A 115,343-nucleotide genomic window follows, 5' to 3' on the forward strand; every position below is an offset into this window, starting at 1 on the left:
GGTCTATTCCTGCATGGTCTATGAAGGACCGGGCCTGCCATCCGCGATCGTCCGCGGCCTGTCATCTCTGCTTGACCAGGAAAAGGCCACATCGATCCGCGAACTGCGCGACACGCATCTCGACCAGTGGGCGGCCAAAAGCCTCTAGATCAGTTGGAAAGTACCATCGCCCAGTAAAGCCGTCCGTCGCTTGCGCGGGCGGCGGCAACGCCGAGGCTCTTGTAGCTGCCCAGCATGTTGCGCAGGTGTTTCGGCGAATCGATCCAGGCCTGAACAGCTTCGCCGACAGTGTGCTGTCCGGTCGCGATGTTTTCGGCGGCTGGCAGCGCCACCTCGCTCTTTCGCATCCGGTCGCCGAAATCGTCGCCGAAGCCGATCAGGTGCTTCATCTCTTTCGCCTTCGCCATTCTGACGGCCTGCCGTCCGGCTGCTTGCTGGGCCGGCCTGTCGAGGCCAAGCGGCGAAAGGCCCTGGGCCTGGCGCAGCTTGTTGACGAGCGGAAGCGCTGCTTCCGTCTCGTCGACAGAACCAGGCGTCGGCGTCATGACAGATGTGGTGGAGCAGCCGGCAAGGAGAAGGCCGGTGCCGGAGAGCGCCAGAAAGGTGCGACGGGAGGGGAGAGACACCATCGACATTCAGCGGCGAATGCTCAGAAGCCGCAGCACGATGAAGACAGGCACCACGATGATCGCGCCGAGAAGGAGATAGTCTCCGACGCGTCCCAGTGCCTGGAAACCGTTGTACCAGAGGTCGAGGAAATAGTAGCGGATGGTGTCGACGATGTTGTCCGGCGTGAAGCCGAAGAACGCCAGCACGAAGCCGACGATCAGGCAGACGACGATCAGCTTGATGATCGTGCGGCCGATCGAATCGCCGAGGAACCTGTTCACGCCATCCGCCATCGTCGATCGTCTCCACCGTTGGAAAATTGGTTTGGGATTGCCATAGCCTTGCGGGAACAGTCCCGCAACCTGTCACATAGGCACTCTTCACTAGCCTCTCAAATACAACTTGAGTTTTTTTGTGGCCCGGGTGACAGGAGGGGCGAGGGGAATGGCGAGATGACGCAACTCCACCGTCGCCGCAACTCCCGCCGTAACTCCAGTGAAAGCCGTCACGCCATGAGCGCGATCCAGTTCTCTTCCGGTGACGTCATTGCCGACCGCCGTGCGGATTATGCCCGCATGCTGGCCGAGGGACAGGATTTCTCCGCAGCGGCGGAACTGATGGAGCAGGCACTTGAGCTCGTCCCCGCATGGGCCGCCGGATGGTTCAGGCTCGGCGAATACCGCGACAAGGCGGCACTCGCCAGTGCTGCCGACGCCTATCGCCGCGCGCTCGAGCTGCAGCCGGACGATATCTTCGGCGCCAGCCTGCGGCTCGCGCTGATCGGCGCCGGCGATGTCCCGGACCAGCCGCCCAGCCGCTATGTGGAGGGCCTGTTCGACGACTATGCCGACAGGTTCGATACGTCACTGGTGGAAAAGCTCAACTACTCGGTCCCGCAAAAGCTTGGCACGCTGGTTGCGCCCCATGGGCCGTTTGCGACCGTGGTCGATCTCGGCTGCGGCACCGGCCTGTTCGGCGCCGAGATCCGCGAAAAGGCAGGGCGCCTAGAAGGGTTCGACCTGTCTGCCAACATGCTGGCCAAGGCTGCGGAAAAACACCTCTACGATCACCTAGGGCAATCGGACCTCAGCCTTGAGGCAGCACAGTCCGGCCTGTTCGACACGCTTCCGCCCCACCGCGCCGACCTCGTCTCGGCAGCCGATGTGCTGATGTATCTCGGCTCGCTCGAAACCGTCTTTCCGCTCGTGACCGAGCTTCTGGCATCGGCCGGTCTGTTCGCCTTCTCGGTGGAAGATGCGGGCGAGGACGAGACGTTTGTGCTCAAGGATTCGCTCCGTTACGCCCATTCGGAAGTCTATATCGGCGGCCTGCTCGTGTATTACGGCTTCGTTCTCATCGCCGTCGAGCGGACGACCATTCGCATGGATGCCGGCAAACCCATCCACGGCATACTGTTTCTGTCGCGAAAGACCGGGTAAGCCTTCACTTTGTTGTTATTTCGAAAGGCCGTCGGCGGGCGCAGCGATGTCGCTTGATGAAGCTGCTATCGCGGTGCACAATCGCCAAAAATCTAGGGGAATAGCGTGGCCGACGAACAGGTTGCAGCAAGGCGCCGTATGGGTTTCTACAGCCTTGATCCGGCACGCCATACGATGCTGGAAGATGCGCAGGGCCTGTTCATCAGCGCCATGGTCGCAGCCCTAGGTCTTTACCTGCTGAACCAGGTCGGGCTCCTCACCAGCGGCACGGCCGGCGTCGCCTTCCTGCTGCATTATGCGTTCGACATTCCCTTCGGCGTCCTGTTCTTCGTCGTCAATCTGCCGTTCTACTACCTGTCCTTCAAGCGCCTCGGCCTCGGCTTTTCGGTCAAGACCTTTATCGCCATTGCCGGCGTTTCCGTCATTGCCGAGCTGGAGAAACGCTTTCTGGTGATCCAGTATCTCGATCCGTTCTGGGCAGCGCTGCTCGGCGGCATCCTGATCGGCTTCGGCCTTCTGGGCCTTTACCGGCACCGCGCCTCGCTTGGCGGCATCGGCATTCTCGCGATCTACATCCAGGACCGGTTCAAGATCCCGGCAGGGCTCGTCCAGCTGGGTTTCGATCTCTGCGTCATGGCCGCTGCCTTTTTCGTCGTCAGCCCGATGACCGTGGTCTGGTCGCTGCTGAGTGCTGTCGTGCTCAACCTGCTCTTGACCGTCAACCATCGCTCCGATCGCTACATCGCGGTGCGCTGATGGCAAACGTGACCGACAAAAAGAGCCCCGTCGGCCTTTGGGCTTCCAGCTCGGAAAAACACTCGCTCATCGAAGATGTGCAGGCGATCCTTGCCGGTTCCATGCTGGCAGCACTGGGCGTCGTGCTGCTGCAGGCCGCAAACCTTCTGATCGGCGGCACGGCAGGTATCGGCTTCCTGCTGCGCTATTCGGTCGATATCAGTTTCGGCGCCGCATTCTTCCTGCTCAACCTGCCGTTCTACTGGCTTGCCTATAAGCGTCTCGGTCCCGTCTTCACGGTCAAGACCTTCTCCGCCGTCGCGGTCACGTCGGTGCTGACAGGCGTTCTGCCGAAGGTGATCACCATCAGCTCCATCGATCCTGTCATCGCCGCCCTGTTCGGCGGTCTCCTCATCGGATGCGGCATGCTGATCCTGTTTCGCCATCGCGCCTCGCTCGGCGGTTTCGGCATCCTCGCCCTCTACCTGCAGGACCGTCTCGGCTGGCGGGCCGGCTTCGTCCAGCTCGGGCTTGATTGCGTCGTGCTGGTCCTGTCCTTCCTCGTTGCCAGCCCCTTCGTCATCCTCTGCTCGGTCATCGCCGCGGTGACGCTGAACCTGACGCTTGCGATCAACCACCGCACCGATAGATATATCGTTCGGTAATGCTCTTCATTTTCGCCAGGTTCGTCTTACCTTAACGACGTGGATCTCGTCGAAAACCCAACGCCCGGCTCTGATGCTGTCGCTCTGCCCCGCCCGTTCCTCAAATGGTTCGCGGAAAAGGGCTGGTCTCCGCGCGCCCACCAGCTGGAACTTCTCGCCCGCGCCCAGGCCGGCGAAAACATGCTGCTGATCGCCCCGACCGGTGCCGGCAAGACGCTTGCGGGCTTCATGCCGTCGCTGACCGATCTGGTCATGCGTGGCAAGATCCCACCCGGCTCGGCCTTTACCGGTATCCACACGCTCTACATCTCGCCGCTCAAGGCGCTGACGGTCGATATTGAGCGAAACCTGATGAAGCCCGTCACCGAAATGGGGCTTGCCGTCACCGTCGAGAACCGCACCGGCGACACGCCGCAGTCGAAGCGACAGCGCCAGAAGCTCAATCCGCCCGATATCCTGCTGACCACGCCCGAACAGGTGTCGCTGCTGCTCGCCAACAAGGAGGCGGAGCGGTTCTTCAAGGACCTGAAATACGTCGTCCTTGATGAACTGCATTCGCTGGTCACCTCCAAGCGCGGCCATCTCCTGTCGCTCGCCCTCGGGCGCCTTCGCCGTCATGCCCCGACCATGCAGACGATCGGGCTCTCTGCCACCGTGGCCGATCCGATGGATCTCCAGCGCTGGCTGGTGCCGCAGGGCGAACATCCGGCCCCACCCGCCGGCCTCGTCCATGTAACGGGGGGTGCTGCACCCGATATCACCATTCTCGACACGGAAAACCGCATCCCCTGGGGAGGCCATGTTTCGGCCTATGCCATCCCGGACGTCTACCGCGAGATCAAGCGCCATGCGACGACGCTGATCTTCGTCAACACCCGCTTCCAGGCGGAATTCCTGTTCCAGGCGCTGTGGACCATCAACGACGATAATCTTCCGATCGCGCTCCACCACGGCTCGCTCGATGCCGGCCAGCGTCGCAAGGTGGAAGCGGCGATGGCCGAAAACAAGCTGCGCGCCGTCGTTGCGACCTCGACGCTCGACATGGGGATCGACTGGGGCGATATCGATCTCGTCCTCCATATCGGCGCGCCCAAGGGCGCCTCGCGTCTTGCCCAGCGCATCGGCCGCGCCAATCACCGCATGGACGAGCCGTCGAAGGCGATCCTCGTCCCCGGCAACCGGTTCGAGGTGATGGAATGCCAAGCGGCGCTCGATGCCAATTACCTGGGCGCCCAAGATACGCCGCCGGTCGGCGAAGGTGCGCTCGATGTTCTGGCCCAGCACGTCCTCGGCATGGCCTGCGCCGAGCCGTTCGATCCGCTCGAGCTCTATGACGAGATCATCTCGGCCTCGCCCTATGCCGGCCTTTCCTGGGAAATGTTCGAACGGATCGTCGATTTCGTCGCGACCGGTGGCTATGCCCTGCGCGCCTACGAGCGTTACGCCAAGATCCGCAAGACGGAGGAGGGCCGCTGGCGGGTGTCGAACGCGCAGGTGGCGCAGCAATACCGCCTCAACCTCGGCACCATCGTCGAGGCGACCGAACTCAGTGTCCGCCTCGTCAAGCGCAATGCCAAGGGCGCGGTCGGCCGCGGCGGCATGACGCTCGGCAAGGTGGAGGAGCAGTTCCTGGAACAGCTCGTGCCCGGCGATACGTTTCTGTTTGCCGGCAAGGTGCTGCGGTTTGAAACCATCCGCGAAAACGAATGTCTGGTGTCGAACACCTATTCCACCGATCCGATGATCCCGACCTATGCCGGCGCAAAATTTCCGCTCACCACCTATCTCGCCGATCAGGTGCGCGCCATGCTGGCGGATCCGGAACGCTGGAAGGTTCTGCCGGATCAGGTGCGCGACTGGCTGGCGATCCAGAAGGAACGCTCCATCCTGCCGCGCCGCGACGAGTTGCTGATCGAGACGTTTCCGCGCGGCAAACGCTTCTTCATGATCGCCTACTGCTTCGAAGGTCGGCTCGCCCACCAGACGCTTGGCATGCTTCTCACACGCCGGCTGGAGCGCGCCGGCGGCAGGCCGCTCGGCTTTGTCGCCACCGACTATTCGCTCGCCGTCTATGGTCTCAACGACATGGGGGGCATGATCGCCGATGGCAGCCTCAGCCTTTCCGACCTGTTCGACGAAGACATGCTGGGCGACGATCTCGAAACCTGGCTCGCCGAAAGTTATCTGCTGAAGCGGACTTTCCGCAATTGCGCCGTGATTTCCGGGTTGATCGAGCGGCGTCATCCGGGCAAGGAAAAGACCGGCCGGCAGGTCACGGTCTCGACCGATCTGATCTACGACGTTCTGCGCAGCCACGAGCCCGATCACGTTCTTTTGGAAGCGACACGCCGCGATGCGGCAACGGGGCTTTTGGATATTGGCCGGCTAGGAGATATGCTGGCCCGAATCAAAGGGCATATCACCCACCGTGCGCTGGATCGCGTTTCGCCGCTGGCGGTGCCAATCATGCTGGAAATCGGCCGTGAAACGGTACCGGGCGAAGCGCAAGACGTGGTGTTGGCAGAGGCCGCAGACGAATTGATCGCCGAGGCGATGGGGTAGGGCTTCATTCGCCACGCATGGCCCGGACAATGCCAGGCGGGGCGGCTAAAAAGCTTTGCGCCGCAAGACAGGAAAGACCGAAAGACATTGCTGCACCGCCTGCGCCTAGCCGCCCAATCCAGCACGGTGACCCCGGTCGCGACCGGTGCGGAAGAGATCGTCGTCCATGGCGTTGCGGCCGTCTGCGATCCGCTCGGCGGCCTCTATCTGCCGGCAACCGGCATGCTCGTCGTTTCCGACCTGCACCTTGAAAAAGGTGCCGCCTTTGCAAGGCGCGGCATGATGCTGCCGCCCTACGATACGATCGCCACCCTCAACATCCTCGCCGCCGTCATTGCCCGCTATGATCCGAAAGTCGTCGTTTCGCTCGGCGATAACTTCCACGATCGCCGCGGCTCCGAATACCTGCCGGATAACCTTCGCACCATGATCGCAGACATGGCGCGCGGCCGCGACTGGATCTGGATCAACGGAAACCACGATCCGGACGGAACGATCAGTCTGCCGGGCACCTGCACCGACGAACTCGTCTATGGCGACCTCGTCTTCCGCCATGAACCGAGCCTGGCAACAGGCCCGAACGGCGTCAAGGGCGAGGTCGCAGGCCATCTCCACCCATCCGCCACCGTCCGCCGCCGCGAGAAATCCGTCCGCCGTCCGTGCTTTGCCAGCGACGGCCACCGCCTCCTGATGCCCGCCTTCGGCGTTCTCGCCGGCGGCCTCGACCTCAATCACAAGGCGATGCACGGCATATTCGACCGCGAAACCCTGGTCGCCCACCTCCTCGGCCGCGACCGTATCTATTCCGTCCGCTACGGCAATTTGCTCGGCTGATCGCTCCAGGGATCAACTCCCTCCTTCAGCCAACGCAGTGTGTCGGTCCAGAACTCCTTCCTGTGGCGCGCGTGGAACAGGCCGAAATGCCCGATCCGTGAGTGCCCGTAGACCGCGGGCTCCAGCAGAACCTCTGTCCGTTCGGCGCCGGTATAATAGGCAAGGCTTCGGCGAATAGCTGCCACGCTGCCGATGTCGTCGTCCGCAACGGCAATGGCCAGGATGGGTGCCGTGACCGCCGCAAACCGGCTTAGAACCTCGCCGCGCTCGCCGACCGGATGGGTCATCTCCATCCGGGCCCCGCGAAAGCTCCACTCGTTGGCAACGCCCGCCGGCAGGTCTTCGAGCCAGCCGAGCCGCTTGCCCGGGAAATAGCCGAATGCGGCAGTAAGCACCGGCATCACTACATGCCACTTGAAAAACAGCCGGGCGCGGTGCCCCGGCGCATAATCGCGCCAGTAGGCGTATTGCGCGCCCACCGTCAGCATCCGGTCGATCCGTGCCCCGTTCGGAGATAGGCCGGGCAGATAGCCGCCGATACTGTGGCCAACCACCTGCAGCAGTTGATCCGGCCGCCTGTCGTGCATGAACCGAAGCGCTGCGTCGAAATCCTGCTCGCCCCAGTCCCGCCAGCGATAGCCGCAGCCCTCAAGGCTCGCCGGTCGCGACAGTCCGATGCCGCGATAATCGTAGGTCAGCACATCGAAGCCGTGCCTCGTTAGAAACTCTGCATAATAGTGATAGTAGCGGGCAAGGACGCCGGTTGCCGGGTTGATGACGACACTGGCAAGCGGCGGCCCCGTTGCCGGCCAGATGTGACCGCCGAGCACCACCCCGTCCTGGCAGGTGATCGTCATCGGTTCACCTGTCGGACGAGGTGTGTCCTGCGTCAGCGTCATCCCATTCTCCCTTCGGCGAAGGGAGAATACAGCCCGGTTTTTGGTGCGCAATTGGCCGAAAGGCCAAGGCGGTTGCGCGCCTCTACCGCGCCAGCTTGGCAAACCCTTTGGCGAGGATCGGGCCGGTCGGCCGTCCGGTTGGCGAACCGCCCGCCTGTTCCAACGTGATCTCGTAGAGCTGCGTTTCCTGTGGTCGCGGCAGAGTGGAGCCGCTGAGTGTCGCCGAATGCGGTTGTTCGAGAAGACCGAGCGACATCGGCCCCATGTCACGCGAGGGCAGCGTCCAGACCTGCATCGTCTTGTCTTGCGGCACCGTAAAGTCGCTGAGCAGTCTGACACTTGCCGTGTCGTTGCCAAAATCCTCGACCACGGCCTGGATTTCGCCGGCCTCGTTGAGGAGCACGGCCACCACCAGCGGCTCGTTCACCCGGGTGACGCTCCAGACCAGACCACCGGCAAGGATCAGCGAAGCCGCGATCGCGGAGATCGCGGTTGCCCGCCAGCCGGAGCGGCTGTTGTCGTTGCCGGCGAGAGGCAGTCTCGGCGAAACCGACGCGAGAGACGGGGCAGCGGCGCCCGGTTGCTCCGGCAGACGGGAAGAGATCGCGTCCCACAGCGCCGAGGATACCGGAGCCGGCTCGACGCTGGTGTCGAGCGGCAGGAACCGCTCGCGTGCCCTGGCGACTGCTTCGGCAAGGCCGCCGTCGCGCTCGATGGCGGCTTCGACCTCGGCAGCCTCAGCCGCATCGAGAAGACCCAGAACATAGTCGTCGGCGATGGCCGGAAAGTCTCGTTCCTCGATCCTCATGCCATGCACTCCCGCAGCGAGGAAAGTCCGCGCCGGATCCACGATTTTGCCGTTCCAAGCGGAAGCTTGAGGCGTCCGGCGATTTCGCCATGCGTGTAGCCGCCGACATAGGCCATCAGAATGCCGCGTCGCTTGATCTCGTCGAGGGAACCGAGGCACTCGTGCAGACGGCTGTTGCGGTCGAGCTTGTGGAAGGAGGCCATGATCTGGTCCAGTTGCTCGCCGTCCTGCAGTGTCTCGAGCCGGTCTTCGCCGACCAGATCCTCACGCTTGCCGTCGCGCAACAGATTGAGTGCGCGGTTGCGCACGATCGCGTAGATCCAGCCGCGCGCCGATCCGCGGTCGGGGGAATATTGATGCGCATGCGTCCAGATGCGGATGAAGGCTTCCTGCACCACTTCTTCCGCCAGTTCCCGCCGCCGCACGATCCGCTGCGCAACAGCCACCAGCCGGCCGGCTTCATCGTCGAAGATGCGGCGCAAGCCCTGACGGTCTCCCGCAGCGCAGGCGGCAAGCGCCATCTCGAGATCGTGTGTTTGGTCAGTCACCAGGGCCAAGCCGCTCTCTCCCCATGCGCGTTCGCAGGAACGCGAATATTGTCTCTGTGCTGTTGCCACGGCGGGCATGGGCTCGTCCAGTCTCGAAAGGTTTACCGGCTGCAAAGTCGCCTTCGAACTTAAGGACACGCCAAACCGGAAAATGGATGCAGCGAAAAAATATTTTCGTCTGCTGCATCCAAACGTATCCTCCCGTGTGTCTCCCTTCTGAGAGCATCGGAAAGGCCATGCGCCGACATGCTCTCGTCAAAGGTTTCAACGGGAGAACAGACACCATGAAGACCCTTCGCCACGCTCTGATCGCATCCTCGATCCTCGCAGCTTCAGCCGTCACGGGCGCAGTTGCCGCCTCCGCCGCCCCGGTCCTCGGTCTCACCGGCGACAAGACGCTGGTGATGTTCGACACGGCAAAGCCTGAAGTCACCAAGACGATGGAAGTCACCGGCGTCACCAAGCTGGTTGGCATTGATTTCCGCCCGGGCAACAAGACCGTGATCGGCGTCACGCCGGAACACGCGATCGTCTCGATCAATCTCGAAACCGGTGCCGCCACCGAAGTCGCCAAGATGGACAAGATGCTGACCATGTCGGACGCTGCGGTCGTGGTCGATTTCAACCCGATGGCGGACCGCCTGCGCTTCATGACCGGCACCACCAACCACCGCGTCCATCCGGATACGGGCGCCGTCACGGTCGATGGGACGCTCGCCTTCGAAGAGGGCGACATGCACAAGGGCGAAGCCCCGAACATCGTCGCCGCGGCCTATACCAATTCGATCGGCAAGCCCGAGAAGACCGCGATGTACAACATCGATGCCACGATCGGCGCACTGATCCAGCAGACCAAGCCGAACGACGGTACCCTGAAGGCAATCGGCAAGCTCGGTCTCAAGGACAAGCCTGCGACCTACGCCTTCGATATCCAGGGTGAGGACGGCGGCAAGAACACCGCCTATCTCGCAGCCGGAAAGATGCTCTACACGGTCAACCTGGAAACGGGCGCTGCGACCGAAGTCGGTACAATCTCCGGCGTCGAGACCGATGTACGTGACATCGCGGTTCTACCTGCTATGTAATGCCACCGGCGGGGCGGGCCACAGCGGTTCCGCCCCGTCGACTCAAACGATGCGTGCCGCCTAGATCTCGCCCGAGATCTCCCGACGCCGTCGGTCCAGCTCTTCCGTATAGCGCCGCAGCGTATGACTTTCCGAAAGCTGGCCGATCACCTTGCGCTCGATCTGGTTGTTGACCACGGCCAGCGCTTCCGTCTCCGTCTTGTCGAACATCGCCGCTGCCTGCTTGGCATTCATGCTGCGCAGGAGAACGTCGTTCTTGAAGCGGATGAAATCGGCAAGCTGCGGCTTTTCCTCGCCGCCTTCGGTCGCCGCCGAATAGATTTCCGGCGTCAGCACCATGCCGATATATTTTTCGTCTTCGCCGACCATGATCACGCGCTGGGTTGATCCAAGCGGAAACTCCTTGCGAAAGTCCTCGAGCGTCATGGATGCCGGTGCCGTCTTCACGTCGGCGCGCATCAGCTTGTCGACGGTAAGGTTGCGGATCCACCCGACGTCATGGGCGCTGCGGATGCTTTCGCCGCGAAGGTGAAAACGCCAGGTCGCAAACGAGTAGCCGAATGTGGTGCGCACCACGACGGACGAGGTGATGACCGCGGCAAGCGCCAGCGCCGTGATCGGAAAGTCACCGGTCACTTCGAGCGCCAGGAAGGTCATGGTCAGCGGTCCGCCGATCACGGCAACGGCCATCGCGCTCATTCCGACCACGGCATAGATGACTGGCGTCAGCGTCGCATTGGCGAAGATGTAGGGTGTCGAATAGGCAAACAGCTTGCCGATCAGCGCACCGAGAAACAGCGAGGCAAAGAACAAGCCGCCACGGAAACCGGCGCCGATGGTAATGGCCGAAGCGACGGATTTCAGCAGAAGCAGGCCCAGCACCGCGCCAATCGCCATATTCTGGTTGAGGCTGGCATGCAGCGCGCCGTGACCGGCCGAAAGCACCTGCGTATCGATCAGCGCCAGCAGGCCCACCGCAAGTCCTCCGATCGCCGGCCGGAAGGCGGACGAGATGGAACTGGCGCGCGCCAGTTCCTCGACCTTGGTCACACCCTGCATGAGCAGGATGCCGCCGCCCGCACAGACGATGCCCAGCACCACCGCCGGCAGGTAATCGGCGGGCACGACGGTACCGATCTTGCCGATATCGATCATGAAGGCGTCGCCGACGAAAAGCCGGGTGACGAAGGTTGCCGCAAGCGCTGCGACGACGACGGGCGCGAGGCTCACGATCGTGTAGGTGCCGATGATCAGCTCGAACGCGTAGAAGGCGCCGGTCAGCGGCGCGTTGAAGGCGGATGCGATGGCACCGGCAGCACCACAGCCGACCAGCACGCGCAGATCCGTTCGGCGCAACTGCACCAATGACCCGATCTTCGACGCAATGCCGGAGGACAGCTGCGTATAGCCGGCCTCAAGCCCGATCGAGGTGCCGAAGCCGTTGGAGATCAGGTTCTGCACCGCGACGATGATGCTGTCGGTCAGTGACAGGCGACCGCCATGCAGCGCATTGGCCTCAATCGGGTCGACCATCGGCTTTTTACGCCACTTGCGCAGGATCAGGTACAGCAGGCCCATCACGACACCGCCGGCAACCGGCGCCAAAAGCACCGTCGTCGGCTCGAGAAACGCTGCCGAGCTTAAGCGCTCGGTGCTGCCGATCTTGAAGATCAGGACATGCAGCGCGTGCGAGATAAAACTCATCGCAGCGACCGCGAGGCCGGCGAGAACCCCGACAACGCCTGCGATCAGGATCAGGCCGAATTCGCTGCGCCTGATGACTGCGCGCAGTTCGGACGGCCGAAGCAGCGGACGGAGGAGGGACAGGGAAGCCAAAAGGCGTGCGGCGATCCGGCGGAACATGCTGACGCTCTGCATTGGAACTGTATGTTGCGCCCTAACTAGGGCGTGAGGAGAGGATTGGAAACCGTTCCGGCGAATTTGTTAGACGATCAGTCCTTGCGGAAGATGATGCTCGCGCCCCATCCGGTCACGACAGCGATCAACACGCAGAACAGACCGTAGGCGATCGGACGCTCGTGGGCTGCATCGGTGATCGCCTGCTCCAGGCCGGTCTTGACCACGCGCAACGGCATCTCCCGCTGAAAGATCAGGTCGCCGCTCTTGAACAGATAGGCGTGGACCATGTGCACGCCATCGGGCACGTTGGCTGGAAGCCGCAACGAGGCTCGGAACAGGCTGGACGAGACGAAGCGCACGCCGCTCGTGTCGCGCTGGTAAAGCCCGCTGTTGAGCTTCTGCCGGCGATAGGCCTCGCGGAAATCGCTGATCAGACCGGAATTCGGAATGTAGCCGGTGGGGTTGAGAGGCAGGTGTTCGATGCCGACCCCGATATTGTTGAAGGACGGCGCCTGGTGATCGAGGTCGTTCAGCTGGCGTGTGCTGGCGATCGAATAGCTCTCCGGCACCTGTTCGAACGTCATCGCCTGGGTGTTCATCCAGATCCCGAGCACGCGTTCCTTGCGCCGCACCGTGGCATAGTCGCGCGGACCTTCAAGCGTCACGACGATATCGTACTGACCGATCGCGAGCAGCAGCTCGTCCGGATTGGTAATGGCACCGAAGATGGTGAGGTCGGCGCCGCGGAAATCCGAGGTGATGGCAATCTCGCTCGACGATGCTCCGATCTCCAGCCCTTCCTTGATCGGCGAGGCCGTGTCGAACGGCGTCTGGGCCGCGACCTGCGTTGCCAGCGACAATCCGAATGAGAGAAGAAGAAGGAGGGAGAGGATCAGCCTGCGCATCAGTAGGACAGTCCTCCGACGGCGACCGAATAGACGTCGCTCGGCGTTGCGATCAGGCCGATCGCAAGACGGATGCCGACGGCGAGAACCAGCAGCGCCAACAGCGCGCGCAGCTGTTCGCCGCGCAGCTTCTGGCCGACGCGCACGCCGTATTGCGCGCCGATCACGCCGGCGACCATCAGGATCGTCGCAAGGACGATATCGACTGAGTAGTTGGTCGCCGCCTGAACCATGGTCGTATAGGCGGTGGTGAAGATGATCTGGAACAGCGAGGTGCCGACCACGACATTGGTCGGAATGCGCAGGAGATAGATCATCGCCGGCACCATGATGAAGCCGCCGCCGACACCCATGATAGAGGTGAGCACGCCGATGACGAAACCGAGCACGAGGATCGGGATGGCGGAGAGATAGATCTTCGACTTCTTGAACCGCATCTTGAAGGGCAGGCGGTGCACCCAGTTGTGCTGGCCCGGGCGTTTCAGCGGTAGCTGCTGGTTGTTCTTTGCCCGCCGCATGGCTCTGAGGCTCTCCTGCAGCATCAGCGCGCCGATCGTCGACAAAAGCACGACATAGAGAAGCGAGATGAACAGGTCGAGCTGGCCGATGCGCCGTAGCCAGGAAAAGATCCACACACCGACCGTCGCGCCGACAAGGCCCCCGGCAAGCAGCACCGTGCCCAGTTTCATATCCAGCGACCCGCGCCGGAAATGGGTGATCGCGCCCGAGATCGAGGAGGCAACGACCTGGTTGGCGCCGGTTGCGACGGCAACGACGGGCGGAACGTTGTAGAAAATCAGAAGCGGCGTGATCAGGAAGCCACCGCCGACGCCGAACATGCCGGACAGAAACCCGACAGCTGCACCCATGCCAAGGATGATGAAGATGTTCACCGAAAGCTCTGCAATCGGCAGGTAGACAGTCACGGCTGAACCTCGACACGTCGAAAAAGACAACGCCGTTGCAGGCGGCACGCATTCAAGATGGCCGTCGCTCTGGCTTTGGGGAACCCTTTCACAGACGCGATGAACCGCGCATGAAGGACACCCCGTCATGCGCTTGGCCTGGCGGGGTGTCAATTCGTGAATCCGCGGGGAAAACAGCAGCTTCAGCGTTTTCCATTGGGCGTGGCCGATAGTCCCCAGCCCGACCGGATTGGTCGTCTTACGGGTTGCTGGCTACTTGTTGCGTGCCAGCAATTCCCGAACCAGTGCGTCGTTGATGCGGCCGGAAGGCTCCTGGCCGATCGAGGACTGGAACGACTTGATTGCGCTTACCGTCTTGGCACCAAGCTTGCCGTCCGGCCGGCCGGCTTCAAAGCCGTTCTTGTTGAGGATCGCCTGGATGTTGCGGACGGCCTTTTCCATGTCAACAGATGCGGTGGTAAGACGCTTGCCGGCAGCCCATTCATCCGGAACAACAACGGCATTTGCCCGCGGCTCGGGTGTCATCACCTTCCAAAGGTCGACCTTGGCGCGGGCGCTTTCCAGCTGTTCCTTGCGCATGGCGTTGGCCACTTCGTCGCGCTTCTGGGCGGCGTCGTTGTCGCCTGCCTTTGCCGCAACGGCAAACCACTTGTAGCTCTCTTCCAGATCCTGCTTCACGCCGTTGCCGCGGGCAAACAGGATGGCAAGGTTGAACTGGCTGTCGGCGACACCGTGGTCGGCGGCCTGGGTGAACCACTTGACGGCCTGGGTGTAGTCAGGCTGGCCCGTGGCACCGGACGCGTAGAGAACGGCGAGGTTGTGCATGGCGCTGGCATTGCCTGCTTCGGCGGCCAACTGATAGTAGCGAACGGCTTCACCGAGGTTGCGCTCGACGCCCGTTCCCTTTTCGAACATGTTGGCCATGCGGTACTGGGCAGGCGCAAGACCACGGTCGGCGGCAAGCTTGTACCAGGTTGCCGCCTCTGCGAGATCAGTCTTGACGCCGCGTCCCTCGGTAAAGCGGGTGGCAATCTCGAACAGCGCGTTGGCATCGCCCGACGATGCGGCGTCGGCAAGCGATTTCGGCTCCAGGCCGACAGGCACGACGATCGGAGCCGGTGCCTCGATTTCAGCGGCAGCCGGCGCTTGTGCCGTGAAGCCGGCGTCTTCTGGAGGTGCCGGAGCAGCTTCGGCGGCCGGACGCATTGAAGCGAGGTCTCCGGCTGCGGGAACCGGATCGATCAGGTGGTTTGTCGCGGCGTCGGGCGCGACCGGAGGCGGCGTCGCTGCCACATCCTGTCCGTCACCATCGCTGGCTGCTGGGCTTACGGCCGGGGCCTGAGCGATGTCGACAGGAGCGGGAGGTTCGACTGGTGCGCTCGGAGCCTGAGCAGTCTCTTCCGGCACGGAGACCGGAGCCGGGGCTTCGAGTGCAGCCTGTTCGGGCGCGCTGTCGCTGCTTCCGGTCACGTTCTTGACCACCTGCATCGACATCATCACCAGCAGCACGGCGCCGACGGCCATCAGGATGGGGCGGCGATGCTGCGAAAACTTGGCAAACATGCCGGTCTTTTCGGACGGCGTGCCGGCAACCGACGTGGTCTGCGACTTGGTGGCTGAGCGAACGCTCTTGACTGCGTTGACCTGAGAGGGATCCGTCTCCTGTGCTGCGGCCTTGGCTGCACGACGGGCCGCGGCGATATAGTCAGCGCGGTCCGATTTGTCGGCCGTTCCGGGTTTCTCGCCACTGAAATCGCCGGCGGCCTGGCTGGCACGCACGCGCTCGAGGATCTTCTTGACGTCGGGAGCGCCCGAGCCCGGCTCCAGCAGGTCGTTTTCACGGCCGGCTGGGAGAATGTCGGCTGGATCGATCGAAGGCGTTGGCTCTATGACGGTGCGGGCCGGCTTTTCGCCTGCATCGCGGGTGCCCGACTTGAAACGCTTCGAGAGACCGGCCAGCAGACCGGGCTTGGCCGGCTCTTCCCGCGCGGCTGCAGGGGGCACGACGACCTCGTCGGTTTCGACGGGCGCATCTGCCAAAGCAACATTGCGGTCCTCGGCGCCGGCAAATTCCATCGCTGGAACGGACAGTTGCGCTGCGGCCGGCATCTTGGGATGGCGAAGCGGCTGGTCGGTCTGGGCTTCGCGATTGGCCGGCGCATCGCGATAGGCGGGCTCAAAACGGGCCGTGGAAATGCTGTCTTCCAGCGTGTCCAGACGATTGGCGATCTGCACCAGCGTTCCGTGCAAGGCCTCGAACGTCTGATGGCTGCGCGTTTCCGTGCCACGGGTCAGCTCTTCAAGGTGGCGAAGATCGTCGGCGAGGGCCGAAAGGGCTGCCATGTCGCCGGACGCGACGGCCATGCCGCCGGCCCCGGTATTGCGCGAATAGGCTTCGACGACGGCTTCTGCGGCCTGCCGTGCGGCTTCCAGAATGTACTCGTCGTTGGTCGACATGTAGCTTTCGATTGCCGAGAACCGATGCTCGAAACCATCAGGTAGCGCAGTGGCCGAAGATGTCTGCGGCTCGCTGATCAGGCTCGAAAGATGCGCAATCTGGTCTTCCAGGCTACGCAGGGCGTTTTCGTCGCCGCGCGGTGCGCTGGCTGCTTCGTCCAGTCGCATGGCGATGTCGGTCAGCCGGGTTTCCAACCGGTCGAAGGCCCGCTCGTCGGTGGCAGGCGCCGGGCGATATTCGATCTCGTCGATACGACGGGCGAGATCATCCAGCCGCTCGCCCAGCATGTCGTTGATCGAGTTGTGATCAAGACCATCGATCTTGCGCGAGATATCGGCGAGGTGGTCGGAAAGCTCGGTCTGATACGCGGGCTTCTGCGCCTGCGTCAGCATGACCGAAAGCTGGTCGAGCCGCTCTTCCAGCCGCATGGCGGCCTGTTCGTCGGAGAGTTCCTCGATCCGCGCGGTCAGCGCTTCGATCCGTCCGGACAGCATCTCGCTCGGATCGGCAGCAGCCTGGCTGATCTGATCGACCTGCTCTGCGATAGCGACGATCCGGCCGTCGAGCTTCTGCATGAAAGCCTGGTCGAGCGTGGCTGCAGCCGAAGCACGGCTGCCGGCGGCAACGGCGCGAGTGATTTCGTCGAGACGCTCGTCGAGAATGGTGAACTGCTCGGCAAGCAGTTCGTCGGATGGCTGCATGCGGCTGCCGAGTTGCTCCATCGCGGTCGCGATCGCAATCAGCTTCTGCTCCAGCGCGCGCAGCGCGGGGCTGTCGTTCATGCCGCCAAGCTGGGTCTTGATGTCGTCGATCCGGTAGGCGAGCTGCGAAACCTCGTCGCGCAGAAGCTCTGGCTCAAGCCCGTGGATTCGCTCTTCCAGCCCTTGCCAGCGGCTTTCCATGCGCTGCACGGAATCTTCGCGTGCCACGCCATCCATGACCTGGGCCATGACATTGCGCAGTTCCTCGAACTCGGCGCGCAGGGCCTCCGCATCGGGAGAATTGCTGTAGCCCAGCTGACTAATGCTGTCGGCAAGACGGGAGAAATCGCCGCGCAGGTCTTCGGTGCCGCGATGATCTTCGGCAATCGAGCGGATCGAGCGGATTTCGGTTTGCAGTGCGCCCATCTCGCGGGCGACGCCTTCGGCGATGTCCTGCTTCAGTTCATGACGCAAGCCGACCAGCGCTTCGGCGATTTCGCGCATGGAGGCGCCATCGGTCGCCTGCTGGCGGGTTTCCCGCATTTGCATATCGCGGCTGGCGACGGCCCGCTCGAAGCGGCTCGCAGAAACTTCGGTGGCAGTTGCCGCAACCGGTGCAGCCGGACGGCGCTCCTGGCTGGGACGATAGGCTTCCGGCGGCGTGATCTTATCGCGGAGTGGTGATTGGACGGGTTGGCGGACCGGTTCGGCCGCATGCGACTGCTGTGCGCTTGCCATGCGCTCGCGGGCCGATCCCAGCATGCGCTGGCGCTCGCGGATTTCCGCCAGCGGGTCGGCAAAGCGAGGCGCCGCTGGCCTCTGCATCTGCGGGGGCTGCACGGACGCCGGTTTTTCGAGGCGCGGGTCGGAAGCGGGCTGGCGGCGTTCGCGCCCGGCGCCCGACATCAGATCCTCGATTCGGGCCTCCAGGCCCTCGATCGTACGGTTCAGGGCGTCAAGAGAGGAGCGTTCGCCCGGGCGGTTAGGATTCGATCGTGATCCGTTCATGTGCTCGCTCGCTTCCGCGTTTTACCTGCCGACGCTCGGTTTCAGCCTCATCCGCCGCCTATTGGCACCGGTGAATCACATCCATATTAGACATTTCTTACGCAAGGCTTGCCTTATGAAAGAACGACTCATTCGTTGGATGGATTTGACTGACCTCCCGTAGTCCCCACTATTTCCAGAAACGTAGTAAATAAATCGTTAATGTTCGTTAAGATCTTAACCTTTTTGCCACGATTCCGCATGTTTGCCCGGATGACACGGGTTTCGACGATGCTATCACTGTGATGCAGCGCGGCGGGCGCGACTTCCTCGGCAGTGCAGGCGAAAGCACCTATTAGGTGATGCTAACGCCGGGTCAAAATCGGCTCGCGATATGAGACTCCAACTGTTTGACGTTTACGCGAACGTCAATTAAGTAAGTGCAGGAGACGACGGGCTGCGATGCCCGGGAGGAAGCGTCAGGCTAATCTGGAGGATGGATAACGATGCCCGTCTATAAGGCACCGGTAAACGATACACTTTTCGTTCTGAATGATGTGCTCGGCTTGGAGCGTTACGGCAACCTGCAGGGTTTTGCCGATGCGACGCCCGACATGATCGAGGCGATCATCGGCGAGGCGGCGAAAGTAGCCGAAGAGGCCCTGTTCCCGATCAACCTTTCCGGCGACCGGGAAGGCTGCACCCGCAACGACGACGGCACTGTTTTGGTGCCCAACGGCTTCAAGCAGGCCTATGACCAGTATGTCCAGGGCGGCTGGATCGGCCTGGCCGTACCGGAAGAGTTCGGCGGCCAGGGCCTGCCCTACACACTGCATGCCGCCGTCGGCGAATACATGTCGTCGGCCAACATGTCGCTGATGATGTATCCCGGCCTGACGCAAGGGGCGATCGCCGCCATCCTCGTCCACGGCACGGACGAGCAGAAGGCCACCTATCTGCCCAACATGGTCGGCGGTAGTTGGTCGGGCACCATGAACCTCACCGAGCCCCATTGCGGCACGGATCTCGGTCTGCTGCGCACCAAGGCGGTGCCGCAGGTTGATGGCTCCTACAAAATCTCCGGTCAGAAGATCTTTATCTCCGCCGGTGAACACTCGATGACCGACAATATCGTGCATCTGGTTCTCGCGCGGATCGAGGGCGCGCCTGAAGGCACCAAGGGCATCTCGCTGTTCATCGTGCCGAAGTTCATGGTGGGCGATGACGGTTCGCTCGGAGCCCGCAACGGCGTCAGCTGCGGTGCGCTCGAAGAGAAGATGGGCATCCACGGCAACTCCACCTGCGTCATGAACTATGACGATGCCACGGGCTATCTGATCGGTGCCGAGAACAAGGGTCTCTCGGCCATGTTCGTGATGATGAACGAAGCCCGCCTCGGTGTTGGCCTCCAGGGCCTGTCGATCGCGGAAACCGCCTATCAGAACGCCGTCGCCTATGCCAACGAGCGTATCCAGGGCCGTTCGCTTTCGGGCGCGAAAGCGCCGGATAAGAAGGCTGACCCTATCATCGTCCATCCGGATATCCGCCGCTCGCTGATGACCATTAAGGCCTTCAACGAGGCAGGCCGCGCCTTCGTTTTGTGGACGGCGCTGAAATCCGATATCGCCCACCGCTCGCAGGACGAAGCGGAACGCCAGAACGCCGACGATCTCCTCGGGCTTGCCACGCCGATCCTCAAGGGCGTGCTGACCGACAAGGGCTTCGATCACGCGGTCATGGCCCAGCAGGTCTTCGGCGGCCACGGCTATATCGAAGAATGGGGCATGAGCCAGTATGTCCGCGATGCCCGCATCGCGATGATCTACGAAGGTGCCAACGGAATCCAGGCGCTCGATCTGGTCGGTCGCAAGCTTGCCCTCAACGGCGGCCGCGCCGTCATGGCCATGTTCAAGGAAATCGGTGATTTCTGCGAGGAAAACCGCGGCGACGAGGCGATGGTTCTCTACACCAAGGGCCTCAAGAAGGGTCTGAACGACCTGCAGGCCTCGACAATGTGGTTCATGCAGAACGCCATGGCCAAGCCCGACAATGCCGGTGCCGGCTCGACCGACTACATGCACCTGTTCGGCCTCGTCACGCTCGGTTACATGTGGGCGAAGATGGCGAAGGCAGCTCAAACCGCATTGGCCGCCGGGGACCCGCGCGAAGAGTACCTGAAAGCAAAGCTCGTCACGGCGAAGTTCTATATGGAGCGTATCATGCCGGAAACCGCGCTGCGCAAGGTGCGCATCGAGGCCGGCGCAGACACCATGATGGAACTGGCCGCCGAGGCGTTCTAAGCGTTGGCTACCCCCTCTGGCCTGCCGGCCATCTCCCCCTAGAAGGGGGGAGAAAATGTGTGGCGACCGCTCGTCCCGATTGAACATCGGCGGCGCGGCGGGATAAGCCCTCCTCCTTGTGGGGAGGGTTTGGGAGGGGTCTTCTCTCCCGCAGTGAAACAAAGGCAATGTAATTTGCCACCAAGGGAGATGACACCATGACCGAAGTCTTCATTTACGATCACGTGCGCACGCCGCGCGGTCGCGGCAAGAAGGACGGCTCGCTGCACGAAGTGCCGGCCGTCCGTCTCGCGGCAAAGACCCTCGAAGCCATCCGTGATCGCAACGGGCTCGATACGGGAGCCGTCGACGACATCATCATGGGTTGCGTCGATCCGGTCATGGATAGCGGCGCCGTCATCCCCAAGGCCGCAGCCTTCGAAGCGGGATATTCGACCCGGGCGCCCGGCATGCAGATCTCCCGTTTCTGTGCGTCCGGCCTCGACGCCGTCAATTTCGGCGCCGGCAAGATCGCGGCCGGATCCGACGACATCGTCATTGCCGGCGGCGTCGAATCGATGTCGCGCGTCGGCATGGGCATGTCCGGCGGCGCCTGGTACATGGACCCTTCGGTCAACTTCCCGTCCTACTTCATGCCGCAGGGCGTCTCGGCCGATCTCATCGCCACGAAATACGGGTTCTCCCGCGATGACGTCGATGCCTATGCCGTCGAGAGCCAGAAGCGCGCCGGAAAAGCCTGGGATGCCGGCTACTTCAAGAACTCGGTGATCCCGGTCAAGGATCAGAACGGCCTCACCATTCTCGACCGCGACGAGCATATGCGGCCAACCACCGACATGCAGGCCTTGGCCTCGCTCAATGCCTCGTTCCAGATGCCCGGCGAAATGGGCGGCTTCGAAGCCGTCGGCATTCAGGCGCATCCGGAAATCGAAAAGATCAATTACGTCCACCACGCCGGCAACTCGTCTGGCATCGTCGATGGCGCTGCAGCCGTCCTGATCGGCTCCAAGGCCGGCGGCGAAAGCATGGGCATCAAGCCGCGTGCCCGTATCCGTGCCTTTGCAAACATCGGCTCCGACCCGGCGCTGATGCTGACCGGCCCTGTCGACGTCACCGAAAAGCTGCTGGCCCGCACTGGCATGACGATTGCCGATATCGACCTGTTCGAACTCAACGAGGCCTTTGCCGCCGTCGTGCTGCGCTACATGCAGGCGTTCGACATTTCCCATGACATCATCAACGTCAATGGCGGTGCGATTGCCATGGGCCACCCGCTTGGCGCAACCGGCGCGATGATCCTCGGCACCGTCCTCGACGAACTGGAACGCCGCGATCTCAACACCGCATTGGTCACGCTCTGCATCGGCGCCGGCATGGGCACCGCGACCGTCATCGAGAGGGTCTGATCGTGAGCTTCAATACGGGTACAATCGAAGATGAGTTTGCGCATGTTGACGACCACTGGTCTCCACGCGTCATTGCCGATCTCAACGGACAGAGCGTGAAGGTCGCCAAGGTCAAGGATCATCTGACCTGGCATTCGCATCGCGACGAGGACGAACTGTTCCTCATCTGGAAGGGCGAACTCACGATCGAATATCGGGACCGGCCGCATGTCCATATGAAGGCAGGCGACTTCCATGTCGTTCCGAAGGGCGTCGAGCACAATCCGGTCGCGGCCAATGAGTGCTGGATACTCTTGTTCGAACCGTCCGAGACGAAGCACACCGGCGATGTCGTGGTCGAAAAGACCAGGACGTTGGAAACCCAGCGCAGCCATTTGTCGGCCTGATAGGGGAGGAACCCAATGACCTACACCAACTTCACCATCGAAACCGACGCCGACGGCATTGCTGTCGTGACCTGGGACATGCCGGGCAAGTCGATGAACGTCTTTACCGCCGAGGTGTTGGAAGAACTCGACGCGATCCTGAAGGCAACCGTCGCGGATGCCGCCATCAAGGGCGTTGTCTTTACCAGCGGCAAATCCTCGTTTTCCGGCGGTGCCGACCTCACCATGATCCGCGGCATGTTCTCCATGCTGCAGGAAGCGACCGCACAGGACCCTGCCACCGCCAAGCAGAAGCTGTTCGAGGTTGCAGGGCAAATGACCTGGCTGTTCCGCGCCATCGAAACCAATGGCAAGCCCTGGGTATCGGCCATCAACGGCACCTGCATGGGCGGCGCTCTCGAGCTGTCGCTGGCCTGCCACGGGCGCGTCGTCGCGAATTCCAAGTCGGTCAAGCTCGCGCTGCCTGAAGTCAAGGTCGGCATCTTTCCAGGCGCCGGCGGCACGCAGCGTGTCTCGCGCCTGACCGATGCCCAGTCCGCCCTGCAAATGATGACGACCGGTCAGACGCTGACGCCGCAACGCGCCAAGGCGATGGGTCTCGTGCATCAGGTCGTCGAACCCGATCAGCTCGTGACCGCTGCAAAGCAGATGATCAAGGATGGTTTGAAGCCCGTCGCTCCGTGGGACGAAAAGGGCTTCAAGGCACCCGGCGGCGGGGTCTGGACGCCGCAGGCTGCACAGCTTTTCCCGGCGGCTCCCGCCATCCTGCGCCGCGAGACGGCAGGCAATTATCCGGGCGCGCTCGCCATCCTCAAATGCGTCTACGAGGGACTTCAGCTGCCCTTCGATACGGCGCTCAAGGTCGAGCAGCGCTATTTCACGCAGATCCTCGGCACCACCGAAGCCTTCTCGATGATCCGTTCGCTGTTCATCTCGATGCAGGAACTGGGCAAGGGCGCCCGTCGTCCGGCAGGCGTTCCAAAAAGCGAATTCAAGAAGGTCGGCGTGGTCGGCGCGGGCTTCATGGGTGCCTCGATTGCCTATGTGACGGCTGCCGCCGGCATTCCCGTCGTGCTGATCGACCAGAGCCAGGAAGCAGCCGACAAGGGCAAGGCCGTTTCCGAAAAGCTGGTGGCCGACAGTGTCTCTAAGGGTCGCCTGACGAAGGAGGAGGGCGAAAAGCTCCTCTCGCTCGTCACCGCCACGCCGGACTATTCGACACTTGCCGATGCCGATCTCGTCATCGAGGCGGTGTTCGAAGACCGCAAGGTCAAGAAGGCCGTGATCGAAGCGGTCGAAGCGGTTATTCCGGAAACCACGATCTTCGCGTCGAACACCTCCACCCTTCCGATCTCGGGCCTCGCGGAAAACTCCAAGCGTCCGGACCAGTTCGTCGGCGTGCATTTCTTCTCGCCGGTCGAAAAGATGATGCTGACCGAAGTCATCCTGGGCGAAAAGACGGGCGACAGGGCACTTGCCGTGGCGCTGGATTTCGTCGGCAAGATCAAGAAGACGCCCATCGTCGTCAACGACACGAGAGGCTTCTTCGTCAACCGCTGCGTCTTCCGCTATATCAACGAAGCCTATGACATGCTGGCCGAAGGCGTGCCGGCAGCCATGATCGAGAATGCCGCCAAGATGGCCGGCATGCCGGTCGGCCCGCTGTCTCTTAACGATGAAGTGGCCGTCGATCTCAGCCAGAAGATCATGAAGGCCTCGATCGCCGATCTCGGCCCCAACTCGGTCAAGCCGGAACACATGGCGCTGATCGACAACATGGTCGATGTGCTCGATCGCCGCGGCCGCAAGAACGGCAAGGGCTTCTACGACTACCCCGCCAAGCCCGCGAAGAAATCGCTCTGGCCCGGCCTGAAGGAGTTCTATCCACAGAAGCCAGCTGGAGACGTCGACGTCTCCGTGCTGAAGCAGCGCTTCCTCGTGACGATCGCACTGGAAGCCGCCCGCACCGTCGAGGAAGGCATTGTCACCGATCCGCGCGAAGCCGATGTCGGCTCCATCCTCGGCTTCGGCTTTGCCCCCTATACGGGTGGCACGCTGTCCTACATCGACGGCATGGGTGTGAAGACCTTTGTCGAACTCGCCGAAAAGCTGGCCGCGCAATATGGCAGCCATTTCAAGCCGACACCGCTGCTCATGGACATGGCGGCGAAGGGCGAGACCTTCTACGGTCGGTTCGACCCCTATGCGAAAGTCAGCCAGGCGGCCTGACGTCGCCGTCAAGCGACCACAAAAAAGGGCGGCTTGGAGCCGCCCTTTTTTGTATGCGAACGATAGTCGTCTTTACCGGATGACCATCTGCTGCGGAACGCTCTGGGCCGCCGGCTTTGGCGACTTCAGGTTCTTCGCAGGTGCCGGCTCCGCCGTGCCGAGCAACTTGTCGCGCTCGCGCCATAGGGCAGGGATCGAGAGAAGGCCGACGGCGGTCAGTGCAATCGCAGTCTTCGTCCACTCGCCGAGTTCCGGCGTACGACCATCGAAGTAGTATACGAAGTAGACGATCGCGACGTGCCACACGTAGACATAAAGCGAGTGGCGGCCGAGCAGGCGCAGGTACCGCAGGGTGAACACCCAGGTCACAGCAGACGCGATGTTGCGCACCCAGTTTGCCTTGTGCTGCGGACCGGCAACGAGCAGCCAGGTGACGAGAAGACCCATCGCGGCGAAGTTCAGGAGATAGACCGGACCGAAATCGGCACGGATTTCCATCGATGCGAACTTGCCGATCATGTAGGCCGGCATCAGCTCGTTGGCGGTAATCAGGCGCAGCGGCAGGAAGAACATCACCAGCACCAGCGCCACCTTGGGGATGAACGTGTTGTCTGGCGACAGGATCTTGCCCCAGTTGATCTTGCCGGACGAGGTCAACGCACCGAGAACGAGGCCCGAGAAGAACACGATCTGCCAGCCGAACAGGTTGAACGACACGCGGATGCCCTGATCGTCCGAGCCCATGATCAGCTCATTGATCGGGATCGTTGCGATCTGATGCAGACCCAGCTGTCCGGCCATCCACAACATGATCGAGGCGGCGACCACGTAGTGCCACTTGTCATCAAGCACCAGCTTGATGAGCATCGGTGCAAACAGCATGTAGACGATATACTGCGGCAGGATGTCCATGAAGGTCGGCTGGTATAGGAAGGTGGCGATCGCAGCGAGACGCAGCGGATCGTCGAAATTGGTATAGCCCAGCCAGTTGAACCAGACCGAATAGGCCCCCGGCAGCAGCATCTGCGCCACCAGCACGGCGATCACGATGCCCATGGCATAGCGATAGAGCTCGAAGGCACGGCTGTAGATCGCAGTGCGACCGGCGGCATATCCGCCTTTCATCATCTTGCGGGCATAGACCATGCCGATCATCAGGCCGGACAGGAACACGAAGCCCTGCGCATCCTCGACAAAAGCAAGCTGATTGTGGTTGATTTTGACCAGGAAGTAGCCACCGGCAAATATCAGGTGGTTGAGAACCATAAATACAAGGAAATATCCCCGCATCCCGTCAATGATCTCGAATCGTTTCATCGGTCGCGGTCTCCGTCTCTACCGGTTCCGATGGCCTCGTGCCTTTCGGTCCGTAAGGCCTCTTCGGGCCGGGAAGTCACGCGCCTAAACGTCGCGACGCGCTGGAGAGTTCCGAGCGACACTCGCTTTGTATCTGACGTTCAGACATTTCAACCGTAAACAGTCTGTGATGACTATTCGATGAACAGCTTTTTAAGCAGTTTGCGTCATTCCGCCGCGAGACGCCGCAGACCGGCGATCTGGGTGAGGTAAGCGCGCAGCGCCGCCGGTCGCACCGGCTTGTGCTGCAGTGAAATGCCGTGTTTCTCAGCCTCGTTGCGCACATCCGCGGACCGATCGGCGGTGATGAGCAGGGCCGGAACATCGGCCTCGTAAGCGGCACGCAGCGACTGGATCGCCGCGATCCCGTCGCCGTCATCGAGATGATAATCGGCGATAATGATATCCGGCGCCGGCTCACCCGAACGGATGATTTCGTCCAGCGCCGTGATGGACTGCGCTTCCCTGACCGTGCAACCCCAACCCGTAATCAACAGCGCCATCCCCTCCAGAATCTTCGGCTCGTTGTCGATGCACAGAACCCTCAGCCCGGTCAGCGGCTGCGAGCGTTTTCGCCGTTCAGGCCGCTCGGAGGCTTTCGCCGTTCGCGCGACCGATGCGTCGAGCGGCAGATCCACCCTGAAGATGGTTCCGCGACCGGGCCGCGATGCAAGCTGCACGGGGTGGTCGAGCACGCGCGAAATACGGTCGACGATGGAAAGACCAAGGCCGAGACCGGTTGCGGTTTTCGCCCCTTCGTCGAGCCTTGCGAATTCCTTGAACACGGTCTCGAACTGGGCTGCCGGAATGCCGATGCCGGAGTCGTGCACTTCGATCGATACTCGCCCGCCATGCCGCCTCGCGCCGACCAGAACCTTGCCGCTAATTGTGTACTTGATTGCATTGGACACCAGGTTCTGCACCAGCCGGCGCAGGAGATTGGCGTCGGAGCGAACCCTGAGTGAGGTCGGCATCACCACGAAAGTCAGGTTCTTCTCGCGCGCCATCGGCTCATAGTCGGTCGCGATGCGGCGCAACAGATCGTCGAGGACGATGGTTTCAAACTGCGGCTTCATTGCGCCGGTGTCGAGCCGCGAAATATCCAGTACCGCCCCAAGGATCGCCTCGACCGATTCGAGCGCGGAATCGATGTTGCGCACCAGCGGACCGTTGCGGTCGGCAGGCGTCATGCGCTCGACCAGCGCGGATGAGTACAGCCGCGCGGCATTGAGCGGTTGCAGGATATCGTGGCCGGCAGCGGCAAAGAAACGTGTCTTGCCGATATTGGCTTCCTCGGCCTCGGCACGCGCCTGGCCCAGTGCATGGTTGACGCGGGTCAGCTCTGAGGTGCGCTCTGTCACCCGCTGTTCGAGCGTTTCATTCGCCTGTTTCAGCGCCTTTGCCGCCGCAACTCGGTCGGAAATATCTGTGAAGGTTGCAACGATGCCGCTATCCGGCATCGGGTTGGTGCGTACTTCGATGATCCGCTCGCCGCTTGCAACGACAAGCGAGAACGACGCATCCAGCGTCTTGAACCGGTTGACCACATCCGCCTGTTCGTCTGCAGGAATGTCACCCCGGTCCGAAAGCATCGCCACGATTTCTGAGAGCGGAAATCCGACCTGTCCGACCTGGTCGGGAAGGTCGAGAAGATGGCGAAAACGCCGGTTCCAGATCGTCAGCCGGTCGGCGCTGTCGAACACCGCAATCCCCTGGTCCATCTGCGAAAGCGCCGTCTGCAGCATGTCCTGGTTATACTGCAGGGCTTCGCTCGCCTGGTCGAGCAGGAAAGCGGTATCGGCACTGGCATCCTCGGCCTTCTGCAGGATCAGCGACAGAACCAGCCGTGCGGAGGAAGAGCCGATCGCGCTGCCCAGCAGCTGTTCGGAGAAATGCACCAGCGCCATGTCGGCCGGCTGGTCGTCCTCGAAACGGCGTCCTGCGGTGCGCTCATAGTGGGAAAACGAACGCTGCATGCGCTCCTCGCCGAGATAGCGCGCAATCGTCGCCTTGAGGTCTCCCACGCTGACACGGGTCTTCCAGCCGCGGGTCGCAAACTCCGAGCGCAGATGCCGCTTGACGAAAATCCCGGCCTGCAAACGCTCCACGGGCCGTGGATTGCGTGACAGAGAGCCGAGCACGAAGGCCAGCATGTTGAGCGCCAGACTGAAGATCGTCGCGTTGACGAGAGGATCGGTTTCGGGACCCGAAAATATGCCGGTGCCGGGGATCAGGAAATTCAGCACGGCCGCGGCGATGTGGGAATTGTCCGGTCCGCCGAGGCTCGGCACGAACAGTAGATAGGCCCAGGCCGCAAACCCGAGGCACATGCCAAGGATTGCGCCTCGGGCATTGGCCCGGCGCCAGATCAGCCCGCCGAACAGCGCGGGTGCCACCTGCGCGATCGCCGCAAACGCCAGAAGGCCGATCGAGGCAAGACCCGATTGGGTGTCCGCCATCCGGTAATAGCCATAGCCGAGAAGCAGCACGGCGAAGATCGCGAGCCGTCGGATATTGAGAAGTGCACGGGTGAAATCGGCACGACCCCCATGCGCCGAGCGTGCCGCCATCAGCTTGCGGCGCAGGAAAACGGGAATGATGATGTCGTTCGACACCATGATCGACAATGCGACGGATTCGACGATCACCATCGCGGTGGCGGCGGAAAAGCCGCCGATGAAGGTGATCAGCGTCACGACCGGCAGATTGCCGTGGAGCGGAAGCGTGAGAATGTATAGGTCGGCATTGCCGGTTCCACCGAACGTGACCAGTCCGGCAATCGCCACCGGCAGCACGAAAAGGTTGATCGCGACGAGATAGATCGGCAGCAGAAACGAAGCGACCTTGCGTTCCCGATCCGTGCGGTTTTCCACGACCGTCACATGGAACTGCCGAGGCAGAAGCAGGATGGCGAAGGCCGAGAGAAGTATCAAAATCAGCCAGCGGCTGAGGGGAGTTTCGTAGGACAGTGCCGAGGTGATCAGGAGGTTGTCGGCAGCCTTGGCCATCAGGTCTGCAGGACCGTCGAACAGCACGAACAGCACCGTCAGCCCAACGGTTGCAAAGGCGAAGACCTTGACGACGGATTCCATCGCCACTGCCAGGATCAGACCGTCCTGATGCTCCGTCGCATCCGTATGGCGGGTGCCAAACATGACGGCGAAACCGGCCATCAGCAGTGTCACGATCAAGGCCAGATCGATGAAATGCAGGTTGCCGCTGCCAATCCCGTAGTCGGAGGGATTGACCATCACGGCGACCGAACTCGACACGGCTTTGAGTTGCAACGCGATATAGGGCACGGAGGCCACCAGCGCGATGATCGCGACAATCATCGCGACAGTCGAATTCTTGCCATAGCGGGCAGCGACGAAGTCGGCGACGGAGGTCAGTTTCTCGGCTTTCGCGAGTTCGACGATGCGTCGGATCAGCGGCATGCCCAACGTCAGCATCAGGATCGGGCCGATATAGATGCCGAGGAATTCAATCCCGCGACGGGAAGCCAGACCCACGCCACCGAAATAGGTCCACGAGGTGCAGTAGATCGCCAGGCTGAGCGCATAGACCACGGGCCGGCCGATCTTCGGCACGCCCACGACGCGACTTCTCCGGTCGCCATAACTCGCGACCGCAAACAGCAGCAGAATATAGGCGAAAGCGGCGACGATGATCACCCAGCCCGAAAGCATGTCTCCTCCCCGCAATGCCGCGACGCGGATGAGATTAGGTCAAAAGCAAGGGTTTGCAAATCGCCGCGGCATTGGCAAAAAGTCCAATGCCTGGTCATCTTTAAGTCTCTGTCTTTTTCACCTTTTCAGCAAGTGGTGATGCACTATGTTGGGGCGGATCAACAACCCGAGCAGCAGGGGTAATGCTATGTCCGTTGTTTCCGAATTCCGTTCCTTTATCGCCAAGGGCAATGTCGTCGATCTCGCCGTCGGCATCATCATCGGCGGCGCCTTTACCGGCATCGTCACATCACTGGTCAACGATCTCGTCATGCCGGTCGTAGGTGCCGTGACAGGCGGTGGCTTCGACTTTTCCAACTACTTCGTGGCGCTGTCGAGTGCGGTCACAGCGCCCTCGCTGGAAGAAGCCCGCAAGCAGGGCGCCGTCTTCGCCTATGGCAGCTTCATCACGGTCGCGATCAACTTTCTCATCCTCGCCTTCATCATCTTCCTCATGGTCAAGGGCGTGAACAAGCTCCGCGCCATGGAAGAAAAGAAGCCTGCGGACGCCACACCGGCCCCGCCGCCGGCCGATATCCAGCTGCTGTCGGAAATCCGCGATCTTCTGAAGACGGGTAACCCGATCCGGTAATCCAACCGCGTCAACAGATCGGCGATCCATCAAGAAAAACGATCGCCGATCCACGGATTGTCATGGGATTTTCCGAGTTCTCTGCGCTAAACAGAATTAAAGCATAGGGAAATGTTCAGGAACCATGTCGATCATTGCAAGTCTCAGCCCGCGCGCCGTCTCCACTCCCGAAAGCGGTATTGTCGAGATCATCAATCACGCCCGCGCCGGTGGCCGCCGCGACCTGATCCCGCTATGGGCAGGCGAGGGCGACCTGCCGAGCCCGGATTTCATCAATCAGGCGGCATCGAGCGCGCTTCTGGGCGGTGAGACCTTCTATACCTGGCAGCGCGGAATTCCCGAACTGCGCCAGGCACTGTCAGACTATTACACGCGGCATTTTTCGAAGACGCTGTCGTCAGAGCATTTCTATGTCACCGGCTCCGGCATGCACGCGATCATGATGGCCGTGCAGGCGATCGCCTCGCCGGGCGATGAACTGATCTACCTCTCGCCGACCTGGCCGAACATCATCTCCGCGATCGAGATTTCCGGCGCTTCCGCCATCGGCCTGCCGCTTGCCTTTACCGGCGGCGGCTGGTCTCTCGATCTCGACACGCTGGACGCTGCGATCACACCAAAGACACGTGGCCTTTTTATCAATACGCCCGCCAACCCGACCGGCTGGACGGCAACGCTTGATGATCTCCGAGACATTCTGACGCTCGCCCGCAAACATGGGATCTGGATCATCGCCGACGAGATCTATGCCCGTTACTACTACGGTGGTGCGGCAAGGGCTCCGTCCTTCCTCGACATCATGGAAGAGGGCGATCGGATCATCTTCGCAAATTCCTTCTCCAAGAATTGGTCGATGACCGGCTGGCGCATGGGCTGGCTGGTGGCTCCGCCGGAAATGGGGCAGGTGATCGAAAACCTCATCCAGTATTCCAACTCGGGCGTCGCCCAGTTCATGCAGCGCGGCGCGGTGGTGGCGCTCAACGAAGGCGATGCCTTCGTCAACGAGAACGTGGCCCGCGCCGTGGCCGGTCGCGATATCCTCTGCGATGCGCTGATCGCCACCAACCGCGTGCAGACGCTGAAACCCGATGGTGCGATCTACGCCTTCCTCAAGGTGGATGGCGTAACCGACAGCCGCCTGACGGCAATGGACATCGTCGACAAGATCGGCGTGGCGCTGGCGCCCGGTTCTGCCTTCGGAGAGGGTGGCGAACTGTTTCTGCGGGCCTGTTTTCTGCGCAATTCGGCCCATGTCGAAGAAGCCGCCGGTCGGTTGGCGGACTATATCAAGCGCCTCTAACCCCGCTCCATCACCGCAAAGAGGGCGGTCTGTAAAATTTTATCGATCGCCTGAACGCCGTGTTTTCCGTGTTCCGCGTTAAACCCGGCGGCCCCGCCCGGTGGTAAGGTTTGCTGAAGAACGGCCGTGTTTCTCTCTGCGAAAGAAAAAAGCAGGGGCGATAAAATGGCTGTTCTGGTCACGGGTGGTGCAGGGTATATCGGAAGTCACATGGTCTGGGCGCTGCTCGACGCTGGCGAGGATGTCGTCGTGCTCGACCGGCTGTCGACAGGCTTTCGCTGGGCGGTTCCGGACGAGGCGCGCTTCTATCTGGGTGATGTCGGCGATTCCATCATCCTCAAGCAGATCTTTGCTGAAAATGACATCGACGCCATCCTGCATTTCGCAGGCTCGATCGTCGTGCCACAATCGGTCGCGCATCCGCTGGATTATTACGAGAACAATACCGGCAAGACCCGCTTCCTGGCGGCAGCCGCCGTCGAAGCGGGCATCAAGCATTTTGTCTTCTCTTCCACCGCCGCCGTCTACGGCGATCAGAAGGATGACACGCCAGTTCTGGAAAGCGCGCCGACGCTGCCGAAAAACCCCTACGGTCAGTCCAAGCTGATGTCCGAACTGATGCTGCGCGATGCGGCTGCGGCCCATGATTTCCGCTTCGTCGCGCTGCGCTACTTCAACGTCGCCGGTGCTGATCCGCTTGGGCGCACTGGTCTTTCCACGGAAGGTGCGACGCATCTCATCAAGATTGCCTGCGAGGCGGCTCTCGGCAAGCGCCGCGGCGTCGATGTCTATGGCACCGATTATCCGACAGCCGATGGTACCGGTGTGCGCGACTACATACATGTGACCGATCTGGTCGAAGCGCACTTGAAGGCACTGAGCTATCTGCGTCGTGGCGGCGAACCGCTGATTGCCAATTGCGGTTATGGGCGCGGCTATTCGGTGCTGGAAGTGCTCGAAGCGGTCAAGAAAGCCGGAGCCCGCGGGTTCGACATCAACTACGGCCCGCGTCGCCCGGGCGATGCAGCGAGCGTCGTCGCCAATGCGACGCTCGCCCGGCGCCTTCTTGAATGGACCCCGCGCCACGACGATCTCGACCTGATCGTCGAAACCGCAATCCGCTGGGAACGGGAACTGGGCGATCGCCGTCCGGAAAGCATCCGTGCGATCCGCACCCGGCTCGCGTCGGCGAGCTTCTGAGCGCAAGCATGATGCAGTGATGCGGCCGCATTGCTGATACGTGAGAATGCGCATGGTCGAATGGCGTGCAGAGAATTAAAAGCGGGATCCTGGAACAACCCGATCCTGCGGAAACTGACCATGCGCCTCTTGTCCACCGCCGCTATCCTCCTTTGCTGTCTTGCGCCTTTGGCGAAAGCAGACGCTCTGGCGGTTCAGAAACTGGTCGAGCCGCGTCTGACGGTGGCGCCTGCGGGAAATGCGAAACACATCCGTGTTGCCCTTACCTTCGATGCCTGTATGGGCAAGGCCGACGAGCGTATTCTGACGACGCTGGTTCGTGAAAGAATTCCCGCAACGATCTTCGTCACGTCACGGTGGCTGAAGCACAATCCGGAAACCGTCGCTGTTCTGCGTGAAAACAGCGATCTCTTCGAGCTGGAAAATCACGGCGAGAACCACATTCCCGCAGTCGATATTCCAGTCGCGATCTATGGCATACCGGCCGCAGGCTCGCCTGAAGCTGTCGGCCGCGAGGTGGGGAGAGGAGCCGACGCCATGCTTGCAGCCGGTCTTCCTAGACCGCACTGGTTCCGCGGCGCGACGGCAAAATATGATCTCTCGGCCATCCGGGAGATCCGGGCCATGGGTTTCAAGATCGCCGGCTATTCGCTGAACGGCGATGATGGCTCGCTCCTCGGGGCCGCGGCTGCCGAAAAACGGATTGCTGCTGCCAAGGATGGCGATGTGGTGATTTCACACATCAACCAGCCGACTCATGCCGCCGGCGAGGGGGTCGCTCGTGCACTGGTTGATCTGAAAAACAGAGGCGCAGAATTCGTTCGCCTCTCTGATTTCGAGGCCTCAGGCGACCATGAGACGACCGCCAAGCTGCCTGGATTGTTCTGAGGTGGATCGGGATCAGCCTCAAAAGTAGGGCTCGGAAATTGCTAGTTCCTCCGGATTTCATGTGAAAGCAACGAAGAGAGCGTGAGCATCTCGATTACTTAATTAAGCTTAAATTTTCTTGCAATTTTTATGCTGCACTGCATTATTGTCTCCGTTCAAGGAGTGCGATTATGCAAGCAGAGCTAAACTCATCTCTCTTCGATGCTGCTGCTTATGATGAAGGTGCAGAGCGTCTCCGGCTGTTCATGAAAAACGGGCAAATTCGCGAATTCGAGACGGTACCCGTGCAGGTGTTCCAGCAATTGGCAGGGTCCCGGTCGCCCGGACAGTATTACATCGAAAACATACGTTCCAAGTTCCCGATGTTCGGTTGATCGCCGAAACGGCGTCGCGCGGCGGTCGCGAACGGCCTGAGCTATCTCGCTGACGCGGATCGCCGGTGTTTAAAGGGTAGAGCTCCCTCATAATAACACGTGCACATTGTTTTAGTATTCGCTAAGTAATGGCTGTTATTGTCGTCGCCACTGATGTCGGCAGAGCAAGCCATGGAAAACAAACGCATCTGGACGAACAACGAACTGGACGACCTCCTGCGCCAGTTGAATGTTGCTTTGGAGGCTTCCGGCATCGGCATCTGGCAGCACAATCTGCGCAAGAACCAGACCCGCTGGGATGAGCAGCTACAGGAGCTCTACGGTGTCCCGAAGGGACCGACGGATGTGGTGTGGCTCGAATGCGTCCACCCAGACGACCGAGATGCCGCCAATGCGCACTTCGAAAAGGCAATCGAAAACCGCGAAGACTATGCGTCACAGTTCAGGATCATCCGCCAGGATGGCTCCATTCGCCACCTTCGCTCACGCGCAAAGTTCTTCATCGACGGGAATGGCGAGCCATGCTTCGTCGGCGCGGAATGGGATGTCACCGACGATGTGATGCGAAGCCATCAACTGGCGGAAGAGCGGGAAGCCGCAGACCAGAGCCGCGCCGAAGCGCGCTATGCTGCTGACCACGACCACCTGACCGGACTTCTCAACCGCCGCAGCTTCGACGCGATATGTGCCAGCCTTGCAAAACGGGGTGAGCTGGACTTCGTGTCGCTGTGCCATCTCGACGTCGATAACTTTAAGGAAATCAACGACCGATATGGCCACGCCTGTGGAGATGTGGTCATCGCCCATGTCGCGTCGATCCTGAAGCAGGCAAGCCGCCCGGGAGATATCGTGGCGCGGCTGGGGGGTGACGAATTCGCCATCGTTTCGATGGACCGCGGCCTCAACGCGATGGAGAAGATCGTCGCCGAAATCCGCGCCGAGCTACAGTCACCCGTTCTTCTCAACGGCAAGAATGTCGTTGTCACCTGTTCGATGGGCGTGGCGCAAACCTCGGCGTCGGATGTCACCGGACTGCTCGCCTGTTCCGATCTCGCGCTCTATGAGGCCAAGAGAAACGGACGCAACCGCGCCGAATGGTTCTCGCCCGCCATGGCAGCCGCATCGATCGCCGAAAAACACATCCTCTACGAGCTGCGCAGCGCCATCACCAACGGCAATTTCGTGCCGTTCTACCAGGTACAGGTCGATGCCCGGACCCGCGCTATCAAGGGCCTCGAAGCGCTGGTGCGGTGGAAACATGGAGAAGAGCTGAAACCGCCCGGCGCATTTCTGCCGACGGCGGTGACGAACGGGTTGATCGACGAAATCGACGAAATCATGCTGCGCCTCGTCCTTGCCGACTTGAGGCGATGGCAAGCCGAGGGATTTGCTCTGCCGCGCGTGTCCGTCAACATGTCGGCCTCCCGCCTCTCCGATCCTGATTTGGAGGAAAAGCTCAAGCGTCTCGATATCCCGGCAGGCCAGGTGAGTTTCGAACTGGTCGAGACGATCTTCCTCGATGAGCTCACACCGGAGATCAGAGCCAATATCGATGCGATCCGGTCGCTTGGGATTGAAATCGAGATCGACGATCTCGGTTCGGGCCATGCCTCACTGCTCGGGTTGATCAAGCTTCGCCCGGACCGCGTCAAGATCGATCGGCAGCTCATCCTGCCCATGCTGGATGGCCTGCCCCAGCAGCGCCTGGTCGCCGCACTGGTCGATATCGCCCGGACGCTGGACATGGAAGTCGTCGCCGAGGGCGTCGAAACGCTCGGCCATGCGGACGTGCTGGCAAGTCTTGGCGTTGACCTGCTGCAAGGTTTTGCCTTTGGCCGGCCGGAGCCGGCACATGTCGTCGAGAAGCGCTTGGAGAAGCGCCATACGACGGCGCCGACCGGTTCGCGCGCGTCTTCGGCAAGGCGTCGCTGATATCCGAGCAGTTTTAACTACCGTAAATAATTTTCTCGTATTCCCCCGAGGTGCTGGAAATCCGCATCTCGGCAGTGCTAGACCCGTGATCGGTGAAAATAAATTACGGAGAGCCTCGTGAGCCAGAAGAAGATCGAACGTCTCGCTGCTGCGGATGCCCAGGCGGGCGGCCAGCGACGTCCATTTGCCAAGGCGGTCCGCGCCGGCGATTTCGTTTATGTCTCCGGACAGGTGCCGACGGTGGATGGCGAAGTGGTGACCGGTGGCATCGTGGCCCAGACCGAACAGGTCGTTGCCAATATCAAAGACGTGCTGGCGCTTGCGGACTGCACGCTCGCCGACGTCGTGAAGGTCAACGTCTGGCTCGACGATGCCCGTGACTTCTCCAGCTTTAACGCCGTGTTCCAGAAGCACTTCATCGATCATCCGCCGGCACGCTCGACGGTCCAGTCGCCGCTGATGGTCGATGCCAAGGTCGAGATGGACGTGATCGCCTACAAGCCGATCGACTGATTGTGTCAATGACGACCGTCAGTCGCCGAGAAGCTGGCGGTCGTCGCCGTCGCGGTTGCGCACCAGTTCTTCCTTGATGCTGCGCAGCGCCTTGAGCGCAATGTTGCGGTCGGCATAGGCGACCATGTTGGCGAGGATGTCGATCGCAGCGAGATAGGCAAAGCGGGTCGAGGTGGGGCGGAAGATGTTCTTGCCCTCCTGCATGTCGATGGCGATCATCAGGTCGGCCGCATCGGCGACAGGCGAGCCCCGCTGCGTCATCACGATGGTGGGAATGCCATGTTGACGCAGCAGCTTGAGGCATTGCACGAGACCCATGTCGCGGCCGGTATAGGACGACCCGAACACGACCGTGCCGGGCTGGGCTGCTGCCGAGATCATCAGGTTCATGTTGTGGTCGTTCGATGCATTGATGCGGCAGCCGAGACGAAAGAGGCGATTGTGCAGCTCGTTGACGACCATCGCGGAATTGCCGCTGGCACCGAATGCCTGGATGAAGTCGGCACCGCGCAGCATCTGCGCGGCTTTCTCGATTGCGCCAAGGTCGAGCTGCCGATGCAAATCGAAAAGCGCGTTCTGGGCTTTCGAGATGATGTCCTGGGCAACCTCTTCCACCGTCGCGGTCGGCGCTTCCGGTTTCAGATAGCGCAAACCGACATAGGCCATCTTGGCCAGCTGAACCTTGAAGTCGGAATAGCCCTGGCAGCCCAGTCGCCGGCAGAACCTTGTCACGGTCGGCGGCGAAACCCCGGCACGCTCGGCCAGATCGCTGATCGACGAATTGACCACGAAATCGACATTGGCGAGCGCAAACTGCGCCAGTTTGGTCTCCAGGCTTGAGAGCCTGCCGTCTTCGTCGGAAAGCGCGTGAAACAGATCCATCAGGTACTTTCCTCGAAAATTGGCGCAGACACGAAGCACGTCACGATCGTGAAAATGAATTTCACCAGTTCTTGCCCTGATAGCACAAAGCGGGCAAGCATCAACGAAACCAGCCATGCCCACAGAGGTTTACATCATGAACTATCCCTGGCCTGAAACCGGCACGCCGCTCGATCAGATCGCAACGCCGATGCCTGTGATCGACGAGGATCGGCTTGCCGCCAATATTGCGCGGGTGCAGGCTTACTGCGACGCGCAGGGCAAGGCGTTCCGGCCGCATATCAAGACCCACAAGATTGCAGCCGTCGCCCGCCAGCAGATCGAAGCCGGTGCCGTCGGCCTCAACTGCCAGAAGGTCACCGAAGCTGAAGTGTTCGCCGACGCCGGCTTCGACGATATCCTGATCACCTACAACATTCTCGGAGCTGCAAAACTCGCACGGCTGAAGGCGCTGAATGCGCGTGTGTCAAAGCTTGCGGTCGTTGCAGATAGTGAAACGACTGTGTCGGGCCTGGCTGCAACGTTCGATGCCGATCGCCCGCTGACGGTCCTGATCGAATGCGACACGGGCGCAAAACGCTGCGGCGTGCAGACACCGGAACAGGCAGTGGCTCTCGCTGAAAAGATCGCGGCAGCACCCGGCCTGCGCTTCGGCGGCATCATGACCTATCCCGCCATCGGCGGCGCAGAGGCCGTCGAGGAGTTCATGGCGACCACAATGTCGCTTCTGTCGGAGAAGGGCATCGAATGCCCGGTGCGGTCCAGCGGTGGTTCGCCGGATCTCTTTTCGGCGCATCTGGTCCCCTCCGCCACGGAACACCGTGCCGGCACCTATGTCTATAACGACCGCAGCATGGTTCGCGCCGGTCACTGCACGCCCGATGATCTCGCCATGCATATCCTGGCAACGGTCGTGTCGAAACCGGCTGCGGACCGGGCCGTGCTCGATTGCGGCTCGAAGGCCCTGACCTCCGACCTGCTCGGCTTTTCGGATTACGGCTCCCTCGTCGGCTTCGAGGGTGCGCGTATCGTGTCGCTGTCGGAAGAACATGCGGTGGTCGATCTATCGGGCTGTGCAGTGCCGTTTGCGGAGATCGGTCAGATCGTGCAGGTCGTGCCGAACCACACCTGCGTCGTCACCAACCTGTTCGACCGGATGGTGTTTCACCGGAACGGCATCGTGACGAGGGTCGAAAACGTCGATGCGCGCGGCACCGTCTGGTAGCTGACGGTTCGATTTCCCCTGATGGAATGAAAATAGGGCACCTGTTTTGGGCGCCCTTTTTCATGTTCGGAGCGCGAAAGACCGTCGCGCTGAAAATTTTACCCGATTAAGGCTCGTAGAAAATAAATTACACAAAGTGGTGCTTATTCTGGAAAATCGTTGACTTGAGCCGGTTTTGACGCATTATGAAGAAAATAAATTACACCAAAATGGTGAGCGGGCGAACTGAACGAGAAATGGGACCTAGGTTTTCCGGGGCATGGCGTGCCTGTTCCGGCAAGCAATAAAACTCACGCAATTTGGGGACTGACGCTCGGCGACCGCGATGGGAGCCTGATGCCGTCGGACCTATCCGGATAAGACACATGCGCATCTTCACCGCCTCGCTGGCGACCGAGACGAACACATTCTCTCCCGTTCCGACGGATATGAACGCCTTCAAGGCGGCGTTCTTCGCCGGGCCCGGAGAGCATCCGGATACGCCGACGCTGTGCTCGTCCGTCGTGCCAATTCTGCGCCGCCGAGGCCGGGCGGAAGGTTTTACCGTGATCGAGGGCACGTCCTGCTGGGCAGAGCCGGCGGGCCTGATCCAGCGTCAGACCTATGAAGCGCTGCGCGACTTGATCCTCGCCGAACTGACGGCAGCACTTCCCGTCGATGGCGTCGTGCTCGGTCTCCACGGTGCAATGGCAGCGCAGGGCTATGACGATCCGGAAGGTGATTTTCTGGCCCGTGTCCGGCAGATCGTCGGCCCGGATGTTCTGGTTGCCGCCGAATTCGATCCGCACAGTCACCTGACGCCCCTGCGCGTCGCCAATCTCGACATCATGGCTGCCTTCCTCGAATTCCCCCATACGGATTTCGAACAACGCGGCGAACACGTGGTCGAACTAGCGCTGCAGGCGCTGAAGGGCATGATCAAGCCGGTCATCTCCACATTCGACTGCCGGATGATCACGATTTTCCCGACCAGCCGCGAGCCGATGCGCTCCTTCGTCGATCGCATGCAGGCGCTGGAAGGCAAGGACGGCATCCTGTCGGCCTCTGTCATCCACGGCTTCATGGCCGGCGACCTGCCCGACATGGGCACCCGCATCGTTGTCGTGACGGACAACGACAAGGCCAAGGGCGATGCGCTGGCAGCCTCCCTGGGGCGCGAGCTCTACAGCCTGCGCAGGCAGACGGCGATGCCCATGCTCGATACAGAAGCGGGCCTCGACAAGGCGATGTCGATCCGCGCGTCGCATCCCGGATTGCCGGTGACGATCGCGGACGTCTGGGACAATCCCGGCGGCGGCGTGGCGGGTGATGCGACATTCATCCTGCGCCGGATGATGGAGCGCGGCATGGACGATTTCGCCGTTGCGACCATCTGGGATCCGATTGCCGTCACCTTCTGCCAGGCGGCAGGAGAGGGCGCCGAACTCAGCCTGCGCATCGGTGGAAAATCCGGACCAGAAGGCGGTGAACCGCTCGATTTGCGCGTCACGGTTCAAAGCGTGTTCGATGCGGGCTGGCAGAGTTTTCGCAACAGCCGCGTCACGCTGGGCAGCACCGCCGTCGTGCGTCCGGTCGGCACCCATATCGATATCGTGCTGATCACCAGCCGCACCCAGACCTACGAGCCTGATATCTTTGCCAATCAGGGCATCGAATTTGCCGCCAAATCCTATCTGCTCGTCAAGTCGACCAACCATTTTCACGCGGGCTTCCAGCCGGTCTCCTCCGAGATCGTCTATATCGCCGCGCCGACCTGTTATCCGACCGATCCCGCAACGACACCGTACCGAAAAGCGAGCCTCGAAATATGGCCGCGCGTCGCCGATCCGCTGGGACTGGATGCCTGAATTTTCGACCGGACAGGAAAGCCGGCCGGGATCTGACCACTGAAGACAACAAGGGGATGACAATGAAAAAGAGTGCACTTGTTCTCATGACGCTGGCGGCATTGGCCGGCACCAGCAGCCTGGCGCTGACAAAGGCGAACGCCCAGGCAGGCGACGGCGTGCTGACGGTTGCGACGATCGGCGAGCCGCCATCGCTCGACGTGATGCAGACGCCGACCGATATCGTGCTGACGATCGACCAGCACATTTTCGAAACGCTCTACACCTACGACGCCGAGTGGAAGTCCGTGCCGCTTCTGGCCGCCGCCATGCCGACGCTGTCGGAAGATGGCCTCACCTACAAGATCCCGCTGCGCGAAGGTGTGAAATTCCACGACGGCAGCGATTTCGATGCCAAGGACGTCACCGCCTCGCTGAAGCGCTGGATGACGATCAATTCCAAGGGCAAGCAGGTTGCCGGCGTCGTCGAAAGCATCGCGGAAGATGGCGACCATGCCGTCGTCATCAAGCTGAAGTCGCGTTATGCGCCGCTGCTCGCGACCTTGTCGCAGGCATCGGTCATCCTGCCGTCCGAAAAGATCGCCGATACGCTGACCGAATTCGTCGGCACGGGTCCTTATTCGCTGAAAGAACGCAAGCCCGACCAGTACACACAGCTCGTTCGCTTCGACGGCTACAAGTCGCCCGAGGGCACGCCGAGCAACTATGCCGGCAAGCGCGAGGCGATTGCCAAGGAAATCCGTTTCGTGCCGGTTCCAGACGCCAATACCCGCGTCGAAGGCCTCATCTCCGGCCAGTTCGATTTCGCCGACTCGCTGCCGGTCAGCGCCTATGAGCGCGTCGAAAAGAGCAGCAACGCCAAGCCCGTCATCTTCAAGAATGCAGGCTGGGCATCAATGAACATGAACATGAAGGAAGGCCTTCTGGTCAAGAAGGAACTCCGTCAGGCCGTTCAGGCAGCGCTCAACGCGTCGGACATGATGCTCGCCGCTTTCTCCGATGACCGCTTCTTCAGCGTTGATGCCTCGATCTTCCCGGAAGGCTCCTTCTGGCACACCGAAGCAGGCGTTGCCCGATATGGCGAAGGCGATCCGGAAGCAGCTGCAAAGCTGCTCAAGGCTGCCGGTTACGATGGCCAGCCGCTGCGCCTGATGACCAGCCGCCAGTATGAATTCCATTACAAGATCGGCGAAGTCGCCAAGGCCTATCTGGAAGCTGCAGGCTTCAAGGTCGACCTGCAGGTGGTCGACTGGGCAACGCTCACGACCCGTCGTGCCGATGCCAAGCAGTGGGACATCTTCATCACCCACTCCAACTTCCCGGGCGATCCAACCACGATCAACACGATCACCGACACCTATCCGGGCTGGTACGTCTCCGACCAGAAGACCAAGGCCGTTGCGACCTACATGGACGCCACGACCGACGATGCCAAGAAGACCGCATGGGACGCCATCCAGACGGTCATTTACGACGATGCGCCGCTCTACAAGGTCGGCAACTTCAATGGTGTTTCGGGTCTGGCCAACGGCGTTTCCGGTTATGAGCCGACCTACTGGCCGCATTTCTGGAACGTGAGCCCGAAGAAGTAAGCTGGATAACTAGGGACTGGTTATGGCAAGGATCGCACAGGCAATCTTGAAACGGCTGGGGGGCATGGCCATCGTGCTCGCCCTCGTCGTGACGGTGGTCTTCATCATCGTTCGCGTGACGCCTGGCGATCCTGCCGCTGTCATGCTGGGGTCGGATGCGACCCCGGAAGACATCGCGCAACTGCGCACCCGCATGGGCCTCGATGCGCCCATGCTCGTCCAGTACGGCCAGTTCGTGCTGGGCATTCTGAAAGGCGATCTCGGTCAGTCCATCTTCTTGAACCAGCCGGTAACGACAGCGCTTGCGGCACGTGCGGAGCCGACCTTCTTCCTCACCCTGTTCTCGATCCTGATCGCGGTTGCCATCGCGCTTCCGGTCGGCATTCTCTCGGCCGTCAAGCGCGGCACGATCTTCGACCAGATCGTCGTGACGCTGACAATGGTGGCCGCAAGCGTGCCGAGCTTCTGGCTCGGGCTGATGCTGATCCAGTTTTTTGCCGTCGGGCAGGGCTGGTTCCCGGCCTCCGGCTATGGCGGTCCGGGCACGCCGTTCTTCGAGCGCCTGCATCACCTCGTCCTGCCGGCCGTGGCGCTCGGCGTCGTCAACTCGGCGCTGATCACCCGCTTCACGCGTGCCGCAATGCTTGATGTGCTCGGCGACGATTATGTCCGCACGGCACGCGCCAAGGGAGCGGGCGAAGGCCGCGTCATCCTCAAGCACGCGCTGAAGAACGCGCTCATCCCGATCATCACCGTCATCGGCCTGTCGGTTGCCATGCTGGTCGCGGGTGCGGTCGTCACGGAAACCGTGTTCGGCCTTCCCGGCGTCGGCAACCTCGTGGTTTCAGCCGTGTTGCGGCGTGATTATCCGGTCATCCAGGGCGCGCTGCTCGTCGTTGCCGCCATCTACGTTCTCATCAACTTCATCGTCGACATGCTCTACATCATCGTTGATCCGCGGGTGCGCCTATGAACACCATGGCCTCCGTCTCCATGCCCTTCGCATCCGGCCTTCGCCGCCTGTTCGGAAACCGCGCGATGCTGGCCGGCGCCATCATTCTGGTGGTCGTCGTCGCGGCAGCACTGCTTGCGCCCTGGGTCGCCCCTTACGCGCCGAACAAGCTGTCCATCGTCAACAAGCTGAAGCCGCCGTCGATGGCGAATTTCTTCGGCACCGACGAATTCGGCCGCGACATCTTTTCGCGCGCCATCTTCGCCGGCCGGATCTCGCTGATGGTCAGCCTCGGCGTGGTCGCCATCTCCACGGTTCTCGGCGTCATCCTGGGTGTTGCCGCCGGCTTCTTCCGCAAGCTCGACGCGCCGATTTCGCGCCTCCTCGATGCGATGATGTCGTTTCCGGATATCCTGCTCGCGATCGCGCTCGTCGCAGCGCTCGGTCCGTCGCTGACCACAGTGATCCTCGCGCTCGGCATCACCTATGCGCCGCGTCTTGCCCGCATCATCCGCGGCTCGACACTGGTGCTCCGCGAACTGCCCTATATCGAGGCGGCCGTGGCCATGGGCCTGCCGACATGGCAGATCCTGCTCCGCCACGTCCTCCTCAACCTCGCATCGCCCATCCTCGTGCAGGCAACCTTCGTTTTCGCTTCGGCCATGCTGGCGGAAGCAAGCCTCTCCTTCCTCGGCGTCGGTGTTTCCACTGACATGCCGACCTGGGGCACGATGCTGGCTTCCGGGCGCGAATACATGAACAACGCTCCGTGGCTGATGGTGTTTCCAGGCCTTGCCATCGTGTTTTCGGTTCTCTCCCTGCAATTGCTGGGCGATGGCCTGCGCGATCTCGTCGATCCACGGCTGGCGAAGGAAAGCTGATCATGACCGACACAGTAGAAACGACCCGGCCGGTTCTGTCGGTCGAAAACCTGACGACCTCCTTCAAGACACCGGAAGGCTGGAAGGCCGTCATCCGCAACATCAGCCTGTCCGTCGATGCCGGCGAGACGGTGGCGATTGTCGGCGAGAGCGGCTCCGGCAAGAGCGTCACGGCGCTTTCCACCATGCGGCTGCTGCCGCCGGGACGCTCGCGCACGGAGGGCCGAATCCTGCTCGACGGTAAGGACCTGCTGGCCGCAAGCGAATCCGAAATGCGCAAAGTCCGCGGCGGCTCGATCGGCATGATCTTCCAGGAGCCGATGACCTCGCTCAACCCGGTCTTCACCATCGGCAACCAGATTGCGGAAGCGCTGGTCCTGCATCGCGGCCTGTCGTGGAGCCAAGCCGAGGCCGAAACCGTGCGGCTGATGGAGCGGGTGCGCATCCCGGCCGCCAAGGCGCGGCTGCACGAATATCCGCACAAGTTCTCCGGCGGCATGCGCCAGCGCGTGATGATTGCCATGGCACTTGCCTGCCGTCCGAAACTGTTGATCGCCGACGAACCGACGACGGCGCTGGATGTGACGATCCAGGCCGAGATCCTCCACCTGCTGCGCGAGTTGCAGCGCGAGGGAAACATGGGTGTGCTGTTCATCACCCACGACATGGGCGTGGTGGCCGAAATCGCTGACCGCACGGTGGTGATGTTCCGCGGCGACATGATCGAGACCGGTCCGACCACCGAGATCTTCGCAAGCCCGAAGGCGATCTACACGAAGTCTCTGCTCGCCTCGATCCCGCGTCTCGGCGCGATGGGCGCTTGTCTTGCGCCGAAGCGTTTCCCCGAAGTCGATCCTGCGACGGGCGTGGCGACCGACGGCCGCGAAATGAAACCGGTTTCCCGGACCGTCGCACCGATCCTCAAGGTCGAGAATCTAGCCGTCCGTTTCGACCTGCCCAATGGTCGTGTCCATGCGGTCGAAGACGTATCCTTCGATCTGCGCCCCGGTGAAACACTGTCGCTGGTCGGTGAATCCGGTTGCGGAAAGTCGACGACCGGACGTGCGATCATCCGTCTGCTCAATCCCTCCGCCGGCTCGATCGTCATCGACGGCCAGGATGTGACCAAGGCCGGCACGCGCGATCTGCGAACCATGCGTCGCAATTCGCAGATGATCTTCCAGGATCCGTTCGCCTCGCTCAATCCGCGCATCACCGTCGGTTCGGCCATTGCCGAGCCCATCCTTGCGCATAAGATGATGGGCAAGCGCGAGGCCAAGGCACGTGTTTCAGAACTGCTGGAACAGGTGGGGCTCTCGGCCGCGATGGCCGATCGCCATCCGCATGAATTTTCCGGCGGTCAGCGCCAGCGCATTTCGATTGCGCGCGCGCTCGCGCTGGAGCCGAAATTCATCGTCGCCGACGAAGCAGTTTCGGCCCTCGACGTCACGGTCAAGGCGCAGGTCTCCAACCTGCTGCTCGAGCTTCAGGAAAAGCACGGTCTGGCCTATCTGTTCATCTCCCACGACATGGCCGTCGTGGAGCGCATGAGCCACCGGGTCGCTGTCATGTTCCTCGGAGAGATCGTGGAGATCGGTCCGCGTGCGGCGATTTTCGACAATCCGCAGCACGCCTATACCCGCCGGCTGATCTCGGCCGTGCCGGTACCCGACCCCGCACGCCGGGGTGAGACGCCGCCACCACTGTCCGAAGAGATAAAAAGCCCCGTTAGGCCGCTCGATTACGTGGCGCCGAAGGGCACCTATCTCGAGGTCTCGCCGGGTCATTTCGTCCAGCAGGCGGCGTAGCTCCCGCGTGCCGGACACGTTCAGGCGATGATGTCGAAGTCGGCTGCGGTGATGTTGAGGCCCTTGTCGACGATGGCAAACAGCATCTGCCCGTATTTCCCGGTTCCATCGGCGTCGTAGTAGAGACGACCGGTCGCCTTGTCGTAGATGATCCGGTCGGATGCGTCGCTGGCCGCGGTGCCGCTATGGAATGCATCCGATGCGAGATCCCCAACCGCGCCGGCCTTTGTGAATATATCCGTGTCGAGCCAGATCGTGTCATCCGCGACGGAGAAATCCGTGATCGTATCCATATTGCCCTTCTTGTTCAGTCGCGTGTCGAACACGAAACTGTCCGCGCCTTCGCCGCCTGTCAGGCGATCGTTCGAAAGGCCGCCGGAAAGGACGTTCGCGCCCTGGTCGCCCGTCAGCACGTCGCGGTATTGCGACCCGATGAGGTTCTCGATCGAGGTATAGGTGTCGCCCTTGGCATTGTGTGTATTGCCCTGCGGCGAGGCGAGGCTCGCAACAATTGCCATGGTGGCATTGGCGTAGGAGACGGTATCGGTTCCGGCACCACCGTCCATCTTGTCGGCGCCGGCGCTGCTCATCAGCTTGTCGTCGCCCTTGCCGCCGGACATGATGTCTGCGTAACGCGATCCGTTCAGCACGTCGTTGCCGTCACCCCCGATCTTGGGTTCATTGAAGGTCACGGACACTGTGATGTACGACGTCGGACCCGCCTTGATGCCGGTAAAGTCGATCGCAATCTTGTTGTAGTCGAACGAAACGTCCCGGCTGTCGAGGCCGGCAATATTGCTCTTGATCGAGACGCCGACGATCGGAGACAGGTTGTTGTTGATATCGGTAAACACCGGCCCGTTGAAGTGCACAGCGCTGGCGGTATCGCTTGAAGTCGGCTTGTAACCAGAGGTCCACAAGGCATACTGGGTAAACTCGAAGCGGATCGAGTTGTCCTGCAGTTTCAGCTGGAACAGCGACTTTGTATTGACGGTAAGCGCGGCAACCGCGGTGGTGTCAACCACGCTGACGACGTCCTTGTCGAGGGACGGCGTAAGCCTGTTTGGGAACTGATACTCGTAGCCGAAGGGGTTGCCGTAAAAGCCCATGGGATGCTCCGCACGCTCTGAACAATCAGAAATAGCGGAGAATGCTTATTTAAGATTTAAACGATGTATTGGCCGCTGTTCCCGTTGTCGCGATCGCTCAAGGTTGGAAACACCTGTAACGCGGGCCTCACTCTCGCGTGATGAGGGAACTCCCTGTTGCGTCAATGTGTTGTCTCTCCATAACACGGAGAACTAATATGCATATTGTTACGAAGTTTCTGACCGCGTCGTCGCTTGCGGTGGCACTGGGCCTCACCTCGCTTGTCCCGGCGACTGCGGCACCCCTGCCGATGGTGAAGTCGCCTCAGGTATCCGATGTCGAACATGTCCAGTACCGTCGTGACATGCGCGAACGCCGGGAAATGCGTGATCGTCGCGGGTGGCACCAGGGCCACCGTGGATACCGTGATCGCCGTCCGGGCTATCGCCGCCATTCCGATGGTTTCTGGTATCCCCTCGCAGCATTCGGCGCAGGCGCAATCATCGGCGGTGCCGTGACAAGTCGCCCGGCCCGCGCAGGTACCCGTGCTCACGTCCAGTGGTGTGCCGACCGCTACCGCAGCTACCGTGCATCGGATAACAGCTACGTGCCACGTGCCGGCGTTCGCGCACAGTGCAACTCGCCTTACTGAGGGCGTCTAGCCTTTTGAGGTGATGAGGGGCAGCGCATTGAGCCGCTGCCCCTATTTTTGATCCCGATTTCTTGTTGAATATCTGGATCGAGCTCCCATATCGTGACTACAACATTGTTTTCGTCGGCGACCACGGATGTACTGGCGCAGTGGCTGAGAGCAATGCAGGGAGGTCGGTGCGTGTATTCGCTCCGGCCTTTTTTATTGCCCTGATGGCAGCAGTTCCTTGAACCATCAGCAAATCTATATTTGCAGTAGTTCTTAAACAGAAAAACTTAACCTGCACAACGATTAAAATCTTACACTTTCTCAAAACGTGATATACAACGAATGCAGGTAAATTACTCTCCATTCCACATGGAGACGTGCCATGAAACTGCATTCGATAGTCATGACTCTGGCGTTTTTCGCAGTTCCATCGGTAACGATGGCGGCTGGCCCTGTCGGCATTCTGCGGGATGTGAGAGGCTCAATGCAGCGCATCCAGGAAAGTGGTTTTGCGCTTGCACCTTACGCTTTTGCGAAATTCTGCCGTAGCAATCAGGAACAGTGCGCCGATACCGGCGGCGACGGCATCGTCGAACTGACTGATGATCGCAAGGCGCAACTGCTTTCGGTGAATTCGGGCATCAATCGCACCGTCCGTCCCGTCAATGATGCCGACGGCTCCGACGAGTGGAGCATTGATGTGGCGTCAGGCGATTGCGAAGATTACGCGCTCACGAAGCGCAAACACCTCATCTCCCTCGGCTGGCCTTCCGGATCGCTGAGAATGGCTGTGGTAAGAACGCGGTCCGGAGAGGGACATGCGGTGCTGGTTGCAAAGACATCCGCCGGCGACCTGGTGCTGGACAACCGGTCCTCCGAAATCAAGCCGTGGAAGAAGACCGACCTGACCTGGATCATGATGCAGTCGCAGAACAGCCCTAGGATCTGGGTCAAGATCGGGCCATCCAACGACCGCCCGACCTTTGTTGCCAACCAATGGTAAACTAGGGTCGCACTCGTCAGGCACCAGCGCGCTGTCCTGATCGATCAGGTCGGACGCCCCGATTGTTACGATGATACCGTGTCAGACCACCAACCTTCCCCAGGACCTCGAGACGGAGGCCAGTCTGCGAGACAGCCGGGCTTTAGATCAGGCAGCAGTCGGCGCACGAACGCGCCGCGCCTTCCAGATCTCAAGAACTGGCCGGATACGATCGTGAAATACGAACGCGCCTATCAATGCGTATGCCAGAGAGGCCGCAGCGCTAAATGATACAGCGACTGATAAGTGTTTGAGATCGAGCTGCCATAGCCATAGAAACCCGGTCAGGGTTGATACGATGGCAATCGCGACAAGCGCCGGAAATGTTGTTTTGATCCCATCAAGCGCGTTGATGTCACTGAATCGTTTCTGCACGGCCAAGAGAATAAACAACGCTGTCAGAGAGAATCTCAGGCTGAACATCGCTGCTGCCCAAAATATCCCGAAATATGCTCCGACTGCAATCATCGCGACATCAGCAAGTGCCTGGTAAACATTGTTCAGGAATGCCAAGCTTGGGTGTCCTGTTGCAACCAGGAAGGTTTGCACGGGCACGACAACCGCAATGAACGGTAGAGCCACCAGCATCAGTGTTATCGTCTCGGGCAGTTGTGGCCACCTGTCTCCAAAAAACATAAATGCGACATAGGGCGCTGAAAACGCGGAAGCGACAAAGGGTATCGCGGCAACAAGGCCCGTTACCGCGCATGACCTCCACATCGTGCTTATCATCCGGTCACGATCCTCACCCATCCTGGAAAAGATTGGCAGCAGGATGTTGTTGATCGGATTGAGAAACAGGCTTGATGCGAGATCAAGCACCGTGCGTGATAGCCGAAAAACACCCGTCGCTGTCGGTGTCGCGACCAAACCGACCACCACATCGGCAGAGCGCACGTTGATCTGCGTGACTGCCGACATTCCGATTACAGCGAACGAGAAGTTCAGCGTCGACCGCATCGAGATCAGCGTCGGCATGGCCGTTGGCTTCCAGCGCGCCGCCACAACACTGACCATCGCCGCAACGATCGGCGTTATCACGACGACTGCAACGATGCTCCAGGCGCCGAACCCCGAAAACGCAAGCGCGCAGCAGACAATCCCGCCCACAAGCAACCCGGCCGACTTTCGGACCGCCAGTACCTTGTAGGCGAAATCTCGCGCGAGCAGTCCTTCCGGCACGACCGCGAGCGCTGAGACAAGGGGGGCGATCGACGTCACGGCAACCATGGCACTGAGGCCGGAGAAGGTTTCCAGGTGGCGGAGAAGGGCGCTCGCTATCAACAGTAGCGCCGAGCCGCAAAGGCCAAGCAGAAGGAAGAGACCGAAGACCGAATTGACGAAGTCATCGTCGAGCAATCGCCGCTGTATCACCACCTGGCTTCCGGACTGCAGGGTGGACGCGATGATCACGGCCGGCGCGGTTGAAAGCGCTGCGACACCAAACTCATGCGGCCCGAGCAGGGCTGCCGCAATCAGAAACACCACGGTCTGCGTCAGCCGCTCGACGAGCACCTGCGCAAGCGACCAGCTCGTACCCTTGATTGCCAGTTTCAAATAGGACATGTGAACCCGATCGGTGATATTTCGGTCGCGTCATGCGAATGGTCTAGGCTGTGGCCCGGTCGATCCGAGGTTCCACCTTAGGGAACGGGTCGATTTCACCGTCGATCAGGTCCTTCGCCAACTGGTTTGGAATGATCTTCGGAACGCCGCGCGGGATCGCCGGCCCGATCAGCAGGCAGGCAAGCCGCAGCAGGGCAAGCTTCGCCTCGCTCCACCTGTTGAGACATGGATAGAGCACCGTCTTTGCGACCTGCTTGAAGAGTTGCTTTGCATAGGCCTTGTGGAACCCTCTGGCGACCAGGGAGCTGCCGTTGCCAAGCGAGTAGTAGAACGTGCGCTGGACATCGAATTCGGAGTTCAACGGCAAAGGCGGATGGTCGATTTCCAGGCCGGCCAACCGCTTGCCCTTCAGGCCGGCATCGACCAAACGTGCCCCGAGATCGAAGCCCTCTCCCGATCCATGAATGGCGCCGATACCCAGCGTGGCATCGAACTGGAATTTTAAGAACGTCTTGCGGCGAAGCGTCAGCCCCGGTTCCCACATGTTGCCGATGATGGTTTGCCTGTTGATTTGGACATCGCTTTCGATCCGGCTTGCAGCCAGCCGCTTGCCGTTCGAGACGATGTTGCAGGTGACGAAATCGACCGCGCCGACATCGAGAATGGTTTTCACCCTGCGGTAGAAATCGCTCGCGGCCGGAAATGTGTCGTCATCCAGAAACGAGATGAGATCGGCCGTCGCGTGACAGGCGCCGACATTTCGGGAATGCGACGAGCTGAACACGCGCGAGAATATGGTTTTCACACCGTCGATGCCGATCGTTTCGGTCTCGTCGAACCCCTGCATCACGATGATGATTTCAAGCGCGATCGCCCTCTGCTCCTGCAATCGCCGCACCACTTCGCGCGTGCGCGCCAGACGACTGCTTTTCGATACGACTGGAATGATCACGGACACATCGTACATCGGGCCACCTACGAGCTTATTCTGGATTGGTTCAGATCGGCGACAACGGCTGAGAAAAAGCCCCAGGAACTGATGAAGTACCGTTTGAACAAGCGACGGGGCTCGGTGGCCACTCGCCAGAACCATTCCATTCCAACCAGACGGAAAACCTTTGGCGCTCGAGTCTTGGTGCCGGCTGTGAATTCGAGAGCCGCGCCGAAGCAGAAGGCGTAAAGGTGCCCAAGCGCGGATCTGTTCTGGTTCACCCAAATTTCGGATTTGGGCGCGCCGATACCCATGAACAGATGCGTTGTGCGGTTGTCGCGGATCGCGCTCAGCAGGTCGCGCGTATGAGAGGGTTGTTTTTCAAAACCAAACGGCGGTATCGCGTAACCGAAGCCGGCCTCCGTGAAGCCACGCGCCGTCATCTGGACTGCCAGCCCGTCCGCCGTCGCCTGGCTCGAGCAGACGAAGAACGGCCGATGGTTCTTGTCTGTCAGGGCATCGAGCAGCTTGGGAAAGAGATCGGCGCCTGGTATCCGCTGCTTGACGGCCGCGCCGCACAGTTTCGCATAGAGAAAGACGGGCATGCCATCGATCGTGACTGACCACGCACTGTCGTAAGCACGTCTGAATTCAGCATTTTTGTACAGGTTGGAGACGTGATCCGTATTCGCAGTGACGACCAGTTTTACCCCGTCCGTCTCGGAAAGGGGAGAAAGAGCCTGTTCTACGAGAGCGTCGTCGGAATATTCGTAAAAGGATAAACCGAATATTTTATCTCTGGACCCAAGTCGATCTTCGGTCATTGCATTTATCTCTTTAAGTGTGTGACGGCTAAAACTTGCTCTGCAATCGCTTTCCAGGAAAAATTCTGATCGACATGGGCGGTCTGCCACCGCAGGATTTCCGCCCGCTCCGCCTCGTCTGAAAGTTTGGTCAGCAGTGCCTTGGCCTGCTCGATATTGCCTGCCTCGAAGGTCTGGCTGACGCCGATCACCATCGGAATGCCGCCCACATTCGAACCGACAGCCGGCGTCCCGCAATAGATCGCCTCGATGCAGACACGGCCGAACTGTTCCCGCCAGTTCTTCGTCGAGAGGCTCGGCAGAATGAAGAGATCGAGCGCGCTGTAAAATGTCCGCAGATCATCCTTTTGAAGACTGGGAAGAACCGCTACCCCTGCCGCAACGAGTGTATCGACCAGATAATCATCTGCGACCGGCCCGCAGGCGAGGATCGTGACCGGGAGTTCCTGTGCAAGCTGCGCCAGGATCTCTATCCCTTTCGGCTGCCAGATCCGCCCGGCATAGCCGAGAACGAGACCGCCCTTCTTGAATGCATCGGAGACCTGCGGATACTTTTGCGCAAGCGCAGAACGTGCCGCCGACTTATCGACGATCGAAAACGACGACTTTGAAACGCCGTTACCGATGGGGCTTGAGATCTTGCTCCGGGGAGCCCCCCGTCTGTGAAGGACATCGGCGACCTCATGGTTCTTGGGAATGATCTTGGTCGCTGTTTTATAGACGAACCGCTCGAGGACATTCCATCCGGAGAGGTTTCCCTTGAGATTGATGGCCGAGCTTTCGATGTACATCGGCCGCCCGAGACGCAGGGTGGCGCTTAGGAACGCGACAAGCGAGTGCGGTTCCTCATGAACGTAGAGAATGTCCGCCCGTCGCGCTTCCCGGTAGAAAGCGATGGTGCTCGGAATGAATGTCAGCCAGTGCGACGACAAGACGGAATTAAACAGCTTCACCGGGAAGCGGAATTTCTCAGGGTCGAACGTTGTGCCTTGAAAGGTTTTTGGCCCCATGACCGTGAGATTGGCGACCTTCGAAAGCTCGACAAATCGGTCATGGTAGTGCGAGTTTCCGGCTTCATGCCAGAGCATGGTCAACTGGTGCTCAGGCATGGGACCGTGCTCCGGTGCGTCTTTGGGCCTGGATTTTCGAAAGCAGGTTGGCCGCGATAAAATCCCAGGAATACCGGGCTCTGTAGGCAAGATACGCGCTCTCAGTCGCTCGCGGAGCCGTCATGATCTCAGTCGCGATCTCATCAGCGGGGGTGCCCGGCGAGACCAGCCGTCCCCATGGCGGAGAAACAGTCCGGTGGATGGCGATGTCGGACGCGACAATGCTGCAGCCCAGCGACCCTGCCTCGACGAGCGGCATATTGAACCCCTCGTCATGCGACAAGGACAGGAAAGACCGGCAGTTTGCGTAAAGCCACCGCAGCTGGCTGTCGGATATGTCCTTCATCCATCGGATGTTGCTCGTTGGGTCGTTGCTTGCCCGGTCGAGATCGGTGACAATATTTCCCCAACCGCTGCGCCCGACAACGACCGACAGGACATTGTGCGGTTGAAGCGCTGCCGCGACGTCGATGATCTTCTCGTAGTTCTTTCGGGGCTCCACCGTCCCCACGCTCAGGACGAAGTCTTTGCCTCGCAGTTCCGCTATCTCGGACAATTCGCCGTCGAACGGCAGCGCGGGGGCGTTGCCGATCTCGCTGACATCATGGGAGGGAAAGATCGGACGAAGCTTTGCCGCCGAGTAGCCGGTTGGCGCAAAGATGGCGCGGTATCGGGATGAAACGGCGCGCTCCACATCCCGAAACAGAAGGCGCCCCTTGATCGGCATCTCCTGTCCCCTTGTCCAGGGGAAGTCGTCGTGAATGATGCGATAGAGGGGCAGTCTGGATGATATGGAGAGCGGACTTGCCGGCATGCTCGGAAAGACGGCCGCATCGTAACTGGAAGATGCCAGTCTGAACGGCAAAGTGAGCCAGGCCATCAAAGGATGCTGGCAGAGGACCAGGTTGTCGTCGCTCGAAAAAAACGACGTCGACATGACATAGGCCGTGCTGCCAGGGCAAATTTTCCGGAATGCCTCGAATAGATTGATCCCGTAACGTTCGACACCGGTAATCTCCGGCTTGCGCGTGGCAAGCGTCAGATCGAATATCACTCGCATTCCCACTCCTGCTGTCGCCGGACACCCGCGCATGCCGTCCATCACCGCTGCTAATCAGTGAAATGTCGAGTAGCACGACATCGAATCGTGGTTACAGCATGGATATGCTCTTGCTGAGTCCTCAATAAACAAAACTAATCGCTAGGTTAATCGTATAATGGAATTCAATATGGGTGTTGTAGTGTGAATTCGCTGAGGTGTTGCACAAAAATCCGTGAGTTGTTGATTGTTTAGTGCATCAATATTATAATAAAATCTTTATTACAGGCGTCTTACATGAATGAATGCTCAAGAAGATCTTTGTTGTTCGGCGCTGGCGCCTTTGCGGCGTCGGTTGTGTCGTCAGGTCCTTCCGTAGGTGCCCGAACGGGAACGTGCCCGCTGATCGGGGTTAACCTGGCCGGTGCTGAGTTCGAGATGATTGGCGGCCGTTGGAAGTGGCCTCACCTGGAGAACCTGAATTATTACCTCTCGCTGGGCGTGAAAGTGTTTCGGATCCCCTTCAAGTGGAACCGCCTGCAGCCCGATATTGCAAAACCGCTTGAGCCGGCGGCACTTGAGGGCCTCGATCGTCTGGTCGGCCGGGCAGTCGGCGAGGGTGCGGTTGTCCTCCTGGATATGCATGACTACGGAAGGCGCGATAAGATCGTCATCGGAGACGGCACGTCCGCGGCAACGCTCGAAAGCTACGCGGCGTTCTGGGGTGAGCTGGCACAGCGTTACGGGAAAAACAGCCTTGTCTGGTACGGGCTGATGAACGAACCGCATGACCAGGATCCCATTCTCAACCTCAACACCCAGAACGCCGCATGCGCCGAAATCAGGCGGCGTGGCGGCACTGGGACTGTCTTATTTTCCGGCATCGCCTGGACGGGCGCCCATTCCTGGACGAAGACCTCGAACGGCACCGTGATGTTGCAGGCATTCGATCCCGTCGACAATTACGGCTTCGACATGCACCAGTATCTCGACAAGGGATTTGGAGGCTCCAACCCGATCGCCACCGAAGGCATCGGAAAACGGATCCTGTCGAGCGCCGTGGACTGGGCGACCCAACATCGAAAACGCATCTTCATCGGCGAATTCGCCACCGGCCGAACCGAAGCCTCACTGCGGGAACTGCGCGACCTGCTCGATGTCATGATGGCCCACCCCGACATCTTCCTCGGCGCCACCTACTGGGCCGGCGGCGGCGTCTGGGGCAACACCAACCAGCAAACCGTTGATCCCCCACGAGACAGGCCAGGCGTCATGAGTGAGCAGATGAACCTGCTGCTGCCGTATGTTGGGTGTCGTGGCTAAGCGGGGAGGGGGAGGTGGCCTTCTACGACTTCAGGTTCTCCGGCGAACCAAAGTGGTCGCACGCGAAATCGACAATGAAACGGCTGGTAGTTTGCGCACGCGACGACGCGAAACTGCGCGTCGCGCTAGGTCGTACGACTGTCCGAAAATTACTGGCAGACTAATTATAATGGATGGAAGGAAAAATGGTGCTGCTAGAGAGATTTGAACTCTCGGCCTCTCCCTTACCAAGGGAGTGCTCTACCCCTGAGCTATAGCAGCATCTGCGGACGTTCGGGTTCGTGTCGTCAGCGAGGGGGCTATTGCCATAGGTTCGGGGCAAGTGCAAGCAGCAAAATCGAACTTCTTGGAGAACCATCCGGGAAAACGCCCGGGGCGCTTTCGTGTGTCGGGCTTTTTCTTTAAGGAGAAGCCATGTCGAAAAAACCAGAAACCTTGGATAGCCAGGCGCCGGCCGCACGTTCAAGCGAAGCCGAGCGGCGCGAGCTGGACCGCAAGCAGCGGGCGGCGGCGAAATTGCGGGAAAACCTGATGCGTCGCAAAGGTCAGTCGCGTGCGCGGCGCGCCGGCGAGGCGGACGAGACGCACGGGTTGCCGGCGTCTTCGCCCTCTGCCGCAAAAACGGACGAATCATCATAGCGATTGCCTGCAATCGACGGGTTGTGGCACGATTTGCTTTGATCTGCAGTTTTCATCACGCATTGAAGCGGCGCAAGGTTTGGTCTAGAGACGCGAACCCGGCCGCTTGAGAGAAAGAGTTACCACACCATGGATCGCATCAGAATTTCCGGCGGCAACGAGCTTCACGGCACGATCCCGATCTCGGGCGCCAAGAATGCCGCGCTGCCGCTGATGATCGCTTCGCTTCTGACCAGCGATACGCTGACGCTCGAAAACGTGCCGCATCTGGCCGATGTCGAGCAGCTTTTGCGCATCCTCGGCAATCATGGCGTCGATGTCTCCGTCAACGGCCGTCGCGAAAGCCAGGCCGAGAGCTATTCGCGCACGATCAATTTCACCTGCCGCACCATCGTCGATACGACCGCCCCTTACGAGCTGGTCTCCAAGATGCGCGCCTCCTTCTGGGTCATCGGCCCGCTGCTGGCGCGTGAAGGCAAGGCGCGCGTGTCGCTGCCGGGCGGTTGCGCCATCGGCACGCGCCCGGTCGATCTGTTCCTTGACGGCCTGCAGGCGCTCGGCGCCATCCTCGAGGTCGATGCCGGCTATATCAACGCGTCCGCGCCCAAGGGCGGCCTTATCGGAGCGCATTACACATTCCCCAAGGTTTCGGTCGGCGCCACGCATGTCATGCTGATGGCGGCAACCCTTGCCCGCGGCACCACCGTGATTGACAACGCCGCCCGCGAACCTGAAGTCGTCGATCTCGCAAAATGCCTGACGGCCATGGGTGCGAAGATCAGCGGCGCCGGCACGCGCACCATCACCATCGAAGGCGTGGCCTCGCTGTCAGGCGCCCGTCACCGCGTCCTGCCGGACCGGATCGAGACCGGCACCTATGCCATGGCGGTTGCCATGACCGGCGGCGATGTGGTGCTCGAAGGCACGCAGGCCTCGCTGCTTGAAAATGCGCTCGATACGCTGCGCCTTGCCGGTGCCGAGATCACCGAAACCGAAAGCGGTCTGCGTGTCGTCAGGAACGGCAACCGGATCCAGCCGGTCGATATCGTCACCGAACCCTTCCCGGGCTTCCCGACGGACCTGCAGGCACAGTTCATGGCGCTGATGACCATGTCGTCAGGCGTTTCGCATGTCACCGAAACCATTTTCGAAAACCGCTTCATGCACGTGCAGGAACTGGCCCGTCTCGGCGCGAAAATTTCGCTGTCCGGGCAGATGGCGCGGATCGAAGGCGTTTCGCAGCTGAAGGGTGCGCCAGTGATGGCAACAGACCTTCGCGCATCGGTGTCGCTCGTCATTGCCGGCCTTGCGGCCGAAGGCGAAACGATCGTCAGCCGCGTCTACCATCTTGATCGTGGTTTCGAGCGTCTTGAAGAAAAGCTGACACGCTGCGGCGCCATCGTCGAACGCGTCAGCGACTGAGCAATATGGCCTGAAGAGGCCGCATGTTTCGAGGGATGAGGGGCGGCCAGGGGGATACCTTGCCGTCCCTTTTTTCATGCCTATGTCAGGTATTGTCATCCAACACGCCCCGCCTCATTTTCATGATCCGGCTTTTCCATCGGAGATATTTTTATGACTGATGCATCTTCCAACGTCTGGTTCATCACCGGCTGCTCCTCCGGCTTCGGCCTGGAACTCGCCAAGCTGACAATTGCAAAGGGCTTTCCGACCGTCGTCACGGCCCGCGACAAGGCAAGGCTTGCCGATCTCATCGCCGGCCACGACAATGCGCTCGCCGTTGATCTCGACGTGACCGACGAAGGCCAGATCGCAGCTGCTGTCAGCGCTGCCGAGGAAAAGTTCGGGCGTATCGACGTCCTCGTCAACAATGCCGGTTACGGCTACCAGGCCTCGATCGAGGAAGGCGAGGAAGACGAGATCCGCGGCATGTTCGATGCCAATGTCTTCGGCCTTTTCGCCATGACGCGGGCTGTGCTGCCCGGCATGCGCGCCCGCCGCAAGGGCCACATTCTCAACATCACCTCCCAGGCCGGCTTTATCGGCTTCCCGGGCTCCGGTTATTACGCGGCAAGCAAGCACGCCGTTGAAGGCTTTTCCGATGCGCTGTCTGCCGAAGTTGCAGCGCTTGGCATCAAGGTCACTTGCGTCGCACCGGGTCCGTTCCGGACGGATTGGGCTGGCCGGTCCCTGAAGCAGACGCCGGTGAAGATCGAGGCGTATCAGGATACCGCCGGCGCCCGCCTGTCACAGACCGCAGGCTATAGCGGCCAGCAGCCGGGCGATCCCGTGCGTGCCGGCGAAGCCATGATCAAGGTCGTTGAAGCGTCAAACCCGCCGCGCCATCTCGTGCTCGGCGAAATCGCTTATACCGGCATCACCGCCAAGCTATCGGAACGCCGCGACGAAATCGTTGCCTGGAAGGACACGACGCTCTCTGCCGACTTCCCGAAATAGTTGCTTCTTGCCATGCGCCATCCTATCTCCAGACCATCAAACAACGGGCCGCACATCGCGGCCCAGGAACGGAATGGACGCGCATGACCGAGCTCAAGCTTCTGGCTCTCGATACCGACGATCTGGGGATCGTGTCAGCCCATATGCAGGATGCGGTGTTCAAGCTGTCCGACGTGCAGTGGTCGGCGTCGGAAAAGATATTCTCGCTGGCTGCCAACAGGTTTGATTGGGAAAAGGCCGGCGAGAAGAAAAAGGGGTTCGAGCGGCACCGTGCAGCGCTCGTCCTCAAGCGCGTGGAAGCGGTCCGTTCGACCGGTATCGACCGCAACCGCAAGGACGATGTTCTGTCGCTTCTCGCCGTGCGCTTCATGCCCAAGGGCGAGGGGCCTGATGGCACCGTGGAACTGCTGCTTTCCGGCGGCGGCACCATTGCTCTCGATGTCGAATGCATCGAAGTTGCTCTTGCAGATATCGGCGGCGCATGGGAAACCGCAACGAGGCCGCGCCATCCTTGACCGGCCTTGTGATCATGGCATGGAACGGGAAGGAATATCCGCTTGGCACTCTGGCTTGAGCAGACAGCACCGGACTTCGAGACACGCTTTTCCGCTTTTCTTTCGACCAAGCGGGAAGTCTCCGAGGATGTGAACGCCGTCGTGCACGCCATCATCGATGACGTGCGCGCCCGCGGCGACGCGGCACTTATCGACTATTCAAAACGCTTCGACGGCATCGATCTTGCCGCGACCGGCATCCGCGTGACCGATGAGGAGGTCGACAAGGCCTTCGCCGAAACGGACCGCAAGGTGATCGACGCGCTAAAGTTCGCAGCCGAGCGGATCGAAAAGCATCATGCCCGTCAGATGCCGAAGGACGATATCTACGAAGACGCGATCGGCGTCGGCCTCGGCTCCCGCTGGACAGCGATCGAAGCCGTCGGTCTCTACGTACCGGGCGGCACGGCATCCTATCCAAGCTCCGTGCTGATGAATGCGGTGCCGGCAAAGGTTGCCGGCGTGCCGCGCGTCGTCATGGTCGTGCCGGCCGGTGGCGGCAGCATCAACCCGGCCGTCCTTGCCGCGGCGCGCATCTCGGGCGTTACGGAAATCTACCGCGTCGGCGGTGCGCAGGCCGTGGCAGCGCTTGCCTATGGTACCGATACGATTGCGCCGGTCGCCAAGATCGTCGGTCCCGGCAACGCTTATGTGGCGGCCGCCAAGCGCCAGGTCTTCGGCATCGTCGGCATCGACATGATCGCCGGCCCATCCGAAGTGCTGATCCTGGCCGACAAGGACAACGACCCCGACTGGATCGCCGCCGACCTTCTGGCGCAGGCCGAACACGATGCCGGTGCCCAGTCGATCCTGATCACAGACGATGCCGTATTCGGAAAATCGGTCGAGGCAGCCGTCGAGCGACAATTGAAGACACTGTCGCGCGCAGAAACGGCCGCCGCGAGCTGGCGCGATTTCGGCGCTGTAATCCTGGTCGAGAATTTCGAAGCCGCGTTGCCGCTGGCAAACCGCATTGCCGCCGAACATCTGGAATTGGCCGTTGCCGATCCGGACCGGCTCATGGCCGGCATCCGCAATGCCGGCGCCATCTTCATCGGTCGCCACACGCCTGAAGTCATCGGCGATTATGTCGGCGGCTCCAACCACGTTCTGCCGACGGCACGCTCGGCACGCTTTTCGTCCGGCCTCGGTGTGCTCGATTTCGTCAAGCGCACCTCGATCCTCAGGCTCGGACCCGATCAGCTGCGGCAACTGGCGCCGGCCGCCATCACGCTCGCCCATTCGGAAGGGCTCGATGCACACGCCCGTTCGGTCGCCATCCGCATGAACGCCCATCCTCCGCAAGACGAGGGCTAGGGATGGGACAAGGGCACTTCCGGCTCTCGGATGTCGTCCTCGACGACTCGATCGGGCGCTCGACGCCCGATGTCGAACATGAGCGGGCAGTTGCCATCTTCGACCTGGTCGAGGAAAACGCCTTCGAGCCGGTCGGCCATGCAGGCGGCCCCTACACGTTGAAGCTTTCGCTGGTCGAGGCAAAGCTGATGCTCACCATCACTGGCGAAGCGGGCGAGGGGGTTGCGGTCCACATCCTGTCGCTGACGCCATTCCGGCGGATCATCAAGGATTACTTCATGATCTGCGAAAGCTATTACGAGGCGATCAAGACCTCCACGCCATCGCGCATCGAGGCGATCGACATGGGCCGCCGCGGCATTCACAACGAGGGCTCGCAAACCCTGATGGATCGTCTCGACGGCAAGATCCGAATCGACTTCGATACCGCAAGACGGCTGTTCACGCTCGTCTGCGTGCTCTACTGGCGCGGCTGAAGACCATGGCGGCCGATGACGAACCGACAAGGAAGCAGACGATCGGCATTCCGACCGCGATCCTCTTCATGTGCGGTTTCAACTCCATCCGTTCGCCGATGGCGGAGGCCATTGCAAAAAGCCTGCTGCAGCCCGATATCTACATCCAGTCGGCGGGTGTCCGTTCCGGCGAGCACGATCCCTTCGTCGATGTCGTTCTGGAAGAGGTGGGCCTTTCGCTCAACCGCAACCGGCAGCACAAGCCGCGAACGATGGATGACCTTGAGGATGATTTCTTCGATTTGATAGTGACGCTGACGCCGGAGGCCCATCACGCGGCCCTGGAACTCACCCGTTCGAACGCCGTCGATGTGGTCTATTGGCCGACCATGGATCCGACGGCTGCGACCGGCACGCGTGAGCAGGTTCTCGACGCTTATCGCGAGGTGCGAGAGCATCTGTGGAAGCTGATTGACCGACGGATGAGGCCCATTCGCAGGCCACCTCCGGCAGGCGATTGACGGTCTTCAAGAATCGCTGTCAAGCGAGGTTCACAAACCGGACGCGATTGTGTAGTTTCCGCGCAAATTTCGAGGCGGCTGATCAGATTTCGGCCTGCCCGACCTTCAACACAGAAAGAAAACCAATACATGGCTAAAGAAGAAGTTCTTGAATTCCCGGGCATTGTCGTCGAACTGTTGCCGAACGCGACCTTTCGCGTGAAGCTCGAGAACGAACACGAAATCATCGCGCACACCGCTGGCCGCATGCGCAAGAACCGTATCCGCGTTCTGGCAGGCGACAAGGTTCTTGTCGAAATGACCCCTTACGACCTGACCAAGGGTCGCATCACCTACCGCTTCAAGTAAGAATTTCTCGCGGCAAAGACGGGTCCCCATGGCGATCGAACAAAAGCTCATCCTGGCCTCAGGCTCGCCGCGTCGTCTCGATCTTCTCAATCAGGTCGGCATCGAACCGGCCCGGCTGATGCCGATGGATATTGACGAGACACCCAAGCGGGTGGAACATCCGCGTTCGCTTGCGCGTCGTCTTTCGACGGAAAAGGCGGAAGCCGCCTTCGCCGCCGTCAACAACGATCCCGCCTGGCGCCACAGCTATATCTTGTCTGCCGATACGGTCGTGGCGGTCGGACGCCGCATCCTGGAAAAGACGGAGTATACGCAGGACGCCAGTGCCGCCCTGCATCTTCTGTCGGGCCGCGGCCACTGGGTCTATACCGGCATCTGTCTTGTCACGCCGGGCGGCCAGTTCCGCCAAAAGGTGGTTGAGACCAAGGTGCGCTTCAAGCGACTGTCGACCCGCGAGATCGAGAACTATATCGCATCGGGCCAGTGGCGGGGAAAAGCCGGGGCTTACGCGATCCAGGGCATCGCCGGCGCCTTCGTGCAGAAACTCGTCGGTTCCTATTCCAACGTCGTCGGCCTGCCGCTTCATGAAGTGACGGGTCTGCTGGCTGGCGAAGGTTTTGACGTCGCCGGCGCATGGCCGCAAGGCTGAAGACCTAAGAAGGAGGCCTGATATGGCTGAAACTTCAAACAAGGACATCACGACAGGCGGCAAGGTGGAGCCTTTGCGCAAGGCAAGGCCCTGTCCCGAATGCAGCCGCCCTTCCGCGCGCGAACACTATCCCTTCTGCTCGGACCGCTGCCGCAATCTGGATCTCTCCCGCTGGCTGCAGGGCAGCTACGCCATCCCCGTGGCCGATGATGAAAGCAAAGCCGACAACTACGAGGACTAGATCCTCGTCCGGTTCGGCCTTTGATTTCGCTCATGAAATCAGGTTTTTAACAAACCTTTCAAAAAAGTCGTCCGGGGTGCTGGACATGGCCGAACAAGATGTTATAACCCCGCTCGCTTCCCGGGGATACAAACCCCGGCCGGTCAACCAAGGACCGGAACGGCTTGCATAAAGCCCGGATGCCCGGATAGCTCAGTTGGTAGAGCAGCGGATTGAAAATCCGCGTGTCGGTGGTTCAAATCCGCCTCCGGGCACCATTATTTCTTCGAGAAATACAGTGTCTTAATGTAAGTTTGACATTCAGCTCGGTGTCTACTCATGTTGCGCACTGTTGCGCGCCAATTCCCTTGATTTCCGGGCAGTTTCCTCCACACTTGGCTAGTCCACGCAACATGGACGCAACACGCCATGCGAGGAATAATGGCTGACCATCTCGGTATCCAATGAAAGTCTCCGATCAGTTCCTGAGCAGAGAGGAAGCGTCCGCCGCAAGATCGGATCACCAGAGGCAAGCGGACGACTGGCTATCGAAAATCATAACTTCGGTCTCCACCGGGTCTGGCGCTGGGCTCATAACGCTTTCGACGTACATTGCGACGAAGTCTCCTTCATTTTGGGCGCAGTGGCTGTTGCTAGTGTCAGCGACCGCGTTCCTAGTCGCACTAGGCTTCGCAGCATCTACGATGGCTGCAATGTTCAACCACGAGACCTACAAAGCACACGCATACCAAAGTCTCGTAGACCGCTTTGACTTTGATAAACATTTCAAGGCTGCCGTTCCTGAAAAAGACGCGAATGTTTTCCTCAATGGTCACAGCAATCAGGAGCACGCGGGCCACAACTATGCAGACCGAGCGCACGAAAGCGCCTCGCGTAGCCTTATAAGGGGCGTCCTCTTCCTGTTGTTCGGTATAGTCACGACACTAGCTGCCATTGTTAGCGACAACGCCGATTTTTCGGCCATCTCCGGCGCAGTTAGCTGGATTTTCCGCCGGATGTCATGCTGATGGACAAAGCGCAGCACGAGGCGCGCTGGAACGCGTTCATGAAATCAATAAACAACGAGGCAGCCTCTGGTACCGACAGAGGCTTGGTACTCGTGTGCGGGTTTGCATGAGCGGCATATGGGATCGGTTTGTGAGCGCCGCATGCAGCACTGGCGTAGCCCATTGGCCGGCTTGTGCGCCAACGTGGCAAACATACATTTCTCCAGAAGCTTTAACCAATATCTTTGCGGCCGTCTTCGGTGCTCTTATCGGAGCCATCGTCGGCGGCATAGCAAGCTTTCTCGTACAGAAGCTCTCTCTTCAAGAACAACGGGAAGATAGAGCGAGCGAGGAAGAAAAGCTTCTAAAGGACAGACTTAAACTGACCATCATGACTACCATGCGCATCATGGCAGACATGCAAAATGTGCAGCAACAACTCAATAATTACCGGAATATGAATCCGCCTGATTTCAAGCTATGGCAGGCTGCGCACATGCTACAATTCACACCCGCTTTTCGTCCAGAACTGACGCAACTCGAAGCGCTCATGCGTCTGAACTCGCAGGAGTTGATTAATGTTTCTATGTGGCTTTACAGTGAATACGGGTCGATGTTTTCGCTGGTTGAGCGCTACAACCACCTGCGCGAGGATTATATCGAACGACGGTGGTCGCTCCCCAGCGATAGAGTCGATGCGATGATTAGCAATCTGCAGAACCTCGCCTCTTTTATAGACAGCAATTCACAACATATTATCGTGCAGACGAGCTACCTTCAGCAGCTAATCGGAGAAAAATCGAAGCTCTATTTCGGAGATCTCGATTTTCTTAAATTAGAGAAGTGACGCCAAAAGAACTGCAATAACCGTTTCTACTGGCTACGGTTTTGAGAACTAGGCAGTACAACGGTGTTTGTGTAGCCATCAGCTTGTCGCCGTATGATCTTCAGGTCCCCCGAGATCCGCGCAAGTTCGAGCGTCAAGCGCACTGTTCCTTTGCCGAAGCCGGCCAGTTTGGCCACCTCCGGGCACCCTTTTTTTTCGAGAAAATGCCTGTGTTGATCGAGTCCAGTTGAAGGCGATTTTTCTCGTCTTTGCAGATCCGGGCATCTCTACCACTCACCTGTTGTTCGTCGAAAACGCTACTCCACAAGGATCGGCCGACTTCTTTGGTGAGCGGCTTCCCGTTCCTCACCACTGCCAACGAGAACAGGCGCCGCAAAAACACGTTTCGTTAACAATTTCAATTAGCTACTTTAGTAACAAACATTTGAAACGGTGGGAGCTGATCGAATGCTCTGATCGAAATGCAGCATGATGCCGCTATAAGAAACTAAAAGGCAGATTGCGGTTTATGCTTGCAAAATTGAGGTCTATTTTTTCCTGCACCCGGGGCAATTTCGGCGTGCTCACCGGCCTTATCATGGTTCCTTTGATCGGTAGTGTCGGATTGGCAATCGATTTCGGACGCGCCCTGGAGGCAAAATCCTATCTCGATGCCGCTGCGGATGCTGCGGTACTTGCTGCTGTCTCCGAAAAATCCGCAGCGGTCGCAAAAGCTATGAAAATGGCCGAGGACGGTACTGTCGCCATCGCGGACACCGAAGCCAAGAAAATCTTCAAATCTCAGTTGTCGGCCAGATATGGGGACAACATGGAAGGTTTGTCGAGCCTGCTGATCGACGTCAAGCTGGAGCTGGTAAAGTCCGACGGCGTCGTCACATCGAGACTGAAATACGCCGCCACTCTACCCACGACCTTTACGCGGATCCTCGGCAATGACGAGATGGCGATTTCGGGGCAAGCGACCGCAGCCTACCTGATACCGAGTTTTCTGGATTTCTACATGCTGCTGGACAACACGCCATCGATGGGGGTCGGCGCGACTGCCGACGACGTGGCGAAACTGGAAGCTGCAACGAAGAATGGATCGGATGGGAAAGGCAAGGACGCCAACTGCGCTTTTGCATGCCACATCGTTTCGACGAGCGGTGTCGCCGACAAAAACAGCTATTACTATCTCGCCAAAGAAGTTGGCGCGACCATCCGCATCGACGTTGTCGCGGAGGCGGTCTCCGCGCTCATGACAACGGCGCAGGAGACTCAGACCGTTTCAGGCCAATTCAAGATCGGTGCCTATACGTTCGGACAAACCTCTGCCGATGCCCAGTTATACACCGTTTCCGAGCCGACGAGCAATTTCACCTCAGTGGCAAAGGCCACGAAGATGATTGAGCTGATGAGCGTTCCGAGCCATTCGTCGCCGAACGGGCAGACCGACTACAATGAAATACTGTCCAAGATCGGCCAAAAGATCAAAACCGTCGGTGACGGGAGCAGTTCGGCGGATAGACAGCCAATCGTTTTCCTTGTCGCGGACGGCGTTGGAGACGCATACCGTTCCGATTGTACAAAGAAGCTCTCATCATCCAACGGCGATCGCTGCATGGAGCCGTTGAATGCCAGTCATTGCAACGCCCTGAAGGCGCGCGGAATAAAGGTCGCAGTCCTGTACACGACCTATCTGCCTCTGCCAAAAGACGGTTTCTACAAGAAGTGGATCGCACCCTTTCAGAAGGAAATTCCAACGCAGATGCAATCTTGCGCCACGGAAGGCTACTATTTCGAGGTCAGTCCGACCGATGGCATAAGCGAGGCAATGGATGTCTTGTTTCGCAAGATCGTGGGTCGTGTTCGGCTGACAAGCTGACGGGCCTGATCCTTCCGATCTCGGTCCGGTTCACTCCTGGCCTAACCCGCCCTCACTCCACGAACACCCGCACGGTTGCAGCCCGGCCGGCGGAATCGATCACCGTCAGTGTCGAGAAGCCCGCGCCTTCGGGTAACCAGTTGTTGGTGCGTCGGCGGGAAAGATCGGTGAGGGGTTTCCCGTTCGCCAGCCAGCGGAAGGGCGGGCGGCCGCCCTGCAGTTTCAGCACCAGCGGCGAGATCTCGCCGGTTTGGGCGCCGAGATCCACCTTGGCGCCCTCGGGAGGATAGACGATCTGCGGAGCGGCCTCGCGGGTCGAGGCGCTGATCAGGCCGCTTGCCGTCATCGAGAAGCGCCGCTGGCCGATCGGCAGGTCGGATTGCGCCAGCCGTGACGTGGCGGGCGGGGGCGAGGGATGGGGCGTGATCGCTACGCCGGAGCGGGCAAAGGCCTCAAACAGGATCGGCGCCGCTGTCTGGTAGCCGGCGATGCCGGGAACCGCACCATTGTCCGGCCGCCCGGCCCAGACACCCAGAACATGGCGTCCGTCATAACCCACCGACCAGGCGTCGCGGTATCCGTAACTCGTGCCGGTCTTGTAGGCGATGCCGAGGCGGCGGCTTCCGGTTGGCGGCAGCACATCCGAAAGGATGTCGGTGACGTTCCAGACCGCCTGAGGCTCCAGCAAGGGTTCGCTGTCGAGACGCGCCGCGATGGTGTCGATGCCGTTGCCGAGCCGAACGGGCTGGCCGCCGTTGGCCAGAGCGGCATAGGCCTGAACCAGATCCTTTAGCGTGATGCCGACCCCGCCAAGCCCGATCGCAAGGCCCGGCGCCTCGTTCGGGGGAAGCACCGGTTGTACCGCGGCCCGTCTGAACCGGATCATCAGACGCGACGGGCCGACGGCATCCAGCAGCCGGATCGCCGGAACGTTGAGCGACAGCTGCAAGGCCTGGCGCACCGTGACATCGCCCTGATAGCTCATGTCGAAATTCTTCGGCCGATAGCCGAAGAAATCGGCGGGTCGATCCTCGATCATCGTTTCTTGCGCCACCAGCCCCTGTTCGAAGGCAAGTCCGTAGATGAAGGGCTTCAGGGTCGAACCCGGAGACCGCAGCACCCGTGTCATGTCGATCCAGCCGGCGCGGCTGGCATCGAAATAGTCGGCCGAACCGACCTGGGCGACAATTTCGCCCGTCATCGCATCCGCCATGACCATGGCGAGCGATGCTTTCGGTTCGAGCTTCGCCGAAGCTTCCCGCGCGACCTCTTCCAGCTTCTGCTGAATGCCGCGTTTCAGTGTGCTCTGGTATCGCGGCACCCCGGGCTGTTTGCGGATTGCGGCTTCCGCCATATGCGCGGCGAGCGCCGGCAGTTGCAGTCTGCGCCGGGGGAGGCCGTCATGGGATGCCCGTTCCGCTTCCCCTTCACCCGTCAGCGACGCCACGGCCGGCCTTGAGAGAACGCCTTGACGGGCCCGCATGGCCGATTGCGGGTGCCGGTCCGGCCGTCGCGTTTCCGGCGATTGCGGCAGGGCGACAAGCAGAGCGGCTTCCGCCACTGTCAGCCGCCCCGGCTCCTTGCCGAAATAGGCAAGGCTTGCAGCCCTCACGCCTTCCAGATTGCCCCCATAGGGTGCGTAGGTGAGATAGAGCTCGAGGATCTCCTGCTTGTCGAGACGGCGCTCGATCTGGATGGCGCGGGCGATCTGCAGGAGCTTTGCCGAAAATGACCGGGCTTCCCGGGGCTCGATCAGACGCGCAACCTGCATGGATAGCGTCGAGGCGCCGGAAACGATCCGCCCGTTGACGAGAAGCTGGAACGCGGCGCGGCCCATCGCTTTCAGGTCAATGCCGCCATGCTGGTAAAACCGCTGGTCCTCATAGGCGACAAGCATTTTCAGGAACCGCGGATCGACATCCGCGATCGAGGTCTTCAGACGCCAGCGGCTTTCGGATGTGGCAAATGCACGGAGCAGCAGCCCGTCGGCGTCCAGCACCTCTGCCGATACGGTTTGCGCCTTGTCGAGCGGCGGCGGATAGGCGCGGTCTGCAGCGTCAAGCCCGATCGCCAGCCCCCCTGCGAGAGCGACGCAAAGACCAAGAGCCAACGAATACGTCCATCTGCGTCTCATGGTCTTCTTGTCGTCCTGACGCTGACTGCCTCGACTTCGCTCCGTGCAAAATGCCGCCCGTTGAGGAGGGCGGCAGACACCTGCCTGTCGTCTCTCACGGTGCCGCCACAACCTCCATCTTGCCCATCGCCGTCCTTGCGGAAAGCTGCGGGCGGTACATGTCATCCACCTGTGCCGCCGGATGATCGTAGGTGCCGGGTGTCACGGCGCGCACCACATAGGCGAGCGTGATCTTGCGGTTGTCACCTTCTGCGCGGTTGAAGGCTGCAACGAAACGGTCGTTGCGGAACTCCGTATGGGCGGCCTGCACCTCTTCGATCCAGTCGAAATTGGCAAGGCTGGCGCTGTTGACGATGCTCGGATTGTCGATCTCGAAACCTGCCGGCAGGAGATCGGTCACGACGATGCGAGACGGCCAGTCGTTTGTCTCCGTGACGTTGAGAACGACGACATAACGCGTGTTCTGCTGCGCCGTGCTGACATTCGCCTCCTCGCCGTCCATCGTGTAGTAGGTGCGGGTTATCTCGAAACCATCGCCGCCGGCGGCAAGTGGCTGTGCCGGGGCCGCAACCGTGGTGATGGCCGCAGACAGCTTATCCTTGCTGTCGTTGCGCACCGTCAGCGGATGATCGAGCAGCACGTCGCCTGGCATCTGCGACATCAGCGTCCCGATGTGGGCCGCGCCGTTGACGCTGAGACGCAGGTCTTCGTCGCCGTTCTGCAAGGCCCGGGCCGCCAGCAGCATCCAGGTCTGTTCCTGCGTGCTGGTATGTTTCTTCGCCACCCATTCCTTGGCAACGACATTGGCAAGTGCAGGCACGATCGGCGGCACCGGCCGACTTTCGGCGGCCAGCGCCAGAACCGCTGCACCATCTCGCAGCGAGGAGCCGTAATCCGAACGGCTGAGGCTGACTTTCTTGATCTGCGCTTCTTCCGACATCTGCAGCGCGTCGTTGAAGATGGTGCGCGAGCGCTGGGCATCGCCGTAGAGCGAAAGCGCTGCAGCCATATGCGCCTTGGCAAGCGGTGTCGGGAAGTCGCCGAGCATCGTATCGGCGTAATAGCGCAGGTCGCTGATTGCAGCCTTGCGGTTGCGCGCAAGCACGTAGAGCGCATAGGCAATCTGATTGCCCTGGTCGGCGACATTGGTCGTGTAGGCCAGCGTGTTCTGCAGATTTTCGAGCGCCTGGACGAGAGGCTTTTCAGGCACGTCGAAACCCTGTTCGCGGGCCCGCGACAGGAAGTCGGTGATATAGGCGTCCAGCCAGAGATCGGTGCCGGCACCATCAGGTCCCCAAAGCCCGAAACTGCCAGCCGATGCCTGGAAGGAGAGCAGGCGGAAGATCGCATCCTGCACGCGCTTCTTGACCTCGGCATCATCGGCAAGCCCGTTCTGAACTGCCATCTGGCTCAGATAGAGAAGCGGTAGTGCCCGGCTTGTCGTCTGCTCGGCGCAGCCATAGGGATAGCGGTCGAGGCTCATCAGCAGCGCCGGAATATCGAACGCGTTGGAGCGGCTGACATTGACGCTGACCGAGGCGCCCTGAAGCACGCTGTCGGCAAGAAGGTTGGAATCCACCGTTACGCTTGCGCCGGGCTTCAGATCCACCAGCCGGCGCTCCGTCACCGGCATGGCCGCCGGGCGAACCGGGATGTTGAGAACCTGATCGACCGACAGGCCGGAAGCATTCGAGACCCGGATCGAAACAGTGCCGTCACCCGGCCCGATGCCCACCAGCGGCAGCGTCACACTCGTTTTTCCGCCAGCCGCCAGTTCGACCGGCTTGATCGCGCTCTGGCCGACCGCAACCGGGTCGTTTGTCGTAATGCCGAGATCATAGGTGCCGGCGGGTCCGTCGGTGTTGACAATGTCCAGTCTGAGGTTGCTGTCGTCTCCCGGCGCAAGAAAGCGCGGCAGGCTGGCGGTCACGACGATCGGATCGCGGATGATGACGTCTTTCACCCCATGACCGACCCCGGATTTCGACCAGGCGACGGCCATGACGCGCGCCGTGCCGTTGAACTGGGGAATGTCGAAGGAGACATTCGCCTTGCCTTCTGCATCCAGCTTCACCGGCCCCGAGAAGAAAGCGACCAGCTTTTCCTTCGGCGGGCTCGCCTGCAGCGCGATGCTGCCACCATCGCCGCCGGTTCGCAGCCGTCCCGTGGCACCAAGCGAGCCATCGATCAGCCGGCCGTAGATGTCACGGATTTCGAGCCCGAGACGGCGCTGGCCGAAATACCAGTCGTCCGGCGCCGGTGGCACATAGCGGGTAAGATTGAGGATGCCGACATCGACGGCTGCAATCGTCACATAAGCGTCTTCGTTGGCGCCGGCACCGGTCACGGCCACGGAGATATCCAATGGCTGGCGCGGCAGGGTTTTATCCGGTGCCCTGATCGCGACCGCGAGATCGCGCGCTTCCGGATCGACCTTCAGCCAGGTCACGCCGATCGCCCGCATCGGCATACGGTTTTCACGCGCCGCACCCGGGCGGTAGAGCGTTGCGGTCACATAGGAACCTGCTCCCCATTCGGCCGTGACGGGGATCTCGATCTCTCCGCCGGTCTCCGAAAGGCTTGCCGTCTTCACCGCAATCAGCTGCTCGGAGCCTGCAAAGATCATCAACTCGCCGGCATAGCGCGAGGAAACCTTGAGCTTGGCAGTATCGCCGACCTTGTAGCTCGGCTTGTCGAGGGCGATTTCCAGCGCGTCCGGCGTCTCGGTCGACGTGGCGGTCACGAACCAGCCGGCATCGAACTCGGCGCTTGAGGCCGGGCCGCCGGCATCGACCGTCTCGACTTCGAGGCGGTAACGGCCCCACGCGACCGGAACCGAAATCCGGCCGCCGTCGGCAGACACGTCGACGCTGCCATTGGATACCTGCTTGGTGCGGATGATCGGCTCGTAGCGCCAGGAACTGCCCTCGCGATACCACTGATAGTCCTGCTCGACCTTGACCAGCTTCCACGGCAGGCCTTTCATGGCCTGCTTGGCGCCTGCCGCGTCCACAAGAATGACGTTGAAACTGCCGACAGCGCCCTCGGGCAGGTCGCCGGAGAACTCGGGCTTGATGCCGATCCGCGGCCCGTCCGCCTTGACCGGCAGCGACAGGGTCCGCTCGATCGCGCGGCCGCCCGATTCTTTCATGCGCACGACGATATCCGCATTGATCAGCTTGGTGGTCGAGGGAAGCTCCGCGACATCTGCTGGAAACGATGCCTTGCCGTCTTCATCGGTATCGTCGAGTGCCTCGAGCGGAATGCGGACGGTTTCCGCCTGTTCCTCATCTGCAAGGCCGAACTGGTAGCCCGGGAAGGCAGCGTTTTCGCGGGTCGGCTTGAGGGCGATCTCGCCTTCCAGGCCAAGTCCCGCCGCCGGTGCGCCATAGAGGAAACGTCCGTCGATCTCGACCGTAGCCGGTTCGCCGACCACGATTTCCTTCGCCGCGCTGGTCATGTCGAACTCGATGCGATCAGGCACGAAATCATCGACCAGAAACGTCTTTTCGCCGATCGCCGAGCCCTTGGGATCGGTAAACACCTGCATCGTCCAGGTGCCGCGCATGGACGTGTCCTGCAGCGCGAGATCGAGCGTATAGCCACCGAGCGCGCCTGACTTCACCATGCGGCGGTCCTCGACGCCATCAGGGCGCAGGAAGACGAAGGTGAGCGGCAGGTTGTCGATTGCGGTCGCATCAACATTGCGGGCAAGGGCGCTCGCATGCACCGTCTCGCCTGGCCGGTATATGCCGCGTTCGGTCCAGGGGAGAAGATCGATCGCGCCGGGTGCCGGCCGGCCGGTGACGCCGCGATCGGAGAGATCGAAACCGGCGCGGGTCATGTCGAGAAAGACGTAGTCCTGGCCGCTGTTTTGCGCTGTCAGCACCGCCGGCACCATGGCCGCCGTCCCGCGCATCAGGCCGGCCGTAAACGTGGCACGGCCATCGCCATCGGTCTTTGCGGTACCGAGCACTTCGTTATTCTTGGCAAGAAGCTGCAGATCGACGCCGGCGATCGGCTTGGCCGAACCGAGCGAGCGGGCAAACACACTGAGCCCGTCGGTGCCGGCATAGGTCGTCAGCCCGATATCGGAAACGACGAACCACTGGGTCGCCTTGTTATCCCATTCCTGCGAAATGGCGTTGGCGGCCGATGCGGTCAGCACATAGACGCCGGGCTTGCGGTTCGGCAGCGCCTCGTCGACCGGGAAACTGGTCGCGACATCTTTGTTGAGCTCGCGGTTGGAACCCGGGCCGAGATCGATCTTGCCCTGCCAGACGAGTTCGCCGTTTTCCTGCTCGATGCGGTCGGCGGTGTAGCCGCTCATCTGGGTCAGAAACTCCGAGTCCGTCAGAAGCGGCGCAATATTGCGGTCACCGATCCGGTAAAGCTTGAGATCGGCCGTTTCGGTATTAACCGAAACGATCGGAATGCCGCGCCGGGCCGTGGATGGCAGCACGAAACTGTCGCCGGTAAACCGCACTGTCGGAGAGCGATCCTTGACGTAGAGGTCGAGATCGACCTGTGCTGGCAGCGGTTCATCGACGGAGGAGGGAAGGCCACGCCGCAGCGACAGCTTGTAACGCTGGCCGTGGGTCAGACCCTCGACGCAGATCTGGCTGTCCTTTGCCTCCATCGCCTTCGGCGCCTTGCCGTCCAGCGTGACGAAGGGCGCATAGTCGACGCCGGCCTTTACCAGAGGATCGGAAAACTGAACGCAGGCGCGCGGATTGGCGCTGTCTGCATCGACCGTGTTGCCGGTCACGCGAAAACCGTGACGCTCGCGAAGGTCGTTATAGGAAGCCTGCACCGTGCGGGCGCTGACGAGCGCGAGGCTCTGCTTGTAGGCGGAAATCGCTTGGCGGTAGGCCTGCTGCTTGGCAAGCGCTGCGCCAAGAACGGCAAGCGCATCGGCTCTTGCCTGGGTCGTTCGGGTAAGAAGATAGCCGTTGATGGCGCCAAGCGTCGCATCGCCGTCTGCATCGCCGTTGCCATTGGCGGTGGAGGCTGCGCGGGCAAATTCGATCCAGAGCGCGCCATCTTCAGGTATGAGCGACAGGGCGCCCTTGTAGTTGTAGATCGCATTATCGAAGCGGCCTGCGAGAAGTTCGGCCTGCGCGTCGGTCTTCAGTCTTTCGACATCCCGGCCTTGCTGGTTGTCACCGAGCGCCAAGCCATTCTTCTGCTCGCGGGCCTGCTGAAGCAGTTCCTCCGTCAGAAAGGAGAGCCGCGGCGCCGCTCCGATATCCGGCTCCGCCGCCACTTCGACGATCTTGCCGGCGACCGCGCCTATAAACGGATTGAGCTGAGCGTGGTCGGACTTGAGAAAGCACCACTTGGCTTTGACATTATAGGTAAAGGCGCGGCACTGGTTGTCGCCGATACAGGCAGTTTCGCACTGACCCTGGCTGACATTCTTGACGGTCCGCAGATCAAAACCCGAATAGTCCCCATCCGCCGTGGTCTCTATCCGCCGCTCCGCCGCAGTCAGAGGCAGCGCCAGAACGAGAGACGAAAACAACAATGCGGAAAGTCCGAAGATCGCGCGCCTAGACATCAAAAGTCCCCCCGGTGGCTGCCGTCCAAGTTATGTTGTCGGATCTGAGTAAGCACTTGTCAACGGAAGTAAAGCCAACCAGCAGATGCAGTTTTGACTATTTCTACGCTGATCGATTCGACAACGTTTGATACGAGGTTGAGGCTATCGAGATGACAGCACACGGTTTTCCTCGTCGCGACAATCTACGCCTCGGTATCCGGCCGCATAGCCCTGAGCGGGGGGGCATTTCACCCAGATTGACATCCGCTTTCGGATGCCCTTCCCGCACGAGATGCACCCCCACCACAAAAAGACTTGTTCGCCACCAAAAAATCCGTGACATCTACCCTATCGAACAGGAGGCTTTCATGGACCACGCGAGCAAGACAAACGCGCTCAATCTTGACAATTTCTGGATGCCGTTTACGGCAAACCGCCAGTTCAAGGCGACGCCGCGTCTGCTCGCGCAGGCGGATGGCATGTATTACACCGATGTCGACGGCAACAAGGTTCTCGACGGCACGGCGGGGCTGTGGTGCTGCAATGCCGGCCATGGTCGCAAGAAGATCGCGCAGGCCGTCGAACGCCAGCTCACCACCATGGATTTTGCCCCGACCTTCCAGATGGGTCATCCCATCGCGTTCGATTTCGCCACGAAACTGGCGGAGCATGCGCCGGGCGGTGCCGCCGCCAAGCCGGATCGTGTCTTCTTTACCGGTTCCGGTTCCGAATCCGTCGATACCGCGCTCAAAATCGCCATCGCCTATCAGCGGTCGATCGGGCAGGGTACACGAACTCGCTTCATCGGTCGCGAGAAGGGCTATCACGGCGTCGGCTTCGGCGGCATTTCGGTCGGCGGTCTCGTCAACAATCGCCGTGTCTTTCCGCAGATCCCGGCAGACCATATGCGTCACACGCTCGATATCGAGCGCAACGCCTTCTCGAAGGGATTGCCGGCGCATGGCATTGAGCTTGCCGACGATCTCGAACGTCTCGTCGGACTGCACGGGGCGGAAACCATCGCAGCCGTGATCGTGGAGCCGATGTCAGGCTCCGCCGGCGTCATCCTGCCGCCCAAGGGCTATCTCGAAAAGCTGCGCGCAACGGCCACGAAACACGGCATTCTTCTGATTTTCGACGAAGTCATCACCGGCTTTGGCCGTCTCGGCATGCCGTTTGGCACGGACTACTTCGGTGTCGTGCCGGATCTCGTCACCACCGCCAAGGGCATTACCAACGGGACGATCCCGATGGGCGCGGTGTTTGCCAGCCGCACCATCTATGACGGACTGATGGCAGGGCCTGAGAACGCGATTGAGCTGTTCCACGGCTATACCTATTCCGGCCACCCGGTCGCCTGCGCCGCCGGTCTCGCGACCATGGAAATCTACGAGGAAGAGGGCCTGTTGACCCGCGCTGCCGGTCTTGCCGGCGAATGGGAAGAGGCGCTGCACTCGCTGAAGGGCCTGCCGCACGTCATCGACATCAGAAACCTTGGCCTCGTCGGCGCCGTCGAGCTGGCATCGCGCGAAGGCGCTTTGGGCGCACGTGCCTATGATGTCTTCGTCGATTGCTTCCAGAAGGGGCTGCTGGTCCGAGTTACGGGCGACACGATCGCGCTGTCGCCGCCGCTGATCATCGAAAAGGAGCAGATCGGCACCATCGTCTCGATGCTCGGTGATGCGCTCAAGCGCGCGGCATGACGGCGACCTTAAAAAGAAAGTGCAGCCGGTAGGCGTTACCGGCTGCACATGAGTTCGTCTGTCTAGCGTCGATAAGCGCGAGACCGTTTCCGGATTAAGGCCTTGCTGCTGGCGCAATGTCGGTTTGCGACGGCTGCAGCGTATCGCTTTTACCGGACACTGGGGCCTGACCGGTCAGCCGCTCTTCTGCAGGGGCGGTTGGTGCGGCGAGTGCCGGTTCCGTGGAGCCGGTCGTCCCGTTGGCCGGAGGACTCACTGCTGCAATCGGTGCCCGATCCGTCTTGTCGGTGGTCGCGGACTGCTGTGCGGTTGCCGCGGTCTGGTCGGTGCCGATCGGCTGCGGAATGACCGTGCCGTCGGCATTGGCGACCCGCCAGACCGTGTTGCCGGAATCGTCGGCAACCAGAAGCGCCCCCGTTCCATCGATCCCCACACCGACAGGTCTGCCGCGCGCCTGATCGTTCTCGATAAAGCCTGTCACGACGTCCTGTGCCTTGCCAACAGGCTTGCCGTTTTCGAAGGGCACATAGACGACCTTGTAGCCGTTGAAGTGATCCCGGTTCCAGCTGCCATGTTCGCCGATGAAGGCACCGTTTGCGAAGGCGGACGGCATGGCGGAATTGGCCGAAAACGTCAGGCCGAGTGCTGCGACATGGCTGGACAGCGCGTAGTCCGGCGCGATCGCCCGTTCGACCATGTCTGGCCGTGGCGGGTGAACGCGAACATCGACATGGTTGCCATAGTAGCTCCACGGCCAGCCGTAGAAGCCATCTTCCTTCACCGACGTCATGTAGTCCGGCACCAGGTTCGGACCGAGTTCGTCGCGCTCGTTGACGACGGTGTAGAGAACGCCCGTATCCGGGTTGAAGGCAAGACCATTCGGGTTGCGTAGGCCGGATGCGAAGACGCGTGCCGCCCCCGTCTGACGATCGACTTGCCAGATCGCGGCGCGGCCCTTTTCAGCCTCGAGCCCGTTCTCCACGATATTGGAGTTCGAGCCGACCGAGACGTAGAGCATCTTGCCATCGGGGCTGAGCGCCAGATCCTTGGTCCAATGGTGGTTGATTGGCCCGCCAGGAAGCGGGGTCAGCACCTTTGGCGGCGCGGTAATCTCGTTCTGGCCGAGTTCATAAGGGTAGGCGATCACGGCGCTGGCCGAGGCCACGTAGAGCGTATTGTCCACCCAAGCCAGGCCAAACGGGGAATCGAGCTTGGTCAGAAGGTCGTGTCGTTCGTCGACCGTGCCATCGCGATTGGTATCGCGAAGCAGGGTGATGATATTGGTTTCCTTCTCAGCGCCAATATCGCCGTGGGCGATCGACATGATCCAGCCGCGGATGAAATCCTTCGGCCTCGAGGTCGGCTCGCCTGCCGGTGCCTTGGATTGCACGACAAGCACATCGCCGTTCGGAAGCGTGTGGACGGTGCGCGGGCTCGAAAGATCCTTGGCGTAAACGGTAACCTTCAGGCCTTCAGGAACCTTCGGCGTTTCGCCATCCTTCCAGCCGATCACTTCCGCGACTTTCAGGTCGGGGATGAGCGGGTGCGATGGTTCCGGCAGGACAGGATCGGGGCCAATCTGCGAGTTGACGTCGAAGTCATTGCTTTGGGAAAAGGCCGGCAAGGCGGTGCCGAGCGACAGCGAAAGCGCGGAGGCAAAGAGAATGCGGGACGGCTTCATGGATCAGATCCTCCAGGCCAGGCGGGAATACTTGCGGGCGGAAATCGCGGCGGCGAAAACCGAGAGAACGAACGTGACGACAGAAATTGCCAGTCCGTAAGGCACAACGGCCGTCCAGCCGTCGCCGGCGTGAACAAGGCTGTTGAGGAAGGCCAGCGCCAGAATGACGATATAGATGACGATGGTGAGAAATGCCGGGCGCAGCGGCCGTGTTCTTGGACGAAGCATATCCAGCAGGCCAGCGACGATTGCAACGCCACCGAAGACAAGGCCGGCGAACAGAAGCCAGGAAGAAAAGTTCTGCCACATCAGGTGACCATCGCTCAGCCAGAAGGCCAGGTCGGTCCCGAGTGTCAGGGTGAAGCAGACGAAAGGAAAGGGAACGAAGAGGGACTGCAGCGGATAGGCCGCAGAGTCTCTGTTATCGGAAGAAAAAACAGTCATGAAAACGCTCCGGGAGGCAAAGAGCCAGGGAATGGACGCCAACCCGTGACGAGGCCCTTTGTTCCCTTGGCGCTCTCGAGTGGTTAGGTTGGATCATGAACCGCAGAAATGGTGAGGCACGACATGGCACTGGCAGCCGGATTTTTCACGCGGTCCGCGGTGGATGTGGCGCGCGACCTGATCGGCGCTGAATTCGAGCTTTCGGGCGTCGGCGGCGTCATCGTCGAGACAGAGGCCTACCAGCCGGATGATCCGGCATCCCACAGCTTTCGCGGGCCGACGCCCCGCAACCTTGCCATGTTCGGGCCGGCCGGTCATGCTTATGTTTACCGTTCCTACGGCATCCACTGGTGCGTGAATTTCGTCTGCACGCCGGGCAGCGCGGTGCTGATCCGGGCCTTGCAGCCCGTGAACGGCATTGCCGAGATGGAACACCGGCGGGGCAGGGCGGAGCCCCTGCTGTTATGCTCCGGCCCCGGACGCGTCTGCCAGGCGCTGGGAATTGGTATCGAGCATGACGGCCTGTCGCTCATGGAAGCGCCTTTCCGGCTTGCTCCGCCGGTAACGCCGCCCTTGGTGGTCGCGGGACGGCGGATCGGAATATCGCGTGGTATCGACCAGCCGTGGCGGTTCGGCCTTCAGGGATCGCTGCATGTCAGCCGACGCTTTACCGGCAAGGGAGGGCTGCCGGAGGACCCGACAGCCGCACGGGATTGACCTGCCGTGCCTATTTCCGACCGAGCCGGGTCAGCAGTCCACCGGTTGCCAGCCCCACGAGAATTGCACTCGCGACGAGAAGCAGTCCGTAGGACATGATGTTGTCCGACAGCCAGTTCGTTGCGATCAACCGTGCATTCGAGAGTGAAAAGTTTGCAGTCGGCGTGAAGTGGAACCAGTTGACCGGAACAATCACCGGATCTGCTTCGGAAACATCGTGCACGGACACGCGTCCGTCGAGTTGGTTCCACGCTTCGCGTGCCGAAAAGGCCTCCATCCCGGCAGAAAGCTCATCGCCCGTCGCGCCGATCACCGCCGTCCAGGTGCCGGTTTGGGTCGGATCGTTTTCCTGTGCGATGATCATTCCGGCGGTTTTCGGGGGCACATAGATCGCGTCACCGGCCGGCGCAAACCGCAGCATCGGTGCGGAGAGGTCAAAGTTCCGCTTGGCCCAATCCGCCACGGAAGAAAGCTGTCGGCCGAAGAAGTTGTTGCCGTTGCGATCCTGCCAGTCCTGGAGCGTCAATGACGCCCGGTCGGCCGGGACGTGATCGCTGTTCTCACCCCAGCTACCGCGGCTTTTCTGCTCGATGCCGAGATCCGTCAGGATATTGGCTGGAAATTCGGAGATCGCGCCGACAAACAGCGCATTGCGCCCGGCGATACGCGCCGTTGAAATCGTCACCGAGACCGGTATTGCTCGATGTGACGCGGTCGCGATCTTGCCAAGGAAAGTCGCCGCGGATCCGAGGGTTTTTTCATCGATTCGGCCGAGGAACAAAGGAACGGACTCGGTGCCGGTCGAATAGGGAAAGCCGGTGCCCGACGTAGCGCCGAGATTGGGGACGCGGGCGATGCGGGCGAAATCCGGCATCTCGAACTGTGAAGTACCGAAGAGAGCAAACCGCGTGCCTTCATTCGCAGTGGCGCCCGGCGCGCAGGCCTTGTCCGACGCCGTCAGCAGCGCAGCTTCGAGCGTGATCGTGTTGACCCCAGGCTTGAAGTGACGCAGCGTCAGCTTGATCGGCAGGTGGCGCAGAATGGCGCCTCCGTCCGAGGTGATCGGAACGGTTGAGGCAATATTCCCATTGACGAAGACGTCGATGTGACTGCCAGGCAGAACCTCCGACACATAGGCCGCATCCAGCAGGATGCGCGCTTCGCCATAGGCGTTCGCGTAGAAATCCGCCGGAACGCCGATTGTGAACTCGGTACGGTAAAGCCGCCCGGAAAACTCCTCGCTGCTGACCCCGAGAGAATTGAAATCAATCGATTTCTCGGCAAACAGGAATGGCGTATCGATGCCGCGCCAGCTCGAGGTCGCCAGTGTATCGCGGCGCTGGATGCTGCCGCCATCGGTGGAGGCAACGAAACTGTCGATAAGGCCCTGAAGCGCCGGCCAGCTGGGTCCCGACAGGACCAGAGCGGAGGATCCGTGCCCAGGGTAATCGGTAAAGCTTGCAACGGCTGCACTGGAAGCGGCTGCCGCCAGGTTCGGAAGGATCGGTCGAAGTTCGTCCGGTGTCCCCACGAAGACCGCAAGTTCGCCGGGCCTCAGATCGGGTGTAATGGTTTTCTGGAATGAAAACGACTGGTTCGGCATGCCGCCCACCAGCGATAGTCCCTGCGCAAGCCGCATCAGAACATCCGTCGCGCCCAGCTGGTCGAGCGCCGGCACGATCAAGCGGAACCGCGTCTTTCCGCTGCCGTCGACGCCGACCGCCCTGACATCGTCCAGTCGGTTGAACCGGACGCTACGCTCGTCGTCGAACGCCAGGAACGTCCGCTTCGGGTCGATGTCGGTCCAGAGTTCGAACGTGGATTCGACCGTGCAGTCGGTGCGGTGACGCTGATTGGCCGCGAACCGTACCATATTGCCGCCCGCCTTCAGAACGCCCGGCGGTATGTCGAGCACCCTTTCGAACGGCTGGTCGGGCGATGCAATCTTGTCGCCATAGATCTCGACGTCGTTGATCGTCACGGAAAGGCGCGAGGCCTCCGGCGCGACGACGATCGAGTTCTGGTACGTGAGGTGCAGCTTTGCACCCGTCGCCGCCTGCTCCTCGGTCAGGTAGACGGACCAGGAACGCTGCTGGACCTCGCCGTTCAGGCGCAGCGACGGGGCAGGGATGAGGTAGCGCCGCGCCGTTTCGGTCGAAGCCTTGGCTGCCGCCTGAGGAGCAGGGGCCGTTACCGGAGAGGGAGAAGCGGTGGCCGCCGGTGCCGGTGCCGCGGGCGTTTTCGGAGCGGCTGGAATGGGCCGTTGAACCTGTGGCACAGGTGCCGGAGCCGGGGTCTGCGGTGAAGGCGGCGCGGTCGGGGTTACACCTTGGCGGGATCGCTCCGGACCCATGTCGAATGGCGATGATGCGGGTGCTGGCGATTGAGCGGGTTGCTGCGCAAGCGACGAGACCGACAGGGCGCCGGTCGATGCCAGCATGGCCGCGACGAAGAGAAGGCGGGGGAAGCGTGTATTGGTGATCATGTCGCTCAACCTTCCTTCGTCGTCTGGCTCTTGCCCAGATCCTTCAACAGGTAGCCGAGGCCGCGGGTCGTCTGATAGGCGGCAAGACCCAGGAACCAGATCGTGCCGCGCAAGAGACCGGGGTTGTAACGTCGCGAGGTCTGGAATTGTGTCCACTGGCTGGAATTGGCGAATATGAGATCGGCGATCAAACGGTGATCGGTGGATTTCTGGGGCATGTAGCGGCACCCCGCCGTTGTCACGTCGCCGACCGTATCGAAGTTGCGGATTTCGATCGGCAAATCGCTGATCGGCAGGTCGCTGAACGGCTGGAACCGGAGCACACCCATGGCACCGTTCGCGATGTCCCTGGCGCCTTCCGTATAGATCTGCAGTGCTGCACCATTGACCGAAACATCCTCGATCGTCGCCGTGAACCAGCGGTCGCCGATCCCGAATTCGCAACGCCGGCTGACGCGGATACGGCGGGACGACTGCTTCTCTCCACGTTCGGAAACGACGCCGAGCGCGCAGCCCGCAATGATGATGTTGAGAAGATTCCAGCCCCCAACCACCAGCGTCACGTCCGCTTTGAACGGTTCTGTATAGACCCGGTAGATGCTGATGAAGAAGGCAATGACGAGAACGCAGAAGATCACGAAGAACGGCCGGCTGATCTCCGAAAGTCGGCTGACGGACACGGACTCGTCCTTCGCCGTCACCTTGAAGGTCGGCTTGCGCGGATTGAGCATGACCGAAACGACAGCCGGCAGCAGGTGCACGGTCTGGACGTATTCGTAGAGCTCCGAAATCCACGGCCAGCGGAACGACCCATAGAGGTAGTTCTGCATCAGCATGTTTACGATCATGTAGGTCAGCGAGTAGACGAGGAACTCGCCGCCGGAGGAGGTGAAGATCTGCAGATCGAAGAACAGATAAAACAGCGGTGCAAACAGGAAGATCGTCCGCGGGAAGGGAAACAGCCAGAATAGCGTCGAGGACATGTAGCAGAGGCGCTGCGGGAAGGAGAGCCCGCGCTTGAGCGGCGGGAAGCGGAACCGCAGGATCTGCATCATCCCTTGCGCCCAGCGCGAGCGCTGGCCGATGAAGCTGGCGAAGGTCGCCGGCTGCAGGCCGGCAATCAGTGGGCGGTCGACATAGATGCTGTGCCAGCCGAGACCGTGCAGATCGAGCGCGGTTTCACAGTCTTCCGTGATGCTGACGCCGCTGAAACCGTTGGAGACTTCGAGCGCCTTGCGATTGAGAACGGCCGCGGAGCCGCAGAAAAAGGCGGCATTCCACTTGTCGAGACCACGCTGGATGATGCCGTAGAACATCTCGTTCTCGCTCGGCATCTTCTCGAATGTGCGCAGGTTGCGCTCGACGGGATCAGGATTGAGGAAGAAGTGCGGTGTCTGCACGAGGAAGAGTTTCGGCTCCTTCTCGAAATAGTGGACGGTTTCCAAGAGGAAGTCGCGCGTCGGGGCGTGATCGGCGTCGAACACGGCAATCAGATCGCCGCTCGAATGGGCAAGCCCGTTGTTGAGGTTGCCGGCCTTGGCGTGTTCGTTGCGCTCGCGGGTCAGGTATTTGACGCCGAGGTCTTCGCAAAGCTGGTTGAGGGCCTTGTAGCGCGCATCCGCAGCCCTTGCATCCGCCACGTTGTCGGCGCGGCGCTTCTGCAGCGTGCTGCCGTCATCGAGCAGCCAAACGGTCAACTTGTCGGCCGGGTAATCCATGTTGCGGCAGGCTGCAAGCGTGTTGGCAAGCAACGTCTCGTCCTCGTTGTAGGACGGCACGAAGACGTCGACGCTCGGAAGCGGTCCTTCGGTGCGGCCGTGCGGCTTTCGCGCCGGCAGCGGCATGGCAACGACGAAGAGGCTGAGCGCCAGCATCATCACGCTGTACATTTCCGCAAGATAGACGAGCATGCCGGGAATGAAATTCTCCAGCTGGTTCACCGGCGGCAGCGTGCTCGTCGTGCGCCAGTAGACGTAGCGCATCACCATCGCGGTGCCGAAGGCGAGAGCCACGAGACGCCATTTGCCGTCGGCGTTGAGCATCTTGATGATGATCATCACCGTGACGATCAGGACGCTCGCGATCAACTGGGTGCGCGTGTTGATCGGCAGGGTGACCAGGGTCACGATCATGATCGTGGCGAGAACCCACACGATGGCAGAAATAAAAGTACGCATCGCCGGATTACCTTTGCGGTTCGATCGACCGGATTACGGTTGGCAGGATCACGACGGGATTGCCGGCCTGACGCTCAGCGACATACGACATTGGCACCCTCCGCCTGTGTCGAGCAGGAAGGCGAAGGAACCGTGACGCGCGGAGCGGCTGCGGGTGTTGGTGACCTCTGGGACGCAGCAGCGTCCGAGGGCGCTGACGGACTGAGGCCTGCGGGAGAAAGGGCGGAAACGCTGGGGATCCTTGGCCCCACCGGCTGCATGACAGGCTCCATCATGCTGCTGGTAACCGGTGCTACGGCTGGCCGGACCGGCGCGGCAGGGGCTGCGCGGCGGATCATCGGCGCAGCTTGTCGTTGCGGCAGGACCGGAACGATAGCTTCCGTCGAGGCAGGACGCGGGTAGGTGGGAGCGCCGGTTCGTCCGATTTCCGGCGAAAGCGGGCTCGCATCGCCATAGGGATTCCAGCCGAGCGAGTCGACGGAGGCGTTGATAGTGAAATTGTACATGAAGGCGAGAAGCGCCTGCTCCGTCGCGCCGGCCTCGCAGATCCGCACGCGGATCTGGATCGAGCCGTAATTATCGACCGGCGACATCTTCTGCGCCTGCGAGCGGATCTGCTGCCATCCGTAGAGGCAAAGATCGCTGCCCCTGCCGCGTCCGAACGCATAGCCGAACGGGCCATAGCTGTTCTGGACGTAAAATTGCGACCGCAACATCCGTACACCGGGAAACCCGGATGCCATTTCGCGGGCCGTGCCGCTTTGCGAGACCATTTTCGACGTCAGCCGGTTCGAGCTATAGCTGAACGCGCTCTTCGTGCCGAAGAACTGCGCCTTGATGAAGTTCTGGCCGGGCGTGAGTGCGGATGTGAAGAGCGGAATTTCCTGCTCGATGGCGTTGTCGTAGCGCCGCTCGATGACGCCGACGATACCGGGGCCGGATGGCGGGGGCATGACCATGGCTTCTTCCGCCTGCACGGTCTTCACCAGGGCGCCCGGCTGGATCGGAGCTCCGCCGCAACTTGCCAGGACGAGAGGCAGCAATCCTGCGATGGCAATTGCGAAGCTTCGGCGGTCGCTGCGTACGAACCGGCGAACTTCGGCAAATGATCTTTTCGTCATGGGCACTCGCATATAATGGCGCATCTACTGGACAGTCATCGTCCGATCGCTTCCGTCTCGATTTCCGCTTCCACAAAAGTCTACGCAACGAAGCGAATCGCGAGTCTTGCTTACAATTTGCTAAACAAATCTAAATTGTTCGTTAACCATATCAGCTCATTCTTACACATCATGGCGTTCATGCCATTGATACGCCTCGTTGCGGGGCAACAGGTCGGGGTTAGGATCGGGATCGGAAGTCCATGAAGGTTATGATGATCTCATTGACGGTGGTAGGTATCGCCGCTGTTGGATTCTGGAGCCTCGATAGACAATCCTCCAATGTCGACATGACGCAGCTGACCGGCGCCATCAGTCCCGACGCGCCCGCATGGGCAGACGGTATGCAGCCGCGTCCCAAGACCGAGCGGCTTACGGCTCAACTGCTCTCCTCCGACGAACCTTCCGCGCAGTCTCCGGGTGCAGCAGCGCTTGTGATCACGCAAACGCTGCCGAACGGATCCGCCACCGAACCGGCCGATACGCCTTCCCCGGCGCGTTCGGGCATGCCCTTGATCGCACAGTCCCCGGCCGCATCGTCGCCACCACCCTTGCAGCGTCCCGAAAACTTGACGGCGCAGCGCGGCAACACGCCGCCTCCGGTCGTCGTGGATGAAAGCGCCTTGCGATATTTTGCTGCCCGTGGCGACACGGCACGGCTTCAGGCCGAGATCTCGCGCCTGCGCGCGCTCTATCCGACCTGGTCGCCGCCCGCTGATCCGCTGGCTGTGCGCGCAAGCGGTGATCCACAGCTCGAAAACATGTGGCAACTCTATGCACAGTCGCGCTTTGCCGACGTGCGTAAGGCAATCGCCGACCGTCAGACTGCCGAGAGCGGCTGGCAGGCACCGGACGATCTCCTCGACCGGCTAAAGCTTGCCGAGGCACGTGTCAGCCTGACCGGCGCCTCCGACAGCAAGGATTACGACGTCGTCATCCGCATGGCGGCCGAAAACCCGAGCCTTCTCACCTGCAGCGAAATCGACGTCTTGTGGCGGGTGGCGGAAGCCTTTGCCGAGACCGAGCGACAGGGTCGCGCCCGGGATGCCTATCTCTACGTTCTGGACAATTGCGAGGACACCGCCGCGCGTGTCGCCACGGTGCAGAAGGCGAGTGAACTTCTTTCCTCCACCATGCTGGAAGATCTCCTCGCCAAGGAAAAAACTCCCGCCGGTGGTCAGCCGGAATTCGAGGGTCTGAGAAACGATCTCGCGCGCCGCTTTGTCAACGAAGCCGGCGACGATGCGAAACTGGTCGTCGGCCAGCAGTATGTCACGCGTCTCGAACAACTCGCGGAACGCGAGGGGCTCGCCTCGGACGCGCTGCTGCTGGGCTGGTATGCCTATCGCAGAGACAATCTCGGCGGTGCCGAGCGCTGGTTCCGGCGCGCCTATGGCAAGGAAGAGACGGCCTCCGCTGCTGAGGGGCTGGCGCTCACCCTGGTCCGCCAGAAGTCGCCGCTTGAAGCGGAAAACGTTCTCTATCGTTTCCGGGAAAGTTCCGAAGGCACCAAGGCGGCCTATCTTTCCGCCGTCGCCAATCTTCTTGCACTCGATCCTCCGCCCATGCTGCAGGAAGAGGTTCTGGCCCGCATGGCGCCTGTCGTGATCGCCGCCCGCGATGCCGACGCGGCACAACAGTTCGGCTGGTATGCAAGAGCAATGCGGCAGCTTCGCACGGCCGCCGAGTGGTTCGGGGCAGCACTCGCCTGGAAGCCGGATGACGAGCCCTCCGCCTATGGTCTGGCGCTGACCCGCAACGACCTGGGCGACCGGGCCGGTGTCGCTTCTCTCCAGCGTGCCTGGGGCGGTCGTTCAGAGCGCATTGCAAATCTCGGCAGACCATCGCTAGCGGGCGTCGATGATCGGACAGGTTACCGTCGCCAACCGCCGCTGCCGAGCGTCAGGCCCGAGGATCGCACTGCGGAAGCCTATTCGCAGCAGGACGGACAACCCTATCAGCAATCAGCGCAACGCAGCGTTCAGCAACCCAACCCGCAGCGTGCCGCCGCAACCCGGCAGCCTGTTGCCGTGCAGCCGTCGGTCCGCCAGGCAACCAGATCCGCTCAGGCAAGCTCCGGGCCGCCGTCGCGCGGCTGTGCTCTGACGGAACTCCGCCAGACCAATCCGGACCAGGCGCTATCGCGCGGCTGGTGCCTGATGGATCTGAACAGGCCGCTCGAAGCCGTCAAGGCTTTCGAGGTCGCGCAAAACAGTGCTTCCGACGTGGTCCGCTCCGATGCGTCCTATGGTCGAAGCCTTGCCTATCTGCGGGCAGGCCTGACGGATCAGGCGTCTGTTGCCGCGGCCGCAGCCAAGCAGACCAACTCCCGCGCCGTGGAGCTTCAGAGCGCCATTCTTGCCAATCGCGCCCAAAGCTCCTTCAACCTCGGTCGCTATCGGGAGGCGCTCATCGCGCTCGATCAGCGCGCCCAGATCACGCCGGAACAGACCGATCTTATGATCCTTCGCGGCTACGCCTACCTCAATGTCGGTCGCAAGCCCGATGCGCGAAGAATTTTTCAGGCCCTTGCATCGACCGGAAGCAAGGACGGCCAACGAGCGCTGGCCGAACTGATCTGGCCGCCGGACAATTGAAACACTGCCACAAGCTGAACTTCCAGATTAGATCCATTTGATTTTACTGAAAGTTTTAAAGCTTTTGGTTGAGCTTTTCTGCGCCTCTGTTTGTTGTCACCTTTGCGGACAGTCCGAGCTATGGCCGGTTTCTGACTTTGCTTGAAAGAGCATTTCACACCGCCCGTGTTAACCTTCGGGCAAGGAATTAACCATACATATTAGATAGACGGCGAATGGGATGTCCCGAGGGCTCCCAACAGGCATGAAGCCGCCAAGCCGTACCGGTATGAATCCGGTATTTCTCATCGACAGATTACGAAATGCTTCGCGGTATAAGCGTCGCCACCGCAGACAGGTCATGGCCTGTCCCGGCACGCTCCCGCCCGTTTCGGATTTGCCTCGCTGGGCGGCAATACACCAACTCGTCGGGTTGGTCTGACTTTCATGCGGGGACGGTTTTGGTGCAGGACACGCCGACAGAACAGGGGCGACGGAGCCAGGCGGGCAGCCTGAGCGAACGCTTGGCCTTTGCTGGCCTCGACGGGGACCTGCGCGACTTGCTGCGCCGGTGCAGGCCGCAACTCGAACCGCATCTCAAAGCCGGATTGCGCGACTATTTTCACCGGCTGCAGTCCGTTCCCGAGGCTGCCGGTATCTTCGAAAGCGAACAGCAGATCGAACGCCTGCATGACCTCCAGGCGTCTCACTGGAGCGTGCTCAGCGACGCGCGCTTCGATGCACTGTATGCCGAACGGGTCAAACTCCTCTCCGATACCGAAAGCCGCATGGGTCTTGATCCGCGCTGGCACCTTGCCGGTCATTCGGTGATGCTCGAGCATCTGATCACCGGTGCGGTCGCCGGCATGTCATCCCGCTCCATTCTTCCGGCAAGTCGCAAGCGCGAACAGGAACTCAACGATCTCGTCAGCGCAATCGTGCGTCTCGTCATGGTCGACGCGGAGATCGCGGTGTCGTTGCGCTTTAACGAATTGCGCCTCAAGCACCAGCGTGCCCTGACCGAGCAGCGCCAGGCCGATCAGGCGCAGGCCGTTGAGACGTTCCTCTCCGTGGTTTCAGCGCTGGCCGATCGCGATCTGACCGCCAAGGTTCCGGACGACATGCCGGACGCCTATCGCGAACTCGGCGACATCCTCAACAGCGCCATCGGCGACATCCGCACGACATTCGAGACCGTCGGCGAGACCGGAATCCAGGCGGACATGCTGACCGACGCGCTTTCCGAGAGCGCACGCACGTTCGCCAGAACTTCCGAGAACCAGTCCGCCCGCTTGCAAAAGTCTGGCGAAGCGCTTTCGTCAATCGCTGCCGGTGTCCGCCAGAGTGCCGTCGGCACGGCCGCCGCCGAAAAGGCGACGGCCGCCACACGCAAGTCAGCGGAAGACAGCGGCAAGGTCGTCGGCCAGGCAATCAGCGCCATGGCAGATATCGAAGCCTCCGCCGAAAAGATCGGCCAGATCATCGGCACGATCGACGAGATCGCATTCCAGACCAATCTCCTCGCCCTCAATGCCGGCATCGAAGCCGCCCGCGCCGGCGACAGTGGCCGCGGCTTTGCTGTCGTTGCGCAGGAGGTGAGGGCGCTCGCCCAGCGTTCCGCCGAGGCCGCCCGCGAGATCAAGACGCTCGTCAACGGCACTAAGACGCAGGTCGATGCCGGTGTCGAAATGGTTCACCGCACGCAGGGCGCCATCGATGGCATCGTCCAGCAGGTGTCCGCCATCAACGACACGATTGCGGGCATAGCTCGCGATACCGGGGTCCAGGCGGAAGGCCTCGACGTCGTCACGGCACATGTCAGTGATCTCAGCCAGGAAGTCGCATCCAATGCCGTTCTGGCGCGTCGCTCGGGCGAAGGCGCGGACGAATTGCAGACGGTGATCCTGGAGCTTGGACGCACGGTTCGCGAATTCCGGATTGCGCGACAGGGCCGTTACGATGACGACCGCTCAAGACCGGCTGCACGCCGGCCGGAAATTGCCACCGACATCTCCCCGCGGGCCGCGGCGGAACGCATCGGTTCCTCAGAGACATTTTACTCCAAACGACAAGGAATAAGCTGATGGCGGCCAAGAAAGCCGGTCCGGGAAGTTTGAAACTGTCTTCCGTGCTGGACCTCAACGAGGCGTCCGCGCTGCACGCCAAACTGCTGTCCATGCGCGGTAGCGACATTGTCATCGATGCGTCCGGTGTCGAGCGTCTCGGCGTCCAGTGCGTCCAGGTCCTCGTCGCCGGCGCAAACGCCTGGGATGACGACAAGAAGTCCTTTGCCGTCCAAAAGCCTTCCGATGCCTTCGTCAAGACGATGCAGCTCATCGGCCTCGATACACAGATTTTGGTTGCTAAGGAGATTTAGCGATGAAGAAAAAAGTCCTGACCGTGGACGATTCACGGACGATCCGGAACATGCTTCTGGTCACTCTCAACAACGCCGGTTTCGAAACCATCCAGGCTGAAGACGGCATCGAAGGTCTCGAAGTCCTCGAAGGCTGCAACCCCGATGTGATCGTCACCGACATCAACATGCCGCGCCTCGACGGCTTCGGTTTCATCGAAGGCGTTCGCCGCAACGACAAGTACCGCGCCATCCCGATCCTGGTCCTGACCACGGAAAGCGACGCGGAGAAGAAGAACCGCGCCCGCCAGGCCGGTGCCACGGGTTGGATCGTCAAGCCGTTCGATCCCGCCAAACTGATCGATGCCATCGAGCGTGTAACCGCCTGAGCCAGGAAATCCTCCCATGGATATGAACGAAATCAAAGAGATCTTCTTTCAGGAATGCGAAGAACAGCTCGCTGAACTGGAATCTGGTCTGCTGAAGCTGAACGACGGGGACCGCGACCCCGAAACGGTCAACGCCGTCTTCCGCGCCGTTCATTCCATCAAGGGTGGAGCAGGCGCCTTCGGCCTCGATGACCTCGTGGGCTTTGCCCACGTCTTCGAGACGACGCTCGACTGCGTCCGGTCCAACAAGCTCGAGCCGAACCAGGACGTTCTGAAGGTGATGCTGAAATCGGCCGACGTGCTCGCCGATCTCGTCACCGCGTCCCGTGACGGCGGTGGTGTGGACGAGGCGCGATCACGCGGCCTCGTCAAGGAACTGGAAGCCCTTGCCCATGGCGAGATGCCTTCGGCCCATGCCGAAGTCGCAAAGCCTGCAAAGGCCGAGGCACCGAAGCCGAGCGATGATAGCGGTTTCCAGCCGATCCCTTTCACCTTCGATGGTTTCGACGACGACGTCCCGGCAGCAAAAGGGTCGGTCTACGAGATCGGCTTCAAGCCGCGCCACGATCTCTATGCCAAGGGCAACGAAGCAGCCCTCCTGCTGCGCGACCTGTCCAAGCTCGGCGAGATGAGCGTCGGCTGCGACATGGAGCAGCTGCCGACCCTCGACAAGCTGGATCCGGAAGCCTCCTATTTCAGCTGGAAAATCTCCCTGACGACCGAAAAGACCGAAGCCGATATTCGCTCGGTGTTCGAATTCGCCGAGTGGGACTGTGATCTCGACGTCAAGCTGGCCGCAGCAAAGCCAAGCGACGAAGAACTGCCGATGGTTCCGGTACCATTCGATCTCTCGTCGCTCGACGATGAGCTCGGCTCCGACACGAAGGCTGCCGACGAAGCAGCCGCCGTCGTGGCGACTGAAGCTGCCGCCAACGTCAGCAAGATGGCTGCCGCCGCGGCACGCGTCGAAAAGAAGGAAGCCGCAGCACCCGCGCCGGCTCCGGCCCAGGCCGCTGCCACAGCGGCCGCCGGCCAGACGATCCGCGTCGATCTCGATCGCGTCGATCGCCTGATCAACCTGGTCGGCGAGCTTGTCATCAACCAGGCGATGCTCTCGCAGAGCGTCATCGAAAACGATGCCAGCGGCACCTCCGCCGTCAATATGGGTCTCGAAGAGCTGCAGCAGCTGACGCGCGAGATCCAGGACTCGGTCATGGCGATCCGCGCGCAGCCGGTCAAGCCGGTCTTCCAGCGCATGTCGCGTATCGTCCGCGAAGTCGCAGACATGGTCGGCAAGCAGATCCGTCTGGTCACCGAAGGCGAGAACACCGAAGTCGACAAGACGGTTATCGACAAGATCGCCGAGCCGTTGACCCACATGATCCGAAACGCTGTCGACCACGGCATCGAAAGCCCCGAAAAGCGCGAAGCCGCCGGCAAGGATCCGGAAGGCACGATCAAGCTTTCGGCCAAGCATCGTTCGGGCCGCATCCTGATCGAACTGATCGACGACGGTGGCGGCATCAACCGTGAGCGCGTCAAGCAGAAGGCAATCGACAACGACCTGATTTCGCCGGATGCCAATCTGTCGGACGAGGAAATCGACAACCTCATCTTCGCGCCTGGCTTCTCGACGGCAGACACGATCTCCGACATTTCCGGCCGCGGCGTCGGCATGGATGTGGTCAAACGTTCGATCCAGGCACTTGGCGGCCGTATCTCGATCTCCTCGCGCCCGGGTCTGGGCTCGACCTTCACCATGAGCCTGCCGCTCACGCTCGCCGTCCTCGACGGGATGGTGGTAACGGTTGCCGGCCAGACGCTTGTCGTGCCGTTGACGGCGATCGTGGAGACATTGCAGCCGGAAGCGTCTGCCATCCACTCGTTTGGCGCAACGCAGCGGCTCATCTCGATCCGCAACTCGTTCTGCCCGCTGGTCGATGTCGGCCGCATCCTCAACTTCCGCGCCACACAGGCAAATCCGGTCGAGGGCGTGGCACTGCTGGTCGAATCCGAAGGCGGCGGTCAGCGCGCGCTGATGGTCGATGCCATCCAGGGTCAGCGTCAGGTCGTCATCAAGTCGCTGGAAGCCAACTACACCCATGTTCCGGGCATTGCCGCCGCCACCATCCTTGGTGATGGCCGCGTCGCTCTCATCCTGGATGTGGACGCGGTGGTTGCGGCATCCCGCGGGCAGTCGCTCAGTCCGGAGATGTCGCTCGCTGCGACAGGTTGAACACAATGTCCTACGCTGTGAAAAATCTGACGCAGGCAAGCCGGGAGCTGATCGCTTTCCGGATCGGCGATCAGGAATTCAGCGTCAACATCATGTCTGTCCGCGAAATCCGCGGATGGACGCCGGCAATGCAGCTGCCGCACGCTCCCGCCGATGTGCGCGGCGTGATCAATCTGCGCGGCGCCGTGCTGCCGATCGTCGATCTGTCGGCGCGGCTTGGAATGAAGGATGCCGAACCGACGGCGCGTCACGTCATCATCGTTGCGCAGGTCGGGAAACGGATTGTCGGCCTGCTGGTCGAGGCCGTTTCCGATATCCTTACGATTACAGAAGAGAATATCCAGCCTGTGCCGGAGATTTCCTCCGACCTGGCGAAACAATACGCGAAGGGCATTCTGGCGTTCGATAAGCGGATGATCTGCATGATCGAGCTGGATCATCTCTTCCCCGAGACGTACCTCGAAAAGGAAAGCGAAGCCGCATGATGCCCCTGGGCGCCATAGAAGCCAGACAGTCGCCGGACGAAGTCCTCGCCAGCGGGGAATACCCGTTGACGCGCCGCGACCTGTCGGAGATTGCGGCGATGATCTACGCCGATGCCGGGATCTACCTCAACGATTCCAAGGCGTCGCTCGTCTATTCCCGCTTGTCCAAGCATATCCGCAACCTCGGACTGCGGGGCTTTCGGGAATACTGTACCCTGGTCGCCTCTGTCGAGGGCGCTCCGGCACGCCGGGAGATGCTGTCGCATCTGACGACGAACTTCACCCGTTTCTTTCGAGAGAACCACCACTTCGAGCACCTTCGGGACGAGGTCCTGCCCGGGCTGATCCAGCGTGCCCGCAATGGCGGACGTGTGCGCATATGGTCGGCGGCCTGTTCCGATGGGCAGGAGCCCTATTCGATCGCGCTGACGGTGCTGGGCCTTCTTCCCAACGCTGCCGACTATGATTTCCGCATCTTGGCAACCGATATCGACCCTAAGATCCTGGCTGCCGCGCGGGCAGGAGCCTATGACGAAGGTGCCCTCGAAACTGTTTCCCCGGCCATGCGCAAGCAGTGGTTCCGCGAGGTCGACGTCGGTGGCCGCCGCAAGTTCCAGGTCGATGATCGCGTCAAGAAGCTCATCACCTTCAACGAACTGAATCTGATGGCGCAATGGCCCTTCAAGGGCGGTTTCGACATCATCTTCTGCCGCAACGTCGTGATCTATTTCGACGAACCGACCCAGGTGAAAATCTGGTCGCGCTTCTCCCAGCTTCTGCCGGAAGGCGGCCATCTCTATATCGGCCATTCGGAGCGGGTATCGGGCGAAGCGAAGAACACGTTCGATAATATCGGCATCACGACCTACAAATATATGGGTAAGAATGCCGGGAGGAAGGCATGATCGCACCGGCCAGAGTTCTCGTCGTCGACGATAGCCCGACCATGCGAGGCCTGATCACGGCCGTCCTCAATTCCGATCCCGATGTCAGCGTCGTCGGGCAGGCCAGCGATGCGATGGAAGCGCGTAGCGCCATCAAGCAGCTCAATCCTGATGTCGTGACGCTGGACATCGAGATGCCGAACATGAACGGCCTCGACTTCCTCGAAAAGATCATGCGTCTGCGTCCGATGCCGGTCATCATGGTCTCGACCATGACCCAGCGCGGCGCCGACGCAACGCTTGCCGCGCTCGAAATCGGTGCGTTCGACTGCGTCGGAAAGCCGGTGCCGGGAGACGTTCGCCCGTTCATGGATCTCGCTGAAAAGGTAAAGGCTGCGGCACGCTCTGCACGCCGACAGGTCAGTGCTCCGGTCTCAATGGTCCCGACGCCGGCATCAGATTACCGCAATGGTCGCAAGGTTGTGGCGATCGGATCTTCTACCGGTGGCGTTGAAGCGTTGATCGCAGTGCTCCAAAAGTTTCCGCTGAACTGCCCACCGACTGTAATCACTCAACATATGCCGTCCACGTTTACGAAAAGTTTTGCTGAACGGCTTAATCGTATCTGCGCTCCTGTGGTGCAGGAAGCGACCGATGGTGCGCGTCTCGAGATCGGCAAGATCTATCTCGCGCCTGGTGGCGACCGGCACCTTCAGGTGGTCAATCCGTCGGCGCCATGCTGCCGGCTGGTCGAACGCGATCCGGTGAACGGCCACAGGCCCTCCGTCGATGTCCTGTTTGATTCGGTCGCGGAGTTGGCGGGTCGCAATGCGGTCGGGGCTATCCTGACGGGCATGGGTCGCGACGGGGCTTCGGGACTGTTGAGGATGCGCAGCGCAGGCGCTCGCACGATCGGCCAGAACGAAAAGACATGTGTGGTCTACGGCATGCCGAGGGTCGCCTACGAAATTGGTGCAGTCGAGCAGCAGCTGCCGCTCGGCTCCATCGGAGACGAAATACTGAAACTAACTGCCGCCCGAAAAGAAGGTACCGAATAATGTCCCTCGCTGAAAAAATCAAAGTTCTGATCGTCGACGATCAGGTCACCAGCCGACTGCTGCTCAGCGACGCTCTGACACAGCTCGGTTTCAAGCAGATCACTGCCGCCGGCGATGGTGTGCAGGGCATGAAGATCATGGCCGAGCAGCCGCATCACCTGGTGATCTCGGACTTCAACATGCCGAACATGGACGGTCTGGGCCTGCTGCAGGCAGTGCGCACCAACCCGAACACCAAGAAGGCAGCGTTTATCATCCTGACGGCGCAGGGCGATCGCGCTCTGGTTCAGAAGGCTGCTCAGCTCGGCGCCAACAACGTGCTCGCCAAGCCATTCACAATCGAAAAGATGAAAGCTGCTATCGAGGCGGTGTTCGGAGCCCTTAAATGAACGACCCGGCAGGTGCCAAACGCGTCCATATTATCCAGGGCGAATTCAAGGTCGAAAGCGATCCCAATGTGGTTTTGTCGACGATTCTTGGCTCGTGCGTGGCTGCCTGCCTTCGTGATCCTGTCGCCGGTGTCGGCGGCATGAACCACTTCCTGCTTCCGGGCTCGGGCGGGGCAGCGTCGTCGGGGGGCGACGCGACCCGCTACGGCGTGCACCTGATGGAGTTGCTGATCAACGGTCTCCTGAAAAAGGGTGCCCGTCGTGACCGGCTCGAGGCAAAGATCTTCGGCGGCGCAAAGACGATTGCCAGTTTCTCCAATGTCGGCGAACAGAATGCGGCCTTCGCCGTGGAGTTCCTGCGTGACGAAGGCATTCCGGTGGTGGGGTCCTCGACCGGAGGCGATCACGGCCGCAAGCTGGAATTCTGGCCGGTCAGCGGCCGTGCCCGGCAATATCCTCTCACAGGCGCCGAAACGCAAAAGACGGTTGCGCTGGAGCAGCGTCCTGTCCGTACGCCACCAAAGCCCGTCGAAAGCTCGATCGAATTCTTTTAATTCTTACGCCTGGGTAAAGACGAGGAAATTCATGACTGAAATCACCGCCCCGATACGCGATTCCCTTGAGGAATCTCTGCCCGAGGTACTGATGCGCCTCGTCTCGGAGCTGCACGATGTCGCCTATCTGATCGAGCGTATCGAACCGCAGGTGTTGGAACTGGGCGGCCCGGGCCTGCTTCATTCGCCCGACAGCGTAAAAGTGCTGCAGGGCATCGATCTCGCCGTGCAGAAAACGCGGGGTCTCGCAGAGTTCATCGATACCGTCACCGCGAGCATTCCGAGCGACTGGATGGTGGATCTGTCGACGGCTCTCAGCCTCGTCAAACTTGCCGACATGCAGAAGGCGCTGGCCAACGGGATGCGCCACGGCCACTCCCAGCCGCTTAACAAGGCCGCCGGAGACTTCGATTTCTTCTGACGTCACAGACTGTCTCTGACCCTGTTGCCAGGCCGCGTTGCAATCATCATGCGGCAACCAGACACGACGTTTCGAAACGCTCGCGCAAGCTTCGCTCCCTAGGGTGATGCTGGGCATAGGCTCGAGATGTTATCTGGCGGCGTGGGACAGAATGAATCTGTTATCTCAATTTCCAACAATATTCAAAAATCTGGCCAGTCTTGGCCAGACACGATTGATCGCGCTGGGCGCCGTCGGCGTCGTTTCGATAGCGATCGTTCTGGCCGCTGCCCTTTATGTGAACAAGCCCTCCTATGAGGGACTGTATGTCGGTCTGGAGACAGCCGATCTCAATCAGATCAGCATCGCCCTCGCGGAAGCCAACATGCCCTTTGAGGTTGGCTCTGATGGCGCGAGCATCCAGGTGCCTGTCGGTATGACCGGCAAGGCGCGTCTGATGCTTGCAGAACGCGGCCTGCCCAACAGCGCCAATGCCGGCTACGAGCTGTTTGACAATGTCGGTTCGCTCGGTCTGACCTCCTTCATGCAGGAAGTCACGCGGGTGAGGGCGCTCGAAGGCGAAATCGGCCGTTCGATCCAGCAGATCTCCGGCGTGTCGGCCGCACGCGTCCACATCGTCATGCCTGATGCCGGCAACTTCCGTCGCGGCGAGCAGAAGCCGACGGCGTCCGTGATGATCCGTGCGAACGCATCCGCCGGTCGCAAAGCCGCTGCGTCTATCCGCCATCTCGTCGCCTCGGCCGTCCCGGGCCTCGAAGTCGACGATGTCACGATCCTCGATTCAACCGGCCAGCTTCTCGCCTCGGGCGACGATGGCAGCAACAGCCAGATCAGCCGTTCGCTCGGTGTGGTCCAGTCGGTCCAGCAGGAAATCGAAAACAACATCGACAAGGCGTTGGCACCCTTTCTCGGAATGGATAACTTCCGCTCCAGCGTGACTGCCGCCCTCAACACCGACAGCCAGCAGATCCAGGAAACCGTTTTCGACCCGAACTCCCGCGTTGAACGGTCGGTGCGCTCCACCAAGGAAGCTTCCAAGTCGCAGCAGGCCCAGAACGACAGCGCGACCACGGTCGAGCAGAACGTTCCCCAGGCCGCTCCTCAGGCCGGCGGCGACGGCGCTCCTAAATCCTCCGACCAGTCGGACAAGAAGGAAGAGCAGACCAACTACGAAATCAATCAGAAGACCACGGCGACAGTTCGCAACGGCTATCAGATTGAAAAGATTTCGATCGCCGTCGTCGTCAACAAGGGCCGTATTGCCAAGATGGTGGGCGAGCCCGCGGATCAGGCAAAGGTCGACGCCTATCTTGCCGAAATGCAGAAGATCGTGTCTTCGGCTGCCGGCATCAGCAGCGACCGCGGCGATGTCGTCACACTCACGGCCATGGATTTCGTCGAAACCCAGCTTCTCGACGAGGCCGCTTCGTCTGGTCCGGGTATGATGGAAGTGCTCAACCGTAATATCGGCGGCATCATCAACTCGCTTGCGTTCGTTCTTGTCGCCTTCCTCGTGGTCTGGCTTGGCCTTCGTCCTCTGGTGCGCACCGTCGGTGGCAACACCAGCGTCCCGGCCGGAGAGCTTACCGCCGATGCGGCCGGCCTCGAACTTCCCGACTTCTCACCGGGTGGCGCAAGCCCGGCGCTCATGGATGGCTTCGGCGCCGACTTCGGTTTCGACAGCTCGGACGATCTTATGGGCGGTGCCGACGACGGCGGCTTCAACCGCCGGGTCAAGGAAGGTCCGGAAAAACGTCTCTCCCGCATGGTCGAGATCTCCGAAGAGCGGGCCGCGAAAATCCTGCGCAAGTGGGCGATCGACAAAGCAGCCTAAACTGCCTTCACAAACATATGATCACAACAGGCTGGGCTCGTCCCGGCCTTGTTGCGTGGGCATTGCCATACAGTTGGCGCATTTTAGCCTCATTGATGAAGCCTTTATGGATGGAAGTGGGCAAAATCGGCGCTCGCGGCATAGCATTTCCAAAAGCGATTCCTACAATGGCCCTGATTCGTACGGCAACGTCTAGGCTTTGCACATGTGAAGTCTGATTCGGAATGGACCGGTCACGCCAGGGTATCGGCACCCGGAACTGCCTTAATTCTGGAAGCGGATGCCATACGTCGTTTGAACATACCGGTGTCGCCCTTCGGGGAGAGGAGCCGGTGGGGAGCAGATAACGGTGGAGTTGCCTGAAGCAGAGATGACGATCGACCAGCGCGCGTATCACGATGGACCTGGGTCGAAAATTATCTCCCGTGAACAACTGGTAAGACGGCTTTCGATCTTGTCGAGATCGAACAACGTTCAGGCTATCATGCGGCTGCTCGCAGACTACGTTGGCGCTTCGCATTTTCTTCTCGCCCGCTACGACCTCGTCCAGGAACACGGTCTCGATTTCATCGTAACCTCCAACTGGCCATTCGATCTCGTCCGACGGCTCGGGGCGGATCTGGCGAGTGGTTATGCGCGTTCGACGGAACTCGAAAAGTGTCTGTCGCTGCTGACCCCGAGCTTCGCGCTCCTGCCCGATGACATCACGCCGCCGGACGACATCAGCCGCCAATACTGTTCGCTGACATTCTGCGTCGGCAAAACCCGTTTCTCTCTGATGCTGCTTTTCCTGGAAGGCATCATCCTGTCACAGGAAAGACTTCGCGAAGTCGGACTGTTTGCATCCTATGGCGCAAGCTTTGCCGAGGCGCGCGATGCCAAGGCCGAGCGCGACTTCGAACTGACGGAACGCGAGCTGGAATGCCTGTTCTGGATCGCCGAGGGCAAGACCAGCGATGAGATAGCAGTGATCCTCGGGATCTCCCGCAATACGATCAACAACTACATCACCAGCGTGATGCGTAAGACGGCAACCAAAACGCGGTCGGAAGCGATCGCTTATGCCGTACGCAACAATCTGGTTTAGGAAGGCTTGGGGCAACAATGGGCTTTTCCCGCGGTGGAACGTCAGATGGACCGGGCAGCATCCAGTATCTGCGTCTTCAGCGTGCCTCCAGTCGTTCTGACATATTTCCCAAACTCGTCGCCATGCAGAGGAACCTCAAGGCGCGGCACTTTGCTGTGTTTCGTGTTACCGGCGCCGGGCTTCCCAACAAGCGCAAGCTGGTCTGCGAGCTGGACAACTGGGGCGCCGGAAGCGGGGAGCATCAGGGCGTACTCGTGAGCTCCTACGGCGATATGTTTCTCGATCATATCGAAATGTCGATCCTGCCGATCGTGTGGACCGGCACGGAAAAAGGGGCCTATAGCGAGGCCGGCGATTTTTCCTCGCTCGTGCGCAAGATCGACGACCGGATCATGCCATCGTCAGGAATTGCATTCCCGGTGCGGTTGGGTGCTCTCGGGAATGGCTACGTCACGTTTTTGTCGGGCTCGCTGGAGCTGGGCAGCAATCTGATCATCGACCAGCACGTTAGAAGTTGTCAGGTCATGATGGACCTTCTGGCACTCGATGAGCGTCGAAGCGTGCCGGCCGAATCCTTGAGCGAACGGGAAGTGGCGTGTCTTCAACTGGCCGGCGACGGTCGTATCAGCGAAGAGATCGCCGAGAAGCTTGGCCTCTCCGTTCACACCGTCAACGCCTATCTCGGCTCCGCGACGATCAAGCTCAATTCCGTGAACCGCATCCAGGCGATCGCCAAGGCGATCCGCCTCGGCTACATCCACTGAAGTCTCTATTTCGATGAAAGCTGGGCGACGGCAAGCAGCGTATCGGAGCTGATGCGTGTCGTGCCGGTGGTTGTGAGCAGCGTCAGCGCCGGCGATGTCGTCGAACTGTTCTCGGAATCGTAGAGCGCCGTGTATTGCTTGATCAACTTGGTCACGTAGTCCGGATCCTGAAGCTTCGAGATGTCGACGTATTTCTCGATCATGCTCGCCTGCTGATCCGTATCCATGTTGGATATGTAGTCGGACATGCTGAACGTCGTCTTGAAGAACTCGAAAAGCGCCGTGTCGCCAAGGATCGTATAAGCGCTCGTAACGTCCGCCGCCTTGCGCTCGAAATACAGCGCCAGCCGCACGCCCTCGTTGGATTCCCCCTCCTGCTCTTCAAGCGTCTGTTGCTTGTAGTTATTGACGGTCGCCAGCACGTCGCCGCGCTGCTGGATCGTGCCCACGGGCTGCGCAGAAAGGTTGCCTTCGCTATCGAAGTTGAACGATGCGACGATCTCAGCAAACACGCCGTTGGCAAGACTGTTCACATAGCTTTTGGGATTGTCGAGATCGGACGAGAACATGTTCTTCAGCTCGTCCTTGGTGACCGATTTGGGATCGATCCCCTTCGATTCGAGCACGAAGGACACCAGGCGGTCGTCGGCAATTAGCTCGGCGGCCGTGGTGATCGTCTGCATCTGGGTATTGTAGTAGTCGATTTCCTTGTCGGCAGCTTCCTCAGCCTTCTCGCGAGCGCTGCCCTTGAGAAGTTTGAGCTGTTCCGTCTTGTAGTCTGTCGCGAAATTGCTGATGACGCTGGCTGACTGGACGAGGAGAGGCGTGTCGATATCGCCTTCCGCGTCGAAGTTGAACGCCTTGACCAGATTGACGTACCGGTCGTCTTTCAGCTGGTTGACATAGCTCTTCGGGTCGTTCGGATCACTTGCCAGAATATCCTTGAGCCGGCTCTTGCTGACATCGGCCGGATCGATCCCATAGGCGCGCAGCGCGACGTCCCAGATCTCCGTCACATCGTCATTGGTATCGTCGTCGTCGTCTTTATTCGAACTTAGAAAGTCATCGACGCTTTTCACCTCGGAGATGCGCGTCTGATAGTTGGTGACCGCATTGGTGACCGCATCTTCCTGGTTGGCCTTGAAGGCTGTCTGGTAGGAGGTGCTGGTAGACGCCAGCTGGGTCTGGTTCTGAGCGGTCTCGCCAGTGGCGATCGAACCGTCGCTCTGGAAATTGAACATCGCCTTGACGCCCGTATAGCCAAGCGTCGCTGCAGCCGAATCGCTGGTCAGCAGCGACCGGATCGTGGAGGTGAACTGCACTTTGACGCTGAAGGCCGTGGTCAGATACTCGACCATCCGGGGGTCGTCGACCAACTCGTCGACACTGGTCATCGAGGCAATATTGGTTTCCCAATAGGTCTGGTTGGCGGCCGCGAGCGTATCGGATGGGAACGTCGATTTGTTGTAGACGTAATCGAGCCTCAGCGATTCGATCTGGCCGCTCGTCTGGGCGCTGTCGCCGTCTGCGACCGTGCCGTCAGCCTGGAAGTTGAACGCTTCGGCTAGCGCCACGAACTTGTCGCTGCCGGTCTGGTTGGCAAAGCTGTTCGGGTCTTCGAGATCGCTGGTCAACACCTGCTTCAGATAGCTGGTGGACGTGTACTTGGCATCGAGCCCGAATGAATCGAGCACATATGTCTTCAGCCGGCTGTTCGACAGGAGGTCGTCGACATCGGTGATATTAGCGATGGCCTTGCTGTAATAGTCGACCTCGGACTGGATATCCTTTTCTTCCTGATCGAAGGAATCCTGATACGCCTTGACGAGATTATCTTCCTGAACCGAAGTCTGCGCCTCGGCGGTCTTCGTGCCGAAGTTGAAAGCTGCCGCCATGGTCGCATAGCGCTTGTCGGTCAGCGAATTGGCAAAGCTTGCAGTATCGCTGAGATCGCTCTCCAGGACCTTCTTCATGAAGGCCTTTCCGTACGTCATTTCCTCAAGGCCATAGGCCTTCATCGCATAGGAATACAGTCGATAGTCATCGACGAATTCGTCGGCTGTCGTCACCTTGTCGATATTGGCTTCGTAATATTCGGTATCGCGAGCGACCGTGCCCTGGTTGGCGACGCGGTCAAGCGACGACTTCATGTCGCGGTTGACGATCAGATAGCTCGTATAGGTCGACAGCGTCGTCGAAGTCATGGTCTTCACCCTTAAAGATCGGGCTTCATTCCCGGGCATCGCCGCTTGATTCGGCAGTCAAATGCCGAATCAAGCATATGTACCAGAGACCCGGTTAAGCGGAGCTTTACGATCCGCGGTACGACGCCTTTTAGTTCGCCGTGGCGGCCATGCCGGCCAAACCGCGCATGGACGGTACGAAGGCTGCGTCCTGAAGACTGCGCTCGAGAAACCGGGTGTTCTCGTCAGGATTGGCCGAGGGCGAAAGGAAGCTGATGTAGTTGATTTCGACGCTCGCCTTTTCGGCCTGAAGCGTCAGCTGAGCATGGATCGTCACGCCCCGCGGCTTGATCTCCAGGTCCAGCGTGACCGATGGGTGCGTATCCCAGTCGAGATGATAGTCGCCACCGACGCCGAAATTCACGGTGCCGGGATGGAAATAAAGCTCGGCCGCCGAAGAGACGAGGTCCGAGATATTGGCATGATACTCAAGCCGCAAAAGCGAAATGAGATCGGCCGCATCGATGAGCCGTAATTCGGATGCAAGCGGGCCGATGGCCTTTGCGAGAATTTCTTCACGTACGGCGGAATAGGAGCATTTTTTCATTCTGTCAGCGCATCCGTTTGTTCTGACGACGTCCCGCATAGATCCGATGGATCAGTTCAGCGACCGCCTTATAAAAAACCGATGGGATGACGCTATCAACCGAGACTTGCGCAAACATGGAACGGGCGAGCGGTGGGTCTTCAAAAATCGGTATTCCGTGCTCCTGAGCAATTTCGCGGATTCGCATCGCAATCAGGTCCTGGCCCTTGGCAACCACGACCGGAGCTTCCGATTCCTGCGCGACATAGCGCAATGCGATCGCATAATGGGTCGGGTTGGTGATGATCAGTGTGGCGCGCGGAACGCTGTTGATCATGCGCCGACGGGCGCGATCACGGGCAATCGAACGCTGCCGGGCCTTGACGAAAGGGTCGCCCTGCGACTGCTTCATCTCGTCCTTGATTTCCTGCTTGGTCATCCGAAGCTCGGTAAACCAGTGGAAACGCGTCCAGGCGATATCCAGTGCAGCAACCAGAAACGTGCAGGCCAGAACGACGATGATCATCTTCTTGATGATTCGCGCCAGAATCGGAAAAAGCGTCTGCGGGTCGGAAAAGATCGAATCGAGCAGTTTGAAATACTCGTTGCGCAGCGACAGGTACATGATGATGCCGGCGGCGACGATCTTGATCAGCGATTTGCCGAAATGGACCATGCCCTGCATCGAGAAAAGTCGCTTGAACCCGGACATCGGCGAGATCCGGTTCCACTGCGGCCTGATTCGTTCGAGAATGAACGACGGCATGTGCTGACCTGCCGACGCAAGCAACCCGAAGCCCATGAACAGGACGGCTGCCGGAAGCATGAAATAGGCGCTCTGAAGCAGCACATAGGCGCAGAGCGACACTAGGTCCGCGCTCGAATCGATGCGCCACTGTTCGGGGCGTTCGACCAGATCTTTAAGAACCTCAGCCAGATGCGCGGTGTTTTGCGGGAGGAAGAAGATCAGGTAGATGTAGAAGGCAAGCGTAGAGGCGAAGATCGCCACCTCGGACGAGATCGCGATGTTGCCCTTGTCCATCGCGTCCTGGATTTTTTTACCAGTCGGGTCTTCGGTTTTGCTGTCTTTATCCTGATCGTCGGACAAGAGCCAACTCCTGCTTCATCGGCAGCAAGCTTAGCAGAAGCACGGCGCGGTGGCATCTGTCCGCCCGTGCCGCGCCGCAAGGTTTACCGGTTTCTCACAGATGCTTTGAACCCAACGGCCGTCGAGCGGTTCACCGCGACGCGGTGAACCTTACTTACGCGACATAGCGGGCGATCACGGCGGAGATCTGGTCCGGGCTCAACGATCCCATCTGCGTATCGATCAACGCCGCAAGCTGGTCGCTCGTCAGATGCGAGATGTCTGCCGTCGATATGCCGGAGATCCCCGAGGCACTGATGAGCGAGATGTCTTCGGCCGAGAATGTCGCAAGGCCCGCATCCGTCAGTGCGGAAATCTGTGCCGACGTCATCGCGTTGACCTGCAGCGGTGTGAGGGCCTCTGCCTGTGCCGTGGTGAGCGACGCGATGACCAGCGTGCTCAAGCTTGAGATCGCACCGGTGCTGAAGGCGGCAATCTCCTCGGTGGTGAAGCCGAGAATATCGTCGGCGCCGATGCCCGATGCCTGAAGCGCGCCCAGCGCCCCGACCTGATCGACCGACAATGCGGCGAGCTGATCGGTGTTCATGGCGACAATCTGGTTGTAGCCGAGGCCGGCCACCTGGCTGGTCGTCAGCGCGCCGATCTGGATCGTGGAAAGACCTGCGATGATGCTGACCGGCAGTCCCTTGATCGAAGTCGGGTTGAGAACGGCCAGCTCTTCGAGTGTGAACGTGCCGAAATCGTCTGCCGAAATCCCCCCAAGTCCGTTGGCGCTGAGGCCCGCAAGCTGTTCGGTCGAAAGCGCGTCGATCTGCTGCGAACTCATGGCGTCGATCTGCAGGCTTGTCAGGCCGCCGACGCTGCCGGCACTCAAGGATGCAATCTGATCGTTAGAAAGCGCGGCAATAAAGCCGGTCGAAAGGCCCTTGATTGCGGATGAGCTGATCGCTGCCAGATCCGCCGTCGAGAAGGTTTCAAAATCTTCCGACGAGAGCCCCATCAGCGCGCCGGAACTCAGCGCCGCAATCTGGCTTGTCGTAAACGCGTCGATCTGCTCGGTATTGAGAGCCGCGATCTGAAAACTGCCGAGACCAGAAATGCCGCCGGCACCGATCGCTGCGATCTGTTCGACCGAAAGTGCTGCGATATAGTCTGTGCCGAGCGAGGCCATCTGCTTGGAGGTCAGGGCGCCGACCTGGTCGGTCGTCAGCGCTTCCAGGTGATCGACGCTGATGGCGTTGATCTGGCTGGTGGAGAGACCCGAGATCGCAGCCGGGCTCAAGGCCGCGATCTGCTCCGTCGTGAAGGCGCCGATCGTTGCCGTCGAAAGTCCGCCGACGCTGGCCGAGCTGATGGCCGCAAGCTGCTGGCTCGAGAGAACGGCGAGATCGCCGGTGTCGAGCGCTGCAATCTGCTTGGACGTGAAAACCGCGATCTGCGTGGTCGTCAAAGCTTCGATCTGCATCGAACTCAAGACGGCGATCTGCGCCGTCGAAAGTCCTGCAATGCCGCCGGTACCGAGCACGGAGATCTGCTCGACCGAAAACGCCGACAGCATTGCTGTGGAAAGGCCAGGCATCGCCTTCGAACTGATCGCGGCAATGTCACTGGTCGAGAACGCTTCGATATCGTCCTGGCCAAGCGCGGCAAGCTGTGTGGATGTGAGCATGCCCACCTGATCGGAGGTGAATGCCTCCACCTGATCGACCGTCAAGGCGGCAATCTGGGTCGCCGAGAGGCCTGATATCGCGCCTGTGTTAAGCGCCGCGATGTCGTTCGGCGACAGCATCGCCAGATCGTCCGTGCCGAGCACCGCAAGCTGGCGGGACGTCATCACCGAGAACTGTGCAGTCGTCAGGGCTTCCACCTGCAACACGCTCAGGGCATTGATCTGGGCGGTCGACAGGCCTGCAATGCCGTCGGCGCTCAAGGCCGCGATACGGTCGGTCGAAAGTGCCGCAATCATCGACGTCGACAGGCCGGGAACGGCCTTGGACGTGATGGCGGCGATGTCTGCAGTCGAGAATGTCTCGATGTCGTCAAGTCCGAAGGCTGCGATCTGGCCTGAGCTCAAGGTGGCGATCTGGCTGGATGTCAGTGCCTCCGACTGGCTCGTGCTGAGCGCTGCGATCTGGACCGTCGAGAAAGCGGCGATCACCGACGGGTTGAGCGCCGAAATGTGATCGGCCGAGATGGCAAGAATGTCGTCGGTGCCGAGCGCTGCCACCTGCCTCGATGTCAGGGCCGAAAGCTGGCCGGTGGTGAGTGCGCCGACTTGATCGGTGCTCAGGGCATTGATCTGGGCCGTCGTCAGCCCGGCAATGCCGCCGGTGCCGAGTGCAGAGATCTGATCGGCGGAGAAGCCTGCAATCGTCGCTGTCGAGATCCCCTGCATGGCCGACGAACTGATCGCCGAAAGATCGCCAGTGCTGAATGTCGCCAGATCGTCCGTGCCAAGCGATGCGATCTGCGTCGAACTCAGCATGGCAACCTGAACGGACGTCAGAGCTTCGATCTGATCGCTGCTCATGCTGCTCATCTGGGCCGTTGTCAGCCCCGCGATGGCGGCCGTGTTGAGCGCTTCGATCTGATCGTGGGAGAAGGCAGCGATCCCGGATGTGCCGAGCGCCGAAATCTGCCGCGAGGTCAGGTTCTTGATTTGGCTCGTGGTCAGCGCAGACAACTGATCCGTGCTCATCGCCCCGACCTGAGCCGTCGTCAGGCCGGCGATATTGGCGGTGCCTAGCGCTTCGATCTGGTCTGCCGAAAAGCCCGCGATGGTCGCGGTCGACAGACCCTGCATCGCAGCCGAGCTGATCGCGGCGATATCGGCTTCCGAGAAGGTCGAAAGATCGTCGGCGCCAAGCGCTGCAATCTGCGATGAACTGAAGGCGCCAACCTGGGTCGCCGTAAAGGCCTCGACCTGAGCGGTGCTAAGGACGCTGATCTGCGCGCTCGAAAGCCCCGTAACGCCGCCCGAACTCAGAGCGGCGATCTGGCCGGCCGAAAGGGCCGCGACATCTTCCGTATCCAGCGCTGCGATCTGCTTGGAGTTGAGAACCGCAATCTGGGACGATGAGAGCGATCCGATCTGGTCGCTTGTCAGAGACTGGATCTGCTTCGTTGACAGCCCGGACAGTCCGGCTGCACTCAGCGCTGCGACCTGATCGGTGGTGAGTGCTGCGATGACGGCGGTCGAAAGCCCGACGATGAGGTCGGAGCCGATCGCTGCAATATCCTGCGTCGAGAATTTGCCGATATCGGCAGTGTCGAGCGCCGTCGCCTGCCGGGAATTGAGGGCCGCGACCTGCTTGCTTGTCAGCGCCTCGATCTGCGCCGAGTCCATGGCGTCGATCTGCCTGGTGCTGAGACCGGCTATGCCGGCTGTGCTGAGCGAATCGACCTGGTCGACCGACAGTGCCGCGATCATGTCGGTGGAGAGGCCGGCAATGGCGTCCGAGCCGATCGCGGCGATATCTGCGGTGGAGAATGTGGCGATGTCGTCGGTGCCGAGCGCTCCAAGCTGCTTGGAGCTGAGCGCGCCGACCTGCGAGGCCGTCATGGCTTCGACCTGCGCCGTGCTCAACGCACTCAGCTGGCCGGTCGAAAGCCCGGCGACACCCGCCGCGCTAAGCGCCGCGATCTGGGAGGTCGTCAGCACGGTCACGTCGCTGGCGCCGAGAGCACCGACCTGCGCCGAGGTCAGTGTCGCGAGCTGCTTCGTGGTGAGGACCGAAACCTGGTCGGATGTCAGCGCATCCACCTGTTTCGTCGTCAGTCCGGAAATGCCGTTCGTGCTGAGCGCCGCGATGGCTGCGGTCGAAAGAGCAGCGATCACCGATGTTGAAAGCCCGGCAACCGCGCTGGAGCTGATCACGCCGAGGTTCTTGGCGGAAAACGCCTCGATATTGTTGGAGATGATCGCCACGATCTGCGACGAGCTCAGAACCGCAGCCTGGCGGGTGGACAGCGCTGCGATCTGATCCGAGGAGAGCGCGGCAATCTGGCTCGTGGTCAGGCCGACAACACCGGTGGAACTGAGTGCGTTCACCTGGCTCGAGGAAAGAGCGGCAATATCTGTAGTCTCAAGAACAGAGACCTGCAGCGAGGTCAGCGCCGACACCTGCTTGGTGGAAAGGATCGCGATCTGACCAGCGCTCAGGGCATCGACCTGCCGTGTCGTCATGCCGGAGATACCGGCTGTGCTGATCGCCACGATCTTCTCGCTCGACAGGCTGGCGATCGTTGACGTGGACAGACCCGAAATTGCGCCCGAACCGATCGCCGAAATCTCCTTGGTCGAGAATGTCGCGATGTCGTCGGTCCCGAGTGCAGCAAGCTGCGAGGATGTGAGTGCACCGATCTGATTGGAATTCAGCGCTTCGGCCTGATCGACCGACAGAACGGCGAGCTGTCTGGTGCTGAGACCCCCAACGCCGGAGGCGCTGAGGGCTGCGACCTGCATGGAAGATAGCCGTGCGATGTCGGCGGTATCAAGCGCTGCGACCTGCGTCGATGTCAGGGCCGCCATCTGCTTGGAGCCGAGCACCGTGATCTGTGCGGATGTGAGAGCCTCGACCTGATCGACGCCAAGCGCTGCCACTGCGGAGGCGCTCAGTGCGGCGACCTGCGCCGTGGAGAGAACCGCAATGTCGCTCGCGCCGAGCGCTGCGATCTGTGTCGGTTTCAGGGCGGCGATCTGCTGGGTGCTCAACGCTCCGATCTGGGATGTCGCAAAAGCTGCGATCTGGCCTGTACCAAGTGCCGCCAGGGCACCTGTCCCAAGCGCTGCGATCTGGCTTGCGGAGAGCGACGAGATCGCATCCTCCGACAGCCCGCCAACCGCGCTCGATCCGATTGCTGCAATATCGAGCGTCGAGAAGGTGGCGATGTGATCATCGTCGAACGCCGAGAGCTGTTTCGACGACAGGGCGCCGACCTGTGCCGACGTCAGGCTTTCGGCCTGCCGGGTCGACATTGCACCGATCTGGTCCGCGACCAAGCCCTTGATGGCACCTGTTGACAGTGCTGCCACCTGGTTCGTCGACAGTGTCGCGATACCGTCTTCCGTCAGCGCAGAAACCTGCTTGGAAGACAGGACCTTCACCTGAGCCGCCGAAAGCGTAGCCACCTGATCCGTCGACAGTGCCGCAATCTGCTGCGTGCCGAGGTTGGCAATCGCGCTCGTCCCGAGAGCGGCGATCTGCGCTGTCGTGAGTGCCGCAATGATATCGGTGCTGAGGCCGCCGATGCTCTTGTTGGTGAGCGTCGCGATTTCTGCGGCCGTAAACGTCGCGATTGCCTCGGGGGAAAGCGCTGAAAGCTGTTTCGAGGTCAGTGCCGCGATCTGCAGGGTGGATAGGATATCCGCCTGCTCGGCCGAAAGGGTGGCGATCTGGGTTGTCGAAAGCTTGGCGATCGCACCCGTGCCGAGAGCCGCGACCTGGCTGATGGAAAGTCCTGCGATCGCATCCGAACTGAGGCCGCCGATACCCTTGCTGCTGATCGCGGCGATTTCGGCGGTGGTAAAGGTCGCGACTGCCTCCGGCGACAGTGCGGCAAGCTGCTTCGAGCTCAGCGCCTTGATCTGGACCGAAGACAAGGCCTCGGCCTGTTCGACCGAAAGGGCGGCAATCTGGTCCGTGCCGAGGTTGGAAATGGCGGACGTGCTGAGCGAAGCGATCTGTCCGGTTGTCAGCGCTGCAATGTTCTCGACGGTCAGCCCCGCAATGCCACGATTGCTGATGGCAGCGATATCGTCGGTCGAGAAGGTGGCGATTGCCGAATCGCTGAAGGCTGCGATCTGCGTTGAGGTCAGGGCCTTTACCTGGACCGAGGAGAGCGCTTCCGCTTGATCTTCGGAAAGTGCTGCAATCTGCACCGTCGAAAGCTTGGCAACGGTCGCGGTTCCGAGTGCTGCAATCTGCTGCGTGGAAAATTCGGCTATGGTCCCCGTGCTGATTGCGGTGATCTGCGTTGCGCTGAGCGCTGCGATCTGCGCTGTTGCCATGGCAGTGAACTGATCGAACGAGAGCGCTGCCACCTGCGTTGCCGAAAGCTTCGCAACCGTCCCCACGGTCAGGGCGGCAATCTGCTGTTCGGACAGGGCTGAGATCACGTCGGTTGTCAGACCGGAGACCGCCTTGCTGCTGATCGATGCGATGTCCGCTGTCGAAAACGTTTCGATCGCCTCTGCGCTCAGAACCGCGAGCTGGATCGAGGTCAGCGCTTTTACCTGGACCGAGGATAGCGCTTCGGCCTGGTCGATCGACAGAGCAGCAATCTGATCGGTGTTGAGACCGACGATCGCCCTCGTGTTGAGCGCCGCAACCTGATCCGTCGATAGCGCCGCGATATCGTTGCTGGTCAATGCGCCCATTTGCGACCCGCCGAGAGCGGCGATCTGGATTGTCTTCAGCGCTGCAAGGTGATCGGCGGAAAAGGCATCAATCTGGCTCGTGGCCAGATTGGAAATCGCCGCTGTGTTGAGCGCTGCAACCTGTTCTTCCGATAGTGCGGCGATCAGCGTCGATGTCAGGCCGCGCACACCTTTCGCGCTGATCGCAGCCATGTCGGCGGTCGAAAATGTTGCGATCTCGTCCGGTGTAAGGGCCGCGATTTGTTCCGAGGTGAGGGCGCCGACCTGGACGGAGGTCAGAGCCTCGGCCTGATCGTCCGAAAGGCTGCTGATCTGTGCGGTCGACAGTGAGGAAACCTGTCTCGTGCTCAGGCTGGCGATTTCGTTCCCGTTGAGAATGGACAACTGGTCCAGCGTCAGGCCGATGATCGCATTTTGCGAAATGGCATTGAGCTGCACCGTGTTCATCACGTCGACGTCTTCGACATCAAGGGCCGCAATCTGCGAGGACGACATCGCAGCGATCTGCTTGGTCGAAAGCGATGCGACATCTTCCGTGGTCCACGCAGCGACGCTTGCCGTTGAGAGGGACCTGACCTGAGAGGCACTCAGGGAGGAAATGGTCGAGGTCATACGCTATGATCCTTGATGCGGCATTTGATTTTAAAAATGGATTTTGAGCCTTTGAGACTGCCGAAAACCCGGACGCTCTCGATCGAGAACAGCCGGGTCAGGACAGTTCAGCCCTTGTTTTGTTTCCAGAAACGGTCGTCGTAGGGAATCGGCGCATATTCGTTCTGATATGCCAGCTTCGATGTGTAGCGCTTCCGGTAGGCATCGGCAGTTTCGAACTCGATCCCCTCGAGAACGAGCTCCGCGCCGACTTCGTAATAGATGTCGAGATTGCGAAGATCAGGCACCGGCGTCTCCCCACGCTCGGCCTCGCCCTGCATCTGCCAGTAGAGTTCTTCCAGCCGACGCGCGAGGCCGGGCATGTCCCGAAGCGCGCTCGTGTCGCGCTTGTCCCAGAGCGACGTTCTGATCGCGCGCAGGCTCTCGCGGTCATGCGCAAAGCCGATGGCGCGCGCGACATACTCCTCCGGTGTGGCGCAGATCATCTCCGGAATGCCGGCGGCGGCAACAATGCTGCCGCAGAACCGCGAGGCAAAGCCGTTGCCCGACACAGTGAGGATCGGAAGACCCATGGTGATGGCGTCCGACGCCGTCGAATGCGCGCCGTAGGGGAATGTATCGAGGAAGAGATCGGCACAGGCGATGCGGGCAAGGTGATTGGCGTTCGGCGCTTTCGGCGCGAAGATCAGCCGTTCTGCCGCGATCCCCTGCTTCTCGGCCAGCTGGCGCAGCCGCACATTGGCATCCTCGTCCCCCGCGAGCAGCCAGAGGACGCTGCCGGGCGTTGCCGACAGGATCTTCATCCAGCGATTGAAGCAGTCCGATGTGATCTTCTGCATGCCGTTGAAGCAGGCATAGACGAAGGCGCCGTCCGGCAGTCCGGCATCGATGCGGCTCGGCGTCGGGGCGATTACGCGCTTGCGGTCGATCGGCTGGTTGCAGGCGATCCGCAGCACCTTCTCGGTGTAGAAGATCTCGTTTTCCGGTGGCACGATGTGACCGTCGGCAATCATGTACTGGTGGAACGGGCTGCCGATCGATCCCGGATAGCCGCAGAAATTGACGATGACCGGTGCCGGACGGTAGGCGAAGATTTTCGCACGGGCCATTTTCGTATAGCCGTTGACGTCGATCAGGATATCGATCTCGTCGGCGCGGATGGTCTTCGCCGCTTCCGCATCGCCAAGTGCCGCAATATCGCGCCACTGGTCGGCGACCGCCTTGATGCGGTCTTGCGTGGCATCGTTGGTGCGGGCCTCGCCGCAATAGTAGGCGTAGATCTCGACGCTATCCTTGTCATGCAACTCGAGCACTTCACGCAATGCGAAACCGACGGCATGGTCGCGAAGGTCTGATGAGAGATAACCGATGCGCAGACGCTGCCCGGTTCCGGTCTTTTTCTTGGCCGCCTTGCGGGGGAAGGCGCTGAGGTCGAACGGCCCGCCGATAAGCTGCTTGCTGTAGCGATAGGCCTTGGCCAGCTGGAACATCGGATCGTCCGAATAGCACGACAGCGTCAGCGGCGACATCGCATCGAGAAGCTGGCGCGGCGTCACATGCGGCGATGTCGTAGTCAGAACCGGCCATTTGCACTGGCGCTGGCGAATCGAACTCCAGTGCTGGCCGGCCTCCGTCTTGTTTGGCTGCAGTTCGATCGCCTGCCACAGGATGGATTCCGCATCATCCAGCCGACCTGCGTTTTCGAGCACGCGGCCGGTATGCTGCATGGCCATCAGGCGGTTGTTGATGCGGTCAGGAATGACTTCGTCGGTCAGATCGATATAGGTGCGCCATTTCTGGAGTGCCTGATTGATGAGGCCGGAATCTTCGAGCGTACGTCCCAGATTGATGTGGGCCGGGCCGAAAAGCGGATCGAGCCTGTTGGCCGCCTGCAAGGCGAGAATGGCGCCGGCATTGTCGCCCTGCTGTCGCAGCGTCACGGAGTAGTTGAAATAGGCGACATGCAAAAGCGGGTGGGTCTCGTTGAAGGCGGTCCACACCTTGTAGACCTCGACGGCGCGCGCCTGCTGGCCGCTGGAATTGAGCGCTTCTGCAACCTGGAACAGATCGCCGAGCGAGAGTTGCTGGTTCTGCGCCTTCTCCAGAATACTGGCGAAGGGCGAAGCCTGGGCAGTTGCAGGTGCGATATTGGCGTTCATGACCATCCCGTTCCAAGGCAGCGGTGCTGACGATTGACGCACTCCACGCGTCTTATCCTTGTAATTATCGGGGTTAGCTTGCGTCGGGCTTGTTATTGCGGTCGCGAAGCAGGGTGAGGGCAATCCAGACGTGCAGTGGCGCGCGCGACGATGTCGCGTACTACGTGATAAGATTATCCAGGACCTTTGCTCCAGAGGACGGTCGTCTTATGCAGCATGTCCATGTATGTCACATCGCTTAATTCTCCGACGAAATAGCAGAAGATTAAACGTGGTTGGTGCAGTAGCCGTTAGTATTGGAGAAAGCGCCTGAGTTTTTTCGCAGCAGCGCCTGATATCTGTTCTTTAACCTTAAGAGCTGCAATCTCTCGGTTCATGTGGGTAACCGTATTTGTAGTGGATGCATTTTTAATCAAAATAAGCCGTGGCCAAGTGACTTTGGTAATTCATGAATTTCGAATCTATCATGCCTACCAACTGTTCTTGCTCGCAGCAGCGGAAAGCTCCAGGCATCGCTGGATTAACCCAACAATGTGTCGGACGGAGCGCCAACACTTTATGCCTGTGCCCTTGTTAAGCCTCATTTAAGAATTCTCGGCTAAATATTTTAGGGCGCGAAAACAGCGTTCAAGTTTTCGCACAAGTGAGCGTGGGAAATCCGAGCTATGTTCTGGCTCGAATTGCATGATGCCTTTCCGACGCCGAGGTTCACGTGAGCCATGTCCCCTTTTGTTTCGCTGTATTTGCGCAAGGTCGGATTGCCGCCAGGTGTGTGGGTGTCTGACGGCAGATAGGCGTGACCTCTCGTTAACGACATCAAGGACACGTCCATGACCACGATCATCTCTTCCCTATCCAATACGCAGATTTCCAAACTATCGACGACCACGATCGCGGGATTGACCTCGGAAGATGTCGATGCTTTGAGCAGTGCTCAAATCAAATCCCTCACCTCATCGCAGATTGCCGCCCTAACGACCGACGGCCTAGCTCGTTTCGATTCAGCGGATATGAGCGCCATTTCGGTAAAGTCACTTGCGGGCTTGAGCCTCGATCAGATCCAAATTCTCAGCTCTGCACAGCTCGATGGCTTCTCCACCGCCCAGGTGGCAGGTCTGTACAGCAGCCAGGTTGCTGAGCTCTCAACTGCGCAGATCGGGTCTCTTGATAGCACGCAGATCGTCGCAATCAGCAAGAGTGCGATCGCTGGCCTGGATGTTGCCAAGCTCAGCACCGACAATGTCGCAGTTCTCAGCTCCACGCAGGTTGCAGCGCTGTCAGCGACGCAATTCGGCGGTTTGTCTTCCGATCAGGTGACAGCGCTGACCAGCTCGCAGGTCGCCGGTCTGAGCTCCGCTCAGGTAGGGACCCTGGACTCTGCAGAAATTGCTTTGTTCTCCACCGACGAAATTGCGGCCATCAGTATCAAGGCTCTCGGTGGCCTCTCCGCTGACGCAATCGCCGGCCTCACCACCGGCAGCACCGAAGCCCTGACCACGACACAGGTCGCAGGACTTTCTTCGACCCAGCTTGCCGCCCTGTCCTCGGGCCAGCTCGCGACCTTCTCGTCTGACGATATGGCTGCGATCAGCAAAAAGGCTCTTGCCGGGCTGGATGTTACCAAGCTCAGCACGGACAATATCGCAGCTCTCAGCTCGACTCAGATTGCTGCGCTGTCGGCCACGCAATTCGGCAGTCTGTCTTCCGATCAGTTGACGGTGCTGAGCACCACGCAGATCGCTGGTCTGAGCTCCGCCCAGGTAGGGACCTTGGACTCCACAGAAATTGCATTGTTCTCGACCGACGAAATTGCTGCCATCAGTGCCAAAGCCCTCGGTGGCCTCTCCGCTGACGCAATCGCAGGTCTCGGCACAGGCGGTGCGGAAGCCCTGACCACGACACAGGTTGCAGGACTTTCTTCGACCCAGCTTGCCGCCTTGTCCTCGAGCCAGCTCGCGACCTTCTCGTCCGACGATATGGCTGCAATCAGCAAGAAGGCAATCGGTGGCTTGGATCTTACTAAGCTCAGCACGGCAAATGTCGCGGCTCTGAGCTCGACGCAGGTTGCAGCTCTGTCAGCCACGCAGTTCGGCACTATGTCTTCCGATCAGGTGACAGCGCTGACCAGCACGCAGATCGCCGGTCTGAGCTCCGCTCAGGTAGGGACCTTGGACTCTGCAGAAATTGCATTGTTCTCCACCGACGAAATTGCTGCCATCAGCGCGAAGGCTCTTGCTGGCCTCGCCGCTGACGCAGTCGCCGGTCTCGGCACAGGCAGCGCGGAAGCCCTGACCACGACGCAGGTTGCAGGACTTTCTTCGACCCAGCTTGCCGCCTTGTCCTCGGGCCAGCTCGCGACCTTCTCGTCCGACGATATGGCTGCGATCAGCAAAAAGGCGATCGGTGGCTTGGATGTTACCAAGCTGAGCACGGACAATATTGCGGCTCTGAGCTCGACGCAGATTGCAGCACTGACATCCACCCAGTTCAGCGCTATGTCTTCCGATCAGGTGACGGCGCTGAGCACCACGCAGATCGCTGGTCTGAGCTCCGCCCAGATGGGAACTCTGGATTCGACTGAGATTGCACTGTTCTCGACTGACGAAATTGCTGCCATCAGCGCCAAGGCTCTTGCCGGCCTCTCCGCTGACGCAATCGCCGGTCTTGGCACAGGCGGCGCGGAAGCCCTCACCACGACACAGGTCGCAGGACTTTCGTCGACCCAGCTTGCCGCCTTGTCCTCGAGCCAGCTCGCGACCTTCTCGTCCGACGATATGGCTGCGATCAGCAAGAAGGCGATCGGTGGCTTGGATCTTACCAAGCTCAGCACGGCAAATGTCGCGGCTCTGAGCTCGACGCAGGTTGCAGCTCTGACAGCCACGCAGTTCAGCGCTATGTCTTCCGATCAGGTGACAGCGCTGACCAGCACGCAGATCGCTGGTCTGAGCTCCGCCCAGGTAGGAACTCTGGACTCGACAGAAATTGCGCTGTTCTCCACCGACGAAATTGCGGCCATCAGCGCCAAGGCTCTTGCCGGCCTTTCCTCTGACGCAATCGCCGGTCTCACGACAGCCAATGCGGAAGCTCTGACCTCGACACAGGTTGCGGGACTTTCGTCGACCCAGCTTGCCGCCTTGTCCTCGGGCCAGCTCGCGACCTTCTCGACCACCGATATTGCTGCGATCAGCAAAAAGGCGATCGGTGGCTTGGATGTTACCAAGCTGAGCACGGACAATATTGCGGCTCTGAGCTCGACACAGGTTGCAGCACTGACATCCACCCAGTTCAGCGCTATGTCTTCCGATCAGGTGACAGCGCTGACCAGCACGCAGATCGCTGGTCTGAGCTCCGCCCAGGTAGGTACGCTGGACGCCACAGAGCTCGGATTGTTCTCCACCGACGAGATCTCTGCTATTGGCCTGAAGG

Annotated in this window: 87 protein-coding genes and 2 tRNA genes (2 of these 89 only partly in view); 58 read left to right on the top strand and 31 right to left on the bottom strand. The window is 60.6% G+C overall.

Features of this window, described 5'->3' with window-relative positions; genetic code table 11:
* Positions 1-148, top strand: the 3' portion of a protein-coding gene (locus tag ACQY1P_RS07390; RefSeq protein ID WP_425503200.1) for a quinone-dependent dihydroorotate dehydrogenase. The gene continues 944 nt to the left of window position 1, outside the view; the window shows 148 of its 1,092 coding nt (coding positions 945-1,092); its start codon lies off the left edge, out of view; the stop codon is at positions 146-148.
* 1 nt (position 149) lies between these two features.
* Here the strand turns inward: ACQY1P_RS07390 and ACQY1P_RS07395 are convergent, their stop codons facing one another.
* Positions 150-635 carry a CAP domain-containing protein gene (locus ACQY1P_RS07395; RefSeq protein WP_192087567.1) on the bottom strand — a complete coding sequence of 162 codons (486 nt, stop codon included), beginning with the start codon at positions 633-635 and terminating at the stop codon, positions 150-152.
* Positions 636-902, bottom strand: coding sequence for a DUF6460 domain-containing protein (locus ACQY1P_RS07400; RefSeq protein WP_062453898.1), 267 nt, complete (start codon positions 900-902; stop codon positions 636-638).
* Between the two features lie 219 nt (positions 903-1,121).
* Here ACQY1P_RS07400 and ACQY1P_RS07405 point away from each other — a divergent pair, with 219 nt between their 5' ends.
* From ACQY1P_RS07405 to pdeM, 5 genes are all read left to right on the top strand, one after another.
* A complete protein-coding gene (locus ACQY1P_RS07405) occupies positions 1,122-2,048 on the top strand; it encodes a methyltransferase (protein ID WP_430256672.1) in 927 nt (308 codons plus the stop codon).
* A 138-nt stretch (positions 2,049-2,186) separates the two neighbouring features.
* Positions 2,187-2,804: a YitT family protein gene (locus ACQY1P_RS07410; protein WP_062453896.1), complete on the top strand. Its 618-nt coding sequence runs from the start codon at positions 2,187-2,189 to the stop codon at positions 2,802-2,804.
* Positions 2,804-3,448: a YitT family protein gene (locus tag ACQY1P_RS07415; RefSeq protein ID WP_430255889.1), complete on the top strand. Its 645-nt coding sequence runs from the start codon at positions 2,804-2,806 to the stop codon at positions 3,446-3,448. The genes ACQY1P_RS07410 and ACQY1P_RS07415 overlap by 1 nt, the downstream gene beginning before the upstream one ends.
* Positions 3,449-3,487: 39 nt before the next feature.
* On the top strand, positions 3,488-6,010 hold the full coding sequence (locus tag ACQY1P_RS07420; protein WP_430255891.1) for a ligase-associated DNA damage response DEXH box helicase: 2,523 nt from the start codon (positions 3,488-3,490) through the stop codon (positions 6,008-6,010).
* Between the two features lie 87 nt (positions 6,011-6,097).
* Positions 6,098-6,844 carry a ligase-associated DNA damage response endonuclease PdeM gene (pdeM, locus tag ACQY1P_RS07425; protein WP_430255893.1) on the top strand — a complete coding sequence of 249 codons (747 nt, stop codon included), beginning with the start codon at positions 6,098-6,100 and terminating at the stop codon, positions 6,842-6,844.
* Here pdeM and ACQY1P_RS07430 read toward each other — a convergent pair.
* The 3 genes from ACQY1P_RS07430 to ACQY1P_RS07440 all read right to left on the bottom strand — a co-directional run bounded on the left by ACQY1P_RS07430 (position 6,823) and on the right by ACQY1P_RS07440 (position 9,072).
* On the bottom strand, positions 6,823-7,743 hold the full coding sequence (locus tag ACQY1P_RS07430; RefSeq protein ID WP_430255895.1) for an alpha/beta hydrolase family protein: 921 nt from the start codon (positions 7,741-7,743) through the stop codon (positions 6,823-6,825). The genes pdeM and ACQY1P_RS07430 overlap by 22 nt on opposite strands.
* A gap of 82 nt (positions 7,744-7,825) precedes the next feature.
* On the bottom strand, positions 7,826-8,551 hold the full coding sequence (locus ACQY1P_RS07435; protein WP_430255897.1) for an anti-sigma factor: 726 nt from the start codon (positions 8,549-8,551) through the stop codon (positions 7,826-7,828).
* Positions 8,548-9,072, bottom strand: a complete 525-nt coding sequence (locus tag ACQY1P_RS07440; protein WP_184654331.1) for a sigma-70 family RNA polymerase sigma factor — start codon at positions 9,070-9,072, stop codon at positions 8,548-8,550. Before ACQY1P_RS07440 ends, ACQY1P_RS07435 begins: the two co-directional genes overlap by 4 nt.
* Before the next feature lie 311 nt (positions 9,073-9,383).
* On the opposite strand from ACQY1P_RS07440, the gene ACQY1P_RS07445 reads away from it, so the two are divergent.
* Positions 9,384-10,184 (top strand): DUF4394 domain-containing protein, encoded by an 801-nt coding sequence (locus ACQY1P_RS07445; RefSeq protein WP_430255899.1) that lies wholly within the window; start codon positions 9,384-9,386, stop codon positions 10,182-10,184.
* Between the two features lie 60 nt (positions 10,185-10,244).
* Here the strand turns inward: ACQY1P_RS07445 and ACQY1P_RS07450 are convergent, their stop codons facing one another.
* The 4 genes from ACQY1P_RS07450 to ACQY1P_RS07465 form a co-directional block, all read right to left on the bottom strand.
* Positions 10,245-12,047, bottom strand: a complete 1,803-nt coding sequence (locus tag ACQY1P_RS07450) for a chloride channel protein (RefSeq protein ID WP_082476242.1) — start codon at positions 12,045-12,047, stop codon at positions 10,245-10,247.
* Positions 12,048-12,136: 89 nt separating this feature from the next.
* A complete protein-coding gene (locus ACQY1P_RS07455) occupies positions 12,137-12,949 on the bottom strand; it encodes a TIGR02186 family protein (RefSeq protein ID WP_062453889.1) in 813 nt (270 codons plus the stop codon).
* On the bottom strand, positions 12,949-13,875 hold the full coding sequence (locus ACQY1P_RS07460) for a sulfite exporter TauE/SafE family protein (RefSeq protein ID WP_430255901.1): 927 nt from the start codon (positions 13,873-13,875) through the stop codon (positions 12,949-12,951). The genes ACQY1P_RS07455 and ACQY1P_RS07460 overlap by 1 nt, the downstream gene beginning before the upstream one ends.
* 252 nt (positions 13,876-14,127) lie before the next feature.
* On the bottom strand, positions 14,128-18,042 hold the full coding sequence (locus tag ACQY1P_RS07465) for a peptidoglycan-binding protein (protein ID WP_430255903.1): 3,915 nt from the start codon (positions 18,040-18,042) through the stop codon (positions 14,128-14,130).
* 485 nt (positions 18,043-18,527) lie between these two features.
* On the opposite strand from ACQY1P_RS07465, the gene ACQY1P_RS07470 reads away from it, so the two are divergent.
* From ACQY1P_RS07470 to ACQY1P_RS07485, 4 genes are all read left to right on the top strand, one after another.
* Positions 18,528-20,321: an acyl-CoA dehydrogenase C-terminal domain-containing protein gene (locus tag ACQY1P_RS07470; RefSeq protein ID WP_430255905.1), complete on the top strand. Its 1,794-nt coding sequence runs from the start codon at positions 18,528-18,530 to the stop codon at positions 20,319-20,321.
* A gap of 197 nt (positions 20,322-20,518) precedes the next feature.
* Positions 20,519-21,727: an acetyl-CoA C-acetyltransferase gene (locus ACQY1P_RS07475; RefSeq protein ID WP_192087559.1), complete on the top strand. Its 1,209-nt coding sequence runs from the start codon at positions 20,519-20,521 to the stop codon at positions 21,725-21,727.
* A gap of 2 nt (positions 21,728-21,729) precedes the next feature.
* On the top strand, positions 21,730-22,113 hold the full coding sequence (locus ACQY1P_RS07480) for a cupin domain-containing protein (protein ID WP_430255907.1): 384 nt from the start codon (positions 21,730-21,732) through the stop codon (positions 22,111-22,113).
* A gap of 15 nt (positions 22,114-22,128) precedes the next feature.
* A complete protein-coding gene (locus ACQY1P_RS07485) occupies positions 22,129-24,342 on the top strand; it encodes a 3-hydroxyacyl-CoA dehydrogenase NAD-binding domain-containing protein (RefSeq protein ID WP_430255909.1) in 2,214 nt (737 codons plus the stop codon).
* A gap of 72 nt (positions 24,343-24,414) precedes the next feature.
* Here the strand turns inward: ACQY1P_RS07485 and ACQY1P_RS07490 are convergent, their stop codons facing one another.
* Together ACQY1P_RS07490 and ACQY1P_RS07495 are read right to left on the bottom strand one after the other, a co-directional pair.
* Entirely contained in the window at positions 24,415-25,659 is a 1,245-nt protein-coding gene (locus ACQY1P_RS07490) for an OpgC family protein (RefSeq protein ID WP_430255911.1), read from the bottom strand.
* 206 nt (positions 25,660-25,865) lie between these two features.
* Entirely contained in the window at positions 25,866-29,387 is a 3,522-nt protein-coding gene (locus ACQY1P_RS07495) for a PAS domain-containing hybrid sensor histidine kinase/response regulator (protein ID WP_430255913.1), read from the bottom strand.
* 187 nt (positions 29,388-29,574) lie between these two features.
* Here ACQY1P_RS07495 and mscL point away from each other — a divergent pair, with 187 nt between their 5' ends.
* The 7 genes from mscL (at position 29,575) to ACQY1P_RS07530 (ending at position 36,225) form a co-directional block, all read left to right on the top strand.
* Entirely contained in the window at positions 29,575-30,018 is a 444-nt protein-coding gene (gene mscL, locus ACQY1P_RS07500) for a large conductance mechanosensitive channel protein MscL (protein WP_062578996.1), read from the top strand.
* A gap of 124 nt (positions 30,019-30,142) precedes the next feature.
* Entirely contained in the window at positions 30,143-31,318 is a 1,176-nt protein-coding gene (locus ACQY1P_RS07505) for a pyridoxal phosphate-dependent aminotransferase (protein ID WP_062453879.1), read from the top strand.
* A gap of 165 nt (positions 31,319-31,483) precedes the next feature.
* Positions 31,484-32,518 (top strand): UDP-glucose 4-epimerase GalE, encoded by a 1,035-nt coding sequence (gene galE, locus ACQY1P_RS07510; protein WP_062453878.1) that lies wholly within the window; start codon positions 31,484-31,486, stop codon positions 32,516-32,518.
* A 120-nt stretch (positions 32,519-32,638) separates the two neighbouring features.
* Complete coding sequence (locus ACQY1P_RS07515; protein WP_430255915.1) at positions 32,639-33,406, top strand: polysaccharide deacetylase family protein; 768 nt, start codon at positions 32,639-32,641, stop codon at positions 33,404-33,406.
* A gap of 170 nt (positions 33,407-33,576) precedes the next feature.
* The gene (locus tag ACQY1P_RS07520; RefSeq protein WP_062579001.1) at positions 33,577-33,780 is read left to right on the top strand and encodes a KTSC domain-containing protein; all 204 of its coding nucleotides are present in this window, start codon (positions 33,577-33,579) and stop codon (positions 33,778-33,780) included.
* Positions 33,781-33,951: 171 nt separating this feature from the next.
* Positions 33,952-35,712 (top strand): putative bifunctional diguanylate cyclase/phosphodiesterase, encoded by a 1,761-nt coding sequence (locus ACQY1P_RS07525; RefSeq protein ID WP_162237961.1) that lies wholly within the window; start codon positions 33,952-33,954, stop codon positions 35,710-35,712.
* Between the two features lie 117 nt (positions 35,713-35,829).
* Entirely contained in the window at positions 35,830-36,225 is a 396-nt protein-coding gene (locus ACQY1P_RS07530) for a RidA family protein (protein ID WP_082476182.1), read from the top strand.
* A gap of 18 nt (positions 36,226-36,243) precedes the next feature.
* Here ACQY1P_RS07530 and ACQY1P_RS07535 read toward each other — a convergent pair whose 3' ends face one another.
* Complete coding sequence (locus ACQY1P_RS07535; RefSeq protein ID WP_430255917.1) at positions 36,244-37,107, bottom strand: MurR/RpiR family transcriptional regulator; 864 nt, start codon at positions 37,105-37,107, stop codon at positions 36,244-36,246.
* A 136-nt stretch (positions 37,108-37,243) separates the two neighbouring features.
* Here ACQY1P_RS07535 and ACQY1P_RS07540 point away from each other — a divergent pair, with 136 nt between their 5' ends.
* The 6 genes from ACQY1P_RS07540 to ACQY1P_RS07565 all read left to right on the top strand — a co-directional run bounded on the left by ACQY1P_RS07540 (position 37,244) and on the right by ACQY1P_RS07565 (position 45,412).
* Positions 37,244-38,332: a D-TA family PLP-dependent enzyme gene (locus ACQY1P_RS07540; RefSeq protein ID WP_430256673.1), complete on the top strand. Its 1,089-nt coding sequence runs from the start codon at positions 37,244-37,246 to the stop codon at positions 38,330-38,332.
* A gap of 365 nt (positions 38,333-38,697) precedes the next feature.
* On the top strand, positions 38,698-40,179 hold the full coding sequence (locus ACQY1P_RS07545) for a M81 family metallopeptidase (RefSeq protein ID WP_430255919.1): 1,482 nt from the start codon (positions 38,698-38,700) through the stop codon (positions 40,177-40,179).
* 62 nt (positions 40,180-40,241) lie between these two features.
* Positions 40,242-41,771: an ABC transporter substrate-binding protein gene (locus ACQY1P_RS07550; protein ID WP_430255920.1), complete on the top strand. Its 1,530-nt coding sequence runs from the start codon at positions 40,242-40,244 to the stop codon at positions 41,769-41,771.
* 31 nt (positions 41,772-41,802) lie between these two features.
* Positions 41,803-42,744 carry an ABC transporter permease gene (locus tag ACQY1P_RS07555; protein WP_430256674.1) on the top strand — a complete coding sequence of 314 codons (942 nt, stop codon included), beginning with the start codon at positions 41,803-41,805 and terminating at the stop codon, positions 42,742-42,744.
* Between the two features lie 5 nt (positions 42,745-42,749).
* Positions 42,750-43,604, top strand: a complete 855-nt coding sequence (locus ACQY1P_RS07560; protein WP_430256675.1) for an ABC transporter permease — start codon at positions 42,750-42,752, stop codon at positions 43,602-43,604.
* Between the two features lie 2 nt (positions 43,605-43,606).
* On the top strand, positions 43,607-45,412 hold the full coding sequence (locus ACQY1P_RS07565; RefSeq protein WP_430255922.1) for a dipeptide ABC transporter ATP-binding protein: 1,806 nt from the start codon (positions 43,607-43,609) through the stop codon (positions 45,410-45,412).
* A 20-nt stretch (positions 45,413-45,432) separates the two neighbouring features.
* Here the strand turns inward: ACQY1P_RS07565 and ACQY1P_RS07570 are convergent, their stop codons facing one another.
* Positions 45,433-46,521: a hypothetical protein gene (locus ACQY1P_RS07570; protein ID WP_430255924.1), complete on the bottom strand. Its 1,089-nt coding sequence runs from the start codon at positions 46,519-46,521 to the stop codon at positions 45,433-45,435.
* 197 nt (positions 46,522-46,718) lie between these two features.
* Between ACQY1P_RS07570 and ACQY1P_RS07575 the strand changes: the two genes are divergently transcribed.
* Both ACQY1P_RS07575 and ACQY1P_RS07580 read left to right on the top strand, forming a co-directional pair.
* On the top strand, positions 46,719-47,153 hold the full coding sequence (locus tag ACQY1P_RS07575) for a BA14K family protein (RefSeq protein WP_062453869.1): 435 nt from the start codon (positions 46,719-46,721) through the stop codon (positions 47,151-47,153).
* Between the two features lie 370 nt (positions 47,154-47,523).
* Positions 47,524-48,144 carry a transglutaminase-like cysteine peptidase gene (locus ACQY1P_RS07580; protein WP_430255925.1) on the top strand — a complete coding sequence of 207 codons (621 nt, stop codon included), beginning with the start codon at positions 47,524-47,526 and terminating at the stop codon, positions 48,142-48,144.
* A gap of 147 nt (positions 48,145-48,291) precedes the next feature.
* Here ACQY1P_RS07580 and ACQY1P_RS07585 read toward each other — a convergent pair whose 3' ends face one another.
* From ACQY1P_RS07585 to ACQY1P_RS07605, 5 genes are read right to left on the bottom strand one after another with little or no spacing between them, the layout of a single operon-like run.
* Complete coding sequence (locus ACQY1P_RS07585) at positions 48,292-49,749, bottom strand: oligosaccharide flippase family protein (protein WP_430255927.1); 1,458 nt, start codon at positions 49,747-49,749, stop codon at positions 48,292-48,294.
* Positions 49,750-49,792: 43 nt separating this feature from the next.
* Positions 49,793-50,716 (bottom strand): glycosyltransferase, encoded by a 924-nt coding sequence (locus tag ACQY1P_RS07590; protein ID WP_162734834.1) that lies wholly within the window; start codon positions 50,714-50,716, stop codon positions 49,793-49,795.
* A gap of 8 nt (positions 50,717-50,724) precedes the next feature.
* A complete protein-coding gene (locus ACQY1P_RS07595) occupies positions 50,725-51,504 on the bottom strand; it encodes a WecB/TagA/CpsF family glycosyltransferase (RefSeq protein WP_430255928.1) in 780 nt (259 codons plus the stop codon).
* A 5-nt stretch (positions 51,505-51,509) separates the two neighbouring features.
* Entirely contained in the window at positions 51,510-52,613 is a 1,104-nt protein-coding gene (locus tag ACQY1P_RS07600; protein WP_430255930.1) for a glycosyltransferase family 4 protein, read from the bottom strand.
* Positions 52,606-53,673: a glycosyltransferase gene (locus ACQY1P_RS07605; RefSeq protein ID WP_162734835.1), complete on the bottom strand. Its 1,068-nt coding sequence runs from the start codon at positions 53,671-53,673 to the stop codon at positions 52,606-52,608. The genes ACQY1P_RS07600 and ACQY1P_RS07605 overlap by 8 nt, the downstream gene beginning before the upstream one ends.
* A 417-nt stretch (positions 53,674-54,090) precedes the next feature.
* Between ACQY1P_RS07605 and ACQY1P_RS07610 the strand changes: the two genes are divergently transcribed.
* A complete protein-coding gene (locus ACQY1P_RS07610; RefSeq protein ID WP_325261930.1) occupies positions 54,091-54,975 on the top strand; it encodes a glycoside hydrolase family 5 protein in 885 nt (294 codons plus the stop codon).
* Between the two features lie 186 nt (positions 54,976-55,161).
* Here ACQY1P_RS07610 and ACQY1P_RS07615 read toward each other — a convergent pair.
* Positions 55,162-55,236 (bottom strand) — tRNA-Thr (locus tag ACQY1P_RS07615).
* Between the two features lie 153 nt (positions 55,237-55,389).
* On the opposite strand from ACQY1P_RS07615, the gene ACQY1P_RS07620 reads away from it, so the two are divergent.
* The 14 genes from ACQY1P_RS07620 (at position 55,390) to ACQY1P_RS07685 (ending at position 65,814) form a co-directional block, all read left to right on the top strand.
* Complete coding sequence (locus ACQY1P_RS07620) at positions 55,390-55,614, top strand: hypothetical protein (protein WP_430255933.1); 225 nt, start codon at positions 55,390-55,392, stop codon at positions 55,612-55,614.
* A 129-nt stretch (positions 55,615-55,743) separates the two neighbouring features.
* Positions 55,744-57,036, top strand: a complete 1,293-nt coding sequence (gene murA / locus ACQY1P_RS07625; RefSeq protein ID WP_062453861.1) for a UDP-N-acetylglucosamine 1-carboxyvinyltransferase — start codon at positions 55,744-55,746, stop codon at positions 57,034-57,036.
* Between the two features lie 153 nt (positions 57,037-57,189).
* Positions 57,190-58,032 (top strand): oxidoreductase, encoded by an 843-nt coding sequence (locus ACQY1P_RS07630; RefSeq protein ID WP_430255935.1) that lies wholly within the window; start codon positions 57,190-57,192, stop codon positions 58,030-58,032.
* An 83-nt stretch (positions 58,033-58,115) separates the two neighbouring features.
* Entirely contained in the window at positions 58,116-58,547 is a 432-nt protein-coding gene (locus ACQY1P_RS07635) for a DUF2948 family protein (RefSeq protein ID WP_092663522.1), read from the top strand.
* A 42-nt stretch (positions 58,548-58,589) separates the two neighbouring features.
* Complete coding sequence (gene hisD / locus ACQY1P_RS07640) at positions 58,590-59,903, top strand: histidinol dehydrogenase (RefSeq protein WP_430255937.1); 1,314 nt, start codon at positions 58,590-58,592, stop codon at positions 59,901-59,903.
* A gap of 2 nt (positions 59,904-59,905) precedes the next feature.
* The gene (locus tag ACQY1P_RS07645; RefSeq protein ID WP_062453857.1) at positions 59,906-60,379 is read left to right on the top strand and encodes a UPF0262 family protein; all 474 of its coding nucleotides are present in this window, start codon (positions 59,906-59,908) and stop codon (positions 60,377-60,379) included.
* A gap of 68 nt (positions 60,380-60,447) precedes the next feature.
* Positions 60,448-60,879: a low molecular weight phosphatase family protein gene (locus tag ACQY1P_RS07650; protein WP_062454876.1), complete on the top strand. Its 432-nt coding sequence runs from the start codon at positions 60,448-60,450 to the stop codon at positions 60,877-60,879.
* A gap of 129 nt (positions 60,880-61,008) precedes the next feature.
* On the top strand, positions 61,009-61,227 hold the full coding sequence (gene infA, locus ACQY1P_RS07655) for a translation initiation factor IF-1 (RefSeq protein WP_062453856.1): 219 nt from the start codon (positions 61,009-61,011) through the stop codon (positions 61,225-61,227).
* A 28-nt stretch (positions 61,228-61,255) separates the two neighbouring features.
* Positions 61,256-61,876: a Maf-like protein gene (locus ACQY1P_RS07660; RefSeq protein ID WP_062453855.1), complete on the top strand. Its 621-nt coding sequence runs from the start codon at positions 61,256-61,258 to the stop codon at positions 61,874-61,876.
* 22 nt (positions 61,877-61,898) lie between these two features.
* Complete coding sequence (gene yacG, locus ACQY1P_RS07665) at positions 61,899-62,117, top strand: DNA gyrase inhibitor YacG (RefSeq protein WP_062579059.1); 219 nt, start codon at positions 61,899-61,901, stop codon at positions 62,115-62,117.
* A gap of 181 nt (positions 62,118-62,298) precedes the next feature.
* Positions 62,299-62,374: transfer RNA gene (locus ACQY1P_RS07670), tRNA-Phe, on the top strand.
* Between the two features lie 426 nt (positions 62,375-62,800).
* Positions 62,801-63,124 (top strand): hypothetical protein, encoded by a 324-nt coding sequence (locus ACQY1P_RS07675; RefSeq protein WP_192078226.1) that lies wholly within the window; start codon positions 62,801-62,803, stop codon positions 63,122-63,124.
* 106 nt (positions 63,125-63,230) lie between these two features.
* Positions 63,231-63,950, top strand: coding sequence for a hypothetical protein (locus ACQY1P_RS07680; RefSeq protein ID WP_430255939.1), 720 nt, complete (start codon positions 63,231-63,233; stop codon positions 63,948-63,950).
* A 508-nt stretch (positions 63,951-64,458) separates the two neighbouring features.
* Entirely contained in the window at positions 64,459-65,814 is a 1,356-nt protein-coding gene (locus ACQY1P_RS07685; RefSeq protein ID WP_062453853.1) for a pilus assembly protein TadG-related protein, read from the top strand.
* Positions 65,815-65,866: 52 nt separating this feature from the next.
* Here the strand turns inward: ACQY1P_RS07685 and pbpC are convergent, their stop codons facing one another.
* Complete coding sequence (gene pbpC / locus ACQY1P_RS07690; RefSeq protein ID WP_430255941.1) at positions 65,867-67,948, bottom strand: penicillin-binding protein 1C; 2,082 nt, start codon at positions 67,946-67,948, stop codon at positions 65,867-65,869.
* A gap of 94 nt (positions 67,949-68,042) precedes the next feature.
* Positions 68,043-73,508, bottom strand: a complete 5,466-nt coding sequence (locus ACQY1P_RS07695) for an alpha-2-macroglobulin family protein (RefSeq protein ID WP_430255943.1) — start codon at positions 73,506-73,508, stop codon at positions 68,043-68,045.
* A 350-nt stretch (positions 73,509-73,858) separates the two neighbouring features.
* Here ACQY1P_RS07695 and ACQY1P_RS07700 point away from each other — a divergent pair, with 350 nt between their 5' ends.
* Entirely contained in the window at positions 73,859-75,193 is a 1,335-nt protein-coding gene (locus ACQY1P_RS07700; RefSeq protein WP_430255945.1) for an aspartate aminotransferase family protein, read from the top strand.
* 94 nt (positions 75,194-75,287) lie between these two features.
* Here ACQY1P_RS07700 and ACQY1P_RS07705 read toward each other — a convergent pair whose 3' ends face one another.
* Together ACQY1P_RS07705 and ACQY1P_RS07710 are read right to left on the bottom strand one after the other, a co-directional pair.
* Positions 75,288-76,874, bottom strand: a complete 1,587-nt coding sequence (locus ACQY1P_RS07705; RefSeq protein WP_430255947.1) for a PQQ-dependent sugar dehydrogenase — start codon at positions 76,872-76,874, stop codon at positions 75,288-75,290.
* Positions 76,875-76,877: 3 nt separating this feature from the next.
* The gene (locus tag ACQY1P_RS07710) at positions 76,878-77,318 is read right to left on the bottom strand and encodes a DUF2231 domain-containing protein (protein WP_062453848.1); all 441 of its coding nucleotides are present in this window, start codon (positions 77,316-77,318) and stop codon (positions 76,878-76,880) included.
* Between the two features lie 123 nt (positions 77,319-77,441).
* Here ACQY1P_RS07710 and ACQY1P_RS07715 point away from each other — a divergent pair, with 123 nt between their 5' ends.
* Positions 77,442-78,035: a DNA-3-methyladenine glycosylase gene (locus ACQY1P_RS07715; protein ID WP_082471830.1), complete on the top strand. Its 594-nt coding sequence runs from the start codon at positions 77,442-77,444 to the stop codon at positions 78,033-78,035.
* Between the two features lie 10 nt (positions 78,036-78,045).
* Here ACQY1P_RS07715 and ACQY1P_RS07720 read toward each other — a convergent pair whose 3' ends face one another.
* The 3 genes from ACQY1P_RS07720 to bcsN all read right to left on the bottom strand — a co-directional run bounded on the left by ACQY1P_RS07720 (position 78,046) and on the right by bcsN (position 83,818).
* Positions 78,046-80,520 carry a cellulose biosynthesis cyclic di-GMP-binding regulatory protein BcsB gene (locus ACQY1P_RS07720; protein WP_430255949.1) on the bottom strand — a complete coding sequence of 825 codons (2,475 nt, stop codon included), beginning with the start codon at positions 80,518-80,520 and terminating at the stop codon, positions 78,046-78,048.
* A 5-nt stretch (positions 80,521-80,525) separates the two neighbouring features.
* Positions 80,526-82,697 (bottom strand): UDP-forming cellulose synthase catalytic subunit, encoded by a 2,172-nt coding sequence (gene bcsA / locus ACQY1P_RS07725; protein ID WP_062453845.1) that lies wholly within the window; start codon positions 82,695-82,697, stop codon positions 80,526-80,528.
* A 74-nt stretch (positions 82,698-82,771) separates the two neighbouring features.
* A complete protein-coding gene (gene bcsN, locus ACQY1P_RS07730) occupies positions 82,772-83,818 on the bottom strand; it encodes a cellulose biosynthesis protein BcsN (protein ID WP_430255951.1) in 1,047 nt (348 codons plus the stop codon).
* A gap of 242 nt (positions 83,819-84,060) precedes the next feature.
* Here bcsN and ACQY1P_RS07735 point away from each other — a divergent pair, with 242 nt between their 5' ends.
* The 14 genes from ACQY1P_RS07735 to visR all read left to right on the top strand — a co-directional run bounded on the left by ACQY1P_RS07735 (position 84,061) and on the right by visR (position 98,890).
* Entirely contained in the window at positions 84,061-86,454 is a 2,394-nt protein-coding gene (locus ACQY1P_RS07735) for a cellulose synthase (protein ID WP_430255953.1), read from the top strand.
* A 440-nt stretch (positions 86,455-86,894) separates the two neighbouring features.
* Positions 86,895-88,517 (top strand): methyl-accepting chemotaxis protein, encoded by a 1,623-nt coding sequence (locus ACQY1P_RS07740; protein ID WP_430255955.1) that lies wholly within the window; start codon positions 86,895-86,897, stop codon positions 88,515-88,517.
* Entirely contained in the window at positions 88,517-88,810 is a 294-nt protein-coding gene (locus tag ACQY1P_RS07745; RefSeq protein WP_430255957.1) for an STAS domain-containing protein, read from the top strand. Before ACQY1P_RS07740 ends, ACQY1P_RS07745 begins: the two co-directional genes overlap by 1 nt.
* A 2-nt stretch (positions 88,811-88,812) precedes the next feature.
* A complete protein-coding gene (gene cheY1 / locus ACQY1P_RS07750; RefSeq protein WP_062453839.1) occupies positions 88,813-89,178 on the top strand; it encodes a chemotaxis response regulator CheY1 in 366 nt (121 codons plus the stop codon).
* 16 nt (positions 89,179-89,194) lie between these two features.
* Positions 89,195-91,414, top strand: coding sequence for a chemotaxis protein CheA (locus ACQY1P_RS07755; protein ID WP_062453838.1), 2,220 nt, complete (start codon positions 89,195-89,197; stop codon positions 91,412-91,414).
* Between the two features lie 5 nt (positions 91,415-91,419).
* Positions 91,420-91,899, top strand: a complete 480-nt coding sequence (locus ACQY1P_RS07760) for a chemotaxis protein CheW (RefSeq protein WP_062453837.1) — start codon at positions 91,420-91,422, stop codon at positions 91,897-91,899.
* Entirely contained in the window at positions 91,896-92,804 is a 909-nt protein-coding gene (gene cheR / locus ACQY1P_RS07765; RefSeq protein ID WP_062453836.1) for a protein-glutamate O-methyltransferase CheR, read from the top strand. The genes ACQY1P_RS07760 and cheR overlap by 4 nt, the downstream gene beginning before the upstream one ends.
* The gene (gene cheB, locus ACQY1P_RS07770; protein WP_062453835.1) at positions 92,801-93,841 is read left to right on the top strand and encodes a protein-glutamate O-methylesterase CheB; all 1,041 of its coding nucleotides are present in this window, start codon (positions 92,801-92,803) and stop codon (positions 93,839-93,841) included. The genes cheR and cheB overlap by 4 nt, the downstream gene beginning before the upstream one ends.
* The gene (locus tag ACQY1P_RS07775) at positions 93,841-94,230 is read left to right on the top strand and encodes a response regulator (RefSeq protein ID WP_062453834.1); all 390 of its coding nucleotides are present in this window, start codon (positions 93,841-93,843) and stop codon (positions 94,228-94,230) included. Before cheB ends, ACQY1P_RS07775 begins: the two co-directional genes overlap by 1 nt.
* Positions 94,227-94,784, top strand: coding sequence for a chemoreceptor glutamine deamidase CheD (gene cheD / locus ACQY1P_RS07780; RefSeq protein WP_062453833.1), 558 nt, complete (start codon positions 94,227-94,229; stop codon positions 94,782-94,784). The genes ACQY1P_RS07775 and cheD overlap by 4 nt, the downstream gene beginning before the upstream one ends.
* Before the next feature lie 31 nt (positions 94,785-94,815).
* Positions 94,816-95,205 (top strand): chemotaxis protein CheT, encoded by a 390-nt coding sequence (cheT, locus tag ACQY1P_RS07785; RefSeq protein ID WP_062453832.1) that lies wholly within the window; start codon positions 94,816-94,818, stop codon positions 95,203-95,205.
* 151 nt (positions 95,206-95,356) lie between these two features.
* Positions 95,357-97,039, top strand: coding sequence for a flagellar basal-body MS-ring/collar protein FliF (fliF, locus tag ACQY1P_RS07790; RefSeq protein WP_062579079.1), 1,683 nt, complete (start codon positions 95,357-95,359; stop codon positions 97,037-97,039).
* A 370-nt stretch (positions 97,040-97,409) separates the two neighbouring features.
* Positions 97,410-98,126, top strand: coding sequence for a transcriptional regulator VisN (gene visN, locus ACQY1P_RS07795; RefSeq protein WP_082471832.1), 717 nt, complete (start codon positions 97,410-97,412; stop codon positions 98,124-98,126).
* Between the two features lie 17 nt (positions 98,127-98,143).
* Positions 98,144-98,890 (top strand): transcriptional regulator VisR, encoded by a 747-nt coding sequence (gene visR, locus ACQY1P_RS07800; protein WP_062453829.1) that lies wholly within the window; start codon positions 98,144-98,146, stop codon positions 98,888-98,890.
* A gap of 5 nt (positions 98,891-98,895) precedes the next feature.
* On the opposite strand, the gene ACQY1P_RS07805 is transcribed toward visR, so the two are convergent.
* From ACQY1P_RS07805 to ACQY1P_RS07825, 5 genes are all read right to left on the bottom strand, one after another.
* On the bottom strand, positions 98,896-101,094 hold the full coding sequence (locus tag ACQY1P_RS07805) for a DUF1217 domain-containing protein (RefSeq protein ID WP_430255960.1): 2,199 nt from the start codon (positions 101,092-101,094) through the stop codon (positions 98,896-98,898).
* Positions 101,095-101,224: 130 nt separating this feature from the next.
* Positions 101,225-101,680 (bottom strand): hypothetical protein, encoded by a 456-nt coding sequence (locus ACQY1P_RS07810; protein ID WP_062453827.1) that lies wholly within the window; start codon positions 101,678-101,680, stop codon positions 101,225-101,227.
* Between the two features lie 4 nt (positions 101,681-101,684).
* Positions 101,685-102,767 carry a flagellar biosynthesis protein FlhB gene (flhB, locus tag ACQY1P_RS07815; protein WP_062453826.1) on the bottom strand — a complete coding sequence of 361 codons (1,083 nt, stop codon included), beginning with the start codon at positions 102,765-102,767 and terminating at the stop codon, positions 101,685-101,687.
* A gap of 154 nt (positions 102,768-102,921) precedes the next feature.
* A complete protein-coding gene (locus ACQY1P_RS07820; RefSeq protein ID WP_430255962.1) occupies positions 102,922-109,758 on the bottom strand; it encodes a beta strand repeat-containing protein in 6,837 nt (2,278 codons plus the stop codon).
* Between the two features lie 107 nt (positions 109,759-109,865).
* Entirely contained in the window at positions 109,866-111,917 is a 2,052-nt protein-coding gene (locus tag ACQY1P_RS07825; protein ID WP_113166251.1) for a glycosyl transferase, read from the bottom strand.
* Between the two features lie 830 nt (positions 111,918-112,747).
* Here ACQY1P_RS07825 and ACQY1P_RS07830 point away from each other — a divergent pair.
* A protein-coding gene (locus tag ACQY1P_RS07830) for a beta strand repeat-containing protein (RefSeq protein WP_430255964.1) crosses the window boundary here: on the top strand, positions 112,748-115,343 show its 5' portion. It continues 134 nt past the right edge of the window; the window shows 2,596 of its 2,730 coding nt (coding positions 1-2,596); the start codon lies at positions 112,748-112,750; the stop codon falls past the right edge of the window.

It is taken from the genome of Neorhizobium sp. DAR64872/K0K18 (genome assembly GCF_050500175.1).
GTDB classification, from domain to species: Bacteria; Pseudomonadota; Alphaproteobacteria; order Rhizobiales; family Rhizobiaceae; genus Neorhizobium; species Neorhizobium soli.

Excerpts from the sequence above, each read along its gene's own strand:
- ACQY1P_RS07395 (WP_192087567.1), bottom strand. The coding sequence starts at position 635 with ATGTCGATGGTGTCTCTCCCCTCCCGTCGCACCTTTCTGGCGCTCTCC.
- ACQY1P_RS07400 (WP_062453898.1), bottom strand. The coding sequence starts at position 902 with ATGGCGGATGGCGTGAACAGGTTCCTCGGCGATTCGATCGGCCGCACG.
- ACQY1P_RS07405 (WP_430256672.1), top strand. The coding sequence starts at position 1,122 with ATGAGCGCGATCCAGTTCTCTTCCGGTGACGTCATTGCCGACCGCCGT.
- ACQY1P_RS07410 (WP_062453896.1), top strand. The coding sequence starts at position 2,187 with ATGGGTTTCTACAGCCTTGATCCGGCACGCCATACGATGCTGGAAGAT.
- ACQY1P_RS07415 (WP_430255889.1), top strand. The coding sequence starts at position 2,804 with ATGGCAAACGTGACCGACAAAAAGAGCCCCGTCGGCCTTTGGGCTTCC.
- ACQY1P_RS07430 (WP_430255895.1), bottom strand. The coding sequence starts at position 7,743 with ATGACGCTGACGCAGGACACACCTCGTCCGACAGGTGAACCGATGACG.
- ACQY1P_RS07435 (WP_430255897.1), bottom strand. The coding sequence starts at position 8,551 with ATGAGGATCGAGGAACGAGACTTTCCGGCCATCGCCGACGACTATGTT.
- ACQY1P_RS07440 (WP_184654331.1), bottom strand. The coding sequence starts at position 9,072 with ATGGCGCTTGCCGCCTGCGCTGCGGGAGACCGTCAGGGCTTGCGCCGC.
- ACQY1P_RS07445 (WP_430255899.1), top strand. The coding sequence starts at position 9,384 with ATGAAGACCCTTCGCCACGCTCTGATCGCATCCTCGATCCTCGCAGCT.
- ACQY1P_RS07450 (WP_082476242.1), bottom strand. The coding sequence starts at position 12,047 with ATGTTCCGCCGGATCGCCGCACGCCTTTTGGCTTCCCTGTCCCTCCTC.
- ACQY1P_RS07455 (WP_062453889.1), bottom strand. The coding sequence starts at position 12,949 with ATGCGCAGGCTGATCCTCTCCCTCCTTCTTCTTCTCTCATTCGGATTG.
- ACQY1P_RS07465 (WP_430255903.1), bottom strand. The coding sequence starts at position 18,042 with ATGAACGGATCACGATCGAATCCTAACCGCCCGGGCGAACGCTCCTCT.
- ACQY1P_RS07470 (WP_430255905.1), top strand. The coding sequence starts at position 18,528 with ATGCCCGTCTATAAGGCACCGGTAAACGATACACTTTTCGTTCTGAAT.
- ACQY1P_RS07475 (WP_192087559.1), top strand. The coding sequence starts at position 20,519 with ATGACCGAAGTCTTCATTTACGATCACGTGCGCACGCCGCGCGGTCGC.
- ACQY1P_RS07485 (WP_430255909.1), top strand. The coding sequence starts at position 22,129 with ATGACCTACACCAACTTCACCATCGAAACCGACGCCGACGGCATTGCT.
- ACQY1P_RS07490 (WP_430255911.1), bottom strand. The coding sequence starts at position 25,659 with ATGAAACGATTCGAGATCATTGACGGGATGCGGGGATATTTCCTTGTA.
- ACQY1P_RS07495 (WP_430255913.1), bottom strand. The coding sequence starts at position 29,387 with ATGCTTTCGGGCTGGGTGATCATCGTCGCCGCTTTCGCCTATATTCTG.
- mscL (WP_062578996.1), top strand. The coding sequence starts at position 29,575 with ATGTCCGTTGTTTCCGAATTCCGTTCCTTTATCGCCAAGGGCAATGTC.
- ACQY1P_RS07505 (WP_062453879.1), top strand. The coding sequence starts at position 30,143 with ATGTCGATCATTGCAAGTCTCAGCCCGCGCGCCGTCTCCACTCCCGAA.
- galE (WP_062453878.1), top strand. The coding sequence starts at position 31,484 with ATGGCTGTTCTGGTCACGGGTGGTGCAGGGTATATCGGAAGTCACATG.
- ACQY1P_RS07515 (WP_430255915.1), top strand. The coding sequence starts at position 32,639 with ATGCGCCTCTTGTCCACCGCCGCTATCCTCCTTTGCTGTCTTGCGCCT.
- ACQY1P_RS07520 (WP_062579001.1), top strand. The coding sequence starts at position 33,577 with ATGCAAGCAGAGCTAAACTCATCTCTCTTCGATGCTGCTGCTTATGAT.
- ACQY1P_RS07525 (WP_162237961.1), top strand. The coding sequence starts at position 33,952 with ATGGAAAACAAACGCATCTGGACGAACAACGAACTGGACGACCTCCTG.
- ACQY1P_RS07535 (WP_430255917.1), bottom strand. The coding sequence starts at position 37,107 with ATGGATCTGTTTCACGCGCTTTCCGACGAAGACGGCAGGCTCTCAAGC.
- ACQY1P_RS07540 (WP_430256673.1), top strand. The coding sequence starts at position 37,244 with ATGAACTATCCCTGGCCTGAAACCGGCACGCCGCTCGATCAGATCGCA.
- ACQY1P_RS07545 (WP_430255919.1), top strand. The coding sequence starts at position 38,698 with ATGCGCATCTTCACCGCCTCGCTGGCGACCGAGACGAACACATTCTCT.
- ACQY1P_RS07550 (WP_430255920.1), top strand. The coding sequence starts at position 40,242 with ATGAAAAAGAGTGCACTTGTTCTCATGACGCTGGCGGCATTGGCCGGC.
- ACQY1P_RS07560 (WP_430256675.1), top strand. The coding sequence starts at position 42,750 with ATGGCCTCCGTCTCCATGCCCTTCGCATCCGGCCTTCGCCGCCTGTTC.
- ACQY1P_RS07565 (WP_430255922.1), top strand. The coding sequence starts at position 43,607 with ATGACCGACACAGTAGAAACGACCCGGCCGGTTCTGTCGGTCGAAAAC.
- ACQY1P_RS07570 (WP_430255924.1), bottom strand. The coding sequence starts at position 46,521 with ATGGGCTTTTACGGCAACCCCTTCGGCTACGAGTATCAGTTCCCAAAC.
- ACQY1P_RS07575 (WP_062453869.1), top strand. The coding sequence starts at position 46,719 with ATGCATATTGTTACGAAGTTTCTGACCGCGTCGTCGCTTGCGGTGGCA.
- ACQY1P_RS07580 (WP_430255925.1), top strand. The coding sequence starts at position 47,524 with ATGAAACTGCATTCGATAGTCATGACTCTGGCGTTTTTCGCAGTTCCA.
- ACQY1P_RS07585 (WP_430255927.1), bottom strand. The coding sequence starts at position 49,749 with ATGTCCTATTTGAAACTGGCAATCAAGGGTACGAGCTGGTCGCTTGCG.
- ACQY1P_RS07590 (WP_162734834.1), bottom strand. The coding sequence starts at position 50,716 with ATGTACGATGTGTCCGTGATCATTCCAGTCGTATCGAAAAGCAGTCGT.
- ACQY1P_RS07595 (WP_430255928.1), bottom strand. The coding sequence starts at position 51,504 with ATGACCGAAGATCGACTTGGGTCCAGAGATAAAATATTCGGTTTATCC.
- ACQY1P_RS07600 (WP_430255930.1), bottom strand. The coding sequence starts at position 52,613 with ATGCCTGAGCACCAGTTGACCATGCTCTGGCATGAAGCCGGAAACTCG.
- ACQY1P_RS07605 (WP_162734835.1), bottom strand. The coding sequence starts at position 53,673 with ATGCGAGTGATATTCGATCTGACGCTTGCCACGCGCAAGCCGGAGATT.
- ACQY1P_RS07610 (WP_325261930.1), top strand. The coding sequence starts at position 54,091 with ATGATTGGCGGCCGTTGGAAGTGGCCTCACCTGGAGAACCTGAATTAT.
- ACQY1P_RS07620 (WP_430255933.1), top strand. The coding sequence starts at position 55,390 with ATGTCGAAAAAACCAGAAACCTTGGATAGCCAGGCGCCGGCCGCACGT.
- murA (WP_062453861.1), top strand. The coding sequence starts at position 55,744 with ATGGATCGCATCAGAATTTCCGGCGGCAACGAGCTTCACGGCACGATC.
- ACQY1P_RS07630 (WP_430255935.1), top strand. The coding sequence starts at position 57,190 with ATGACTGATGCATCTTCCAACGTCTGGTTCATCACCGGCTGCTCCTCC.
- ACQY1P_RS07635 (WP_092663522.1), top strand. The coding sequence starts at position 58,116 with ATGACCGAGCTCAAGCTTCTGGCTCTCGATACCGACGATCTGGGGATC.
- ACQY1P_RS07645 (WP_062453857.1), top strand. The coding sequence starts at position 59,906 with ATGGGACAAGGGCACTTCCGGCTCTCGGATGTCGTCCTCGACGACTCG.
- ACQY1P_RS07650 (WP_062454876.1), top strand. The coding sequence starts at position 60,448 with ATGTGCGGTTTCAACTCCATCCGTTCGCCGATGGCGGAGGCCATTGCA.
- infA (WP_062453856.1), top strand. The coding sequence starts at position 61,009 with ATGGCTAAAGAAGAAGTTCTTGAATTCCCGGGCATTGTCGTCGAACTG.
- ACQY1P_RS07660 (WP_062453855.1), top strand. The coding sequence starts at position 61,256 with ATGGCGATCGAACAAAAGCTCATCCTGGCCTCAGGCTCGCCGCGTCGT.
- yacG (WP_062579059.1), top strand. The coding sequence starts at position 61,899 with ATGGCTGAAACTTCAAACAAGGACATCACGACAGGCGGCAAGGTGGAG.
- ACQY1P_RS07675 (WP_192078226.1), top strand. The coding sequence starts at position 62,801 with ATGGCTGCAATGTTCAACCACGAGACCTACAAAGCACACGCATACCAA.
- ACQY1P_RS07680 (WP_430255939.1), top strand. The coding sequence starts at position 63,231 with ATGAGCGGCATATGGGATCGGTTTGTGAGCGCCGCATGCAGCACTGGC.
- ACQY1P_RS07685 (WP_062453853.1), top strand. The coding sequence starts at position 64,459 with ATGCTTGCAAAATTGAGGTCTATTTTTTCCTGCACCCGGGGCAATTTC.
- pbpC (WP_430255941.1), bottom strand. The coding sequence starts at position 67,948 with ATGAGACGCAGATGGACGTATTCGTTGGCTCTTGGTCTTTGCGTCGCT.
- ACQY1P_RS07695 (WP_430255943.1), bottom strand. The coding sequence starts at position 73,508 with ATGTCTAGGCGCGCGATCTTCGGACTTTCCGCATTGTTGTTTTCGTCT.
- ACQY1P_RS07700 (WP_430255945.1), top strand. The coding sequence starts at position 73,859 with ATGGACCACGCGAGCAAGACAAACGCGCTCAATCTTGACAATTTCTGG.
- ACQY1P_RS07705 (WP_430255947.1), bottom strand. The coding sequence starts at position 76,874 with ATGAAGCCGTCCCGCATTCTCTTTGCCTCCGCGCTTTCGCTGTCGCTC.
- ACQY1P_RS07710 (WP_062453848.1), bottom strand. The coding sequence starts at position 77,318 with ATGACTGTTTTTTCTTCCGATAACAGAGACTCTGCGGCCTATCCGCTG.
- ACQY1P_RS07715 (WP_082471830.1), top strand. The coding sequence starts at position 77,442 with ATGGCACTGGCAGCCGGATTTTTCACGCGGTCCGCGGTGGATGTGGCG.
- ACQY1P_RS07720 (WP_430255949.1), bottom strand. The coding sequence starts at position 80,520 with ATGATCACCAATACACGCTTCCCCCGCCTTCTCTTCGTCGCGGCCATG.
- bcsA (WP_062453845.1), bottom strand. The coding sequence starts at position 82,697 with ATGCGTACTTTTATTTCTGCCATCGTGTGGGTTCTCGCCACGATCATG.
- bcsN (WP_430255951.1), bottom strand. The coding sequence starts at position 83,818 with ATGACGAAAAGATCATTTGCCGAAGTTCGCCGGTTCGTACGCAGCGAC.
- ACQY1P_RS07735 (WP_430255953.1), top strand. The coding sequence starts at position 84,061 with ATGAAGGTTATGATGATCTCATTGACGGTGGTAGGTATCGCCGCTGTT.
- ACQY1P_RS07745 (WP_430255957.1), top strand. The coding sequence starts at position 88,517 with ATGGCGGCCAAGAAAGCCGGTCCGGGAAGTTTGAAACTGTCTTCCGTG.
- cheY1 (WP_062453839.1), top strand. The coding sequence starts at position 88,813 with ATGAAGAAAAAAGTCCTGACCGTGGACGATTCACGGACGATCCGGAAC.
- ACQY1P_RS07755 (WP_062453838.1), top strand. The coding sequence starts at position 89,195 with ATGGATATGAACGAAATCAAAGAGATCTTCTTTCAGGAATGCGAAGAA.
- ACQY1P_RS07760 (WP_062453837.1), top strand. The coding sequence starts at position 91,420 with ATGTCCTACGCTGTGAAAAATCTGACGCAGGCAAGCCGGGAGCTGATC.
- cheR (WP_062453836.1), top strand. The coding sequence starts at position 91,896 with ATGATGCCCCTGGGCGCCATAGAAGCCAGACAGTCGCCGGACGAAGTC.
- cheB (WP_062453835.1), top strand. The coding sequence starts at position 92,801 with ATGATCGCACCGGCCAGAGTTCTCGTCGTCGACGATAGCCCGACCATG.
- ACQY1P_RS07775 (WP_062453834.1), top strand. The coding sequence starts at position 93,841 with ATGTCCCTCGCTGAAAAAATCAAAGTTCTGATCGTCGACGATCAGGTC.
- cheD (WP_062453833.1), top strand. The coding sequence starts at position 94,227 with ATGAACGACCCGGCAGGTGCCAAACGCGTCCATATTATCCAGGGCGAA.
- cheT (WP_062453832.1), top strand. The coding sequence starts at position 94,816 with ATGACTGAAATCACCGCCCCGATACGCGATTCCCTTGAGGAATCTCTG.
- fliF (WP_062579079.1), top strand. The coding sequence starts at position 95,357 with ATGAATCTGTTATCTCAATTTCCAACAATATTCAAAAATCTGGCCAGT.
- visN (WP_082471832.1), top strand. The coding sequence starts at position 97,410 with ATGACGATCGACCAGCGCGCGTATCACGATGGACCTGGGTCGAAAATT.
- visR (WP_062453829.1), top strand. The coding sequence starts at position 98,144 with ATGGGCTTTTCCCGCGGTGGAACGTCAGATGGACCGGGCAGCATCCAG.
- ACQY1P_RS07805 (WP_430255960.1), bottom strand. The coding sequence starts at position 101,094 with ATGACTTCGACGACGCTGTCGACCTATACGAGCTATCTGATCGTCAAC.
- ACQY1P_RS07810 (WP_062453827.1), bottom strand. The coding sequence starts at position 101,680 with ATGAAAAAATGCTCCTATTCCGCCGTACGTGAAGAAATTCTCGCAAAG.
- ACQY1P_RS07820 (WP_430255962.1), bottom strand. The coding sequence starts at position 109,758 with ATGACCTCGACCATTTCCTCCCTGAGTGCCTCTCAGGTCAGGTCCCTC.
- ACQY1P_RS07825 (WP_113166251.1), bottom strand. The coding sequence starts at position 111,917 with ATGAACGCCAATATCGCACCTGCAACTGCCCAGGCTTCGCCCTTCGCC.